Origin of the sequence: Xanthobacter variabilis, from assembly GCF_043831965.2 — a bacterium.
GTDB lineage: Bacteria > Pseudomonadota > Alphaproteobacteria > Rhizobiales > Xanthobacteraceae > Xanthobacter.
In genome coordinates, this window is sequence record NZ_CM195533.1 from 114,119 (window position 1) to 228,427 (window position 114,309).

Below are 114,309 nucleotides of genomic sequence, written 5' to 3' on the forward strand. Positions count from 1 at the left end.
CCGGCCCCTCCAGCAGCGGGTCGAGCCATAGCGGAAGCAGCAGCGGCTCCAGCAGCGGCGGCTTTGCCCCGCCGCCCTCCTCGGGTGGCTTCGAGCCCCCGCCGAACTGATGACGCGGGGCGAAAGCCCTCCGCATCGCTGCGACCAAGGTCGGCGTCCGCCCCCGGTTGACGCCGCCACGGTTTTTCTTATTGTGCGATTGACGTTGTCTATGAAGCGGAATCGGAGCCTTGGTTTCCGCCGCTTCTGGCATCGTCTCGGATGATCCCTGCGGGAGAGACCGGCTGCGCGCCACCAGCGGGCAGAACCGGCGCCGAAGGCGCAACCGCCCCGGAACCGCTCAGGCCAAAGGACCGCAGGGGGACGACGCTCTGGAAAGCAGCCGCGGCACGCGCCGGCGGCTCACCGAAGGAGTAAGCCGCGCCAGTCCAAACGGCGCGGTGAAATCTCTCAGGTTCCGCAGACAGAGGGGGCGCCCGAAGGACTCAAGGTTTCCGAACCCGGTCCCCCAACCTGGCGCTATCCCCCGGAGCTGCGATGACGCACGCCGTCGACCCTCTCCTCAAGACCCTGTTGCACACCACCCCTTTGTTCGCCGCCCATGTGGCGCTCGGGGCGCGCATCGTGCCGTTCGCCGGCTATGAGATGCCGGTCCAATATCCAGATGGCATCCTGGCCGAGCACGCCTGGACCCGCGCTCATGCGGGCCTGTTCGACGTCTCCCACATGGGACAGGCGATCCTGGAAGGGCCGGACCACGCAACCTGCGCCCGGGCCCTCGAAGCCTTGGTGCCGGCGGACATCTTGAACCTGGCGCCCGGCCGCCAGCGCTATTCCCAGCTCCTCGACGCGAGCGGCGGTATCCTCGATGACCTGATGGTCACCCGCCCGGCTGACCCGAAGGAGGATGGCCGCCTGCTGCTGGTGGTGAACGCCGCCTGCAAGGCCGCCGATTTCGAGCACATCTCCGCCCATCTGCCGGCCAATGTGCGCCTGGCCCCCCTGCTCGACCGCGCCTTGATTGCCCTTCAGGGCCCCGAGGCAGCGGCCGCCATGGCGCGCCATTGCCCGGAGGCCCTGGCGCTCGACTTCATGGCCGCCGGCCCCGCCAGCTTCGACGGCATTCCCGTCCACGTCTCCCGCTCTGGCTATACGGGCGAGGACGGCTTCGAGATCTCGCTTCGGGCCGCCGATGCCGAGAAGGTGTGGAGCGCGCTGACGGCCGAGCCGGAAGTGAAAACCATCGGCCTCGGCGCGCGCGACAGCCTGCGCCTGGAAGCCGGGCTCAGCCTTTACGGCCACGAGATCGACCCCACCACCTCGCCGGTGGAAGGGGGCCTTTCCTGGTCCATCCAGAAGCGGCGGCGCGCCGAGGGCGGCTTTCCCGGCGCCGCGCGCATCCAGCGCGAGCTTGCGGAAGGCCCCGCGCGCCTGCGCGTGGGGCTAAGGCTGGACGGGCGCGCCCCGGCCCGCGAGGGGGCCGAAATCCTCCATGAGGGCGTCCAGGTGGGCGTGGTGACCTCCGGCGGCTTCGCGCCGACGCTGGGGGCGCCCATCGCCATGGGTTATGTGCCACCGGCGCTCGCCGCGCCGGGCACGAAGCTCGAGCTTCTGGTGCGCGGCAAGCCGCTGGCCGCCACCGTCACCCCCCTTCCCTTCGTGCCGACGCGCTATGCGCGCAAATCGTCGAAAGAGGCCTGAAGCATGACCATCGTGCGCTACAGCAAGGACCACGAATATGTGCACGTCGACGGCGACGTGGCCGTGGTCGGCATCACCTCTTATGCCCAGGGCCAGCTCGGCGACATCGTGTTCGTGGAGCTGCCCGAGCTCGGCAAGGTGGTGGAGCAAGGCAAGGAAGTGGCCGTGGTGGAGAGCGTGAAGGCCGCCAGCGAGGTCTATGCCCCCGTCTCCGGCGAGGTGATCGAGGTGAATGCGGAGCTGGAAGGCAATCCCGGCCTCGTGAACCAGCAGCCCGAAGTGGACGGCTGGTTCCTGAAGCTGAAGATCTCCAACCCCGCCGAGCTGGACGGCCTGATGGACGAAGGCGCCTACCAGGCCCTTGTCGAGAGCCTCGGCTGAGGCCATGGCCGGCGACTTCCGCGCCACCATCCGCTGGAGCCGGGAGGCCGAGGTGTTCACCGACGGCCTCTATTCCCGGGCCCATCTGTGGGTCTTCGACGGCGTGGAGGTCCCCGGCTCGTCGGCCCCCTCCTCCGTGCGCCTGCCTTATTCCCGCGCGGATGCGGTGGACCCGGAGGAAGCCCTGGTGGCGGCCACCTCCAGCTGCCACATGCTGTTCGCCCTGGATTTCGCCCGCCGGGCCGGCTTCCGGGTGGACAGCTATGAGGACGCCGCCCAGGGCGTGATGAGCCCCAATGATGTGGGCAAATTCTACCTCTCCCGCATCACCCTGTCGCCCATGATGGTGTTCTCCGGCGACAGGCGGCCCACCGATGCGGACGTGGCCGCCATTCATCATCAGGCGCACGCGGAATGCTACGTGGCCAATTCCCTGCGCGCCGAGATCATCATCGATTTTCGCTATCTGACGGTGTGAGACCTTCTCATGCGTTACCTTCCCTTGACCGCCGAGGACCGCGCCGAAATGCTGGCGCGCGTCGGCGTGCCCTCCATCGACGCTCTGTTCGCGGACATTCCGGCGGACAAGCGCACCGCCGCGCTGCCGGACCTTCCTCCCGCCCAGGGCGAGATGGAGGTGGAGCGCGCTTTGTCCCGCCTCTCCGCCCGCAATGTGGCGGCGGGCGCGGTGCCCTTCTTCCTGGGCGCGGGGGCCTATCGGCATCATGTGCCGGCGACCGTGGATCACTTGATCCAGCGCTCGGAATTCCTCACCTCCTACACGCCCTACCAGCCCGAAATCGCCCAGGGCACGCTGCAATATCTGTTCGAGTTCCAGACCCAGGTGGCGGAGCTCACCGGCATGGAGGTGGCCAACGCCTCCATGTATGACGGCTCCACCGCCGCCGCCGAGGCGGTGCTGATGGCCCACCGCGTCACCAAGCGGCGCAAGGCGGTACTGGCGGGCAATCTCCACCCCCATTACCGCGCCACCATCGAGACCGTCTCCCATTATGCGGACGATACGGTGGAGGCCCTGCCGCCCAGGCCGGAAGGCGGGGAGGACCTGATTTCCGCCATCGATGGAACGACCTCCTGCGTGGTGGTGCAGAGCCCCGACGTGTTCGGCAATCTGGTGGACCTGAAGCCCATCGCGGAGGCCGCCCACGCGGTCGGCGCGCTGCTGGTGGCCGTGTTCACCGAGACGGTGTCGCTCGGCCTTGTGGAGCCGCCGGGCGCGCAGGGCGCCGACATCGTGGTGGGCGAGGGCCAGTCCTTGGGCAATGCGCTGAATTTCGGCGGGCCCTATGTGGGCCTGTTCGCCACCCGGCAGAAATATGTGCGCCAGATGCCCGGCCGCCTCGCCGGCGAGACCGTGGACGCGGAAGGCCGGCGCGGCTTTGTGCTGACCCTCTCCACCCGCGAGCAGCACATCCGCCGCGAGAAGGCGACCTCCAACATCTGCACCAATTCGGGCCTGTGCGCGCTCGCCTTCACCATCCACCTGACGCTACTGGGCCAGCAGGGCTTCACCCGCCTCGCCACCCTCAACCACGAGGCCGCCTGTGATCTGGCGGACCGGCTTCAGGCTGTGAAGGGGGTGAGTGTGCTCAACGCCACCTTCTTCAACGAATTCACCGTGCGCCTGCCAGTGCCCGCCGCCGAGGTGGTGGAGAAGCTGGCGGCCCGCGGCATCCTGGCCGGCGTGCCCTATTCGCGCCTCGCGCCCGGCGCGGGGCTCAATGACCTGCTGCTGGTGGCCGCCACCGAGGTGACCACGCCCGAGGACCGCGCCGCTTATGCCGCCGCCCTCGCAGAGGCGCTGGCGTGACCCGCGCCCGCCGCACATCCCCCTTTCGGAGCTGAGCCATGAATCGCGAAGGCCGCGGCGCCACCGCCCCCGTCACCCCCCTTACCCCCGCACCGGAAACCTTCACCGGCAACCGAGCGCTGGATCTGGAAGAGGGCCTCATCTTCGAGGTGGGCCGCCCGGAAGTGTCCGGCGTGGACCTGCCCGAGCCCAAGGGCACCGCCCATCGCCTGGGCGGCCTGAAGCGGGCGGCGGAGCCCGAGCTGCCCGGCCTCTCGGAGCCGGAGGCCATGCGCCATTATGTGCGCCTGTCCCGCATGAATTACGGCATCGACAGCGGGCTGTTTCCGCTGGGCTCGTGCACCATGAAGCACAATCCGCGTCTCAACGAGAAGATGGCGCGCCTTGAGGGCTTCGCGGACGTGCATCCGCTGCAGCCGGTCTCCACCGTCCAGGGGGCGCTGGAGCTGATGGGCGAGCTGTCGCGCTACCTGCTGGCGCTCACGGGCATGGCGGCGGTGGCGCTGCCGCCCAAGGCCGGCGCCCATGGCGAGCTCACCGGCATGATGGCCATCAAGGCCGCCCATCTCGCAAAGGGCTCGACCCGCAACATCGTGCTGGTGCCCGAGAGCGCCCACGGGACCAATCCGGCCACCGCCGCCCTTATCGGCTATCAGGTGAAGGCCATCCCCGCCCGCCCCGACGGCACCGTGGATGCGCAGGCCGTGCGCGACGCGCTGACCCCCGAGGTGGCGGCGCTGATGCTCACCAATCCCAACACCTGTGGCCTGTTCGAACGCGACATCGTGGAGATCGCCGCCGCGGTGCACGCGGCGGGCGCCTATTTCTACTGCGACGGCGCCAATTTCAACGCCATCCTGGGCAAGGTGAAGGTGGCCGATCTCGGCGTCGACGCCATGCACATCAACCTGCACAAGACCTTCTCCACGCCCCATGGCGGCGGCGGTCCGGGTGCCGGTCCCGTGGTGCTCTCCCCGGCGCTCGCCCCTTTCGCCCCGGTTCCGGCGCTGGTGGCACAGGACGGCACCCTCACGCTGGTTGAGGAGAAGGGTGCGGCGGGGGCCGAACGGGCACTGGGGCGCATGAGTGCCTTCCATGGCCAGATGGGCATGTTCGTGCGGGCGCTCGCCTGGATGCTGTCCCACGGTGCCGATGGCATGCGCCAGGCCTCCGAGGACGCGGTGCTCTCCGCCAATTATGTGCGCGCGAGCCTCATGGACCTCATGACCGCCCCGTTCGCCGAGCGCACGGCCATGCATGAGGCCCTGTTCGACGATACGTGGCTCGCCGGCACGGGCATCAGCACCCTGGACGTGGCCAAGGCCCTGATTGACGAGGGCTACCACCCCATGACGGTCTATTTTCCGCTGGTGGTGCACGGGGCCATGCTCATCGAGCCCACGGAGAGCGAATCGAAAGCCTCCCTCGATTTGTTCATCGGCGCCTTGCGGGACCTCGCCATGGCGGCGAAGGCGGGGGACAAGGAGCGCTTCCTGGGTGCGCCCCATTACGCGCCGCGCCGCCGCCTGGACGAAACCCGCGCGGCCCGCACCCCGGTGCTGCGCTGGGTGAAGCCCGCGCCACTGTCCGAAGCGGCGGAATGAGCGACAAGGGGGTGGCGCCGCGGCCATATGACCGCCTGCCATCCTCCGCGCCGACGCGGACGGAAGGTCGCGCCTTCCGCTCAGCGTGAGCGTCATCGAGCGACGTGGGAACCGGCTCGCTCGAAAATGACGTCAAGATTCGGCACGAGGGTCTTCTGCCTCGGTCCGCGCCCCGCCTGAGGGATGGGCCCCGCCCTCCCGAAAGCCGCAGCTTCCCCGCTTTACGGGGAAAGGGACCGGCCATGGCCGATCGGCCCCTCCGGCCACCACGTCCTCATACGATAAACCGGGCCGGAGCCGCGGCCCGCGCACCACGCCGCGTAAAAGCGACTTCCCGAACCTGCGGCCCGAGGCACCCCGCCGATCAACAACAGAAAAGGCCGGTGAGCGATGCTCATCGGCCTTCTGGCATTCTGGAATCATCGGACCGGCGCAACTCCCCGCCTCGCCGCGGCGCGGTGGTCTCGCGGCGGCGTTCAACGGCGGAAGCGCGCTTTCAGCGCTGCGGGCTGGTGGTCACCCCCGCTTAGCAGTCATGGCGATGATTCGCTTCGCCACGAACAGAGAAGCGGGAATCGCGAGCAGCGCACCGACCGCGGCGGCAATGGGAATCGCGCGCATGTCCGTCTGCGCCGGGCTCGGCACGGCAAGCACGAGAATGACCAAGCTGCCGGCGAAAGCGACGGACAGGATCACCCAGATGAGACTCGCAATCTTCAGCATGGCACCACCTCGTATTTAGAGGCCCTCAATATATTGCCAAAAGAGCATGGTTTCTTGACCTTGATCAATAAGGGGGCACCCCTGCGTCACCTCGCCCTATGGGCTTATGCCCGCTGGGGCACTCCCTTGCGTGAGGGGGCGCATGGACGATCGGAGTGGATATGACCGCCTTCTGGGACCAGCGATACGCGCGTGAGGACTATCTCTTCGGCGTTGCGCCCAATGCCTTTTTGGCGCGCCAGGCCCCGCGCCTGAAGGCGGGATGGCATGCCCTCGCCATCGCCGATGGAGAGGGCCGCAACGGCGTGTGGCTGGCTGAGCAGGGGCTCAGCGTGCATTCTGTGGATTCTTCCGCCGTGGCCCAGGACAAGGCCCGCCGCCTCGCCGCCGAGCGGGGCGTGGAGCTGCAGCTGGAGCTGGTGGACCTTTCCAGTTGGGCCTGGCCCCTCGCCGCTTATGACGTGGTGGTGGGCATCTTCATCCAGTTCCTGCCGCCCGAGCAGCGCGACCAGATGTTCGAGCATGTGCGCAAGGCGCTGAAGCCCGGTGGCATGGTGCTTTTGGAGGGCTACCGGCCCAAGCAGGTGGAATACCGCACGGGCGGCCCCTCCACCCCCGAGAATCTCTACACGGAAGAGCTGCTGCGCGCGGCTTTCGCCGGATTCGAGATCGTGGAGCTTTCAAGCTATGACGCGGAGATCGCGGAAGGCAGCGCCCATTGCGGCATGTCGGCGCTGATCGACCTGGTGGCGGTGAAGCCCGGCGCCTGATGCCGGCCTGTCGGCCCCGGAGCCAAAGGCCCTCTTCCGCGAAGAGGGCCTTTTTCGTCACACCGGCGGGGCGAACTTGAAGGCCATGCCGATGCGGTTCCACGCATTGATGCCGGCAATGGTCACCGTGAGATAGAGCGCCTCGCTCTCCGAAAACTCCTCCCGCAGGCGCGCCCAGGCCTCGTCCGAGGCCGGCTCGCCGTCCAGCAGAGTGAGGGCTTCGGCAAAGTCGAGCGCGGCCTTTTCCCGTGCCGAGAACAGCTCGGCATCGCGCCAGGCGGCCAGAAGGTCCAGCTTGGCTTCCGACACGCCGGCCTTGCGCGCCACGCCCAGATGGAACTTCAGGCAGAAGGCGCAGCCATTGAGCTGGGAGGCGCGCAGCTTCACCAGCTCGGTCAGCCCCTTGTCGAGCCCGGCGGCATCCACCGCCTTGGTGAGGGCGCCAAGGCCGGCATAGACGTCCGGCGCCTTGGCGGTGAAATCCTTGTAGGTGGGGCGGGAAAGGGGATTGGCCACGACTGGTCCTCACACTGCGGACGGGATAATATCAAAGCTCGAATATTATATCAGAGCTTTGACATGGGTGACAATCCATCTCCGCCGGCCGCCGGCGAGGGCAAGCGTGGCACCGAGGGCCACCTGGGCTACCTGTTGCGGCAGGCCGCCACGGCCTATCGACAGCGCATGGAAAAGGCGCTGGCAGACCTAGGCGTGACCGCCCCGCAATTCACCCTGCTGACCATGCTGAACGCGTATCCCGGCCTCTCGGGCGCGGACCTTGCCCGCATCGCGCTGGTGACACCCCAGACGGTGAGCGTGATCCTGGCGAATCTCGAACGCGCCAACCTCATCCGCCGCACTCCCCACGGCCGGCACGGACGCATCCTGCAAGCCGCGCTCACGCCAGCCGGCCAGCAATTGCTGATTGAGGCACGCGAGCGGGTCCACGCCCTCGATCCCGGTTTGAGGGCGGGTCTCACCCCGCGGGACGAAGCCGTGGTGCGCCAGTGGCTGGCGACGGTGGCGCAGATATCCCCGGATGAGGACTTTCAGCTCTTCAGCCGGTAGCCGGTGCGGAACATCCAGCTCACGATGAGCAGGCAGATGGCCAGGAACCCCAGCGTCATGCCGAAGCTCACCTCCACCGCCACGTCGGACAGGCCGAAGAAGCTCCAGCGGAAGCCGGAGATGAGATAGACGACCGGGTTGAACAAGGTCAGCGTGCGCCACACCGGCGGCAGCATGTCCAGCGAATAGAAGGTGCCGCCCAGGAAGGTGAGCGGCGTCACGATCAGCATGGGGATGAGCTGCAGGCGCTCGAACCCGTCGGCCCAGATGCCGATAATGAAGCCGAACAGCGAGAAGGTGACCGCCGTGAGCACCAGGAAGCCCAGCATCCAGAACGGGTGCCGCACCTCCATGGGCACGAACAGCGCCGCCGTGGCGAGGATGATGAGGCCGAGCAGCACCGATTTCGTGGCCGCCGCCCCCACATAGCCGCACACGATCTCGAACGGCGACACCGGCGCCGACAGCACCTCATAAATGGTGCCGGTGAAGCGCGGGAAATAGATGGCGAACGAGGCGTTGGCGATGGACTGCGTGAGCAGGGTCAGCATCATCAGGCCGGGCACGATGAAGGCACCATAGGCCACATGCTCCACCTGCGCCATGCGCGCGCCGATGGCGGAGCCAAACACCACGAAATAAAGGGAAGTGGAGATCACCGGCGACACCACGCTCTGCAGCAGGGTGCGCTTGGTACGCGCCATTTCGAAGCCGTAGATGGCGCGGATGGCTTGCAAATTCACGGGTGCGGCCTCACGAGGCTGACGAAAATATCTTCAAGCGAGCTTTGCGCGGTGCGCAGGTCGTCGAAGCCGATGCCGGCGGCGGCGAGATCGGAGAGCAGCCGGCCGATGGGCGGCTCGTCCTCCGCCCCCTCGGCGCCATAGCTGTAGGTGAGCTTGCGGCCGTCCGCCGAGCGGACAAGGCCATAGGATGCGAGCGCTTCAGGCACCTGCTCCAGCGGAGCGGACAGCTCAATGGTGAGCTGCTTCTGCCCCAGCTTGCGCATGAGCGTCGCCTTGTCCTCCACCAGGATGATCTCGCCCCGGTTGATGACACCCACCCGGTCGGCCATCTCCTCGGCCTCCTCGATATAGTGGGTGGTGAGGATGATGGTGGTGCCCTTGTCCTTCAGGGCGCGCACCAGGCGCCACATGTCGCGCCGCAGCTCCACGTCCACGCCGGCGGTGGGCTCGTCGAGGAACAGCACTTCCGGCTCGTGGGAGAGCGCCTTGGCGATGAGCAGGCGCCGCTTCATGCCGCCCGAGAGGGTCATGATCTTGGCGTCGCGCTTCTCCCACAAAGAGAGGCTCTTCAGCACCTGCTCGATGTAAGCGGGGTTCGCCGCCTTGCCGAACAGCCCGCGCGAAAAGCTCACCGAGGCCCATACCGTCTCGAACGAATCGGTGGCCAGCTCCTGCGGCACCAGGCCGATGCGGGAGCGGGCGGCGCGATAATCGTCCACGATGTGATGGCCCGCCACCCGCACCTCGCCGGACGTGGCGTTCACCAGCCCGCAGATGATGGAAATGAGCGTGGTCTTGCCCGCGCCATTGGGCCCGAGCAGAGCAAAGATCTCGCCGGGCGCGATCTCCAGGTTGATGTTCTTCAGCGCGCTGTGACCGGTGGCATAGGTCTTCGACACAGCACGCACACTGACGACGCCGCGCCCCGACGAGGCGGCCGGAGGAGCGGAGGGCGTTGCGGAAGGCAAGGACGCGGCTTGAAGCATGGCTGGGGCATGACCTGAAGCACGGCGCCGCGAGCAGCAGGGCTCACGGCACACGGAACGGGGCGAAATCCGAAGCGCTTTCGAGCGAGCGGGATCTCGGCTCGCGTGAAGAAAACGCATCAACTCAAGGATTTGAAGCATGCCCTTGTTTCCGTGAAACACGGGAATGCTCGGAACGGCACGAAACGCGGCGGGGATATGGCTCAGGCCGGTCGCGGCCCTCGCTCCGGCCCCGCCGGCCGGAAGGAAGCCCGCCATGGCCCCCTTGCATGCCTGGGGTTAGATCACGCCCCGCCCTTCGGGAAAAGCCCCCTCAGGGAAAAGCCCCACCGGCAGGAACGGCTCCCCGGCGCCGCCCCGCGGCCGGCCCGAAAGAAATGGCGCGAAGGCACGGCTCAGGAAACGCAAAAAGAAAAAGGCCAGGGCGACGCCCTGACCTTTTGCACCTGCGCCTTCCCTCCGACCAAGGCTGGCCGGAGAACGGCTTGCAGCGGGCCGGCGCCCGATCACACCGGCTGCATGGCCGAAAGCCGCCAGGGGCCGCCGGCCTCGCGCACGAAGGTCCACAGCTCGGTGCTCTGGCCCGGCCGGTCGCGGTCGCCGGAGAGGAAGCGGCCGGTGGCACGATCCACCACCACGTCCCGGCTCTCATAGCGCATGGCCACGGTGGCGTATTCCAGCATGCCCTCGCGCCAGGCTTCGGCAATGTCGCCCTGCAGCAGCTTCACATCCGAAACCTCGTTGCGCACGCCGCGCGCGGCATTGGCCTTCATCTCGTCCGCCATGAAGGCGAACACGTCCGGCGTGGTGCGGGCCTTCAGGGACTCCTCGTCCTCGCGGCCGAACGCGGTCTCGATCTCGCCCAGCAGGCGCTCGAAGGTGTCGAGATCGGCGCCGGTCACGCCAATCTCATCCACCGGCCCGCGCCGGGGCTGAGCCGGTGCAGCAGTGGGGGATGAGGTGTGAGAAGAGCCCATGGCGCCCGGCCAGCCACCGCTGCCGCCCGGCGCCGCGGTGCGGCCATAGGCCCCGGCGGGAACCGGCTGCTGCTGGCGGCGGAAGAAGCGGATGGCGAGCATCACCACCAGCGCCAGTAGCGCGCCCTGGAGCAGCAGGCCCAGGAAGCCGGCGAAGCCACCCAGCCCATGGCCCAGCAGCATGCCGATGATGCCGCCGATCAGCAGGCCGCGCATCAGCCCGCCCGCAAGCCCGGAGCCGAAGAAAGACGAACGCGGCTGCGGCCGGGCGGCGCTGGCCGCCGGATTGGTGCTCGGCGTGGTCGAGCGCTGCAGCGGCGCCGTATTGGGCGCCGTCGTGGTGGGCGGCGGGGCGGAATAGGTGCGCGTGCCACGGCTGCCGGCGGACATTCCGCGCTTGGCCTCCGCCGTATCCGTCACCATCACGCTCAAGGCGGCGATCATCGCCACCACAGCCAGAATCGGCCTCATACCCACGAACAGCCCTCCCTTCGGCCTTGCCAGGTTCCTCGGCATCACGCGGAACGCTCCTCCGGAAAGGACATTTCCGGCACGCGCCTCCACGCCCCGCGCATCATTCCGCAGGGGAATGGCGTTCATATGGGGTGTCCCGGGCAGGATTGCGAGGGGTATGGGTTCTGAACGGGTGGATTTGGTCTATGAAGGGTCACCCGTCGTCCAAAGCGGATCGCCCATGTCGTTCCGGAACCCCATTTTGTCACGGCGCGGCGCCCTGCGCGCTGCCCTCTCGGCCACCACCTGCGCCCTCGGCCCGGCGGCTGCCCTTCGTGCCCTGACCGGCCCCGCCCGCGCGGCGGAGGACAAGGCCGCGCCCCTGGGCGTCACCGTGCGCAACCAGAGCACGGCGCCAAGCTGCAACGGCCCCGAGAATGTGGCCCTGACCCTGGTTTCTCCGCAGGTGCGCCGGTTCCGGGTCGAGGCGCGGCACCCGGCCTATGTGCACACGCTGGTGACCGACCACAGCGTGCCGGCCTATCTCGCCTGCCCGCCCGCCCCCGCCGCGGCGACGGCTTCCAGCCCCAAACCGGCCACCGCGCGCCGGGTCACCCTGCACGAAACCCCCGAGCTGACGGTGGTGGGCTATGTCCTGCCCGATGCCGGGCGGCGTGCCGAGGTGCCCTTCCGGGTGGCGGAGGCCGCAACCCCCGGGCTCGACAAGGTGGAACTGTGGCTGAAGCCAGCCGAGCGCGGCGCCACGGTGATCGAGCTGTTCCTGGCCGACGGCTCCTGGCGCCTGCGGCCGCTGCCGCCGCCTCCCTTGGCCACCAGCGCCTTCAGCGCCTCAGTGCTGGTGGGCCCGGTGGCACAGGAGGAACGCCTGCTGGTGAAGCTGAAGGAAGTGGGCTTCGCGCCGCAGGCCCGGGCTTTCACCCTGCATTTCGCCGATGGCGGATCCGCCCGCGTGCATTTGGCGGGGCTCGATACCGAATCCCTCGCCCTTGAGGCGGAATTCAGCGACGGGCTGACGGCGCCGTTCGCGGCCGTGCGCGCCCATTATGCGGTGGAGAGCGAGGCGGACATCACCCGCGTGGCGTGGCGCACCGCCTCCAGCGCCCCATTTGGCGAAGCTCCGGTGATGAGCTTCGACGACGCCTCGGATGTGACCCTGCTGTGGGCCGGCCGGCTGGCCCCGGCCCGTCCGGCGCTCACCGCGCCGGACCTGGTCTTCACTGGCTTTACCGGCGCCTGAGGGCGCCGGTTGAGGCCGAGGCGGGGATCACTCCTCGTCTTCGTCCTGCTCCTCGGTCTTCTTGGAGCCGCCGAGCTTGGCGAACACGGTTTCCAGATCGAGGGATTCCCGGCCACGGCCGGTGGGCTCCTCCTGCTCCTCGGCGGTGGTGATGTCCACCGGCAGCAGGGTGGCGCCGCGCCCCTCGGCCGCGAGGGCAGCAGGCCGGTCCTTGGCGGCGCGCTGCACTTCCAGGTCAAGGTCGATCTGGCTGCACAGGCCCAGCGTCACCGGGTCCATGGGCGAGAGCTGGGCCGCGTTCCAGTGGGTGCGGTCCTTGATGGACTGGATGGTGGACTTGGTGGTGCCCACCAGGCGGATGACCTGCGCGTCCTTCAGCTCGGGGTGGTTGCGCAGCAGCCACAAGATGGCGTTCGGCCGGTCGTGGCGGCGGGAAACGGGCGTGTAGCGCGGGCCGCGGCGCTTCTTCTGCTCCGGCAGGCGCACCTTGGATTCCAGCAGCTTCAGGCGACGGTTGGGGTCCTTCTCCGCCAGGGTGATCTCATCACGGGAGAGCTGGCCGGAGGAGATGGGATCGAGCCCCTTGATGCCCTGCGCCACCTCGCCGTCCGCGATGCCCTTCACCTCCAGCGGGTGGAGCTTGCAGAAATCGCCGATCTGCTCGAACGACAGTGCCGTATTGTCCACCAGCCAGACAGCGGTGGCCTTGGGCATCAATGGGGTATTCGTCGACATGGCGGCCTCTGAGGCTTGGGTTCGTGCTCGTCAGGTTCGTCTCGCGCGCCATCGGGGCGCGCGGTGCGGCGCGTGGAGCGCTGCGGATGGGCATGTGCGGGCTCGCTTGCGCGCCCCCTTCCCCAGGGGCTGACCGCGAAACACATCGCAATGTCCAGGATCGCATCAACATACTCATCCCGGCCGCGACTTGCAAATGCCGCCGCGCGGCACCTGCCCGCAAAACAGGCGCCACCCCGCGCGCCCAAAGGACGGGCAAGCCCGCCCGCCACGCGGCGCTTGACAGTTGGCCCGGCGCGTTCCCTTCTGCCAGAATGCCGCAAACGGACCCCACGGCCATGGACGCCGCCTCGACGCCCCTCAGCAAGCCCCCCCTTCAGATCCTGCTGTGCGCCCCGCGCGGTTTCTGCGCCGGCGTGGTGCGGGCCATCGAGGCCGTGGAAGAGGCCCTGAGGCGCCATGGCGCGCCGGTCTATGTGCGTCACGAGATCGTGCACAACAAATATGTGGTGGAAGCCCTGCGCCGGAAGGGCGCGGTGTTCGTGGAGGAGCTTTCCGACGTGCCGGACACCACCGCGCCCGTCATTTTCTCCGCCCATGGCGTGCCCAAGAGCGTGCCGGTGGAGGCCGCCGGCCGCAAGCTGTTCGCCATCGACGCCACCTGCCCCCTCGTCACCAAGGTCCACCGCGAGGCGGAGGTGCACCACCGCAAGGGCCGCCACATCCTGCTGATCGGCCACCGGGGCCATCCCGAGGTGGTGGGCACCATGGGCCAGCTTCCCGAGGGCGCCATCACCCTGGTGGAAACGCCGGACGACGCCCGCACCGTGGCGCCGCCCGCCGGCGCGACCCTGGCCTATGTCACCCAGACCACCCTTTCGGTCGACGACACGGCCGGCATGGTGAAAATCCTGCGCTCGCGCTTCCCCGACCTTGTCGAGCCCCACAAGGAAGACATCTGCTACGCCACCACCAACCGCCAGGAGGCGGTGAAGCAGGTGGCGCCCAAGGTGGATGCGCTGATCGTGGTGGGGGCGCCCAATTCGTCCAACTCCCAGCGCCTGCGCGAGGCGGCCGAGCGCGCCGGATGCCCGCGCGCCTTGCTCGTGCAGCGCGCCGGGGACATCGACTGGGCCAGCCTCGGCCCCATTTCCCGGCTCGGGCTCACCGCCGGCGCCTCCGCTCCCGAGGTGCTGGTGGAGGAGATCATCGACGCCTTTTCCGAACGCTTCTCGGTGACGGTGGACACCGTGACCGCCACCGAGGAGGACGTGTTCTTTCCCCTGCCGCGCGCCCTGCGGCCGGATGCGGCGGAGTAAGTCGTGGCCGTCTATACTGACGTTTCTGCCGCCGAGATGGCGGATTTCATCGCCCGTTACGACATCGGCACCCTCACCTCCTTCCACGGCATCGCGGAGGGGGTGGAGAACTCCAATTTCCTGGTGCAGACCACGGGCGGCACCTTCATCCTCACCCTCTATGAGAAGCGGGTGGCGCGGGGCGACCTGCCCTTCTTCGTCGGCCTCATGCAGCATCTGGCGGCGCGCGGCCTCTCCTGCCCGCAGCCGGTGGCACGGCGCGACGGAACCGTTCTGGGCGAGCTCGCCGGGCGCCCGGCGGCCATGGTCACCTTCTTGCCCGGCGTCTCGGTGCGGCGCCCCACCGCCCATCATTGCGCCGAGCTGGGCGCGGGCCTCGCGCGGCTGCACCTCGCGGGCGCGGACTTCACCATGGAGCGGGCCAACGCCCTCTCGGTCGCCGGCTGGCGCCCGCTGTTCCAGGCCGCCCACGGCGCCGACAGCCTCGCGCCCGGCCTCACCGACACCATCGCGGAAGAACTCAAGACGCTGGAGGGGGATTGGCCGAAGGGCCTGCCCTCCGGCATCATCCATGCCGATTTGTTCCCCGACAACGCCTTCTTCCTGGACGAGCGGCTGTCCGGCATCATCGACTTCTATTTCGCCTGCACCGATGCGTTCGCCTATGACGTGGCCATCTGCCTCAATGCCTGGTGCTTCGAGACGGACGGTTCCTACAATGTCACCAAGGGCCGCGCCCTGCTGTCCGGCTATGCCGCCTTGCGCCCGCTGAGCGAGATCGAGGTGACCGCCATGCCGCGCCTGGCCCGCGGCGCGGCGCTGCGCTTTCTGCTCACCCGGCTGGTGGACTGGCTGAACGTGCCCGAAGGGGCGCTGGTGAAGCCCAAGGACCCGCTGGAATATCTCAAGAAGCTGCGCTTCCACCAGCAGGTGGCCGGCGCCGAGGATTACGGCCTCATTCCATGAAAAAGTCAGTCGAGATCTTCACCGACGGGGCCTGCTCCGGCAATCCGGGCCCCGGCGGATGGGGCGCCCTTTTGCGTTTCGGCGCCAATGAGAAGACGCTCAATGGCGGCGAGCAGCTCACCACCAACAACCGCATGGAGATGACAGCCGCCATCAGCGCCCTGGAGGCACTGAAGGAATCCTGCGCGGTGGAGCTGCACACCGACAGCCAGTACCTGAAGGACGGCATCACCAAATGGGTGCACGGCTGGAAGCGTAACGGCTGGCGCACCGCCGACAAGAAGCCGGTGAAGAACCAGGATCTGTGGGAGCGCCTGGACGAGGCGCTGAAGCGCCACGAGGTGCACTGGCACTGGGTAAAGGGCCATGCCGGCCACCCCGAGAACGAGCGCGCCGACGAACTGGCCCGCGAGGGCATGGCGCCGTTCAAGATGAGACGGGCAATCGGCGGATCGCAGGGCGCCTGAACGCCCGGACCTGCGGCACCGGCGCGTGTGCGCGTTTTTCGCGGATGCGGAAACGTTCCGAGGGCATGGCATTGCGTTCTTTCTCAACGCCGGCGCCACCCCCTGTCCTCCAAAAGCGCCAATGAGCTGAATGCAAAGAAAAACCCTTCCGGCCTGAGCCGGAAGGGTCGTTGAAACGTCTCGACGCGGATCGAAGCGCGGCGCCGCAGCGCAGCTCACTTGCCGCGCTTGAAGTCGTTCCAGGTCTTGGTGATCACGCGCTGCAGCTTCGGATCGTTGGTGGTCACGATGAAGAGCCGCGAGAACACCTCCTTGTCCGGATAGATATTCGGATTGTCGAGGATGTCCTTGCTGATCAGCTTCTGTGACGCCAGGTTGCCGTTGGCGTAGGAGATGTAATCGGTGTTCTTCGCCGCCACTTCCGGACGCATCATGTAGTTGATGAAGGTCAGCGCCTCATCCACATGCTTGGCATCCTTCGGAATGGCGAAGTTGTCGAACCACATGAGCGCGCCCTGCTTGGGGATCACATAGGCGACGTTCACCGGCGTGGTCTTGGTCTTCTCGGCGGCTTCCTGGGCGCGGGTCTTGGCCTGGAACACGTCGCCCGACCAGCCCACGGCCAGACAGATGTCGCCGCGCGCCAAGGCATTGATGTAGCCCGAGGAGTCGAACTTTTTGATAAACGGCCGGATCTTCGCGAGCATCTCGCCGGCCTTCTTGATGTCATCCGGGTTCTTGGAATCCGGATTGAGGCCGAGATAGTTCATGGCGGAGGGAATCACCTCCTCCGGGCCGTCCAGCATGTAGACGCCGCAATCCTTCAGCTTGGAGAGGTTCTCCGGCTTGAAGACGATGTCCCAGGTGTTCATGGGCACGTCGCCAAGACGCTCCTTCACCTTGTCGACATTGTAGCCGATGCCGGTGGTGCCCCACATATAGTTGACCGCGTGGGCATTGTCGGGATCGTAAGCGGCAAGGCGCTTCTCGATCTCGGGCCATGCATATTGCAGGTTCGGGATCTTGGACTTGTCGAGCGGCATGAAGATGCCAGCCTTGATCTGCCGCTGCAGGAACGTGTTGGAGGGCACCACCACGTCATAGCCGGTCTTGCCGGCGAGCAGCTTGGTCTCCAGCACCTCGTTGCTGTCGAACACGTCGTAGCGGACCTTGATGCCGGTCTCCTTGGTGAACTCCTCGATCACCGTCGGGTCGATATAGTCCGACCAGTTGAAGACGTTGACCACCTTCTCCTGGGCGAAGGCCGGACCGCCAAGGACCATACCGGCCCCGAGCGCGACGCCCAGCCCCACTCCGAAGACAGCCGCTTTGATAGCGCTGCTCATCCGCTCTTCTCCTCTGAGAGACGGCGGGATTGTCCCTCCCGCCCGCATGAAAGAGGCTATTGCGTCCCGCTGGGGCTCTCAACCGGAAAAGTCAAAAGCCCTCAGCAAAAAGCATTAGCTCGGCCGACGCCCGGGTGACCGGGGCCCGGAAAAGGAAAGAGAAGGCGAATGCGGGTGCATGTTCGACTTCTCCTGACATCATAGATAGGTTTCGTATTCCAGCGGCAGGATGACGCGCGTGAAGGCCGCCAATTCTTCCTCCTTCATCACCGCATACACCCTGCGGTATTCCTCGCCGAACGCCTTGGCGATGAAGGGGGAGGCGCGAAAGCGGGCGACCGCGTCGGCCATGGAAGGGCTCAGCTGCGGCGCCTCGTGGTCATAGGCGTTGCCGGCCAGAGGCGGCGGCGGCTCGATCTTCTGTTCAAGTCCCTCCAGCATGCCGGCCAGGATGGCGGCAAGCACGAGGTGCGGATGCGCCTCCGCGCCGGCGATGCGATGTTCCAGCCGCCGGGCCTGGGGCGGACCATTGGGCACGCGCACCGCCACCGAGCGATTGTCATAACCCCATGTCACCGAAACCGGCGCATAGCTGCCCGGCACCAGCCGGCGATAGCCGTTGAAGCTGGGCACGAACAGCAGGGTCGAATCGAGCATGGTGGCCAGAAGGCCACCGGCGGCGTGGCGCAGCGCGTCATCACCCCCGTCCGGCCGGGCGAAGAAATTGCCGCCGTCCTTGTCCACCAGGCTCACATGCACATGCATGCCATTGCCGGCGAAATCCACCAGCGGCTTGGCCATGAAGGTGGCGCGCAGGCCATTGCGCCGCGCCACGCCCTCGATGAGGCGGCGGAGCAGAATGGCATCATCGGCGGCCGCCATGGGGTCGGCGCGATGATAGAGATTGACCTCGAACTGGCCGGGCGCGGCTTCCGAAATCACGGTGTCGGCGGGCAGCCCCTGGGCCACGCAGGCCTCGCGCACTTCGTGCAGCACCGGCGCGAAGGCATCGAGGTCGGACATGGAATACATGTTCTGCCGCGGCTGCCCCGTGGCACGGAACACGGGCTCCGGCGCCTCCCCGGCCTCACCGGGCTTCATCAGGTAGAACTCAAGCTCGAACGCGACGCAGGGGGTGAGGCCCAGCGCGTCAAAACGGGAAACGATCTTCGCGAGCTGCTGGCGCGGATCGAGCCGCCAGGGGCGCCCGCTCGGCGAGCCATCGGGCTCGAACATGGTGATGAGCACCTGGGCGGTGGGGCGCGAGGCCCAGGGCACCGGCTTCAGCGTGCCGGCCACCGGCCAGCACAGGCCGTCCTTGTCGCCGGTTTCCAGATGGATCTCGGTCGCCTCCACCTCGCAGCCCCACACGTCGAGACCGAAGATGGACAGCGGAATGGCGACCCCATCCTTCCACACCTTGCCGATGGAGGTGCCGGGCAGCCATTTGCCCCTGAGGACACCGGACGTATCCGGTAGCAGGACCTCCACCACGTCGGGGGTGCCGAAGGTGTTCAAATAGGCCGCGGCCTCATCCTTCGGCGCGCCTTGCGCCGCAGGTTCGAGAGGCTGGCCGGACGCAGATGCCGGCATGATGCTCCAGGCGACTGGTTGCAGGACCTCCATCCAAGCGCGAAGCCGCGAAAGCTTCAAGCGTCACGATGGCCTTCCGTGCGATCCGCGTTCACCGGAGTGCGCCGGACGGGTGCGCGAACCGGGCCCTTGTTCAGGATCCCGTGAGCGCGGGCCCGTCGATGCCGGGGCCGGGGCGGGCTTCGCGCGCCGCCCCGCGGGCAAACGCCTCAGCCGCGCTCGATGTCGAAGCCGGCGGCCTTCCAGGCCATGATTCCACCCTGCATGTGCTCCTCGAACGGCAGGCCGGCGCGCTGCGCCGCCGCCAGCGCCTGCTGCGAGCGCTGGCCCGAGCGGCAGGAGAACACCAAGCGCTTGCCCGCCGGATCCGGCAGCGGCTCCACGCCGAGACGGCTGAGCGGCACGTTCGCGGCGCCGGGAATGCGCTCGGCGGCGACTTCGTTCAGCTCGCGCACGTCCACCAGCAGAATGGTGCCATTGGCCATTCCGGCCTTCACGTCGGCGGGGGTCAGATGGGTCACGACCCCACCGAAGGGATTTCTTTCGCTCATGAATGCGACGTCCTCGAAAAGAAGCGCGAACCCTGCACCCGTCTTATGCTGCAACGCAAGTCCAATGACGCCGCGCATGCCCCATGCACAACCTGTGATGGTAATACGCCTCCAATAAACCCCATGGGCCCGCATGTGGAAAAGTCGGGCCGCCGCGCCAAGGCCACAGCCAAGCCTGATCTTCGTCAGACTCTTTGCTCATGTGCCGTTCATGTTGGCCTTGGTAAACCGCCCTTCGTCATCAGATCTGTGCCCCTCGCACACGGGCCTGACGGGAAGGGGATGACAGGAAAAGATCATGCTGATCCGCGCCGGGCTGGTCGCCCTCATCCTTGCGGGCTCTTTCGCGGGCTTCGCCCCGACAGCGCAGGCGCAGAACAATTCCGCCTCCGGAGGGCTCATGGGCGGCGCGACGGGCTCCAGGATCGACCTGCCGTCGAACCGCCAACCCCCGCCGGCGGATTATGTGCCCGGCGCGGACAATGTGCCGCCGGCCGATTACGTGCCCGGCGCCGATGGCGCGCCTCCCGCGGACGCCGCCCCCGGCCCCGGTTCCACGCCGCTGCCGGCCTATGCGCCGCAGGTCTACTATATGTGGGGGCCCGATGGGCAGTGCTACATGCAGGGGGCGAATTGGGAGACGGTTCCTGTTTACCGTCGCTACTGCGAGTGATCCAACAGGACTGTTGATCGGTTCCGTTCCCCCGCACGGTTCCGATCAATGGGAAGGCGCCGGCTCTTCGCCGGCGCCTTTTCCATTTCAAGGGCCCGCCATCCTCGCCCCAGCCACCCACGCCCCAGCCACCCTTGCCGCTGCCCCCTGGTCCCGCGGCGGCAAAGCTGCTCAGATGGTGGATAAACCATTCGTCCGATTCTTCTGGGTGCTGCGCTTCGTGTTGAACCTGCCCGATCTCGATGCTCTGCGGAGCGGCGGCAAGCGGACCGTCGCCTTGGCCCTCGCCGCGGTGGAGACCCGGCGCGGCCAGCCGGACCTCGTGACCCTGCTCGATGCCGCGGCCAAGGCCGGCAAGGCCCACGTTTTGGGCCTCACGGGTCCGCCCGGCGTGGGCAAGTCCACCCTCACCAACGCCCTCGTGCATCGCGCCCGCGCGGCGGGGCAGACGGTGGCGGTGCTCGCCGTCGACCCCTCCTCCCGCCGTACCAAGGGCGCCCTCCTCGGCGATCGCGCCCGCATCCAGACGGACCCGGAGGACCGGGGCGTGTTCGTGCGCTCCATGGCGGCGCGCGACCGGCTCGGTGGCCTCTCTGACGATGCCATTGCGGCGGTGGCGCTGCTGCGGGCCGTCTATGACCTCGTGATCGTGGAAACCGTGGGCGTCGGCCAGTCGGAGGCGGACATCTCGCTGGTGGCGGACACTGTGGTGCTGTGCATCCAGCCCGCCTCGGGCGACAGCCTGCAATTCATGAAAGCGGGGGTGATGGAGCTGCCGGACATCATCGTGGTCACCAAGGCGGACATGGTGGAGGTCTCCCGCCGCGCCGCCTCGGAGGTCGCCGGCGCGCTCTCCCTTTCGGGGGGCAGCGAGGCCTGGAAGGTGCCGGTGATCCGCCTTTCCGCCGCCAACGGCGAGGGCCTCGATGCCTTCGACGCGGCGGTGGACAGCCATCGTGCCTTCATGGCCGCCGAAGGCCGGCGCGAGGCGCTGCGGGCGGCGCAGGAAAGCAAGTGGGTGGAGGAGGCCATCAAGGTGCGCTTCGGCACCCATGGCCTCGGCCGCGCCCGCAGCCTTGCCACCACTGCGTGCACTCCCTTCGCCAAAGAAGCGGAATTGGCGGCCCGGTTAACCTCCGATCAACGGTGATCGGTCAATGTTCTTGTCTGTCGCCGGCACGCAACAGCCGGCGCGCTAAGGGCGCTTTCCCGCGGGCCGCGACACGCACCGCGCAGGGCGCATGAATGCGATCATCCCCGGCATGTGCCGCGAACCAACGCGGCCGGCCCGGCAATGAGCGGACGAGGGCAGAACCCATGGCTTCTTCGGATGTGTGGCGGCGCGCGCTGCCGCTCGTCGTCGCCGTCGGCGTGCTCACCCCGCAGCCGCGGGCACCGAAGGCGGGCGAGCTGGGGCTGATGGACCGCCCGGGCGCGACGGCTCTCCTCTCCGCCCCCCTTGCCGCGCCCATGCGCACCCTGAAGGTCGCGACCCTCGATTTGCCCCAGCCCATCGGCACCATGCCGTCCGTCCCCGAGCTGCCGGCGGAGGCGAAGGCCCCGGCGCCGCAACCCGCGCGCGCCCTCACCGCCGACCGGGACTATCAGTATCCCCCGCCTTTGGTGATGGGTGACCCCGAACCCGCAGCGCCCGAGGCGGCGCCGATCCGGGTCGCCAGCCTCACGCCCGATCCGGCCCCCATCGCCGCCAGCCCGGCGGCCACGGAAGAGCCCGCAGCGTCGACGGCGGACGACGCCTCCGCCATTCCTACCGTCGCGGATACGGCGCCGGCCGCCAGCGCTCATCTTGAGCTCGCTCTCGACCTGCTGCTGGAACTGCCAGTGATTCAGGACGATGGCGCAGGCCTTGCGGCCTCGACCGCCTTCGGCCCGGATTTCGACGGCATGGAAGCCGCGGATGTGGCCCTTCCGGCTGAGCCCGAAATGGTTCCCGACGAGAGCGCGCCCAGCAACGCCTTGACCGAGGTGTCCCCCGGCGAGGCGTCCGCTCCCGCCGTGCTGCACGACACCCGCACGGTGTTTGCCAGCGATCCGCGCCAGTTCCCGCCGCTGGCCTTTGAATACCACGCCTTGGCCGACCAGGGCTTCGTGCCCCAGCCGCTGGCCCCACCGACGCCCGCCCCCGCCTTGGCCCCCGCCGTGGTGGAGCAGAGCGCCGAGCGCGACGGTATCTGGCCCTCTCCGGCGCAGCGCCTGGGCCTTGCCGGCGCTGGCCTCGCCCGCGCCCAGAAGTGCCTGGCGGAAGCCATCTATTTTGAGAGCCGGGGCGAGCCGAAGCGCGGCCAGATCGCGGTCGCCCAGGTGGTCGTGAACCGCGTATTCTCCGGCTATTACCCTGCGGATGTGTGCGGCACGGTCTATCAGAACGCGCACCGCCACCTCGCCTGCCAGTTCACCTTCGCCTGCGACAATGTGAAGGACGTGATCCGCGAGCCCGACATGTGGGTGCAGGCCAAGCAGATTGCCGCCGACATGCTGGACGGCAAGCTGTGGCTCGACAGCGTCGGCCGTGCCACCCACTATCACGCTTATTGGGTGCATCCGAGCTGGGTGCGGGAGATGAACAAGCTCGACCGCATCGGCGTGCACACCTTCTACCGCCCGCGACGCTGGCAGGGCTGAAGGCGCGGCGGGGGGGCCATGATCGAGAACAGCTTTCTGGCCCGCCCCCATCCGGCCTTCCGCGAAAGCTACATCGCAGCCCTGCGGGAAGGCTTCGTGTGGGCCGCCCGCGCGCCGCTGGCTGACGACGCCATCGCCTTTGCCGCCAGCCACTTCCCCGATTATCTGCGCCGGCTGGATGAGGACGGGCAGATGCCCAAGCCCGGCGGACCGGCGCTGAGCGGCGTGCCCGCAAACACCTTCTGGCTGGTGAGTGGCACAACCTTCATCGGCGCGGTGAACATCCGCTCTCGCGTCGATACCCCGGCCCTCACCCATTTCGGCGGTCATGTGGGCTATGCGGTGCGCCCCTCGCTGCAAGGGCGCGGCTATGGCCGCCACCAGCTGGCGCTGGCGCTCGATATCTGCCGGGGCATGGGCCTCAGCGTGCCGCGCCTGAGCTGCGCCGAGGACAACCACGCCTCACGCCGGGTCATCGAGGCCAATGGCGGCCTGCTGCTGCGCCGCTGCCCGCCCGCATGGTACGCACCCTACCCATTCCGCCTGTACGAGATCCCTCTGCTGTAGCCGGCCGCGGGGTGGCCGCGTCCCTGCTTCTCAATCGGGCCTGCCCGACAAGTGGCGTAGCGAAAGCAGTCGATGAAAGCAGCTCATCGCCACTCAGCAGCGGGGCGCAAGCGCCTCCTCCCCAACCCAAGTCCCGCAGATTGGCACCCCGGAATTAGAGCCCCGGTCTCGGCGCCGCGAACCTGGTCGTGAGAACCTGGTCGTACGAACCTGGTCGTACGAACTTGGCGCCCCGAACTTGGCGCCCCGAACTTGGCGCCCCGAACTTGGCGCGACCAGAACGCCGCTTCCGCGCGGGACCGAAACTCCGCCCCAGGGCATGGCGCCGTCCCGGAGCGCGTTCGAGCGAAGCGGATGCCGGCTCGCCTCAGGAAGACGCGTGAACGCGATGCGCCGGAGCTCCTTCCATTTCCGCGACGGGAGCGGCGGCACGGCGCCGCGCGCTGCCCCTAAGCGAGAAAAGAAAACGGGCCCCGCTGCACGCAGGGCCCGCGTCTTCGAAACAGGTCGGCTCGCCGCCGCCGGCAGACGGGAGGCCTTGCGGCCCCCTCTGCCCGCAGCTGCGTTCAGTCCGCCGTCTGGGCTTCCACCACCGCGACGGCCGTCATGTTGACGATGCCACGGGCGGTGATGGAGGGGCTCAGAATGTGGGCAGGCTTCGCCGTACCCATCAGGATGGGGCCGACCGGCAGGGAATCGCCCAGCACCTTCAGCATGTTGTAGGCGATGTCGGCGGCGTCGAGGTCGGGCATCACCAGCACGTTGGCCACGCCCGAGAGCCGCGAATGCGGCAGCGCGCGCTTGCGGATGTCCTCCACCAGGGCCGCGTCGGCCTGCATCTCGCCGTCCACCTGCAGGTCCGGCGCCCGGTCACGCAGGATCTCCAAAGCCGCCCGCACGCGCTTGGCGGAGAGCGTCTCATGGCTGCCGAAATTGGAGTGGGAGAGCAGGGCCACCCGCGGTTCCAGGCCGAAGCGCCGCACATGGGCCGCAGCCAGCACCGTCATTTCGGCGAGGTCGGGAGCCGTGGGCTCGGTCTGGATCTGGGTGTCGCAGATGAAGAAGTTGCCCTTCGGGGTGATGAGCAGCGACAGCGCCGCCAGCTCCTTCACCCCCGGCGCGCGACCGATGATGTCGCGCACCTGGCGGAAGTGGCGGGTGAAACGCCCCTCGATACCGCACAGCATGGCGTCCGCCTCACCGCGCCGCACCGCCAGCGCGGCGATGACGGTGGGATGGGTGCGCACCAGGGTACGGGCGGCATCCGGCGTCACGCCGCGGCGGCCGGCGACCTCGATATAATCGCGCACATAATCGCGGTAGCGCGGATCATCTTCCGGATTAATGAGGTCGAAATTCTCGCCCGCCTTGATGGACAGACCGAAGCGCTTGATGCGGGTTTCCACCACATTGGGGCGCGCCACCAGGATGGGACGGGCGATGCCCTCTTCCACCACGGCCTGCACGGCGCGCAGCACGCGCTCGTCCTCGCCCTCGGCATAGATCACGCGCTTGGTCTCCTGCTTCGCGCGGGCGAACAGGGGGCGCATGATGAAGCCGGAGCGGAACACGAAGTCGTCCAGCACCGCGTCATAGTGGTCGAAATCGGTGATGGGGCGGGTGGCGACGCCCGTCTCCATGGCCGCCTTGGCCACCGCCGGCGCGATGCGCAGGATGAGGCGCGGATCAAACGGCGAGGGAATGAGCGAATCGGCGCCGAACATGCGGGTTTCCCCGCCATAGGCCCGGGCCACCACGTCGGACGGCGTTTCGCGGGCGAGCTCGGCGATGGCCTCCACGGCGGCCATCTTCATGGCGTCGTTGATGTCGGTGGCGCCGACGTCCAGCGCCCCGCGGAAGATGTAGGGGAAGCACAGGACGTTGTTGACCTGGTTCGGGAAATCCGAGCGGCCGGTGCAGATCATGGCGTCGGGCCGCGCCTCGCGGGCGACTTCCGGCATGATTTCGGGCGTGGGATTGGCGAGCGCCATGATGAGCGGGTTGGCCGCCATCTTCTTCACCATCTCCGGCTTCAGCACGCCGCCGGCGGACAGGCCCAAGAAGATGTGCGCGCCCTCGATGACTTCATCGAGGGTCCTTTTGTCCGTCTGCTGGGCGAACTTTTCCTTGTAGGGATCCATCAGGGTGTTGCGGCCCTCATAGACCACGCCCTCGATGTCGCAGACCCAGATATTCTCTTTCTTCGCGCCCAGCTTCACCAGCAGGTTGAGCGAGGCGAGCGCCGCCGCGCCGGCGCCCGAGGCGACGATCTTGAGATCCTCGATCTTGCGCTTGCCCACTTCCATGGCGTTGCGCACGGCGGCGCCGACGATGATGGCGGTGCCGTGCTGGTCGTCATGGAAGACCGGGATCTTCATGCGCTCGCGCAGCTGGCGTTCCACCTCGAAGCACTCGGGGGCCTTGATGTCCTCAAGATTGATGCCGCCGAATGTGGGCTCCAGCGCGCTGATGACGTCCACCATGCGGTCGACCGTCAAAGCGTCGATCTCGATGTCGAACACATCGATGCCGGAGAACTTCTTGAACAGGACGGCCTTGCCCTCCATCACCGGCTTGCCGGCGAGGGGACCGATGGCGCCGAGGCCCAGCACCGCCGTGCCGTTGGAAACGACGCCCACGAGATTGGCGCGGATGGTCAGCTCGGCCGCCTGGAGCGGATCGGCGGCGATGGCCTCGCACGCGGCGGCCACGCCCGGCGAATAGGCCAGCGCCAGATCGCGCTGATTACCCAAGGGCTTGGTGGCCTGAATCTCCAGCTTCCCGGGCCGAGGCAGGCGATGGTAGACGAGAGCGCCGGAACGCAAATCATCGGAAATATTCGACGCCATCCTTGTCCCTGCTCCTTCACCCGTCATAACGTTACTTGGATACCGCGCCAGCGTTCGCATGTGTATGCCGGCACGATCTCGTTATGATCTGTCTTGCGTTAGTCCTGAAACGGGGGCGAAAGGTAGCTGTGCGGTTCGGCGATGTCACGGTCTACCGCACAAATTGAGCAATGCTGCGGACGCAAAGGAAGGCTGTGCGTAGCGCAGAGGTCCGGGACGAGGACTTTTCCCATGAAGAAACCGCTTGTCATCGGCATCGTGGCCGTCCTCGCCCTGGGCATTGGCGGATATGCCGGTGTTCAATACTGGGCGCAGAAGAAGGCCTATGCCGTCATCGATAACGCCCTCGCCCAGGTGCGGGCCACCGGGGCCAAGGCCAGCGTGGGGTCCAGCGCGGTCTCGCTGAAGGATCGCAGCCTGACGCTGGGTGACCTCTCCGTCACCTCGGCGGACGGGGCTGTGTCCCTCACCGTGGCCCAGTTTTCCGCCCACGGGGTGGGCGCGCCCACCAAGGACGGCCGAATCACGGCCGACAGCATCGTCCTGGAAAATCTCACCCTCACCCGCACCGATGGCGCGGACGGGCCGCGTGTGGTGGAAACCCTGCCCCATGTGGCCATCGAGCGCTTCGCCGGCCCGCTGGTGGTGACGCCCACCGCCGGCAACGCCGCCGACATGGTGAATGCGAACCCGGTGGTGCTGGCCCTGCGCCAGCTCGCGAGCGTCGACGCCGCGCGCATCGACGTGCCCCATGCCGTCACCCGCGTGACCCCCGGCAAGGCCAACCCGCTGCAGCTCAATGCACGCGAGCTGACCCTGGACGGCATCGCGGCCACCGATGTGCGTTCCGGTAAGGTAGCCCGCCTGTCCGTGGCGCGCCTGCTTTCCGAAGGCCAGCCAGCGGATGGAGCCGCCCAGGCGGCGGCTAACGCCGCAGCAAAGGCCACCGGCGCGGGGGCCGACGGGGCGAAGGGGAACGACGAGCCGGCCAATCCCGCTCTGGCCGAGGGCAGCGGCCTGCCCCGCGTTCAGGCGGTGGCGATCGTGGCCCGCGACATTGACATCACCCCCCTCCTCGCCCCCTCGGCGGACAGTGACGGAGCCCTGCGCGCGGTGCTGGGGGCGCTGGAAACCGGCGCCTTCAACATCGAGCAACAGGACGACGTGCGCACCGAAGGCGCGGGCATGACCCTCACCGCCGTCTCGCTGCGGCCGGCGGCCATCACCGCGGCCCGCCTCGCGGCGCTGGAGGCCCTGGCGGCGGACGAGCCGCCGACCGATCCGGCGCCGCTACTGAAGGACGCCACCGATCTGCTGAAGGGGCTGGCCTTCACCGCATTCGAGGTGCGCGACATGCGCACCGTGGAGCCGGTGGGCGGCGGCCGCGCGGCCTTGTTCGCGCTCAAGGCGTTCGATGCCGGCACCCTGGCCGAGCTGCGGTTCGAGGGCGTCGATGGCGACAGTGACGGGCAGGCCGTCAAGTTCGGCACCATTTCCGTGACCGGGCTCGACCTGCCGCGGCTGCTCACCATCGCCCACGCCGACGATCCGACCCAGCCGGACGTGGCCCTTTCCGGCTTCCGCGCCCTCACAGGCGTGACCGCGACCGACATCGAGGTTCCGGTGGAAGGCAGCGACGACACCCCGGCGGAGCCCGTGACCATCGCCCGCGCCAGCCTCACCTGGGGCGCGTTTCCGGACCCCGCAGCCGGCGAGCTGCCCGGCCGCATCCTGTTCGAGCTCAAGGACGTGAACGGCCCCATCGACGCGGAGGACGGCGAGCCCTTCAACACCCTGGCGGCCGCCGGGCTGAAGCGGGCCACCTTCTCCATGGCGCTGGGCGCCGCCTATGACGCCGGCACCCAAAGCATCTCGGTCGGTCCCGCCGACGTCGAGGTGAAGGACGCCTTCCGCACCGGCTTCAGCGCCCGGCTGGACAACCTGCCGGCGGCGGCGTTCGCCTCCGAACAGGCGTTTACGGGGGCGCTGCCCGGGGTGAATATCGGCCCGATCAGCGTCACCATCAGCGATCATGGCCTGGCGAACCTGGTGCTCCAGCGCCTCGCCGATGCCGACGGCCAGGGCCTGGAGGAGTATCGCGCCCATCTACTGGACCTGTTGAACGAAGGCATTGCCGCCGTGGCCCCCGGCGCGCCGGAAACGGCCGCGGTGGCCGAGGCCATCGCCCAGTTCATCCGCGATCCGAAGACGCTGGAGATCACCGCCACGCCCAAGGGGCGCGTGCCGTTCCTCGCCTTCCTCAATTCGGATGATCCCACGGAGCCGCTGCAGCTGTTCAGCTTCTCCGCCGTCAACAAGCCCTGAACGCGAAAGGAGGCGGGCGCCACGTCGGCGCCCGCCTCCCTTTTTTTGCGCCCGAGGCCGGGTCTCAGCCGCCGGCCTTTTCCAGCGCCGCGAGATCGATGGCGGAGAGGAACGCTTTCTTCTCCGCCTCTCCCGCATTGCCGTCGATGGTGATGAAGGTGGCGCCGCTCAAAAGCTGCACCGCGCCGTCCTTGGTGACCACGGCCGTGCGGCCGCGATCGCGGAACACCTTGCCCATGGCGCCCAGCATGCCGGCATTGGAGAACATGGCCGCCATCTGCGCCACCATGGGGGACTGGGCGATAATCTGCACATTCACATGGGTGTCGCCCTTGCTGTATTCGCGCTTGGCGATCAACCCGCCGCCGAACATGGCGGCCGCGGCCGCGTCGGTCTCGGTGTCGCCCGCGGTCCAGCCGGCGGGCGCCGGGGGCAGGAACTTGGCAAGGCCCTCGGCATTGCGCTGGGCGAGGAGCTGGGACGCCACGTCCAGCGCCTGCTTGGTGGTTGCGGTGTCGCCGGCCGCATAGGCCTTCTGGGCCTCGGAGATGGCGTCGGCGATCTCATCGGCTCGCGCCGCCGGCGCGGCAATCAGCGTCAGGGCAAGAACGGCTTTCGGCAGGATGCGGATCAAGGGGGCTCTCCCGGATCGAACAGGCGGGCGCAGACTGCCGGAACGTCATCCGGGCCGCAAGCCACGGCCCCGCTCAGGGCACCAGAAAGCGACGGCTCTTCTCGTCCCAGACCTTGATGCCGATGCGCAGGGCTTCATCATTGGAGACGAAATTCATCTCGTCCGCCGAGGCGCGAAACATGATGCGCAGGAAGTCCAGGTCGGTGCCGATGGCGCGCAGATAGTCAGCCACGTCGAGCACCGTGCGCTGGGTCTGCTGTTCGAGCGCGGCCATGTCGCTGCCGCCATAGCTTCGATCCGCCGGAAAGGTGCTCCGGAAGGCATGGAAGCCGAGCCCGCTCGATGAGGACTTGGTGCGCCAGGCCGTGCCATCCCCATCCCGGCCGCCCAGGAAGGCGAGCGCGCAGGCGCTGAGGCAGGCCGCGCCCTGACCCTCGATGACGGTGCGCACACCCAGATCGTGAAAGGCACGACCCAGCGCCATGCCTTCACGGAGGTTCCCGCCGGGAGAGTTCAGATAGACCGCGGTGCGCTTGCGCGCCGGCCGTTGCGCCAGATAGGCGCGGAAACGATCGGCGTCGCCGGCCTCCACGCGGCCCGTGGCGAGCACGGCCAGGAGGCTGCCGCTGTCATTCTCATGCCGCGAGAACTCCAGGGCGTGGGCGCCCTGGAGCGAAGGGACAAGCGCCGCCAGCATGGACAGCGCGCGCGCCACGCGCCGACCCCGAAAGGCGAGGCGGGCCCAGCGGCGCGGCCCGGCCACCAGTCGCGCCCCTACCGGCGACCTCACTTCTGCGGCGGCACCGGGCGGATGTGGAGCTCGCGCAGCTGCTTGGGGGTGGCCTCGTTGGGCGCGCCCATGAGCAGGTCCAGGGCCTGCTGGTTCATGGGGAAGATGGAGATCTCGCGCAGGTTCTCGGTGCCGCACAGGAGCATCACGATGCGGTCCACGCCCGCCGCCATGCCGCCATGGGGCGGGGCGCCGTACTGGAACGCGCGATACATGCCGCCGAAGCGCTCGATCACGGTAGCCTCGTCATAGCCCGCGAGCTCGAACGCCTTCACCATCGCCTCGGGACGATGATTGCGGATGCCGCCGGAGGCGATCTCGTAGCCGTTGCAGGCGATGTCGTACTGGAACGCCTTGATGGTGAGCGGGTCCTGCGTCTCAAGCGCTTCCAGGCCGCCCTGGGGCATGGAGAAGGGGTTGTGGGAGAAGTCCACCTTCTTCTCGTCCTCGTCCCATTCATAGAAGGGGAAGTCGACGATCCAGGCCAGCTCGAACCGCTCGGTGTCGATCAGGTTCAGGTCCTCGCCCACCTTGGTACGGGCGGCGCCGGCGAACTTCACGAACTTCGAGGGATCGCCCGCCACGAAGAAGGCGGCATCCTCCGCCTGCAGGCCCAGCTGCTGGCGGATGGCCTCGGTGCGCTCGGGGCCGATGTTCTTGGCGACCGGGCCGGCGCCCTCATTGCCCTCGCGCCACATAATGTAGCCGAGGCCGGGCTGACCCTCGCCCTGTGCCCAGGCATTCATGCGGTCGCAGAAGGCGCGTGAGCCACCCTTCGGCGCAGGAATGGCCCACACCTCGTTCTTCTCCACCTCCAGCAGGCGGGCAAAGACCTTGAAGCCGGATTCGCGGAAATGCGTGGAGACATCCTGCATTTCCAGCGGGTTGCGCAGGTCCGGCTTGTCGGTGCCGTATTTGCGCATGGACACGGCATAGGGAATGCGCGGCCAGTTCTGGGTGACGGGCTTGCCGTTCGCGAACTGCTCAAACACGCCGCGAATGACGGGCTCCACCGCCGCGAAGATGTCTTCCTGCTCCACAAAGCTCATTTCCAGATCGAGCTGGTAGAACTCGCCGGGCAGGCGGTCGGCGCGCGGGTCCTCGTCGCGGAAGCAGGGGGCGATCTGGAAGTAGCGGTCGAAGCCGCTCATCATGATCAGCTGCTTATACTGCTGGGGCGCCTGGGGCAGCGCATAGAACTTGCCGGGATGCAGGCGGGACGGCACCAGGAAGTCGCGCGCGCCCTCGGGGGACGAAGCGGTGAGGATGGGGGTCTGGAACTCGAAAAAGCCCTGGCCCTTCATGCGGGCGCGCATGGCGTCGATGATGGCGCCGCGGGTCATGATGTTCTTGTGCAGCTTCTCGCGGCGCAGGTCGAGGAAGCGATACTTGAGCCGCGTCTCTTCCGGATATTCCACGTCGCCGAACACGGGCATGGGCAGCTCGGCGGCGGCGCCCAGCACTTCCAGATCGGTGGCGTAGACCTCGATGGCGCCGGTGGCCAGATCGGGGTTTTCCGTGCCCTCGGGACGCGGGCGCACCTTGCCGTCGATGCGGATCACCCATTCGGAACGGGCCTTCTCGGCGTCCTTGAAGGCGGCACTGTCGGGGTCCACCACCACCTGGGTGAGGCCGTAATGGTCGCGCAGATCGATAAACAGCACGCCGCCATGGTCGCGGATGCGGTGGCACCAGCCCGAAAGCCGAACGTGCTCGCCGACCTCGGCGGTGGTGAGCGCGCCGCAGGTGTGGGAGCGATAGCGGTGCATCAGATTGCCCTTTCAAGGCTGAAAATATGAGACGCGGGGAGCCTTCCCCGCCGGCGAGACCCCGCGCGCAGCCGGCCCGGCGCGCGCGGAACCGCGCTGGCACACTCCGCCCCGGCCGCAGCGCTGACGCGCGCCGGCGCGGACTGTCCGCATCTGAAGCGGGGCGAAGGTGCATGCGCCCCGTCCCTTGTCAAGCACACAGTCCTATTTCACCATCCGCAAAGCGTGTTATGAGCATGACTTGCGTCAACCGCGCGCCTGTCCGAAGGCGGTGGTCCGACGCCCAATGCGAGAGACCGAGTGAGTTCAGGCGTTTCCCCCTCCGGCCCCGCATCGCCCCCTTCCCGTCTGGAAGCCATCGGTGGTGGCGAGCCGGCGGATGTCGCGCAAGCGCCCTCGGCGCGCCGCCTGCGCCCCCGCGCCCTGTTGATCGGCCTCGGCGTCATGATCTGCGCGATCATCTGCCTCGGCACCGCGATCCTGGTGACGGCCCTCTACCGCCAGAGCTACGCCGAACATCGCCGCGAGGTGCGCAACCTTGCCCTCAGCCTGGCGGGACAGACCGACCGCGCCTTGCAGAGCCTGGAGCTGGTGCAGCGCAGCCTCGCCGATCGGGTCGCGGACGCGAATGTCGCGACCCCGCAGGAATTCGCCACCTTCATGGGCCAGCGCTTCATGCACCGGCTGATGCGCGAGAAAATGTCCGGCCTGCCCCATGTGGACGCCATCTCGGTGGTTGGCAGCACCGGCAAGCTGCTGAACTTCAGCCGCGCCTGGCCTATTCCCGACCTTGACCTGTCGGACCGCGACTACTTCATCGTGCTGAGCAGCATGAAGGGCCCGCCCACCTTCATCGCCGAGCCGGTGACCAACCTCATCACCGGCGCCGTCACCCTGTTCCTGGCCCGGCGCGTAACCGCCGCGGACGGCACCTTCCTCGGCCTCATCCTCGGGGCGATGGAGCAGGCCTCCTTCGAACGCAACTTCTCCACCATTGACCTTGCCCCTTCCGGCCTCATCGCCCTGGTGCGCGATGATGGTGCCCTCCTGGCCCGTGTTCCGGGCAGTGCCGCCCGCTTCCCCCGAGACGCGGCGGTGCGGGCCGAGATGGCCCGCGCCCTGTTCGCTCCCGATGCGAGTGACGTGATCCCCGCCGGCATTCTCGACGAGCACGAGCGGGTGGTGGCGGTGCAGAAGCTGGCCCATTTCCCGCTCGCCGTGGTCATCAGCGATGGCACCGACTGGCTGGAGGCGCAGGCCTGGAAGGAGGTTCTGCCCATCATCCTGGCCGCCGCGCTGGTGTGCTGCCTGATTGGCAGCGTCATCTTCTTCGTGATTCGCCAGCTGGATGGCGAACGAGCCTTCTCGGAAAAAGAACACCGGCGGGCCCGCTACGACGCCCTGACGGGCCTGCCCAACCGCCTGTTCTTCTCCGAGCGCCTCGCGGCGCGCCTTGCCCACGCCGAGAGCCCCCCACTCGCCCTGCTGTTCATCGACCTCGACTACTTCAAGAGCGTCAATGACACGCTGGGCCACGATATTGGCGATTCGCTGCTGCAGGCCGTGGCCGAGCGCCTCCTGGACACGGTCGCGCCGCACGATTTCGTCGCCCGGCTCGGCGGCGACGAGTTCGCCGTCATCTGCCGGCAGGCCGCGGGCGACCGCAGCGCGGTGGCGGCCGCCGAAGCCATCATCGAATCCCTGAAGGCGCCGTTCCTGCTCGATCACCATCAGGTCCTCACCGGGTGCAGCGTCGGCATCGCCACGTCCCCCGCGGATGGGAACGATGTCGCGACCCTGCTCAAATGCGCCGATCTCGCGCTCTACGAGGCCAAGAATGACGGCCGCGGCAATGCCCGCCTGTTCGAGGCCAATATGGGCGCCGTGGCCCGCGCCCGGCGCGACCTGGAGCTCGACCTTCACGACGCCTGGGAGCACCACCAGTTCCGCCTCGCCTACCAGCCCATCTTCGAGGCCGCCAGCGGCCAGCTGGCGGGCTTCGAGGCGCTGTTGCGCTGGCACCATCCGGTCCGCGGCGAGGTGCCGCCCGAGCGCTTCATTCCGGTGGTGGAAGAATCCGGCCTCATCGTGAAGGTGGGCGGCTGGATCCTCCGGGAAACCTGCCGGACGGCGGCGAGCTGGCCCGGCCACCTGTTCGTCTCGGTCAACGTTTCCCCCGCCCAGTTTCGCGGCGGCGGCACCCGCCAGCAGGTGCGCGACGCCCTGGCCACCAGCGGCCTCGACCCCACCCGGCTGGAGCTGGAAATCACCGAATCGCTGCTGCTGAAGGCCGACACTTCGGTGCGCACGCTGCTGGACGAGTTCCGCGCGCAGGGGATCATTCTCGCCCTGGACGATTTCGGCACCGGCTATTCCTCGCTGCGCTACCTGCAGGTGCTCAACATCAGCCGGCTGAAAATCGACCAGAGCTTCATCCGCCACGTGGTGGACGATCCCCACACCCATGCCATCGTGAAGGCCATCCTCAGCCTGGCCGAGGCGCTGGAGCTGAAGACCACGGCCGAAGGCATCGAGAACGAGTCGCAGCTCGCCATCCTGCGCGAGGAGGGCTGCACCCACCTACAGGGCTACCTGCTGGGGCCTCCCATGTCGGAGGAGGACGCCGCGCGCCTCGCCCGTGGCGCCGCCGCCTGAGGCCCGCCATCGCCGGCCCGGGCCATGCTCCGACATCCGGACAAATTCACGCCACAATCCCTTCCGCCCGCGACCCGACGCGGCTATGTTCGAGCCCATGGATCCCATCACCACGACCGACGCTCTCACAGCGGCTTGCGAGCGTCTTGCCCGCCATCCCTTCGTCACCGTGGACACGGAATTCCTCCGCGAAACCACGTTCTGGCCCAAGCTCTGCGTCGTGCAGGTGGCCTCCCCGGAAGAGGCCATCGTGGTGGACGCACTGGCCCATGGGCTGGACCTGACCCCCTTCTACCGGCTCATGGCCGACAAGGAGGTGATGAAGGTGTTCCATGCCGGCCGGCAGGACATCGAGATCATCTGGCATCTCGCCCGCCTCATTCCCCACCCGGTGTTCGACACCCAGGTGGCGGCGATGGTTCTGGGCTACGGCGACAGCATCTCCTATGACCAGCTCGTGCAGCGCGTGTGCGGGCACGCCATCGACAAGTCCTCCCGCTTCACGGACTGGTCCCGCCGCCCGCTCAGCCCGGCCCAGCTCGTCTATGCGATGACGGACGTCACCCATCTTCGGGACATCTATGTGAAGCTCACCACCGATCTCGACACCCGCGGACGTGGCGAGTGGGTCGGGGAGGAGATGCATGTCCTCACCTCGCCGGGTACCTATGACCAGAACCCGGATAGCGCCTGGGAACGGCTGAAGTCGCGCGTGCGCAAGCCGCGCGAGCTGGCGGTGCTGGTGGAGGTGGCCGCCTGGCGTGAGCGCGAGGCCCAGACCCGCGACCTGCCGCGCGGCCGCGTCATCAAGGACGAGGTGATCGGCGAGATCGCCGTGCAGCAGCCGCAGACGCCGGAAAAGCTGTCGGAGCTGCGCTCCCTGCCCAAGGGCTTTGAGCGCTCGCGCTATGGAGAGGCCGTGATCGAGGCCGTGAAGCGCGGCATCGCCCGCGATCCACGCTCCCTGCCCCGCATCGAGCGGGACAAGCCCCTGCCCAACGGGGCCAGCGCCACCGTGGAGCTGCTGAAGGTTCTGTTGCGGATGACCGCCGAGCAGAATGCTGTGGCCGCCAAGGTGCTCGCCACCACCGACGATCTGGAGCGCATCGCCGTCGACGACGAGGCGGACGTGCCGGCCCTGAAGGGCTGGCGGCGCGAGCTGTTCGGCGAACGCGCCCTCGCGCTCAAGGCCGGGCGCATCGCCCTCGCCGTGGAGAAGGGCCGCGTGATCGCTGTGGAGCGCTGAGGCCCGGCGCGAGGGTCAATCCAACGAGCTCTCCCGAAAGGAGAGCGACCTTGGAGAGCCCTTGACCCTGGCCCGCCGGGCGCCCCGCCAAGACCAAGCCGGGCTTACGACGCCGGGCTTACCATGTGCCGGCATGTGCCCGCGTGCGCGTCCCGTCGCCCGGGGCGGCGTGCGGATCGAACAGGCTTGGAAGCGATGACTATTCGCCCCTGAGCCGCCCCTGCTGATCACGCCACGGGTGTAGCCATCCCCCCGGCCCCCGGCAGTCGAGGCCGTCCCAGCGCCAACACTCCTGTCGGGATAGTGCTCCCAGGCATGTGAGCCTTCCCGAATCGGCATCAAAAGCACGAGCGCATAGCCGGAGCGATGAGGCTTTCCCAACGCCTCGTCGACGACGACCGTCATTTTCCATAAGCGATTGCAGTACCCGAATATTTTCCATTCGGCATGACCTCTTGAACGCCTTTCATGACTGGAACACCGGCGTCGACCAGCTGTTTGCTGAGGAGGTTCTTCTTTCTTTTCTCGATGCACGCCCTGACCTGTTTCTTGGTCACGACGATTTTCCGAGAGGCACCATCGGCGCGCGGATCCACAGGTGACGTCTTTTTCAGGCGGGAGGAGGCCTTGCATGCGAGAGTCCATGCGCTCCCCCGCTGCATAGGCCTTGCGGCAGCACCGCAAGGCCACAGAATATTCTACCTATGATTGCTTTTCCGGAACCTGCATCTTTTCGGCCTTCTGCGCGCACCAACGGGCCCGCTCGGTGGCCGACGCATGATGGGCATGATCGCGGCGGAGGGAGCGGAAACGCTGAGCGTCCCCTCTCCTCCCCCAGCCAGCGGCATCGGCCCACTCTCCGCGGCGCGCCGATGCCCGGGGCTCAATCCACCACTTCGGTGTGCGGCTCGCGGCCGATGAGCTTGGCGAGCTGGCGCAGGCGGCCCTGCACGCGCTCGTTCACCAGGGATGCCAGATCCCGCGGCACGCTCAGCACCAGCTGGTCGCCGCGCACTGCCAGCGGCGTGCGCGACAGAATCCCCGGCATGGCGGCGGAGAGCAGGTAGCCCACCCGCATGGCGCCGCCCAGGATGCGCGCGCGGTCCAGCTGCCCGGTGCTCACCAGCTCCAGGATGCGCGTCTCCGCGTCGTCGGCGCTGATGCCCACATGGCGGAAATAGACGGACAGCGCCAGATAGGCCCGCCCCGGATGATCGAGCCCGGCAAGGGCCGCGTGGGCGATCATGTTGAGGCTCTGCTCACCGCGATAGTCCGGATGGGCGCGCCAGCTCACATCCGAAAGCAGGCAGGCAGCCCGGCGCAGGCGGGTTTCATCGGCGCTCTCCTCCAGCACCGGGGAGGAGGCGAAGAAGGCATCCGTCCACCCCACCAGCTCCTCGCCATGGCGCGGAGAGCGCGAGCGCAGCGCATTGAGCTCGGCGGCCGCCAGCAGCAGCGGATCCTCGGCCCGGCTCTCCTCGTTCATCAGGGAGTAGAGCAGGCCCTCACGAACGCCGAGCGCCGAGATCACCACTTCCGCGGCGCGCCCCTGGCGAACAACGTTTTCCAGCACCAGCGCCCCATAGGCCAGCAGCGGGCGACGGGCATCGGAAATCACGTCGATATGGGCGAGGGTGTCGGCATCGGCGCGATGGACGATGCGCGTGAAGTCCAGCGCCTCGCGCGCCGGAATCACGTAGCCGTGCATCACATGGAGCGGATAGCCCTTCTGGAACATGTGGAGACGCGCCAGCGCCCGCCAGGTGCCGCCCACCGCATAGAAGGTGCGCCCAGCCAGATCGCCCAGCACGCCGGCGTCGGGCATGGTCTCCTTGATGATCTTCTCGGCCTTGCGCGGCGAGCGCGAGGAGCGGTCCTGCAAAGCGAGGCCACCGAGCGGCAGGGTGATGCCCGTGCCGATCCGCCCGCCCTTCACGTTCACCAGCTCCAGCGAGCCGCCACCAAGGTCGCCCACCACGCCGTCCGGGTTGTGGACACCGGCGAGAATGCCGCAGGCGGCCAGCTCCGCCTCGCGCTTGCCCGTGAGCAGCTCGATGGTGGTGCCGCAGATGGCCTCGCACTCGGCGATGAAGGCCGGGCCGTTCTCCGCGTCGCGGGCCGCGGCGGTGGCCAGAGCGTGGATAACCTCCACGCCCATGGCATTGCACAGGGCCTTGAAGCGGCGCAGCGCCGAAAAGGCGCGCTGCACCGCATCCTCCGCGAGCCGGCCGGTGGAGAGCACCTCCCGCCCCAGGCCGCACAGCGCCTTTTCGTTGAAGATGGGAGTGAGCGCACGGTTCATCCCCTCGTACACCACCAGGCGCACGGAGTTGGAACCGATGTCGATCACCGCCACCGGCGCCCCGACCGGCAAGCGGCCGGGTGCTCGATGGAGGCCGTCCGTCACCTCAGCGGCGGACGAGGAGACTGCGCGGCGAAGAATCCTTGAGAGACTTTCCACGTCCAGACAAGCTCGGGTTGGTCATGAAATATTGATGGGCGTTGAACGGTTCCTCGCCCGCGGCGGGGACTATGCGTTCCGAGGAGCCATCCGGCAACACCCGCCAGCTCTGCTGGTTGTCGATAAGGTTCGCGACCATGATCTGGTCGAGCACCTGCTCGTGCACCGTCGGGTTGGTGATGGGGCACAGGGTCTCGACCCGGCGGTCGAGATTGCGCGGCATCAGGTCGGCGGAGGAAATGTAAACCACCGCCTGCGGGCTCGGCAGGCCGTGGCCGGCGCCGAAGCAATAGATGCGCGAGTGCTCCAGGAAGCGCCCGACGATGGACTTCACCCGGATATTTTCCGAAAGCCCGGGAATGCCCGGCCGCAGGCAGCAGATGCCGCGGATCACGCAATCCACCTGCACCCCGGCCCCGCTGGCCTCGTAGAGGGCATCGATGATGACCGGGTCCACCAGCGAGTTGCACTTCAGCCAGATGGCCGCCGGGCGGCCGGCCCGCGCGTGCTCGATCTCCTCGCGGATGTGCTGGAGCAGGCGCGGCTTGAGCGACACCGGCGAGACCGCCATGGCATCCAGCTCGCCCGGCTCCGCATAGCCGGTGATGAAGTTGAAGATGCGCGCCACGTCCTGCGCGATCACCGGGTCCGCCGTGAAGAACGACAGGTCGGTATAGATGCGGGCGGTAATGGGGTGGTAGTTGCCGGTCCCCACATGCACATAGGTGGCGAGCGTGCCGCCCTCCCGGCGCACTGCCATGGAGAGCTTGCCGTGGGTCTTCAGCTCGATGAAGCCGAACACCACCTGCACGCCGGCGCGCTCCAGGTCGCGCGCCCAGCGGATATTGGCTTCCTCGTCGAAGCGGGCCTTCAGCTCCACCAGCGCGGTGACCGACTTGCCGGCCTCCGCCGCCTCGGCCAGCGCCTTCACGATCGGGCTGTCGGAGGAGGTTCGGTAGAGGGTTTGCTTGATGGCGACGACGTTGGGGTCTCGGGCCGCCTGGCGAAGGAACTGAACCACCACGTCAAAGGATTCATAAGGGTGGTGAACAAGAATGTCCTTTTCGCGTATGGCCAGAAAACAGTCTCCGCCGTTCTCGCGAATGCGTTCGGGAAATCGGGCATTGTAGGACCGAAATTTCAGGTCCGGCCGATCCACCGACACGAGCTGGGAAAACTCATTCAGCGCCAATACGCCGTTCACCACGAAGATCTCGTCGTCATGCACGCCGAGTTCGCGGGCCATGAAGTTGCGCAGCTCTTCCGGCATGGCGGCATCGGCCTCCATGCGGATCACCTCGCCATAGCGGCGCTGCTTCAGAGCGGTCTCGAACAGGCGGACGAGGTCTTCCGCCTCCTCCTCGATTTCCAGGTCACTGTCGCGAACAACACGGAACACGCCCTGGCCCTTCACATGGTAGCCGGGGAACAGGTTCGCGATGAACAGGCCGATCATCTGCTCCAGCGTCATGAAGCGCGCGCCGGGGGCGGCGGCGAGATCCGGCAGGCGGATGAAGCGCTCCACCTTGGCCGGAACGCGGATGAGCGCGTTCATGCCCCGCCCGTCGCCCTCGCGCACCAGCTGCAGCGCCAGGGAGAAGCCGAGGTTCGGGATGAAGGGGAAGGGATGCGCCGGGTCGATGGCCAGCGGCGTCAGCACCGGGAACACATGGTTCAGGAAGTGCTTCTCCAGCGCCGCGCGATCCTCGGCGGTGGCGTCGGCCCCGTCCACGAGGGTGACGCCCGCGCCGGCGAGATCGGTGCGCAGCTCGCGCCAGCGCACCTGCTGGTCAGCGATGAGCTGGGCGGCGCTCGCCATGATCTTGGTGAGCTGCTCGGAAGGGGTCAGGCCATCGGGGCTGCGGGTCTGCACGCCTTCGCGGATCTGCTCCTTCAGGCCCGCCACGCGGACCATGAAGAACTCGTCGAGATTGTTGGCCGAGATGGAGAGGAAGCGCAGCTGCTCCAGCAGCGGGTGGCTGCGGTTGGAGGCCTCTTCCAGAACCCGGCGATTGAAGTGCAGCCAGGAAATCTCGCGATTGATGAAGCGGTGCGGCGACTGCGCCAGCGCAAGAGCCTCTTCGACGGGCACGGCCTGGGCATTCTCGGGAAGGGTCTCGTCGTCTCTCAAGATTGCGGCTTCCTGTGCGCTCATCGTCGGCTCCCTGATGTGCAGGCGGACCATGGCTGCCTTAGGTGACTACTCTATGACGGAGCGTGACCGGTCGCCGCCCCTCCCCCGCCACCATTTCAGGGGTCGTCGTCGGGATCCTCGCCCGGCTCGTCCTCGGGCATGGCAAGATCGGGATGGGCCTTGAGCACCTGCGCCGCCAGGGCGCGGGTGACCGGCCGGTGGGCCGCGAGGGCGGCGCGGTCCAGCGCCTCCACCACCTTCTGCGCTCCCGCCACCGAGCGCGGAATGCGCAGCAGCAGATAGCTCACCGTCGCCTCGTCCACAGCCAGCTGACGGTCGGCGAACAGCTTCAGCAGCAGGGCCGCGAGCAGGTCGTCATCCGCCGGGGCGATCTCGAACACCGGCACCGCGCGCAGGCGCGATGCGAGATCGGCGGTGGCCAGGCGCAGCTTGGACGGGGGCGTGCGGGTGGTCATCAGCAGGAACGCCCCCTGCTCGCGCGCAAGATTGAGGAGATGGAACAGCGCCGCCTCCTCGAACGGGGCGGCGTCGAGATCCTCCAGCACCAGGGCGCCGGACGCGAGCGCCGCGGGCACGCCGGCGCGCTCCAGCTCGCGGGCGGACAGGGTGCGCGCGCCGGAGCGGGCGGCGAAGATGGCCGCGAGGTGGCTCTTGCCCGCCCCCTCCGGCCCCACCAGGCACACCACCTTGGACGGCCAGGCGGGAAATGCGTCAATGAGCGCCAGCGCCGCCGCGTTGCCGGGCGCGGCCAGGAAATCCTCGCGGCGCGACGCCGGTTGCGCGGGCCATTCGAGGGGAAGCTGGCGCGAGGTTCCGTCGCCAACAGCCATGGGATCAGCGCCCCTCCGGGGGCAGCGCGCCCTCGCCCGGGCCGCGATAGAGCGAGGACGACAGGTATTTGGCAATGGCGAAGCGCGCCAGCACCCCCACCACCGCCGTCAGCGGAACCGCCAGCAGCAGGCCCACGAAGCCGAACAGATAGCCGAACGCCAGCAGCGCGAACATCAGCCACACCGGATGCACGCCGATGCTGTCGCCCACCAGCTTGGGGTAGAGCACATAGCCCTCGATGGTCTGGCCGACGATGAAGATGCTGAACACGATGGCGATCATGCTCCAGTCCGGGAAGAACTGGACGATGGCCACGCCCGTGGACAGCACCAGCCCCGTCAGCGAGCCGACATAGGGAATGAAGGACACGGCACCCGAGACGAGGCCGATGATCAGCCCGAAATTGAGCCCCGTCATCGACAGCGCGATCGCGTAATAGGCGCCGAGGGCGAGGCACACCAGCGCCTGCCCGCGCACGAAGCCGGCCACTGCCCCGTCCATGTCGCGGGCAAGGGTGCGCACCACGTCGTGGTAGTGGACGGGCACCAGGGCGTCCACGAACTCCACCATGTCGTCCCAGTCGCACAGGATGTAGAACATCACCACCGGCGTCACGACCATGAGCGCGAACATGGAAATGACCGCCTGCCCGCCGGCCCACACCGACGACAGCAGGCCGAGCAGATAGGAGACGCCCTGCGTCATCAGCTCCGAGATGGAGCGCTGCATGTCCGGCAGCCGGTCGCCCACGATGTGGCTCAGCCACTCGCGATTCTCCTCCGTCACCAGGCCTTGCAGCCGGGCGACATAGGAGGGCAGGCGCTGGATGAACTCGAACAGCTGGGACGCCAGGATGGGCAGCGCCACCAGGAAGAACAGCACCACCAGCAGCAGCATCACCACCACCACCGCCAGCGAGGCGATGGTGCGCCCGACCCCCAGGCGATGCAGGCGAATCACCACCGGATTGAGGAAATAAGCGAGCACGATGCCGGCCACAAACGGCAGCAGGATGCCGCTAAGCAGCCACAGCGAGAGCACCAGGACCGCAAGCGCCCCGACCCAGAACCAAAGCCTGATGCGCAAGGGCATTCCTTCTCCCCCGCCGCCGGAGCTCATGCCGGGGCCTGTGCCCGCCCCCTTGCCGGAGCGAAGCGCCCCGCCCGCGCGGTTGGGTTCGCCATTCAACTGGCCATGTGGCGCGTCCATTCCGCGAGATAGGCAGCGGCGGAAAGCCCCGTCAAGAGCCCCACCGAAACGAGGCCCAGGGTGAAGGCCTGCGGCACATGGAAGCCGAAGCCGGCGCTGGCCAGCACGAAGGCGGCGAAGGCGATCTGCGCCGCGGTGTTCAATTTCGACACCAAGAGCGGGCGGATGGCCACCGGCCGGGCCACCACCAGCGAGAGCACCACCGCCCCCACGATCATCACATCACGCGAGACCACGGCGATGGCCACCCAGCGCGGGATGAGCTCCATCACCGCCAGCGCCACATAGATAGAGACCAGGAGCGCCTTGTCGGCGACCGGGTCGAGATAGGCGCCGAGCTCGGTCTGCATGCCGAAGCGCTTGGCGATGAAGCCGTCAAGCGCATCGGACACCCCGGCCGTCAGGAACAGCCAGAAGGCGAGCTGGGTCTCGCCCACGCCGATGGCCCACACCACGGTGGGCACCAGCAGGATGCGAAACAGGGTGATGATATTGGGCACGCTCACGCCTCACCTCCCCTCGCGCCATCATGCCGAGACCGCTCATCCTCCGCCACCCGCGATGCTCACGCCGGATTGCGCTTCACCACCAGCGGGCCGAACGTCTGCTGCGAGGCCATGGCCTGGATGCGGGTGATGTTGACATGGCGCGGCAGGGTGCAGGCGAAGAACACCTGCTCGGCGATGTCCGCGCCCGTCATGGGGGTGGCGCCGGCATAGACGTTGCCGGCACGGTCCTTGTCACCGCTGAAGCGCACCACGGAGAATTCGGTTTCCGTCATGCCCGGCTCGATATTGGTCACGCGCACGCCGGTGCCGGCCACGTCGGACCACAGATTGAGCGAGAACTGCTTCACGAAGGCCTTGGTGGCGCCATACACATTGGCGCCCGGATAGGGATAGTCGCCAGCGGTGGAGCCGGTGAGCACCACATGGCCTTCGCCCCGCGCCACCATGGCCGGCAGGGTCGCCCGCACGGTGTAGAGCAGACCGTTGATGTTGGTGTCCACCATGGTGTCCCAATCCTCGATGTTCGCCTTCTGGGCCGGCTCCAGGCCCAAGGCGAGGCCGGCATTGGCGAACACCACATTATAGTTACGGAAGGCCTCCGGCAGGCTGGCCAGCAGCTCCTCGATGGCCTTCAGGTCGCGGGTATCGACCACCGCCGTATGAATCAGCTCGCCATACTGCGCCTTCAGCTCCTTGAGCCGCTCCACGCGCCGGCCGACAGCGATGACGCGGGCACCCGCCTGCGCGAAGCGGCGCGCCGTGGCGGCGCCGATGCCGGAGGTGGCGCCGGTGACAAGAAGCGTCAGGCTCCGGGGATCGAGGTGCTGGGTCATGGGCTGCTCTCCTGCTGCGGGGCGAATCAAGGGAATGCGGCGTGACAAGGAAGGCCGAGGCCGGTCATCGTGGCTGGATAACGCCACCGAAACCATGCGTCCATCCATCGGTGGAGCGCGGTATTTAGGTGCCTAACCAGCCTTGCTGCTGCCATCTTCTGCGGAAAGTGTGGTCCATTCGCACCCACCCTGAGGGAACAAGGCTTTGCGACCTGTTCCCAAGGCCGGGTGAGATCCGAACGTCGAATGGGCCGGCCGTCGCGGGGGCGCCATAAGGTGTCGCGAAGGCAGGACCCAGGGATGCGGGGCGCGTCCGGAGAGTGTTGATGCAGAGTGTGTGGCGCAAGGTGCTGACCGGAGCGGGAACCGCTTTGGCGATGGGAACTCTGGCAGCGGCCCTCGCCGGCTGCAGCACCGAGCTGGACGGCTTCGGCAACAAGCCCTCGGCCATGGCGGCCAATCGGGTTGATGCCCCTCCGCCGCTGGTGGCCCCCACCGGCGCCGTGGAAACCTCGCCCGCGCCCGCGCCGGCCACCGCGGCCCCCGCGCCGACGCAGACCGCCTCCGCCGCAGAGGCCATCACGCCCCGCAGCACCGCCAATAATGTGCCGCTGGCGCCGCCCCCGGCCAATCCGGGCGGGGCAGCCTATGCGCCCACCGCAGCGAAGGAGCAGATGTCCGGCGCCTGGACCTTCTCCTGGGACAATGGGCAGAACACCTGCCCCGTCACCCTGTCCACCGCTCGCGGCCTCAGCGGCATGTCCGCCCAGGCCGACGTGTCCTGCCCCAGCGACATCTTCATGACCAAGGGTTGGGACATGATGGGGCCGGACCTCGTCCTGCAGAATCACCAGGGCAAGGTCACCGCCCGCCTGCGACCCTCGGGCCCGAACCGCTATGTGGGCGTGCTGGCGGAGACCAACCAGCAGGTGGTCCTCACCCGCTGAGGTCACGCGGCCACAGCTCGCGGCCAACGCGCGCAGGCATTCTCGCGGCTTCATCTTCGTCCTGAAAATAGGAAAGGCCAGCTCCCTGGCCGGGCCGCGCGCCGTCGCGGTGCCATCCCGGCGCGCCCGCACGGACGCCCCTCAAATCACCTGCGCCTGAAAGCGTCCGGTGCGGCCCAGCCCCGGTGAGCATGGGCCCGCTTCCAGGGACCGGGAACGCGGCTCTGCATGGAGCCCCTTCACGCGACGCCGCGCGCGCTGCACCCGGCACATGTCGCCGGCAAGATCCTCACTCGCGCCCCATGCCGTCGGCTCAGCCGAACAGCACGGCCATCACGATCACCCCATAGGACAGGGCAAAGAAGACGCTGTCGCGGAGAAGCTGGCGCTGAGCCGTCGTCATGTTCATAGATCCCTATTTTCTATGAACATGATCGACATTAACGATGGCGTCAATACACAACGTCCATCGGCGATATGGAATGTGCCTCTCAGTGCCCCTCGAAGCGTGGCGGGCGCTTGCCGACGAAGGCGGCGGCCCCCTCCGCGAAATCGAACGTGCCAGTGCTGGCAATAAACGCCTCGCGCTCCGCATGGAGCTGTTCCGACAGGGTGTGGGAGAAGGAGGAGCGCAGCAGGTGCTTCACCCGGCCATAGGCGGCCGTGGGCCCGGCGGCGAGCCGGCGCGCCAGAAGCTCGGTCTCGCGGGCAAGATCGGCGGCGGGCACCACCTTGTTCACCAGCCCGAGGCGCAGCGCCTCGGCGGCGTCCACCAGGTCCGACAGCAAGGTAAGCTCCATCGCCTTGCGCAGCCCGACGATGCGCGGCAGGGAGAAGGTGCCCGAGCCGTCGGGCGTGGTGCCGATGCGGGTATAGGCCATGGTGAACTTGGCATCATCGGCCGCCACCACCAGGTCCGCGGCAATGGCCACCGACAGGCCGGCACCTGCCACCGCCCCCTGCACGCTCGCGATCACCGGCGCCGACAGGCCGGCCAGGGTCAGCATCGCCTGATGGAAGGGATCGATGATGGCCGCGGCCACCTGCGGTGCGTCAGCGCCCGCTGCATGAAAGCGGCCCACATCGCCCCCGGCGAGAAAGGCCCGCCCCTCCCCCGACAGCACCACCACCCGCACCGTATCGTCCTGCGCCACCCGGTCGACCGCGGCCTTCCAGGCAAGAATGCTGGCCTCATCAAGGGCGTTGAGCACGTCCGGCCGGTTGAAGCGGATGCGGGCGATGCCCTCGGCCACGTCGAGCAGAACAGGCGGGGAAGGCGGAACGGCGGTCATCATGGGATCTCCTCGGCTTTCCTCTCGGCGGAACACGCGGCGCCGCCGGCGGAGCGTGCACGGGCCATCGCGTCGGAGCAAGGGGAGCCGCGCACGGTTTCAGCCCCGCATTTTACATCGTATTTTAGTGTGATTTTTCATATTGCACATCATATGACGATATTTTAGCTTCTAATCACGGACAATGATCGTGTTAATCACACTGATTTTGTCAACTTTCAATCTCGAGGGCCGCACACATGACCTCTCCGCTGCAACGCAAGCTGAAGATTGCGGGCCCCACCGCCATCACCGCCAATCGCCTCGCCGACGGCGTGGTGGTGTGGCTCACGGCGGGCGGTGGATGGAGCCTCTCCATCGGCGAGGCCACGGTGGCCACCACCGCCGAGGAGGTGCAGCGCCTGCTCGCCATTGCCCAGGGCGATGAGAACACGGCGGTGGGCGCCTATGCGGCCCGCGTCGCCCTCACCCCGGAGGGTCACGCCATTCCGGTCAACCTGCGCGAGCGCATCCGCGTGGGCGGCCCCACCATCACGCCCGCCGCGTCCCCCGCCCGCGCGGCCTGAAGAGAGCCTGATCCCCATGTATGTTCATGACGCGTTCGACCGCACCTTCCTCCAGGAGCGCGTCGCCGAGTTTCGCGACCAGGTGGCCCGGCGCCTCTCCGGCGCGCTGACGGAGGAGGAGTTCAAGCCGCTCCGCCTCATGAACGGCGTGTATCTGCAATTGCACGCTTACATGCTGCGCGTGTGCATTCCCTATGGCACGCTGAATTCAACCCAGCTCAAGGCCCTCGCCCGCGTGGCGCGGCGCTATGACCGGGGCTATGGCCACTTCACCACCCGCCAGAACATCCAGTTCAACTGGATCAAGCTCGCCGAGCTGCCGGACGCCATGGCGGAGCTGGCGGAAGTGGGCATTCACGGCATCCAGACCTCGGGCAACTGCATCCGCAACACCACCACCGACGCCTTCGCCGGCGCCGCCCGCGACGAGATCGAGGATCCGCGCCTGTATGCGGAGGTGATCCGCCAGTGGTCCACCCTGCACCCGGAATTCACCTACCTGCCGCGCAAGTTCAAGATCGCCATCACGGCGGCGAAGCATGATCGCGCCGCCACCCGCGTGCATGACGTGGGCCTGCGCCTGCGCCAGCGGGACGGGCACACCGGATTCGAGGTGATGGTGGGCGGCGGGCTGGGGCGCACGCCCTTCATCGGCCAGACCATCCGCGACTTCCTGCCGAAGGAGGACCTGCTCTCCTATCTGGAAGCGATCCTGCGCACCTACAATCTCGGCGGCCGGCGCGACAATATCTACAAGGCCCGGGTGAAGATCCAGGTGCACGAAATGGGCCCGGAGGCCTTCGCCGAAAAGGTGGAAGCCGAGTGGCAGGCCATCCGCGACGGCGCCTTGCGGCTCGACGAGACCGCCATCTCCGCCATCGCCGACCGCTTCGTGAACCCCGATCTCGAAGCCCTGCCCGACCACCCGCCAGCCCTGGCCGCCGCCCTCGCGGAGCCGGCCTTCGCCCGCTGGCACGCCAACTCGGTGGCACCCCACAAGGCCGCGGGGCATGCCATCGTCACCCTTTCCCTGAAGCCGGTGGGCGGCCCGCCCGGCGACTGCACCGCCGACCAGATGGACGCCATCGCGGACCTCGCCGACCGCTACGCCTATGGCGAGATCCGCGTCGCCCACGAGCAGAACCTCGTCTTCCCCCATGTGCGGCAGAAGGACCTGCCCGCTTTGTGGAAGGCGCTCGACGCCATCGGCGTCGCCACCCCCAATGTGGGACTGGTGACCGACATCATCTCCTGCCCGGGCCTCGATTATTGCTCGCTGGCCAACACCCGCTCCATTCCCATTGCCCAGAAGCTCACGGAGCGCTTTGCCGATGATGCGCGCATCGCCGACATCGGCCGGCTGCACGTGAACATCTCCGGCTGCATCAATGCCTGCGGCCACCACCATATCGGCCATATCGGCATTCTGGGGGTGGAGAAGAAGGACGAGGAGTTCTTCCAGATCACCCTGGGCGGCAAGGGCAATTCCAAGGCGCGCCTGGGCGAGCTGATCGGCCCGGCCATCCCGGAGAGCGAAATCGTGGATGCGGTAGAGCGGCTCGTCGAGACCTATCTGGAGCTGCGCACATCGCCCCAGGAAACCTTCATCGCCGCGGTCGAGCGCCTGGGCATCGAACCGTTCAAGGAGCGCGCCTATGCCCCTCGTTAAGTCCGGGACGATCATCGCCGATCCCTTCACCGCCGTCGCCGACGACGCCCCCTTGCCGGACGGCCCGACGATCGTCTCCGCCGCGCGCCTGCTGGCGAACAAGGAGGCCCTTTTCGCCCGCAATGTCGCGCTTGGCGTGGCCTGGCCCAACAATCGCGACGTGGCCGAGCTGGAGCCGCTGCTGCCCCGCCTTGCGCTGGTGGCACTGGCCTTTCCGAAGTTCCGCGACGGCCGCGCCTTCAGCCAGGCGCGCCTGCTGCGCGAGCGCTACGGCTTCACCGGCGAGCTGCGCGCCACCGGCAACGTTCTGCGCGACCAGCTCCTGATGATGGCGCGGGCCGGCTTCGACGCCTTCGAGCTGGAGAAGGCGGCCGATGCCGGCACCGTCCACCGCGCGCTCACCAGCTATTCCATCTTCTACCAGCCCACGGGCGACGGCCGCCGCACGGCCGCCGAGACCCGCCGCGCGGCGAAGGGACGACTGGCATGAACGCGACGACGAGCACGGCCATCGGCGCGGCCGCGAGCACCACCGGCGCGCCGCCCATCGCGGGGGCACAGCCGCTGCCCCTCGACGTGTTCGCCCTTGACGCCGCCCTGCGCCGGACCGAGCCCCAGAAGATCATTGAGATCGCGCTGGCCCTGTTTCCCGGACGCATCGCGGCGGTCTCGTCCTTCGGCACGGAATCGGTGGTGCTGCTGCATCTCATCGCCCAGGTGAATCCGGCGACGGCCGTGGTGTTCCTGGACACCGGCCACCTGTTTCCCGAAACCCTGGCCTATCGGGACCAGCTCACCGAGCTGCTGGGGTTGACCCAGGTCCTCACCGTCACCCCCGACCCGGCGGCCCTGGCCGCGCGCGATGCCGGCAACGGCCTGTGGGCGGACGACCCGGACACCTGCTGCGCCCTGCGCAAGGTGGAGCCGCTGGCCCGTGCCCTCGCGCCCTATTCGGCCTGGATCAACGGCCGCAAGCGCTACCAGGCGCAGACCCGCTCCACCATTCCGGTGGTGGAGGGCGACGGCGCGCGGGTGAAGTTCAACCCGCTGGCCACCATGGCCCGCGAGGATCTCCTGGCCTATATGGAGCAGCACAAGCTGCCCCATCATCCGCTGGAAAAGCACGGATTTCTGTCCATCGGCTGCATGCCCTGCACCTCACGGGTGAAGCCGGGAGAAGACCCGCGCGCCGGCCGCTGGCGTGGCCGCGCCAAGACGGAATGCGGCATCCACCTGGGTGAGGGCATCTGACCCCGGGGCGCGCGCCGCCTGTCGCGACGCCGCATCCCGCTCGCCCTGGAATCGGCCTATGATGGCCTGGACGATGGCCTTTTCGCGCGATGGAACCGCGCCCAGACCACCACGAAGGACGCACTTCATGAGCACTCCCGCGCAGGACGCGCCCCCGGTTCACGGCGCCAGCGAGGGATTGCCCACCGGCGTGGTGGAGAGCCATGGGCGCGCCCACCACGGCTACCGCCCGGTGAACACGGAGCCGCGCGCGGTGCGGGTGGCGCTGACGGCCCTGGCCCTGGCCTTCCTGGGCCTGTTCATCGGCCTGCCGCTGGTGGCGGTGTTCGTGGAAGCGTTCAAGCGGGGCGTTCCCGCCTATCTCGAAGCCCTGGCCGATCCCGATGCCCTGGCGGCCATCCGCCTCACCCTGGAGGTCGCGGCCATCTCGGTTGCGGCCAATCTGGTGTTCGGCCTCGCGGCCTCCTGGGCCATTGCCAAGTTCGAGTTTCCCGGCAAGAGCGTCATCATCTCGCTGATCGACCTGCCCTTCTCAGTCTCGCCGGTGGTGGTGGGCCTCATGTTCGTGCTGCTGTTCGGCGCGGAAGGCCTGTTCGCGCCGCTGCTTGAGGCCGCGGACGTGAAGATCATCTTCGCCCTGCCCGGCATCGTGCTGGCCACCGTGTTCGTCACCTTCCCATTCGTGGCGCGCGAGCTCATTCCGCTGATGCAGGAGCAAGGCACCTCCGAGGAGGAGGCCGCCGTTTCCCTTGGCGCATCGGGGCTGTCCACCTTCTTCCGTGTCACCCTGCCCAATGTGAAATGGGCGCTGCTCTACGGCGTTCTGCTCTGCAATGCGCGGGCGATGGGCGAATTCGGCGCGGTTTCGGTGGTGTCCGGCCACATTCGCGGCCTGACCAACACCATGCCGCTGCACATCGAGATCCTCTATAACGAGTATCAGTTCGTGGCCTCGTTCGCCGTGGCCTCGCTGCTGGCCCTGCTCGCTTTGGTGACACTGGTGGCCAAGACCATTCTGGAGCACCGGCTGGCCCAGGAAGAGGGCTGATCCCCCCTGCCGGTCCGCCGCGGCATCGTGATTTCGCCATCCGCGCGCTTCACGGTGGGCCTTGAGACGATGCGGCGCTGGATGCGGTGCTATAAAGGTGCGCCGGCTCCGGAACGCATCCGCGATTGGAGCGCCACCGGCAGGGTGCCGGGGCTTGCGGCCGCAGTGCTGAGGAGAATGCCCGTGCCCCCGTGGATCATCGTCGCTCTGGGAACCCTCGGCGCCGCCGCGCTGGCCAAGGTGATCGCCGCCGAGACGCGCAAGGTCAACGACCGCATGGACCGGCAGCGGGCCGCCGAGGACGGCGAGCTGAAGACCATTCCCCTGGTGCGCGACCCCGTGACCGGAGACTATCGCCCGCGCCAACCCTGAGTCCCCACGACCGGAGCGCATATGCCGAGAGGCTCCGCGCTCCCGGCCCCGGCTCGGCTCCCGGCCCGCCTTGGCTCAATCGCCGCGCAGGGGAGGCTGAGCCCTTGGCCTGACGCGTGACCTGCCGAACCCTGGGCGTGATTTGAGCCTTGGTCGCGATCGGAGCCTTGGTCGCGATCGGAGCCTTGGCCTTGATTGACGCTTGACCTTGATTTGACTCGTCGCCGTGACCCGAGCTTGGCCGTGACCTGAGCTCGTCCGCGATCGGAGGCTGGGCCGCGATCGGAGCCTTAGCCGTGACCTGAGCTTGGCCATGACCGGAGCCTTAGCCGTGACCGGAGCCTGGGCAGCCCGGCGCGGCGGCACATCTGGCTCGTGGCGCTCACACCCATGACGCACGCGCAGGAGCGTCAGCCTTGTGCGCATCAGGCCGGTGGCCCTCCGGCCTCAGTCCTTGGAAGGAGCGCAGGCGACTGCCGCGCCCAGGGTGGCGTTGCCGCAACCGGAAGCGGCGCGGCGCGCCATCACGCTGCGCCGATGCTCGGCCGTGATGGCGTAAAGCCCCGCCCCCACCACCAGCACCATGCCGATGCTGGTCCACGCATCCGGCAAATCGCCGAACACCAGGAAGCCGGAGACGAGCGCGCCGAACACCATCAGGTAGCGCAGCGGCGAGACCGAGGCGACCGGCGCATGGCGGAAGGCGAACACCAGCAGCAGCGTGCCGGCGGCGAAGGCCGCGCCCGCCAGCAGCACCAGCCCCACCGCCTGCAGGGACAGGCCGTGCCACGACTCCCACAGCGCGAACGACCCGGCGCTGGCGATCAGCACGAAGGTGGACGACACGCCCACCACCGAGCCCGGTATCTCCATGCCAATGCCCCGCGTCATCACATCGCGCGCCGCGCCGCAGAAGGCCGCGAGGGCCGGCAGCAGGGCCACGGCGGAGAAGGTGGCGGGATCCGGCCGGGTGACGATGAGCGCGCCGCAAAAGCCGATAATGATGGCGCACCAGCTCCGCCAGCTCACCTTTTCACCCAGCATGGGCACGGCCAGCGCCGTCGTCATCAGCGGGGCGACCATATAGATGGTGGTGGATGAGGCGATGGGCATCACCGCCAGCGCCGCCACATAGATGAAGGTGGTGAGCGCATCGAGCCCCGCGCGCGCCAGCACCCGCGGGCGCAGCACCATGGGCAGCGCCGCCAGGTCGCCGGCACGGGCCACCAGCGCCAGGATGATGGCGGCCGAAAGCAGGGTTCGCAGGAAGATGGCCTCGCCCAGGGGGATTTCCCGCACGGCCATCTTCAGGCAGGTGTCGTTGGTGATGAACATGGCCATGGCCAGCGCCATGGCGATCACGCCCTTCACCGCCATGCTGGCCGCTCCGGATTTGCCCGGCGCGCCCGATGGGCCTGTGCTGACACCCGTCCCGTTCGTCATGTCTCGCCTCTCACGCGGCCTTCTGCCGCGCGCAAATCATGGGTCTCCGCGCCCGGGCCCCGTCCCCCGCCGAGATGCTGAGGGTACGGCCCCGCACCCACGGCGACAGCTGCGGGCGCGCCCGGCACGTTCAGGCCAGAGCCTCCGGCGCCACAGGCAGCCTCCGGGCCCCCGCAGGGCCAGCGGGAGCCGGCGCGAGGGGTGGATGGGCTGGGGTGCTCGGATACGTTCTATGCGTCGTATTAGCCCATCGGCGCTGCACCGCAGCGCGCGGAATTCTGGCCCCTTATCGGCCAGCCTTGCGCCGGACGCATGGCGGCGCCACCGTTGCGCCGCAATGGCAAATGGAGGGTTAACCGCCCGTGGTGCTCATGTGGCGCTGCACCGCCGGGCCATGGGCGCGATCGATGACGAAGTCGTGGCCCTTGGGTTTGCGGAAGATGGCGGCGTCGATGGCCGAATTGAGGGCCTCGTCCGAGGCCGAGGCGCGCAGCGGCGCCCGCAGGTCCGCCGCATCCTCCTGGCCGAGGCACATATAGAGCGTGCCCGTGCAGGTGACGCGCACCCGGTTGCAGCCCTCGCAGAAATTGTGGGTGAGCGGGGTGATGAAGCCGAGCCGCCCCCCGGTCTCCTTGACCTCCACATAGCGGGCGGGCCCGCCGGTGCGATAGGCGATGTCGGTAAGGGTGAAGCGCTCCTCAAGGCGGGCGCGCACAGTGTCGAGGGGCAGATACTGGTCCACCCGGTCCTCGCCCGTATCGCCCAGCGGCATCACCTCGATGAGGGAGAGGTCGTGCCCCTCGCCGTGGGCCCATTCCATGATGCGGGCGATCTCATGCTCGTTCACGCCCTTGAGCGCCACGGCATTGATCTTCACCTTGATGCCCGCCGCCTTGGCGGCCGCGATGCCGTCCAGCACGCGGGAAAGGTCGCCCCAGCGGGTGATGGCGCGGAAGGTGTCCGCATCGAGCGTGTCGAGGGAAACGTTCACCCGCCGCACGCCGCAACCGGCCAGGTCGCCCGCATAGCGCGCGAGCAGCGACCCATTGGTGGTGAGCGTCAGCTCGTCGAGCCGGCCGGTTTCCAGATGGCGCGAGAGGCTGTGGAACAGGGTCATCACGTCCCGCCGCACCAGGGGCTCGCCACCGGTGAGGCGCAGGCGCCGCACGCCGCGCTGCACAAAGGCGCTGCACAGCCGGTCCAGCTCCTCCAGGGTGAGAAGGTCCGGCTTGGGCAGGAAGGTCATATGCTCGGACATGCAATAGACGCAGCGGAAATCGCATCGGTCCGTCACCGAGACCCGAAGATAGGTCACCGCGCGGCCGAACGTATCCACCAGCGGCCCCGCCTCGCGGCCCGCCGCCACGCCGGGCCGGTCCATCAGGTCTCTCGACACAGCACTCACCGTCGCGCTCACGTCGCCTCTCTCCTGGCCATCCACCCCACGCACCCCGACCGCCGGCTTTTCGCCGATCTCACGGGAGCCCGTCGCCGCCTGCGGCAGCGCGCGGACTTCGGCGCCCGTTCCTTATATCGTATGCAACAGAGCCATGAACAGGGATGCGGGCGCACAAAGCCGTGCCCGTTGGACATCCCACCCAGACAGGGAACATGCATCGTGACCGAACAGATCACCCAGCAGGAAACGCCCCTCGCCGCAGCCCCGCAGCCCGTGCCGGCCGCCTGGCCCAGCGAGATCCGCCTTGCCGCCGACAAAAGCGCGCTCGACATCGCCTTTGACGATGGCGCCCGCTTCTCCATTCCCGCCGAGCTGCTGCGCGTGGAAAGCCCCTCGGCCGAGGTGCAGGGCCATGCGCCCCATGAGAAGATCACGGTGGCGGCCAAGCGCGCCGTGCGCATCACCGGCATCGAGATGACCGGCAATTACGCCATCCGCATCACCTTCGATGACGGCCATTCCACCGGCATCTATCCGTGGGCCCTGCTTTACCGCTACGGCCGCGACCAGACGGCGCTGATGGCCGCCTATGTCGACGCCCTCAAGGCCCGCGGCCTCTCGCGCGACTGACCGTCCGGGCCGCGCCGGACGACCTCAGGACAGGCCGGCGATGAAGCCGTCGGGGGCCACGTAGATGTGCTCCGACGCCGGGTGGGACGGCAGGCCCGGCATGGTCATGATGTCGCCCGCATAGGCCACCACGAAGCCGGCGCCCGCCGACAGGCGCACGTCGCGGATGGGCAGAGCGTGCCCGCTCGGCGCGTTGCGCAAGGTGGGGTCGGCGGAGAAGGAGTATTGGGTCTTCGCCATGCACACCGGCAGCCGGCCGAAACCCGCCGCCTCGAACTCCCTGAGGCGGTTGGTGGCGGCGGTGGAGAAGTCCACCCGGCCGGCGGCATAGATCTCCCGCGCCACGGTCTCGATCTTCTCCTTCAGCGGCATCTCGTCCGGGTAAAGGAGGCGGAAGCTGCTCGGCCGCTCGGCCAGGGCCTTCACCGCGCGGGCGAGCTCCTCGGCGCCGGCGCCGCCATCGGCCCAGTGGGAGCACACATGCACCTCGACGCCCATGGCCGCGAGGGCGCCGCGCACGGCCTCCACCTCGGCCGGGGTGTCGGTGGTGAAGCGGTTGAGCGCCACCGCGACGGGCAGCCCGAACTTGCCGAGATTCTCCACATGGCGCTTGAGATTGGCGGTTCCGGCCAGCACCGCCTCGACATTCTCCGGGCCCAGCTCCTTCACCGGCACGCCGCCATGCATCTTCAGCGCCCGGATGGTGGCCACCACCACCGCCGCCGAGGGGGCAAGGCCCGCCTGCCGGCACTTGATGTCCAGGAATTTCTCGGCCCCGAGATCGGCGCCGAAGCCCGCCTCGGTCACCACATAATCGGCCAGGGCCAGGGCGCTCCGGGTGGCCATCACCGAATTGCAGCCATGGGCGATGTTGGCGAAGGGGCCGCCATGCACCAGAGCGGGCGTGCCCTCCATGGTCTGCACCAGGTTCGGCTGGAAGGCGTCGCGCAGCAGCGCCACCATGGAGCCGATGCCACCCAGCTCTTCTGCGCTCACCATGCGCCGGCCGCGCGTCTGGCCCACCACCATGCGCGCGAGGCGGGCGTCGAGGTCCTCCAGGCTGTCGGCCAGGCAGAAGATGGCCATCACCTCGCTCGCCACCGTGATGTCGAACCCATCCTCGCGAGGGAAGCCGTTGCCGGGGCCGCCGAGGCCGATGGTGATGGAGCGGAGCGCGCGGTCGTTCAGGTCCATCACCCGCCGCCAGACGATGCGCCGGGCGTCGAGATCCAGGCTGTTGCCCCAATAGATGTGATTGTCGATCAGCGCCGAGAGCAGATTGTGGGCGGCGGAGATGGCGTGGATGTCGCCATTGAAGTGCAGGTTGATGTCCTGCATGGGGATGATCTGCGCCCGCCCGCCACCGGTGGCACCGCCCTTGGCGCCGAACACCGGGCCGAGGGAGGGCTCGCGCAGGCACACGGCGGTGCTGGCGCCGAGCCGCGAGAGGGCGTCACCGAGGCCGATGGTGGTGGTGGTCTTGCCCTCCCCCGCCGGCGTGGGGCTGATGGCCGTGACCAGGATGAGCTTGCCCTTGTGCCCGCCCACCGGCGTTGCGGCCGGCTCCCCGTCGGCTCCCGCCCCCGCGCCGGCGTCGAGATCGGCGATGAAATCGAGAGAAAGCTTCGCCTTGTGCGGGCCGTAGCGGAAGATGGCGTCGGCCGGAATGGAGAGCTTCGCCGCCACCTGCTCGATGGGCAGCGGCGTCACGCTCGCGGCGATGGCGGCATCCGAGGCCGGGTCGATGGGGCGGGCGGTTCTTTGGTGCATCGGTCGTTTCCGGGGCGGCAGGGCGAGCCGACCCTAATGCACCCTTCGCTTCTCCCGCAACGCGGGATGGCGCCTCCAGGCACCGAAATCGCGCTCCGAAGGCGCGAAATGCACATTCGGATGGGCTCGAGGACCCCATCCTGCGCCCATTTCGGCCGCCCCGTGGCGAAAATCCGCCTTCAGCGTCTCCCGAGCCGCCTCCGGGAGCGAGGCCCCGGCGGCTAATCCACCGGCACCTTTTGGTCGAGCAGGCAGCGGTCGCGGCCGGCGCGCTTGGCGGCATACACCATGAGATCGGCGCGGTGGATGAGCTCGGCCAGGGTTTCCGTGGGCCCGGCCTGGGCGACACCGAAGCTGGCGGTAACCGCGCGGCCATCGCTCAGCTCGTCGAAACGGGTGGCGCGCAGGACCCCGCGGACCCGCTCGACAATGGCGAGGGCCGCCTCGCCCGAGGCGCGCGGCAGCAGCAGGACGAATTCCTCGCCGCCGAACCGCGCGGCCACGTCCCAGTGTCGCAGCTCGCTGGAGACGATGTCCGAGAACTGCCGCAGCACCCGGTCACCCACCGCGTGGCCGAAGGTGTCGTTGATGGATTTGAAGTGGTCGAGATCGCAATAGGCCACGCTCAGCGGCCGCATGCCGGCATTGTTCCAGAGCGGCGTCGCAACGAGATGGAATCCGCGCCGGTTAAGCAGCCCGGTGAGCGTATCGGAGCCGCTCTCACGCCGGAAATCCTCGATCACGTCCAGCGCCACCGCCACGAACAGCATGAGCGCGATGAGAAGGCCGCTGATGAACACGCTGAAGTTCATCACCTGCCAGAACGGCGAGGACGAGAAACCCTTGCGCATCTCCACCGGATCCGCCCCCGCGGCGATCAGGGCATCATAGCGGGCGAGATCCCCTGCGATGGGCGCGGTGAGAAGGGTGCGCACGAAGAAATGCAGACCGAAGACCAGCAGCACCCAGAAGAAGGATTGATCCAGAAGCCCCCTGCGGGTGCGAAGGCGCAAGGCCGCCAAGGTCACCATGAACCCATAGCCGAAGTTCTGCACGTAGATGCGCAGCAGAAGGCTGCGGTCCACATAATAGAAATAGGTTGTCAGTGCGACGACGGCGAGGGCCAGCGCCACCGTCAGCTTCTCCTGTCCAGGCTCCTGGAAGCGCAAGCTCACCCCCTTCACCAGAAGGAAGATGCAAAGCGTGTAGATGACCGTCGAGATGACCGAATTCAGCCCCGGATCCCGCGGGATGAACAGCATCTGCGTCAGCGCCGCGAGCGCGTAGCAAAGGAAGGCGAACGACAGCACCAGGATGTAGAGCCGCTCGCGCCTATGCGTCCAGACACCGAAATAGAGCGCGGAAAAGAAGAAGGCGACAATCGGCCCCGTGTAAAGATAAAGGCCGCCGCTGGCCATGTTCTCCTCCACACCCCAATGTGCCGCCGCTTGAGCTGCGGTCCTTTCCGCCCGAAACGACTGTGCCTGCACTGCCCGCCGCCCCGACCGGCGCGGAGGTTAGCGCGATCCGGCTACGGCGTGCAGTGGCTTTGCATCCGGAAACGGAGGAAGCCGAGGCCCACCGGTGAAGAAAAGGCTCCCGGACCACCCCGCCGCGCGGGTCGCTGGAAGGCGCGGCCTCAGCGCCGGTAGAGCCAGATCCGCAATTCGTCCTTCAGCCGGCGGAAATCGTAGAAGGTGAAGGCCAACAGCGCCGTCGCGCACAAAGCCAGCACCAGCGACACCGCGCCCGGCCAATCGAGGGCGGAGGAGCAGAAATCATAGACCAGGTAGGTCAGGAGCAGGGTGACCGCGAGGGCCACGCCGAAATAGATGCGCGCATCGAGCCGTGCCAGCGCGATGCCCACGCCCACCCAGATGACGACGGCGATCAGAATCGCCCAGCCCCAGCCCAGCCCGAACTGGCGCGCCACGAAATTGCCGCCGGCGGCGCACAGCAGCACGAAGCCGACCAGCAGCAGCAGGCCCGCCCGAAGGCGAAGGATGGAGGCTTTTCGTGCTCCGGTCATTGGGCTGGACATGGTGCATCCCTTGCGATGAAAGCGAGCCACTCCACATGGGGGACACCAAGGCGGGAATCCAGCGCGAATTCCCGCTGCAAAGTCCTTTTCGGCGCGAAGCGGCCCGGGGAGCCTACGATGCGGCGAATGCTGGTGGTACTCAATGCCAAAGCCGGCCGGGTGCTCGATCTCGGCGCCGAGCCCGTGCGCCGGCAGGTGGAAGCGGCCTTGACCCGCGCCGATCTCGACGTTCAGGTCGTGCTGGCCACCGGGGAGGAGATGTGCCGCCAGATCCGCGAGGCGCCCGCGGCGGGCCATGACATCGTGGTGGTGGGCGCCGGCGACGGCACCCTCTCCTATGCCGCCTCCGTTCTGGCTGGAACCGACACCGTGCTGGGCATCCTGCCGCTCGGCACCATGAACCTGCTTGCCCACGATATCGGTCTGCCCCGCGACCTCGACGGGGCGCTCGCCGCCCTCACCGACGCCCACCCCATGCGGATCGACCTCGGCACCATCAATGGGCGGCCTTTCCATGGCGTCTCCGGCGTCGGCTTCTTCAGCCAGATGGCGCTGGCGCGCGAGCAGGCGCGCGAGCATCATGGGCGCGTGGCGGGCTGGCTCATTGCCCTGGCGAAGGCAGCCTTCCGGGCCGGGCGTTTTTCCCTGGAGCTGGAAATCTCTGGGGTTTCCCATCCGGTGGAGGCCTATGCCGCCCTTGTCACCGTCAATGCCTTCGACGCGCCTGGCCTGCACCGTTCAAGGCTCGATGGCGGGGAGCTTGAAGTGCTGGTGGCGGAAGATCGCGGCACCCTGGCGCGCCTGAAGGCGGGCGCGGACGTGTTGGTGGGCGCCTGGCGTGACAATCCCGCCATCCATCGCTTCACCAGCCCACGCCTCACCATCCACGCCCGGCGCAGCCGCGCCTGGGTCGCCACCGATGGCGAGGCCACCCGCGAAAGCCTGCCCCTGCGTTATGCCATCGCCCCTGGTGCCCTGCGGCTGCTGGTTCCGCGCGGCGCCGCGCAATGGCGCCATCACGACGAGGAGATCACCTAGAGCGCCAGCGGGTGAAGCGGCACCGGCGCGCATGAGGGAGCCGCGTTAAAACAAAGGGATCAGCAGCTTCTCTGCTTCCATGAGAGGCGAAGCGCGTCGGCGCTGGGCCCCTCCGGCAGGAACAAGATCCCGAAATCATCGCTCCACGCGGCGACTGCGGATATGCTCGCGTCCCCATCCTCAGCTCACCGTGCCCATGCCTTCCGCCCTCGCCCTCTCCCGCGCCACTCCCGTTCGGGCGGCAGCGTGATGAATTTTCCGACCCCGCTCATCCCCGCCCGCCTGATCCGTCGCTACAAGCGCTTTCTGGCCGATGTCACGCTGGAAGACGGCACCGAGACCACGGTCCACGTGGCCAATTCCGGCGCCATGACCGGCCTTGATGCGCCCGGCAGCCGGGTCTGGCTCTCCCGCTCCGCCAATCCGGCCCGCAAGCTGCCTTTGAGCTGGGAGCTGGTGGAGGCGGATTTCGGTGCCGGGCCGGAGCTCGTGGGCGTCAACACCATGCACCCCAATGCCCTGGTCGCCGAGGCCATCGCCGCCGGGCAGGTGGATGGCCTGCGTGGCTATGGCGGGCTGCGGCGGGAGGTGAAATACGGCCACAACAGCCGCATCGACATCCTGCTTGAGCAGAACGCCCGCCCGGCCTGCCTGGTGGAAGTGAAGAACGTGCACCTGATGCGCGCCGCCGGCGCCGCCGAGTTTCCCGATTGCGTCACCGCGCGCGGCTCCAAGCATCTCAACGAGCTGGCCGCCCAGGTGCGGGAGGGGCGGCGGGCGGTGATGGTCTATATCAGCCAGATCGGGTCGGCCCGCTCCATCGCGCTCGCCCGCGACCTCGACCCGGCCTATGGCGCCGCCTTCGATGCCGCCCGCGCGGAGGGCGTGGAGGTCATCGCCCTGTTGTGCCGCATCACCCTTCAGGGCATCACCGTCGCGGGCGAAATTCCCATGCTCGGATGACCTTCATGGAGGCACAGCGCTTGCTTTGGCGGCAAGTTGGCATAAATCTTGGGGGATATATCCGATACGACAGACGCGGCTGCGCCCTGGCGCCGGCCAGCGATAAGGCAGGACCATGACCTATGTGGAGGCGGCGGACGCGCCGCTCAGAAAGACCGGACACATCAAGCTCTACGGCCCGGAAGGGTTCGAGGGCATGCGCAAGGCCGGTCGCCTCGCCGCCGAGATTCTCGATGCCATCGCCGAGATGATCGGCCCCGGCGTGACCACCGCCGCCGTGGACGACCTGGTCTATGAGTACGCGGTCTCCCACGGCGCCTATTCCGCCACTTTGATGTATCGCGGCTACCGCTATTCGGTGTGCACCTCCATCAACCATGTGGTCTGCCACGGCATGCCCAATGCCAAGCCTCTGCGCGAAGGCGACATCGTGAACGTCGATGTCACCATCGTTCTCGACGGCTGGTACGGCGATTCGAGCCGCATGTTCGCCATTGGCGAGATCCCCCGCCGGGCCGAGCGGCTGCTGGATGTGACCTACGAATCCATGATGCGCGGCATCGCCGCCATCAAGCCTGGCGGCCATGTGGGCGACATCGGCGCCGCCATCCAGGAATTCGTGGAGCCGCAGCACATGAGCGTGGTGCGCGACTTCTGCGGCCATGGCGTGGGCCGCGTGTTCCATGACGAGCCCAACATCGTGCATGTGGGCCAGCGTGGCACCGGGCCGGAACTGGTGCCCGGCATGATCTTCACGGTCGAGCCCATGATCAATCTCGGCCGCCCGCATGTGAAGGTGCTCTCCGACGGCTGGACCGCCGTCACGCGCGACCGCTCGCTCTCCGCCCAGTTCGAGCATGCGGTGGGCGTGACCGAGACGGGCGTCGAGATCTTCACCCTCAGCCCCAAGGGCTACCACAAGCCCCCCTACGCCACCGTGTAACGGCGGCGCGCCCCAAAGCGGGGACGCGGCCCGCGGCGACGTAGCCCGGCTGCGGCGAAACACGCACCATCGGGATGGATCGTTTCGATCCATCCGCATGCCTGGAGTGGCGGGGAAGGAACCCATGGCGGAAGAGCCCGACGGTGGCCTGAGCGAGGCCCCGCACTTCCACGGCCATCGCGATCGCCTGCGTGCCCGCTTCCGGGAGGCAGGAGCGCAGGCGCTCGCGGATTACGAGCTCCTGGAGCTGATCCTGTTCCGCGCCATCCCCCGGCGCGACGTCAAACCCCTTGCCAAGGCCCTGGTGGAACGGTTCGGCTCGTTCGCCGAGGTCATCACCGCTCCCGCCTCGCTGCTGGCCCAGGTGCCCGGGGTGAAGGACGCCATCATCACCGAGCTGAAGCTGGCGGAAGCCGCCGCCCAAAGGCTGGCCAAGGGGCAGGTGAAGCGCCGCCCCGCCCTCTCCTCCTGGAGCGCGGTGATCGATTATTGCCGCACCGCCATGGCCTATGCCGAGCGCGAGCAGGTGCGGGTGCTGTTCCTGGACAAGCGCAACCAGCTCATCACCGATGAGGTGCTCCAGACCGGCACGGTGGACCACGCCCCGGTCTATCCGCGCGAGGTGGTGAAGCGCGCCCTGGAGGTCTCCGCCTCGGCGCTGATCCTGTGCCACAACCACCCCTCGGGCGACCCCACGCCCTCGCGCGCAGACATCGACATGACCCGCAAGATCATCGATGTGGCAAAGCCGCTCGGCATCGAGGTCCACGACCACATCATCGTCGGCAAGGATGGCCACGCCAGCCTCAAGGGCCTGCGCCTGATCTGACGCCTTCGCCAAACCTGCGGCAGCTGCGCCCCCAAACGCCTTTTGCCTTCGGGCGCCCTAACGGGCCCGCCGCGCCTTCGCTTGGCCCGAGGGGCGTGGGCGCACGTATGTGCCAAGTCAGCCCCGGCGTGCCAAGTCGACCCCCGGCTCGTGTGGAATAACCCCATCAGCTCAAGACGCCAGGGCCCCAAAGAAAAAGGGCGCCGCGCGAGTGCGCGACGCCCCTCATCCGTCAGATGACGGAAGATATCACTTCAGCTTGCTGAAGGCGGTGTCGAAGGAGAGCGAAGCCACGTAGCGATCGCCGCAGGCGTTGGTCGCGCCGCTGACGAGGCCGCACTGATAGCCGCTCAGGTCGCTGTCATAGTAACGCAGGTCGAGGGTGGCGGCCTTGTAGGTGAAGCCGAGACCGACGTTCCAGGTGGTGTAGTCGGGCATGGTGTAGTTGTTCCACGCCACATAAGCGGTGGTGGTGCCGAGCCACTGATAGCCGAGCTCACCCGACACGTAGAAGCCGACGTCCTGCACCGGGCTGTACTTGCTGAAGTCGAGCTTCAAAGTACCGGACAGGTAGGTCTCGCTGGCGCCCGAACCGGCGTAGCTGTCGCCGTAGTACACGTTCGCGCCGACAGTGATCATGTCGTTGAACGCGTAGGTCGGCTTGAAGTAGATTTCCCAGTAGTTGTAGTCCGTGTCCTTCCAGGTGTCCGGCCAGGGCAGACCGTTCGTGCCACCCGGATACGCGTAGTACACGAAGCCGGCGTCGAGGGTCAGGCCACCCCAGGAGTGACGCAGGCCGGCATAAAGGTCGATCTCAGCCGAGCCGGTGGACAGGAAGGAGACGTTCGAAGCCCAGATGCCGGCATAGAACCAGTCGAGAGCCTGGAACTCGGCATAGCCCTGAACGGCCGCGTTGCCGTTGGTCTGGGTGATGCCGCGGAACACGTAGTCGGTGGTCAGCTTGGTGCCGAAAGCGATGTCCCAGGCCGGGGCCGCAGGCTCGGGTGCCGCAGCCTTCACCGGATAGGACAGATCGGCCGCCGAGGCGGCTCCGGCGAACAGCATGGACGCGGCGACCAGTGCAATCTTTTTCATATGTATGTACCCCAGCAGAGATTTAAGGAGATAAAAATCAACTCTGCTGCGAAGTCCAATACGAAAAAAAAGGCATGTCGTGCTTCCGTTTTAGGCAAACCCGCATGAATGCTGGATTTCTGTGTTGCCATTCGGCAACGCTTAGGGCCGAACTGGAATTCAAGCATCTTCCTGACAGGAAAACCCGCAACCCAGCATGCCCCAAAACCGTCACGGACGCGTCATGAGAAGGGGCCGATTTCGCTCCGGGACCCGCGCCCAGGTACCGTCATCCTGCCGGGCGAAGCGAATCGTTGTCCCGGCGGCAACACCTCGGACCAGGATGTTGCCTCCGGACAATTCCCAGCTCGAAGCGCCGAAACGGGTCAGGATCTCGTCGCAGTCCGGCGCCACCCGCAGCCGGTAGCGCCCCTCGGCGGCGGGCGTCTCCTCGAAGGTCCAGCGGCACACCGGCGCGGCCCCGCGCTCGCGCGACAGGAGCCACTCCCCCATGACCTCCTCTGCCGTCGCCGGCAGCGCATCGGAAGCCGCAGGCGGACCGAGGAAATAGACGCCATCGCCCTCCCTCAGCGCCTCGAAGCTGCCGCCGGTCGCCTCGGTGAACTCGGCCACGAGCCCGCCCCGGGCATTCAAAAGGCGGATCGACCCGGAAGCGTCGGGGATCCATGCGGTCACCTGCGGAATGAAGGCGATGGCCGTGCAGGCCGCCGGGTCGAGCTGCACCGCCAGCCCCGCGCCGGCGGGCTCCTGCGCCAGGGTCAGGTCGCAGCGGCGCTCGCCATCGGCGCTGGTGAGGCGAAACGGTCCGGCAAGGCGAGCCGCCATCTGGCGCGCGGCGGCGTCGATCTTCGCATCCGCGACCACCGCTCCGCCTCCACCCGGGGCCTGCGCGAAGGCCGCCCCCGGAGCCCACAGCGACACCATGGCGAGCAGCGCACCCGCGCCCATGGACCGAACCGGCATCGCAGATCTCCCCTCACGCCCGATTGAGCGCATTGTCCGCCCGGCTCGGGCCGCGTCAATGGCGCGGCCCACCCTCTGTCAGCGACGCGGCCAGGGCGTCTCGGGCACCGGGGTGAGCGGCCCCCTGCCCTCGAACCACGACACCAGATTGTCCACCACCAGCTGCCCCATGGCCGTGCGCGTGTGGACGGTGGCCGAGCCCACATGCGGCAGCAGCACCACATTATCGAGCGAGAAGAACGCCTCGGGCACATGCGGCTCATGGGCGAACACGTCGAGCCCCGCCGCCAGGATGGTTCGCGCCTGGAGCGCCGCCAGCAGCGCCGCCTCATCCACCACGGAGCCGCGCGCCACGTTCACCAGCACCCCCTGCGGGCCCAGCGCGGCGAGCACCTCGGCATTCACCATGTGGCGGGTGGCCGGGCCGCCCGGCACGATCACCACCAGCGTGTCGACCGCGCCAGCCATGGCCATGAGGTCGGGGAAATGGGTGTAGGCGAGGTCGGGCACCGGCCGGCGGCTGTGATAGACGACGCCGACGCCGAACGCCTCCAGGCGCCGGGCGATAGCGCGGCCGATGCGTCCCATGCCGAGCATGCCCACCGTGCGCCCCCGCAGGGTTGCGGTGAGGGGAAACGCCCCCTTTACCCATTCGCCCGCGCGCACGAAGCGATCCGCCTGGGGCAGGCACCGCACCGTGGCCAGCAGCAGACCAAGGGTGAGGTCCGCCACCTCCTCGTCCAGCACGTCCGGCGTATGGGTCACGACGATGTCGCGGGCGGCGGCGGCCGCCGCATCCACCGTGTCATAGCCGACGCCGAAATTGGCGATGATCTCCAGCGCCGGCAGGCGATCCATCAGCGCCCCGTCCACCCGCACGGCGCCGCGGGTGGCGATGGCCCGCACCGACGCGGCATCGAGCGAATCGAGATCTGCGAGCGGACGCAGCGTGAAGCGCCCCGCCAGCTGCGGCTCCACCACCTGTTCCATGACCGGCCCGGTGAGCAGGAGGGTCGGGCGAGCAGGCGTGGTCATGGCGGCGGTCTCCCTGGATCAGGCCCCGTTCCACGGAATCGGGGTCATGCCGAACCTTATTGAGCTGACGCGGCGTCCGCGCGCGGAGCTGTGTCCGCGTCGCGCAACAGCGCGCCGGCGACGGCGCGAACCTGTTTAAGACCGCCATCGGCCGCCCTCAAGCGCCGCGCGGCTTCCCCTGCGAAGCTTTGCCCGCTTGCCGCAGCGCCCGGGCCATGGCACCGGTTAGGCGTTGCACAGACGCTTTTGTAAGCGACAATTCTTATTGAGGCAGGAGGTGGGGATGATCGAGCGGCTGATCGAATCGATTCTGTTCCGCAGCCGCTGGATCATGGCGCCATTCTATCTGGGGCTGGTGGTCGCGCTGTTCGTGCTGCTGTTCAAGTTCGGGTCGGAGGTGGTGCATTTCGTCACCCACGCCCTGGGCGCCAGCGAGAGTGACACCATTCTCGGCATCCTGGCGCTGGTGGACCTGACGCTGACCGGCAATCTGGTGCTCATCGTCATCTTCTCGGGATACGAGAATTTCGTGTCGAAGATCGACCCGGCCGGCCATCCCGACTGGCCGGAATGGATGACGCGCGTGGACTTCACCGGCCTCAAGCAGAAGCTGCTGGCCTCCATCGTCGCCATCTCGGCCATCCAGCTCCTGAAAGCCTTCATGGACCTTCCCAAGGGCTACAGCCAGGACACGCTGACCTGGCTCGTCATCATCCATGTGGTGTTCGTGGGGTCGAGCCTGCTGCTCGCCTGGTCGGACAAGCTCTCCGGCAACAAGCACTGAGAACCATCATGCGGCAGGGGAGAGCGGCGTCCGCGGAGGCCGCCTCCACACTGGGCTGAAGAAATAGGCACGCCTTCATCTTCAGCAGAACAGGGCCTTTTGCAATGCAACGGGCTTCCCGTCGGCGCCAAGGCCGGGCCAAGCCCGCCGTGGAGCGAAAATCTAGCGAGCCGGCATCGCATCTCACCTTGAGAAATCCTGCGTGAGGGTGCAGAACGTTGCGCGCCCGGGGGTGGAGCGTTCACAATGCATTTCAACATGGTCATCATTCAGCCGGCGGTGGCGTTGATCGCAGGCGTGCTGATCCTTGTTTTTCCCCGCCTTCTCAATGTGCTGGTGGCGCTCTACCTGATCCTCGTCGGGCTCACGGGTTTGCTGGGCCAATAAGGATTTCGCCCAAATAACGACGAAAGGAGCGCCCTAGAACCTGCCGGTGCGGTTGATGCCTGTTGCACTGCGAGCTAAAGCATCCGCCCATCCAGCAAGTCCCGCGCCCCTCCACAAGGGATCTCTTAGATGACGAAATGGGTCTACACCTTCGGCGACGGCAAGGCCGAGGGCAAAGCCGACATGAAGAACCTGCTCGGTGGCAAGGGCGCCAACCTCGCCGAGATGTCCAACCTCGGCCTGCCCGTCCCGCCCGGCTTCACCATCACCACGGAAGTGTGCACCTATTACTACGCCCACGGCGAGACCTACCCGGCCGAGCTGAAGGGCGATGTGGAAAAGGCGCTGGCCCAGGTGGGTGAGCTCACCGGCAAGTCGTTCGGCGACGCGGCCAATCCGCTTTTGGTCTCGGTGCGCTCGGGCGCCCGCGCCTCCATGCCCGGCATGATGGACACGGTGCTCAATCTCGGCCTCAACGACGAGACCGTGGAAGCCGTGGCCAAGCTCGCCGGCGACCGGCGCTTCGCCTATGACAGCTACCGCCGCTTCATCACCATGTATTCCGACGTGGTGATGGGCGTCGCGCACCACCACTACGAAGAGATTCTCGAGCACTACAAGGCCGAGAAGGGCTTCACCCTCGACACCGAGCTTTCGGCGGACGACTGGGCCTTCCTCATCACCAAGTACAAGGCCAAGTACCAGGCCGAGCTGGGCAAGCCCTTCCCGCAGGACCCCAACGAGCAGCTCTGGGGCGCCATCGGTGCCGTGTTCGGCTCGTGGATGAACAATCGCGCCATCACCTATCGCCGCCTGCACTCCATTCCGGAGAGCTGGGGCACGGCTGTGAACGTGCAGTCCATGGTGTTCGGCAACATGGGCGAGACCTCGGCCACCGGCGTCGCCTTCACCCGCAACCCGTCCACCGGCGAGAACGCGCTTTATGGCGAGTTCCTGGTGAACGCCCAGGGCGAGGACGTGGTGGCGGGCATCCGCACCCCGCAGGACCTCACCGAGCGGGCCCGCATCGCCGCCGGCTCCGACAAGCCCTCCATGGAAAGCGCCCTGCCGGACGCCTTCAAGGAATTCGAGCGCATCTCGCACATCCTCGAAAACCACTACCGTGACATGCAGGACATGGAATTCACGGTGGAGAAGGGCAAGCTGTGGATGCTGCAGACCCGCTCCGGCAAGCGCACCGGCAAGGCCGCCCTGCGTATCGCCGTGGAGCTGGCCAATGAGGGCCTCATCTCCCAGGAAGAAGCGGTGGGCCGCGTCGAGCCCGGCTCGCTGGACCAGCTGCTTCATCCCGCCATCGACCCCAAGGCCCCCCGCACGGTGCTGACCACCGGCCTGCCGGCCTCCCCCGGCGCCGCCGCCGGCGCCATCGTGTTCTCGGCCGACGAGGCCGAGCAGTGGAAGGAAAAGGGCCGCAAGATCATCCTCGTGCGCGCCGAAACCTCCCCTGAGGACATCAACGGCATGCATGCCGCCGAGGGCATCCTCACTTCCCGCGGCGGCATGACCTCCCACGCGGCGGTGGTGGCCCGCGGCATGGGCAAGCCCTGCGTCTCCGGCGCCGGCGCCCTGCGCATCGACTATGGCGCGCAGACCATGACGGTGGGGGGCGAGACCTTCAAGAAGGGCGACTTCATCACCATCGACGGCGGCACCGGCCAGGTGCTGAAGGGCGAAGTGCCCATGCAGCAGCCGGAGCTTTCGGGCGAGTTTGTCACCCTCATGGGCTGGGCCGACAAGGTCCGCCGCCTGAAGGTGCGCGCCAATGCCGAGACCCCCGCCGACGCCCGCATGGCCCGTTCGTTCGGCGCCGAGGGCATTGGCCTGTGCCGCACCGAGCACATGTTCTTCGATGCCGGCCGCATCCTCGCCGTGCGCGAGATGATCCTGGCCGACGACGAGGCCGGTCGCCGCGCCGCGCTCGCCAAGCTGCTGCCCATGCAGCGTGACGACTTCGTCGAGCTGTTCGAGATCATGAAGGGCCTGCCGGTCACCATCCGCCTGCTCGACCCGCCGCTGCACGAGTTCCTGCCCCACACCGAGGCGGAAACCCTGGAAGTGGCCAAGAGCCTGGGCGTCGCGGTGGAGCGCATCGAGCGGCGCAATAAGGAGCTGCACGAAATGAACCCGATGCTCGGGTTCCGCGGCTGCCGCATCGCCATCGCCTTCCCCGAGATCGCGGAAATGCAGGCCCGTGCCATCTTCGAGGCGGCCGTCATCGCCGCCAAGAAGACGGGCGAGGCCATCGTGCCCGAGATCATGGTGCCGCTCATCGCCACCAAGGCGGAGCTGGACATCGTCGGCGCCGTCATCCGCAAGGCCGCGGCCGATGTGGAGGCTGAGACCGGCGCCAAGCTCACCTTCCAGGTGGGCACCATGATCGAGCTGCCGCGTGCCGCGCTGCAGGCCGACAAGATCGCCGAGAGCGCCGAGTTCTTCTCGTTCGGCACCAACGACCTCACCCAGACCACGTTCGGCGTGTCCCGCGACGACGCCGGCACCTTCCTCGGCACCTACGTGCAGAAGGGCATTGTGGAGACCGACCCGTTCGTCTCCATCGACGTGGAGGGCGTGGGCCAGCTGGTGAAGCTGGGAGCCGAGCGCGGCCGGGCCACCCGGCCCAACCTCAAGCTCGGCATCTGCGGCGAGCATGGCGGCGACCCGGCCTCGGTGAAGTTCTGCGACAGCATCGGGCTCGACTATGTGTCGTGCTCGCCCTTCCGCGTTCCGATCGCCCGGCTCGCCGCGGCCCAGGCCGCCCTCGCCCACAAGAAGGGCTGAACCATCCCTCGCACGTCCGCGTGCGATCCTGCGCCTCATTCGCCCGCCGATGTTTCATCCCTAACATCGGCGGTGCGGAGGAACCACCATGGCGACGCGTACGTTTCGTCAGATGGCAGTGCTGGCTCTCGCCGGCGCTGCCTTTTTCATATCGGCGGCGCCCGGCCGGGCGGTCGAGCTGGACAATTTCCTGACTGGCCTCGATGAATGCGCGTTCCCCAAGAAAGGGAGCCCGTTCGCGGTGTTCGCCATCTCCATGCTGGAGCGCTATGGCAACCGGCCCGGCAATCCGCGCGGATACTCCGCCGACCGCACCGATGTCATGCTCACGGTGCCGCCGGACCTGGAGAGCGCCTTCGGCCCGCCGAGCACGCACAATTACGGGGAATATACCCAGGTCGTGGTGCCGGTGGACGGCACCTTCGGCGGGCTGCCGGTGAGCAACATGCAGTTCACCTTCGGCAACCGCAACGGCATCAAGGCCCTGCTCATCACCTTCGCCGCCAGCCATTCAGACGTGGCCGTGGTGTTCGGCGATTCCATCGAGCGCGGAGACGAGGCGGGCCAGGATGCAGGCTTCCGCGGCGACGGCTATTCGGCCGAGATCCCCCCCGGCGAACCGGGCCGCATCAGCTGCGACTGGTCGAGCTGAACCGCGCCCGGCGCTACCCTTTCATTAACCATTTCCGCTTAATCTGAGACTGTTCCACGATGCGGAGCGGGGCCAGAGGCGGGCTACCGCGCCGCACGCCTCAGTCGACGAGCGCGCCGCATCGGGACAAAAAAATTCGCCCGCCGAGAAGCCCGGCGGGCGAATGAACCGCTTCACATTGCGGAAGAACGCGTTCCGAAGGAACCGACGCCTTCACTCGGCCTCGCTCGCACCCGCCATCGCCGCCGGCGCGCCAACGTCGCTCGTCTGGCTTGCATTCAGCGCCATGCCAGTGAGCGCATAGCCGAGCACCAGAGCGGCAAACACGGCAATTCGCTTGAACATTTCTTCACCCCGACCCAGAACGTCGCGCCCGAGCTCTCGGCTCCTGTCGACGAATCCCGGCGCGGAATGTGTTCTAGCGCCACAAAGACAAACGGACGATAAACGCCGCACAGAAATCACGGCCGCAGTGCACAAGCGTGCCGTCCTGTTGCAGGAATGGCACGCTCGCGCTCCGGTCGCAGCAGCGGCGGCCCCGTGGGAGCCGCCGGCCGCGAGCCCCGGGGCTCACTCCTCGACGACGCCTTCCTCGGCCGCCACTTCCGCAGCCACCTCGGCGCGAGCCACGGCCAGCTCGGCCTCGATCTCGGCGTCCTCGTCACGGGCCGTGCGCACGTCCTCGCCACGGGCCTGACGCTCGGCCTCGTCGGCGTTGCGGGCGACGTTCACGGTCACGGTGACCTCGACTTCCGGGTGCAGGGTCACCGGCACCGGATGCAGGCCGAGGGTCTTGATGGGGTGGTTCAGCACGATCTGGTGGCGGTCCAGCGTGAAGCCGGCGGCCACCAGGCCTTCGGCGATGTCACGGGTGGAGACCGAACCGTAGAGCTGACCGCTCTCACCAGCCTGGCGGATGGTGACGATGATCTGGCCGTTGAGCTTCTCGGCCACCACCTCGGCGTCCTTGCGACGCTCCAGGTTCCGGGCCTCGAGCTCCACCTTCATGTGCTCGAAGCGCTCGCGGTTGGCCTTGGTGGCACGCAGGGCCTTGCCGTTGGGCAGCAGGTAGTTGCGCCCGAAACCGTCGCGCACCTTCACCACTTCGCCCATCTGGCCGAGCTTCGCGACGCGCTCAAGAAGAATGACGTCCATTTGTATCTCCTGGAATGTTCATGTGTCCGAGATTGGGGAAGCCGCTCAGCGCCCCCCGGTCGCCGCCGGCGGCAGACCGTCGGCGAGGCGCGAGCGGAAATCGAAGATGGCGTCGGTGAAGCCCAGCACCGCCATCGCCAGCACGGGCCAGCCCAACACCAAAGTGGTGAGCCAGACCCCCGCCAGAACCAGAAAACGCGAACCGGATCCCACGGTAATGGCATGCACCACCGCAAAGCCCTGCAACGCGAAGCCCAGCACCAGGGTCGCGGCCGCGACCGATCCGGCGAGCCCCAGCATCCCCGGCAGCAGCGTCACCACCATCGCGACAGCAAGTGCGAAGCCGGCGATCGGGGGCAGGTGCAGGCCGGAAATCTGCGGCCAAGGCCGCGCCAGACGATCCGAGATCCGCGCCGCACGGCCCGCCAGATAGAGGCAGAACAGCTGGGAGACCATGGTGATGAGACCAGCCATGGGCGGCAGCACATGGGCCATGAAGGCGCCCAGGCTCTCCGCATCGTCACCCGGACTGCCCGCGGGCACACCCACCATGGCGTCAAACGCCACCGTCACCGCATCCTTGTAGGACTCATAGTCCGTGGCCATGGACAACACCGCCACCCAGACCCCCACGGTGGCGAACGCCGCCGCGAGCAGAACCAGGCGCCCCACCGGAAACCAGGCAAGCTGCTCCGGATCGGCTTCCTCGGAGCGCGCCAGCATGGCGGCATAGGCCAATGCGAAAGCGGGTGCCCCAATGCCCACCGCATAGGCCAGCAGGAAGGCGCCTCCGAACATCAGGCCGAGGCCGACGCTGGCGAGCACCACGGAAAGTCCGGCTGCAATGGGGGAGAAGGCGATGCCGGCGATCATGACCGGCAGCGGCGCCAGATAGAAGAGCGGGACAGCCAGCACCGATCCCGCCGCGACACCGGCGGCAAGCAGAGCGGAGGCCGCAGCAGCGGCAATGGCGATGAGAAGGATCGGTCCCATTCGACGAGCTGTCCCGCATGCGAGCGGTTAGAGGCGGATCAATCCGCCCCAGCCAGCGCCCCGGGGGTCATTCCCCGCGACGTGTCGTGCGTGGAGGGGCCGCCGGAACGGCCCCTCGCAAAGAGCGTGTGATCAGCGGATCACGAACGGCAGCAGGCCCAGGAAGCGGGCGCGCTTGATGGCGGCCGCCAGCTCGCGCTGCTTCTTGGCGGAAACCGCCGTGATGCGCGAGGGGACGATCTTGCCGCGCTCAGAAATGTAGCGCTGCAGGAGCCGCACGTCCTTGTAGTCGATCTTCGGCGCGTTCGGGCCGGAGAAGGGGCAGGTCTTGCGACGACGGAAGAAGGGACGGCGCTGGCCGCCGCCGGCGCCACCGGTCGGAGCGAAAGCCATCAGTTCTCCTCCTCGCTCTGCTGGGTCTCTTCAGCCGGACGCGGACGGCGCGGACGGTCCTCACGGCCGCCGAAACCACGGTCGCCGCGCTCACCGCGCTCGCCGCGATCCTCGCGGTCACGCTTCTGGAGCATGGCCGACGGGCCTTCCTCGTGCTCCTCAACGCGCAGCGTGAGGGAGCGCAGGACGTCCTCGTCGATGCGCTGCTGACGCTCCAGCTCCTGGATCGCCGCCGCCGGGGCGGTGATGTTCAGCAGCGTGAAGTGCGCCTTGCGGTTCTTGTTCATGCGATAGGTGAGGGACTTCACGCCCCAGTACTCGGTCTTGCCGACCGAGCCACCATTCGCCTCGATGACACCCTTGAAACGGGTGGTAAGTTCCTCGACTTGCTGCGCCGTAACATCCTGGCGCGCGAGGAACACGTGCTCGTAAAGCGGCATGTGCTCATTCGCCTTTCGTTGTCTCCGTCCACCGGCGCCGAGCCCTTCTCGCCTTTTCCGAAAGGCGCGAAGCACGGAAGGCGGGGACACGGGACGACGGGCTTTTCGCCCTGCCCTTCCGCTCATCCCGACGGGATGGGCGCAATGGCCGTCCGTTCAGCCCCCGGCCGGGTGCGACGGAAGCGGCGCGTATAGCAGGTTTCAGCGGAAAGGCAAGCTGCCGCCTCGCCGGGCTTTCAGCCGCCGCGCCGGCGCCCGCCGAGCTGGGCCACCTGGAGCACCGCGCGCTCGCAGATGGCGGGGGCCAGCGCCGCATTGCGCCGCGCCGCCAGAACCGCCTCATCCACCGCCAAGAGCGCCTTCAGGCAGCGCGCCGGATCGAATGCGCGCAGCGCCTTTTCCAGCTTGGGCTTGCGGGAGAAATGCACCATCGGCCGGGCGCCGTCGATCACCCGCTCGGGGCTCTGGCCGGCGGCCACCTGGAGCGTCATCTGGTGCAGGCTGGACAAGGCGCGCAGAAGCGCCCCCAGCGCCGCATCAGGCCGGGTGGCGGCGCCGAAAGCCTTGGCGAGGGCGGCCACCGCATCCCCGGTCTGGCCGGCAAGGGCAGCATCCACCACATCGTCCATGGCAAGGGCGGAAGCATCGCCCACGATGATGCGGACATCGTCCAGCGTCACCCGCCCCTGCCCCTGGGCATAAAGGGCGAGCTTGGCGATCTCCCCGCGCGAGGCTAGCCGATCACCGCCGATAAGCGACACCAGCAGTTCGCGGGCATCGCGATCGATGGAAAGGCCGGCTTCGCCCATCATGGTGTCCACCAGCCGGGCCAGGTCGCGCTCGGTGTCGGCGTAGCAGGCGATGGCCAGGGCGTTGGGCGATGATTCGCAAAGGGAGCGCAGGGGTGCGCCGCGCTTCAGGTCGCCCGCCTCCACCACCACCAGGGTGCCGGTGGGGGTTTCCAGGACCGGCTGAAGCGCCGGCACGAAATTGCGATTCCCGGCCCGAACCCACACCACCCGCTCACCGCCGAACAGGCCGATGGTGGAGGTCTCGTCGATCAGGCGCTGGGGATCGGAGGCCAGCTCGTCCCCTTCCAGGCGAACCAGGGCGAAGGGGTCATGGGCATCGGGGATCGAGCGGCGCACCAAGCCTTCGGCGCGCTCGCGCACAAGCCCCATGTCGGGGCCGAAGATGAGCACCACATGGCGCTTGGGATCCCGCCGGGCGAGGGCCGCCTCGGCGTCGCCGGGGCGAACCGCAACCATGGATCAGCTACCGGACGCCTTGGCCGGCTGCGGCTTCGGCAGCTCGTTGGCGGCACGGAGGAAATAGGCCACCAGCTCCGCCTTGATCTGCTCGGCCACGGCGCGCGAGGCGCGAGCCTGGGCATCGTTCTGGGCGCTGTAATTGGCAAAGCGCTGGTCGCTCAGGTCGACGGAAGCTGTGCCCACCGCCTCGCCGCCGGCAACGGGCTTCTTCTTGTCGTCGTCCGCGCGCACCAGCCGCCAATTGGCGGCCACGCGCATGATCGCATTCTCGGCGAGGCCGGAGGACGAGTTCACCAGCGCGGTGGATGAAGTGGTGCTGGTGGAGGTGTAGATCTGGAAGGTGGCGCCCTTCGGATTTCCCGCCCCACCGCCGAGCAGATAGATCAGCTCGTTGCGCAGCTCGTCGCCGAGCCGGCCCTTGATCTCCATCACCTCGACATCCTGGAGCTTTTCCTGGAGGCCGGGCCCGCCGACGGTGGCGTTGTCCGCATAGAGCGGCTGGAAGCAGCCGGCGAGCGCGCCGGACAGAAGCCCCACCACGGCGAGGCGCGCCAGAAGGCGCGCCGGGCGGCGGACAAGTGCGCCGGGTGCCATCGCGGCCCCGGCCGTAGGAGTGTCAGGCAACGACATTCACGATCCTCTGCGGCACCACGATGATACGCTTCGGCGCGCGGCCGTCGAGAGCCCGCTGCACGCTTTCCAGCGCCAGCACCGCCGCTTCCACCTCCGCCGGGGTGGCCGCGCGGGGCACCACGATGTCGTCGCGCTTCTTGCCATTGATCTGAATCGGCAGCGTGACGGTGTCCTGCTGCAAGAGCTCGGGCTCCGTCTGCGGCCAGGGGGCCTCGGCCACCAGGGTGTCGTGGCCCAGGCTCGCCCAGCACTCCTCGGCCAGATGAGGCGTCATGGGCGCCACCACCCGCACCAGCATTTCCGCCGCCTCCCGCAGGGCGAAGGCAAGATCCGCCGGCACACCGTCCTTTGCGCCACGGGCGGCCGCGACCGCGCCGCCGAACACGTTGGCGAATTCGTGCACATGGGCCACGCCCACATTGAAGCGCAGGCGCTCGATATCCTCCGCCACCGCGGCCACCAGTCCGTGGGAGGCACGACGCAGGCCGAGCGCGTTTTCACCGAAGCTGTCGGGCTTCGCGGTGCCCGCCGGCGCGCCGAGCTCGATGGCTTCGTGCACCATGCGCCACACGCGCTGCACGAAGCGCCAGGCGCCTTCAATGCCGCTCTGCGTCCACTCGCTGTCGCGCTCGGGCGGGGTGTCGGAGAGCATGAACCAGCGGGCGCAATCCACGCCATAGGTGTCGGCGATGACCTCGGGGGCCACCACGTTGCGCTTCGACTTGGACATCTTCTCCGGCGGGGAGACGATGACGGGCGTGCCGTCGGAGATCTTCTCCGCCTTGCCCGGCCCCGTGAGCTTCACCTCCTCGGGGTAAAGCCACTTGCCGGCCTGGTCCTTGTAGGTCTCGTGGACGATCATGCCCTGGGTGAACAGGCCCGCGAAGGGCTCGCTCACGTCCACCCGGCCACATTTCTTCAGCGCCCGAGTGAAGAAACGCGAATAGAGCAGGTGCAGAATGGCGTGCTCGATGCCGCCAATATACTGGTCCACCGGCAGCCAATGGGCCACCGCCGCCTTGTCCAGCGGCTTGTCCACGTTGTCCGAGGCATAGCGCAGGTAATACCAGGACGAATCCACGAAGGTGTCCATGGTGTCCGTCTCGCGCCGGGCCGGCTTGCCGCATTTGGGGCACGGCACGTCCCGCCACGCCGTGGCGCGGTCCAGCGGATTGCCGGGCTTGTCGAAGGTGACGTCGTCGGGCAACTGCACCGGCAGCTGGTCGCGCGGAACCCCCACCGGGCCGCAGCTCTCGCAATGGATGATGGGGATGGGGCAGCCCCAATAGCGCTGGCGCGAGACGCCCCAGTCACGCAGGCGGAAATTCACCTTGCGCACGCCCTGGGGGGCATCGCCCACCCGGAAACGTTCCAGCTGGCGGGCCACCGCCTCCTTGGCCTGCTCGATGCTCATGCCATCGAGGAAGCCGGAATTGAACAGGGTGCCCTCGCCGTCATAGGCGATCTCCTCGACGCGGAAAGCGCCGGGATCGGTCTCGGGCGGCAGCACCACGGGCACCACGGGCAGCTTGTACTTGCGGGCGAAGTCGAGGTCGCGCTGGTCGTGGGCCGGGCAGCCGAAGATGGCGCCGGTGCCGTAATCCATCAGCACGAAGTTCGCCACATAGACCGGCACGGTGCGGGCGGGATCGAGCGGATGCACCACCTTGAGACCGGTGTCGAAGCCTTTCTTCTCCTGGGTTTCGATGATCTCGGCGGAGGTGCCGCCCTTCTTGCAGTCGGCGACGAAGGCGGTGAGCTCGGCATTGCCGGCCGCCAGCGCCTGGGTCAGCGGATGGTCCGGCGAAAGCGCCACGAAGGCGGCGCCGAACAGGGTGTCCGGGCGGGTGGTGTAGACCTTCACCGCCTTCTGGCCGTCAGGCGCGAAACCCTTGGCGAACTCGAACAGCACCTCCAGGCCCTCGGAGCGGCCGATCCAGTTGCGCTGCATCAGGCGCACCTTTTCAGGCCAGCGGTCGAGGGTGTCGATGGCGTCCAGCAGCTCCTGGGCAAAATCGGTGATGCGCAGGAACCATTGGGAGAGCTTGCGCCGCTCCACGATGGCGCCCGAGCGCCAGCCGCGCCCATCGATCACCTGCTCATTGGCGAGCACGGTGTGGTCCACCGGATCCCAGTTGACCTCGCTCTCCTTGCGATAGGCGAGGCCATGTTCCAGGAAATCCAGGAAGATGCGCTGCTGCTCCACATAATAGCTGGGGTCGCAGGTGGCGATCTCGCGATTCCAGTCCAGGGAGAGGCCGAGCAGTTGAAGCTGCTCGCGCATGGCGGCGATGTTGTCGTAGGTCCAGCTTTTCGGGTGGATGCCGCGCTCGATGGCCGCGTTTTCCGCCGGCAGGCCGAACGCATCCCAGCCCATGGGGTGCAGCACGTTGAAGCCGCGCATGCGCTTATAGCGCGCCAGCACGTCGCCCATGACATAGTTGCGGCCATGGCCGATATGGATGCGCCCCGACGGATAGGGGAACATTTCCATCACGAAGAATTTCGGCCGCGGGTCGTCATTGCGGGTGCGGAAGATGCCGCGCTCGGCCCAGGTCTTCTGCCAGCGGGGTTCCGCCTCGCGGGCGTTGTAGCGGTCGGAGCCGCGCTCCGAGTTGCGATCTTGCGTCATCGTGCCGTTCATATACCTGTGCCGGAAACCTCCCGGCAGAAAGCTCCAGCGCCGCGCGGGCCTGCCCGATGATACCGCCGGCAGGGTCCACGGGGCGCGCTCAGCCCCTTGCCCGTCGGGGATCCCGAAAGCGGCGGGACTAGGACAGAAACCGGCGCGCCGGTCAACCACCGCATCGCAACGCGAACGCCCCCGCCTGGCCGGAGGAACGCCCCGGCGGCGGGCGGCCTCCCGCCATCCTGTCTGGCCCCAGGCCGGTTTGAGTTACCCCAGGCCGGTTTGAGTTATCATAGGGCAGTTTGACTTGCCTCAAGCGCGACCATCGTCCATCAAGCCCACTGCAACGAGGAAAGGGATGGCGATGGGATTTGTGCGCCACGGAACGCTGCTGCAGCTCGCAACTGCGACAATCGCGACCCTGGTCACATCGAGCGCGGCCCTGGCAGCGGACGGCGTGGCAACCCTGAACGGGGCGGAGCTCTCGCCCATATGGGCCATCCCCTTCGTCGGCATGCTCCTGTCCATCGCGCTGTTTCCGCTGCTGGCGGGGCACTTCTGGCATCATCATTACGGCAAGGTGGCGCTGTTCTGGGCGGCCGCCTTCGCCATTCCGTTCGCCATCGTCTATGGCCCGGCCATGACCGGCCATGAGGTGGTGCACACCGCCCTGCTGGAATACATCCCCTTCATCATCCTGCTTTATGCGCTGTTCACGGTGTCGGGGGGCATCCTCATCACCGGCAACCTGCATGGCAGCCCGGCGGTGAACACGGCCATCCTGGCTTTCGGCACGCTCATCGCCAGCCTCATCGGCACCACCGGCGCCTCCATGGTGCTGATCCGCCCGCTGCTGCGCGCCAATGACAACCGTCGCTACAATGTGCACACGGTGGTGTTCTTCATCTTCCTGGTGTCGAACATCGGCGGCTCGCTCACCCCGCTGGGCGACCCGCCGCTGTTCCTGGGCTTCTTGAAGGGCGTCAACTTCTTCTGGACCACCACGCACCTGCTGCACGACACGGTGGTGATCGCGGTGCTGCTGCTCGCCGCCTTCTACCTGCTCGACCGCTATTTCTACGCCAAGGAAGGCGGCCGCCGGCCGAAAATGGACCCCACGCCCGACACCGAGGGCCTGGGCCTGCGCGGCGCGCAGAACATTCCGCTGCTGGGCGGCATCATCGGCGCCATCCTGCTGTCCGCCCTGTGGAAGCCCGGCATCGTCTTCAACGTCTACGGCACCCATGTGGAGCTGCAATGGATGGTGCGCGACGTGCTCCTGGTGCTGATCGCACTCGTGTCGCTTGCCATCACTCCCAAGATCATCCGCGAGCGCAACGGCTTTGACTGGGAGCCCATCCTGGAGGTGGCCAAGCTCTTCGCCGCCATCTTCCTCACCATCATTCCCGTCATCGCCATCCTGAAGGCGGGGCTGGACGGGGCCTTCTCGCCGCTCGTTCAGATGGTGACGGGGCCGGGCGGGGAGCCGGTGAACGTGTGGTACTTCTGGCTCACGGGCGCGCTCTCCGCCTTCCTGGACAATGCGCCGACCTATCTGGTGTTCTTCAACCTCGCCGGCGGCGATCCCCATCACCTCATGGGGCCGCTGGCGGTGACGCTGGAGGCCATTTCGGCCGGCGCGGTCTTCATGGGCGCCATCACCTATATCGGCAACGCACCCAATTTCATGGTGCTGTCCATCGCCCGCCACCGCGGCGTGAAGATGCCGACCTTCTTCGGCTACATGGCCTGGTCGCTCACCTTCCTGCTGCCCTGCTTCGCGCTGCTGACCTTCCTCTACTTCCTGTGAGGCAGGGGAGGCCCGGCATGCCGGGCCTCCAGAAAGAACGACGCCCGCCCCGCGGAACGGGACGGGCGCGGGGATTATCGCGGGAGCGCTGATTCGCCGGCGGCGAAAGCGCTTTCGCCTCACTCCCCCGCCAGGCGCAGGGGCGAGCGCTGGCGGGTCTCCACGGCGCGCAGGCGGGCCTCCTCGGCCTCGATATAGCCGCGCGTGAGCGGCACCGCCTCCTGCCGGGCCGCGAGCTGAATGTGGAACACGTTCAGCCCCTGATGGCGAAAGCCCATCTCGCTGCCGGCGAGGTAGAATTCCCACATGCGGCAGAAGCGCTCATCGGTGAGGCGCACCGCCTCGTCCCACCGGGCCAGGAAGCGTTCGCGCCAGGCCTTCAGCGTCTCCGCATAATGCAGGCGCAGCAGCTCCACATCCGTCACCACCAGCCCGGCGCGCTCGATGTGGGGCAGCACCTCCGACAAAGCGGGGATGTAGCCGCCGGGGAAAATGTATTTGGCGATGAAGGGATTGGTGACGCCGGGCGGGTCCGAGCGGCCGATGGAATGCAGCAGCATCACCCCATCGTCCTTCAAGAGGGCGCGGACCTTGCGGAAGAATTCGCCGTAATGGGCAACGCCCACATGCTCGAACATGCCGACGGAGACGATGCGGTCGAATTTCTCCGGGATATCCCGATAGTCCTGCAGGCGGAATTCCACCCGCCCCGCGAGGCCCGCGTCGTCGGCCCGCTCGCGGGCGAGGGCGAGCTGCTCCTTCGACAAGGTGACGCCCGTGACCTTCGCCCGCGCCATCTGCGCCAGATAAAGGCCGAGCCCACCCCAGCCGGAGCCGATGTCGAGCACCCGCAAGTCCTCCCGCTCCAGCATCAGCTTGGCGGCGATGTGGCGCTTCTTGGCGAGCTGCGCGTCGTCCAGGCTTTGGCCGGGATACTCGAAATAGGCGCAGGAATATTGCCGGTCCGCATCCAGGAACAGGGAATACAGGCGCCCATCCAGGTCGTAATGGTGCGCCACGTTACGCTGGGAGCGCGCGCGCGGATTGAACTGCGCCAACCGCCGCACCAGCATGCGCGCCCAGAAGAAAATCTTCGAGGTGACCGTCGTCGTCGATGTGGACGTGGCCGGCTGGGCCATGAGCAGATCGAGCAGATCGGCGATGGAGCCTTCCTCCATCACCAAGCAGCCGTCCATATAGGCTTCACCGAGCTTGAGCTCGGGATCGAGGAGAATGGCCCGCTGGATGGCAGGTGTGGTGAAGCGCACTGCCACAGGCGGCCGATCCGGCGCCGGATGACCGATCGTCACCGTGCGGCCAGAGGCCATGGTCACCTTCAAGCCGCCATTCACCACCACGCGACGCAAGACACTTTCTAACAACCGCGACATCGGCCGTCTCCGCGCTCATGGTCGAGATCTGCCCAGGCCTTTCTCCCGTTGCCGGCTACGTCCGCCGCCAGGGAACCCGACTGAAGCGCCGGCCTCCGGTCGCGTCGCGCACCCGTTTTCCGGGTGATGCCGCCATTCCTCATTCATGCCTGCATACCGGGCGTTTGCAATCTACCGGATGGGATATCCCAGAGGCACAATCGTCGTATCACGACCGAAAGGGCGTAGCCGGTGGAATGAAACCACCAAGAATTTCACAAGACAAGTTTCGCGCCGCCCCTGGCGCATAATTTTTCGCCGCTCAGACACATCGCCCAAGATAGAGGCAGCCTCGACACCCGTGCTACGGGCCTGCCCCGCCGCCCAGGAGCACCGCCGCCCGGGAGCACCACTGCGCGCAGCGCCGCAGGCCGCGCGCCTTTACTCCGCCGCGAGGGGCCCTTAAGCGAAAGCCACCTTTCGCAAAAAAGTTCCCCCTCATGCTCCGCAAACTCTATGACTGGGTCATCGCCTATTCGGCGAAGCCTTCCGCCCCCTGGGCCCTCGCCTTCGTGTCGTTCGCGGAGAGTTCGGTCTTTCCCATTCCGCCGGACGTGCTCCTCGTGCCCATGACCCTGGCCCGGCCCGAAAAGGCGTGGCACTACGCGCTCATCTGCACCATCGCCTCAGTGGTGGGCGGGCTCGTGGGCTATGCCATCGGAGCGCTGCTTTATGAGAGCGTCGGCAAGTTCCTGATCGACCTCTACGGCTACGGCAACAAGGTTGACGCCTTCCGCGAGGCCTATGCCCATTACGGCCACTGGGTGATTTTGCTGAAAGGACTGACGCCCATCCCCTTCAAGCTGGTGACGATCACGTCCGGCTTCGCCGAATACAATCTCGGCTGGTTCATTGCGCTGTCCATCATCACGCGCGGCGCGCGCTTCTATTTGCTGGCGGCGCTGCTGCATTATTTCGGGCCATCCGCCCGTGAATTCATCGAGAAGCGGCTCGGCCTCGTCACACTCGGCCTGCTGGCGGCGGTGGTGCTGGGGCTGTTGGCGGCTGCCTATCTGGTCTAGCTCGCCTGCACGCGCAGCCAAGCCCGGGCGCGTGAAGAAGGCCCGTTCAGTCAAAAATAAGGGCATGTCCGCGATTCGCTGAAACGCAGGCATGCCCTCGCACCGCCCCTCCCTCAGAGGATCGCGGCACCACTCCAGCCGAGTGAGTTGCCGCGCTTCCCCGCATCAAAGAAAAGGTGGCACGGCCGTCACTCGGTTCCGGCAGGGCGCGAGAGGACGGAGGCGGAGCCCGCATCGGTGCTGCCGGGCGTCCCGCTACCGGCGCCGGTCGGCTCGGAAGATATCTCGGGAGCCGCCGGCTGCACCGCAGCGGCAGGCGCCGCCACCGCCCCATTGGACACGCCCCCGCCCGCCGGGGCACTGGCCGGAGTGGCGACTGCGGGCGCCGGCTCCACAGCCGCAGCCCCCGCCGGAGCGGACGTGGCGGGCGGCTGAGGAGTCGGGACCGCAGCTGGCGCGGAAAGTGCCACGTCCGCCTCTGCGGGCCGCGGCTGCGGCAAAGGTGCGCTCGGCAGGGGAGTGCTCGGCAAAGGCCTTGGCGGGGCATTGGTGATCCGCGCCGGCGGCACCATCACCGGCGCGCGGCGCGCGGGGCCGGGAGGCGGACCTGGAGGCGGGCCTGGAGGCGGACCTGGAGGCAGGCCGGCAAGCGGCCGGACATTCAGCACCTCACCGGAATAGGCATCGACCCGCAGGCCGACGAACCCATCCTCGTCCACGGCGGTAACCTGATAGACGCGCCCCGTCAGGGTGGGCCGGGAAATACGCCAATACCCCATGGCCTGCAGCCGACGGCGCACCTCCGCAGGGGGCAGCATCACATAATGCAGGGGCCCGCGCGGCGGCGGCCCGTAAACGGGCGGGCGCTCCACCACATAGGGCTCCTCCTCATAGATCAGAAACTGGGCCGAAGCCGGCGGCGCCGCGATCGCCGCGGGAATCACCACCGCCCCGCCGGCCAGCAGGGCCGCGAGGCGCACGCGCCGGCGGGCCGACATCGCGGGGGAAAACCACAAGGAAGGGGAAAAGGGCATGATCGAGCGTCACCTGCCAAGCCGAACCGGCCTGCCCCATGGGGATGGCCGCCGAGGGCACTAGAGCCGCCCAATGCGGCGGCGTTTGGACCGCTCCAAGGCCGCCGCGGCCCGCTTTCCGCCGCTTCCGCGCCAGCACGGCATCGAAACACCGTTGCGTGGCCGCGCCAACCTTCGCACCCTTCTTTCGCGGCAGACGAGCCATGCGCAATTTTTAGTCATAAAGCCGTCAGAGAGGCCATCCTGGAGCTTGTGAAATGTTCATTTTTCTGCCATCGTCCGATGGATAGGGCAACTGTGCTGCCCTATCCCCCACATTGCCGTCCTTTCTTGCGCAGCGCCCGCGCCTGCGCGGCGGCGCGTGCGATGTGGTGGCGTGGAAGTTGCAGCACACGACGAGAGAGATAGACCATTGCGCGGTGCGCGGTGGCACGGCAGTTTGGGGCGAACGGCGGGGGCCGGATCGCGCCGGCCTGTCGGCGCGCGACGCCGCAGCGCAATGGGGCCAGCCGGGTCGGAAGCCAGTGACTTCCGACCCGACAGATGAAAAGGGACGACAAAATGGCAGGGACTGATCGCAAGGATGGCTTGAGCGGAAGCGTGGCTCCGGGTGCCGCCGCCGTGAAAGACACGGCGATCGTTGGTCGTCCGGCACCGTTCGGCCTGTTCGACCCGGCGCATGAACGGGATGCCTGCGGCGTGGGCTTCGTTGCGGACATCAAGGGCCGCAAGTCGCACAAGATCGTCGAGGACGGCATCAAGATCGTGCTGAATCTCGAGCACCGCGGCGCCGTGGGCGCGGACCCGCGCGCCGGCGACGGCGCCGGCATGCTGGTGCAGATCCCGCACAAGTTCTTCGCCAAGGAGGCCGCGCGCCTCGGCTTCACCCTGCCCGAGCCCGGCAAGTATGCCGTCGGCCACCTCTTCATGCCCCGCGACGCGGAAGGCCAGGAGATCGTGCGCGCGGTATTCGAGCGCGCGGTGGCGAGCGAGGGGCTGAGCCTCATCGGCTGGCGCGACGTGCCCACCGACAATTCCTCGCTCGGCGTGAGCGTTCTGCCCACCGAGCCCAAGCATGTTCAGGTGTTCATCGGTCACGGCGAGGATATCGCCGACGAGGACACGTTCGAGCGCCGGCTCTACATCCTGCGCAAGGTCATCTCCAACGCCGTCTATGACGCGCGCGACCCGCGCACGCAGGGCTATTACTCCGTGTCCCTGTCGTGCCGGACCCTGGTCTATAAGGGCATGTTCCTGGCCGACCAGCTGGGCGCCTATTATCCGGACCTGCATGATCCGGACTTCGAGAGCGCGCTGGCCCTCGTCCACCAGCGCTTCTCCACCAACACCTTCCCGGCCTGGCCGCTGGCCCACCCCTATCGCATGGTGGCCCATAACGGCGAGATCAACACCCTGCGCGGCAACGTCAACTGGATGGCCGCGCGGCAGGCCTCGGTGGATTCGGAACTGTTCGGCTCGGACATCTCCAAGCTCTGGCCCATCAGCTATGAGGGCCAGTCGGACACCGCCTGCTTCGACAACGCGCTCGAATTCCTGGTGCAGGGCGGCTACTCGCTGCCCCACGCGGCCATGATGCTGGTACCGGAAGCCTGGGCGGGCAACCCGCTCATGGATAACGAGCGCCGCGCCTTCTACGAGTATCACGCCTCCCTCATGGAGCCGTGGGACGGCCCGGCCGCCATCGTCGCCACCGACGGCCGGCAGATCGTCGCGACCCTGGACCGCAACGGTCTGCGTCCGGCCCGGTACATGGTGACCACCGACGACACCATCGTATTGGCCTCGGAAATGGGCGTGCTCACGCTGCCCGAGGAGAAGATCGTCACCAAGTGGCGCCTCCAGCCCGGCAAGATGCTGCTGGTGGACCTGGAGGAAGGCCGCCTCGTCCCTGACGAGGAGATCAAGTCCGAGCTCGCCAAGGCCCACCCCTACAAGGAATGGCTGACGCACACCCAGCTCGTGCTCGAAGACCTGCGCCCCGTGGAGGCGCGCGAGGTGCGCACTGACGTGTCGCTGCTCGATCGCCAGCAGGCCTTCGGCTACACCCAGGAAGAGCTGAAGCTGCTCATGGCGCCCATGGCCATCACCGGCCAGGAGGCCGTGGGCTCCATGGGCTCCGACACGCCCATCTCCGTGCTCTCCAACAAGTCGAAGCCGCTGTTCTCCTACTTCCAGCAGAACTTCGCCCAGGTGACGAACCCGCCCATCGACCCGATCCGCGAGGAACTGGTGATGAGCCTGGTCTCCTTCATCGGGCCGCGGCCGAACATCTTCGACCTGGAGGGCAATGCCCGCCGCAAGCGCCTGGAAGTGCGCCAGCCCATCCTCACCAATGAGGACCTGGAGAAGATCCGCTCCATCGGCTTCATGGAGGAGCGGTTCGACACCCGCACGCTGGATATCACCTACGCCGCCGACAAGGGCGCGGCGGGCCTGGAAGGCGCGCTGGAGCACCTGTGCGACCGCGCCGAGGCCGCCGTGCACGGTGGCTACAACATCATCATCCTGTCCGACCGCATGGTGGGCCCGGACCGCATCCCGATCCCGGCCCTGCTCGCCACGGCGGCGGTCCACCATCACCTCATCCGCAAGGGGCTGCGCACCTCCGTGGGCCTGGTGGTGGAGACCGGCGAAGCGCGCGAAGTGCACCATTTCGCGTGCCTGGCGGGCTATGGCGCCGAGGCCATCAATCCCTATCTCGCCTTCGAGACGCTGCTCGCCATGAAGGACGAGATTCCGGAGGAGGTGGACGACAAGGAGATCGTCAAGCGCTTCATCAAGTCCGTGGACAAGGGACTTTTGAAGGTGATGTCCAAGATGGGCATCTCCACCTACCAGTCCTATTGCGGCGCGCAGATCTTCGATGCGGTGGGCCTCTCCTCGGAGCTGGTCAACAAGTACTTCTTCGGCACCGCCACCACCATTGAGGGTGTCGGCCTTGCCGAGATCGCCGAGGAGACGGTGCGCCGCCACCAGCTCGCCTTCTCCGACGCGCCGATCTATCGCCTCGCGCTCCCGGTGGGCGGCGAATATGGCTTCCGCATGCGCGGCGAGGACCACGCCTGGACGCCGGACACGGTCGCAACCCTGCAGCACGCCGTGCGCGGCAACGCCCAGGACAAGTATCGCGAGTTCGCCAGCATGGTGAACGCGCACAGTGAGAAGCTGCTCACCATCCGCTCCCTGTTCCGCATCCGCGAGGCGGAGGAGCTGGGCCAGCAGCCCATCGACATCACCGACGTCGAGCCGGCTTCCGAGATCGTGAAGCGGTTCGTCACCGGCGCCATGTCGTTCGGCTCCATCTCGCGCGAGGCGCACACCACCCTCGCCATCGCCATGAACCGGATCGGCGGCAAGTCGAACACCGGCGAGGGCGGCGAGGAGCCGGAGCGCTTCAAGCCCCTGCCCAATGGCGACAGCATGCGCTCCGCCATCAAGCAGGTGGCGTCGGGCCGGTTCGGCGTCACCGCCGAATACCTGGTCAATGCCGACGTGATGCAGATCAAGGTGGCCCAGGGCGCCAAGCCCGGCGAAGGCGGCCAGCTGCCCGGCCACAAGGTGGATGCGGTGATCGCCAAGGTGCGCCACTCCACCCCGGGCGTGGGCCTCATCTCCCCGCCCCCGCACCACGACATCTATTCCATCGAGGATCTGGCGCAGCTCATCTACGACCTCAAGAACGTGAATCCCGACGCCGACGTCTCGGTGAAGCTCGTCTCCGAGGTGGGCGTGGGCACGGTCGCGGCGGGCGTCGCCAAGGCGCGCGCGGACCACATCACCATCTCCGGCTTCGAGGGCGGCACGGGCGCAAGCCCGCTCACCTCCATCAAGCATGCGGGCTCGCCCTGGGAGATGGGTCTTGCTGAAACCCAGCAGACCCTGGTGGCCAACGGCCTGCGGTCCCGCGTGGCGCTGCAGGTCGACGGCGGCTTCCGCACCGGCCGTGACGTGATCATCGGCGCCCTGCTGGGGGCGGACGAGTTCGCCTTCTCCACCGCACCGCTAATCGCGGCCGGCTGCCTGATGATGCGCAAGTGCCACCTCAACACCTGCCCGGTGGGCGTCGCCACCCAGGACCCGGTGCTGCGCAAGCGCTTCAAGGGCACGCCCGAGCACGTCATCAACTACTTCTTCTTCGTGGCCGAGGAAGTGCGCGAGTACATGGCGCAGCTCGGCTTCCGCAAGCTGGAAGAGATGGTGGGCCGCGCCGACGTTCTCGACCAGCAGAAGGCCATCGACCACTGGAAGGCCAAGGGCCTCGACTTCTCCAAGCTGTTCGCCCAGCCGGCGAAGCCCACGGACGAGCGCCTTGCCGGCATCCGCCACACCGAGCGCCAGCATCACCCCATCGAGAAGGTGCTCGACCGCACCCTCATCGAGAAGGCGGCGCCGGCCCTGGAGCGCGGCGAGCGCGTGGAGATCGAGACCCCCATCCGCTCGGTGGACCGTTCCGCCGGCGCTATGCTCTCGGGCGCGGTGGCCAAGCGCTACGGCAATGCGGGCCTGCCCGATGACACCATCCATGTGCAGCTCACCGGCACTGCGGGCCAGGCCTTTGGCGCCTTCCTGGCGGCGGGCGTGACCTTCGACCTGGTGGGCGAGGCCAACGACTATGTGGGCAAGGGCCTGTCGGGCGGGCGCATCATCGTGCGGCCCCCGGCGCACTCGGCCATCGTTCCGGAACAGTCCATCATCGTCGGCAACACGGTGATGTACGGCGCCACCGAGGGTGAGTGCTACTTCCGCGGTGTGGCGGGCGAGCGCTTCGCGGTGCGCAATTCCGGCGCCATCGCGGTGGTGGAAGGCACCGGCGACCACGGCTGCGAGTACATGACCGGCGGCGTGGTCGTGGTCATCGGCCCCACCGGCCGCAACTTCGCGGCCGGCATGTCCGGCGGCGTGGCCTATGTGCTCGACGAGGACAAGACCTTCGCCAAGCGCTGCAACCTGTCCATGGTCGATCTCGAGCCCGTGGAGGAGGAGGAGGATCTCCTGGAGCGCCTCCACCACCATGGCGGCGACCTGGAGTTCAAGGGCCGCATCGACGTGCACTCCGACATGTCGCGCCACGACGAGGAGCGACTGCACCAGCTCATCGCCAAGCACCTGCACCACACGGGCTCGGCGCGGGCGCAGACCATCCTCGACAATTGGGCCGACTATCGCTCCAAGTTCGTGAAGGTGATGCCGGTGGAATACCGGCGCGCTCTGCGTGACATGGAGAAGCTGCGCGGCCTGGCCGCGGCTGAGTGAGCCGACACCCGCCCCCTCTCCCGCTCGCGGGGGAGGGCCCGGCGGGGAGAGCGCTGCCCTGATGGTCGCGCCTCTCCTTCCGCCGACATCGCGACACGGCGGAGGCCGCCTTTCCGGCCTCCCTCATCCCAAGCGCGGAGGAGTTGGCTGAACGGCAACCGCCGGCGCGCGCGAACAGGTTCTGCGCGCGGTTTCCGCCTCCTCAAGCTGTTCTAATTCTTGTAATGGAGCACGGTGCGCAGACGCGGCGCGCGCGGCGGCTCCCGCAACGAGGTTCCAATGGGCAAGGTCACCGGTTTCCTGGAGATTGATCGGCGCGAGCAGAAGTATCAGCCCGCCTCCGACCGCATTCGCCATTTCCGCGAGTTCACCCTGCCGCTGCCTGAATCCGAGGTGGTGAACCAGGCCTCGCGCTGCATGGATTGCGGCGTGCCCTTCTGCCACGGCCCCACCGGCTGCCCCATCCACAACCAGATCCCGGACTGGAACGACCTCGTCTATCGCGGCGAGTGGGAAGAAGCCGTCCGCAACCTGCACTCCACCAACAATTTCCCCGAATTCACCGGCCGCGTCTGCCCCGCCCCGTGCGAGGAAGCCTGCACCCTGAACCTCGAGGACATGCCCGTCACCATCAAGACGGTGGAGCAGTCCATCGCCGACATGGGCTGGAAGAAGGGCTGGATCAAGCCCGAGCCGGCGGCCGTGAAGACTGGCAAGACCGTCGCCGTCATCGGCTCCGGGCCGGCCGGCCTTGCCGCCGCCCAGCAGCTCGCCCGCGCCGGCCATGACGTGCATGTCTATGAGCGCGAGCCCAAGGCCGGCGGCCTGCTGCGCTATGGCATCCCCGACTTCAAGATGGAAAAGAAGCACATCGACCGCCGCGTGGCGCAGATGGAGGCCGAGGGCGTCACCTTCCATTACGGTGTCAATGTGGGCGTAACCACCTCCCTCCAAGAGCTGCTGGACCGCCATGACGCGGTGCTGCTGGCCGGCGGCTCCGAGGCCCCGCGTGATCCGCAGCTCACGGGCCAGGAGTTTGAGGGCGTGCATTTCGCCATGCCCTATCTGGTGCAGTCCAACCGCCGCGAGGGCGACGAGCAGATCACCGAGCTGCCCATTCTCGCCGCCGGCAAGCATGTGGTGGTGGTGGGCGGTGGCGACACCGCGTCCGACTGCGTGGGCACGGCCTTCCGCCAGGGCGCCCTGTCCGTCACCCAGCTCGACATCCGCCCGGTGCCGCCCATGAAGGAGGACAAGCTGGCGGTGTGGCCTTATTGGCCCACCAAGTTCCGCACCTCCTCTTCCCAGGCCGAGGGCGCCGAGCGCGAGTTCGCCTGCGCCACTTTGGGCATCGAGGGCCGCAACGGTCGCGTCACGGGCGTGAAGTGCGCCCGCGTGGATGCCAAGCGCCAGCCCATTTCGGGCACCGAGTTCGTGCTGCGCGCGGACCTCGTGTTCCTGGCCATCGGCTTCGCCCATCCCCTGCACGAGGGCATGCTGGCTGAAAGCGGCGTCTCCCTCGACAAGCGCGGCAACGTCAGCGCCAATGACGAGGACTATGCCACCTCGGTGCCGAAGCTCTATGCGGCGGGTGACATGCGGCGCGGCCAGTCCCTGGTGGTGTGGGCCATCCGCGAAGGCCGCCAGGCCGCCCACGCCATCGACAAGGCGCTTATGGGCGCCAGCACCCTCCCGCGCTGACGCGCGTCGGCGCCCGGCCACCTGCCGGGCGCCGTCTCATTCCTCTCGCGTCGCCTCCGACCGCCAGGCCCCCGGGCTCTTGCCGGTCCATTTGCGGAAGGCGCGGTGGAAGGCGCTGGGCTCGGAGAAGCCCAGATCGGCGGCGATCTCGCCCACATCCTTGCCCCCCTTGGCCAGCGCGGCGGTGGCAAGCGCGCGGCGCACGTCGTCCTTGATCTCGCGATAGGTCTGGCCCTCCAGCCGCAGACGGCGCCGCAGCGTGGGTTCCGGCATCCGCAGTTGCGCGGCCAGTTCCTCGAAGCCCGGCCAGCTGGGCGGCGCGCAAGCGCGCAGGCGGGCGCGCACCTTGGCCACCAACCCAGCATCATGGCGGTAGCGCACCAGGATATTGGCCGGCGCCCGGCGCAGGAATTCGCGCAGCGCCCGCTCGTTGCGGATGGCGGGCAGCTTCAGAAAGTCTGCGTCGAAGGCCAGGACGCTTTCCGGCTGGCCGAACCGCACCGGCGCCCCGAAAAACAGGCGATAATCGGCCCCATGGGCTGGCGGACCGCACCGGAAGTCCACCCGCCGCAGCGGAATGCGCCGGCCCACCAGCCAGCACGTAATGCCGTGCACCACGATCCAATAGGTGCGGTAGGCGAAGGCGGACCGGGGCGCGCCCGCGTCCTTCAGAACGATCTGGGCCAGCCCCTCGGCCACCACCAATTCCCCGTAGGGATCATCCATGACGAGCCGCAGAAAGCGCAGCGCGCGCTTCAGCGCCTGTTCCAGGGTCGCAGCGGACAGGATGGCGTGGCAGAGCAGCGTGAAGCTGCCCGAGCGCATGGGCCGCGCGCCCTCGCCGAAGAACTCGTCGTCGATCGCCTCCGCGATGGCGAGCCACAGCGCCCCATAACGCTCGGCCGACACCGGCTCGCTCACCTTCGCGGGTAGCCCGGCCCGGGCCAGCAGCACGGCCTCGTCGATGCCGCGACGGCGCAGGCATTGCAGCGCATCGTCCACAAAGCCGGGCGAGATCATGCGCCGCTCCATCACCCCTCCCCCGCTTCTGCCCGCCTTTGCCGGCGAATATTGCAAAATCGATCACAAATTTAGTCCCATTTGGTCATCGTATGCCACCTCCATCCATCGCTAGATCGAGGCAATCGAGAATGCGTCCCCGCCCACCGCGAAGCCGGGGACCGATGGAGGAGCACCATGGCCGACGCCCCCACACCCGCGCCCACCCATGCCGAAGCGGTTCGCGGCTTTCAGCTCGCGGACGTCGCGGCGCTGCTCGACGGCGATCTGGAGCAGGGCCTCAACGCCTGCATCGAATGCTGCGACCGCCATGTGGCATCGGGCGGCACCGCCCTCGACTGGGAGAGCGCCGACGGCCGCCGCGCCAGCTACACCTTTGCCCAGATGAAGGCGCTGTCGGCCCGCTTCGCCAATCTGCTCACCGCCCAGGGCATCAAGCCCGGAGACGTGGTGGCGGGCCTGTTGCCGCGCACGCCGGAATTGCTCATCACCATTCTCGGCACCTGGCGGGCCGGGGCGGTCTACCAGCCCTTGTTCACCGCCTTCGGCCCCAAGGCCATTGAGCATCGGCTGAAGACCTCGGACGCGAAGCTGGTGGTGACGGACAGCCACAACCGCCCCAAGCTGGACGAAATCGAGAAGGCGCCGAAAGCCGCCCTCGTCACCCGGCCCGGCGAACCGGCGCCTCGGGTGGACGATCTCGACTTCCACGCCGAGCTGGCCCGCCAGAGCCCCGATTTCGCGCCGGTGCTGCGCAAGGGCTCGGACCTGTTCCTGATGATGTCCACCTCCGGCACCACCGGCCTGCCCAAGGGCGTTCCGGTGCCGCTGAAGGCGCTGATGGCCTTCACCATCTACATGCGCGATGCGGTGGACCTGCGCCCCGAGGACAAGTTCTGGAACATCGCCGACCCCGGCTGGGCCTATGGCCTCTATTATGCCGTGACGGGCCCGCTGCTGCTGGGCCACGCCACCACCTTCTATGACGGCCCCTTCACCGCCGCCGGCACCTACGATGTCATCCGGCGCCACGGCATCACCAACCTGGCCGGCGCGCCCACCGCCTACCGGCTGCTGATCGCCGCCGGACCGCAGATGGCGGAGAAGGTGAAAGGCCAGCTGCGCGTGGTTTCCAGCGCCGGCGAGCCGCTGAACCCGGAAGTTATCCGCTGGTTCGCGGAGCATCTCGATGCCCCCATCCACGACCATTACGGCCAGACCGAGCTGGGCATGGTGGTGAATAACCACCACCGCCTGAAGCACGAGGTGCATCCCGGCTCCGCCGGCTTCGCCATGCCCGGCTACCGCATGGCGGTGCTGAATGAAAAGGGCGAGGAGCTGCCGCCCAACGTGCCCGGCGTGCTGGCGGTGGACATGGCCCGCTCCCCGCTGCTGTGGTTCACCGGCTACTGGCGGCAGGAAACCCCCGCCATGGCCGGCGGCTATTACCGCACCGGCGACACGGTGGAGCTGGAGCCCGATGGCCGCATCAGCTTCGTCGGCCGGGCGGATGACGTCATCACCTCGTCCGGCTACCGCATCGGGCCGTTTGACGTGGAAAGCGCGCTCATCGAACATCCCGCGGTGATCGAGGCGGCGGTCATCGGCAAGCCCGATCCGGAGCGCACCGAGCTGGTGAAGGCCTTCGTGATCCTGCGCGAGGGGGTGGAACCCACCGAGGCCCTGGCCGAGGAATTGCGGCAATATGTGAAGCACCGGCTGTCCGCTCACGCCTATCCGCGCGAGATCGAGTTCCGGACCGAACTGCCCAAGACGCCCAGCGGCAAGCTTCAGCGCTTCATGCTGCGCAACCAGGAAGCCAACAAGATCAAGGACAGCGCCGCCTGAGCAGGCAGCGCCAACGACAAATCGGGGGAAAGTCCATGCAGATCAAGGACCGCGTGTTTCTCGTCACTGGCGCCGGCTCCGGCCTTGGCGCCGCCGTCTCCCGCCTGCTGGTGGGCGAGGGCGCCAAGGTGGTGGGGCTCGACATCAATGCCGCGGCGGGCGACAGCATCGCCACTGAGCTGGGCGATGGCTTCCGCTTCCTCAAGGCGGACGTGACCAGCGAGGCGGACGGTCTCGCCGCGGTGGCCCTGGCCAGGTCGGCGTTCGGCGCCGTCCACGGCCTCGTCAACTGCGCCGGCGTGGCGCCGGGCGAGAAGGTGGCGGGGCGCGAGGGCCCGCACCGGCTGGAGAGCTTCGCCCGCGCGGTCTCCATCAATCTCGTCGGCACCTTCAACATGCTGCGCCTCGCGGCTGATGCCATCACGAAGGAAGAGCCGGGAGTGGATGGCGAGCGCGGCGTCATCATCAACACCGCCTCCATCGCCGCCTATGACGGTCAGATCGGCCAGTGCGCCTATGCCGCCTCCAAGGGCGGGGTGGCCGCGCTCACCCTGCCGGCGGCGCGGGAGCTGGCGCGGTTCGGCGTGCGGGTGGTCACCATCGCCCCCGGCATTTTCGAGACGCCCATGATGGCCGGCATGCCGCAAGAGGTGCAGGACGCCCTGGGCAAGAGCGTGCCCTTCCCCTCCCGGCTCGGCCGCCCGCCGGAATATGCCGCGCTGGTGAAGCATATCGTCGAGAACATCATGCTGAACGGCGAGGTCATCCGCCTCGACGGCGCGCTGCGCATGCCGCCGCGCTGAACATAAAAGGGAGGAAACACATGACCGCTTCGGATCCCATCGTCATCGTCGGCGCCGCCCGCACCCCCATGGGCGGCTTCCAGGGTGACTTCAAGGATGTCACCGCCTCCGCCCTCGGCGCCGCCGCCATCCGTGCGGCGCTGGCGCGCGCGGGGTTGTCCGCCGATCAGGTGGAGGAAATCGTTTTCGGCTGCGTGCTGCCCGCCGGCCAGGGCCAGGCGCCCGCGCGCCAGGCGGGGCTCGGCGCCGGGCTGCCGCTCTCGGCCGGCGCCACCACCGTCAACAAGATGTGCGGCTCGGGCATGAAGGCCGCCATGTTCGCCCACGATCTCCTCACCGCCGGTTCCGCCGACGTGGTGGTGGCCGGCGGCATGGAGAGCATGACCAACGCCCCCTATCTGCTCGACCGCGCCCGCGCCGGCTATCGCATGGGCCACGGCCGGGTGCTGGACCACATGTTCCTGGACGGCCTGGAGGACGCCTATGACAAGGGCCGCCTGATGGGCACTTTCGCGGAGGATTGCGCGGAAGCCTACCAGTTCACCCGCGAGGCGCAGGACGCCTTTGCCATCGCCTCCCTCACCAAGGCGCAGAAGGCCATGGCCGACGGCTCCTTCGCCGCCGAGATCACGCCGGTGACGGTGAAGGCCGGCAAGGCCGAGCGCGTGGTGGAAACCGACGAGCAGCCGCCCAAGGCCAAGCTGGACAAGATCCCCACCCTGAAGGCCGCATTCCGCGAGGGGGGCACCGTGACCGCGGCCAATTCCTCCTCCATCTCGGACGGGGCGGCGGCGCTGGTGCTCATGCGACGGTCGGAAGCGGAACGGCGCGGGCTCACCCCGCTCGCGGCCATTGTCGGCCACGCCACCAATGCCCAGGCGCCAAACCTGTTCACCACCGCCCCGGTGGGCGCCATGGAGAAGCTGGCGCAGAAGACCGGCTGGGCGCTCAAGGATGTGGACCTGTTCGAGATCAACGAGGCGTTCGCGGTGGTGCCCATGGTGGCCATCAAGGACCTCGCTTTGCCCGAGGAGAAGGTGAACGTGCATGGCGGAGCCTGCGCACTCGGCCACCCCATCGGCGCCTCGGGCGCGCGGGTGATGGTCACTCTGCTGGCGGCGCTGCAGAAATACGGGCTGAAGCGCGGTGTCGCGTCGCTCTGCATCGGCGGCGGCGAGGCCACCGCCGTGGCCATCGAGCGGCTGAACTGAGGGGCACGAGCGCGGCGGGAACACCCCGCCGGCGCGCTTCGTGCGCGTCGTCCCCCGCCAGGCCTGCAACACGGGCTCAGGCAAGGGACGCACGCACATGCGGCAGGCGCGGTCACGGCCCCACCGGCCAAGCCCCCGCTGGCCAACTCCCCGCTGGCCAAGCCGCGCTAGCCAAGCCGCGCCAGCCCTCTCCCGCTGGCCCTCTCCCGCTTGCGGGGGAGGGTTGGGAGGGGGAATGGCGCGCAACCGCCGGGGACAACCCCTGAGAGCTGCTCCCGGACCCCGCCTTCCGCCCCCTCCCCGGCCCTCCCCCGCAAGCGGGAGAGGGAGAGGGACCGCCCCACGCTTGCGGCCAAACCGCAGATCGCCCGAACCGACCGACCGCCCCAGAGCGCCGACCGCCGAAACCGACGACCGCCCGAACCACCGCCCGCCCAGACCGCCGGCGCCCGGAACAACCGCAACCCACAGGCCCGAGGACCCCACTCATGATCCTCACCGAGACCCAGACTGATATTCGCGATGCCGTCCGCGCCTTCGCGCAGGAGCGGCTCGCCCCCACCGCCGCCGCGCGTGATCGCGAGCATGCCTTTCCCCGCGCCGAGCTCACCGAGATGGGGGCGCTCGGCTTCCTCGGCATGCTGGTGCCGGAGGAGCACGGGGGCTCGGCCACCGATCTCGTCTCCTATGCGCTGGCACTGGAGGAGATCGCGGCGGCGGACGGCGCCTGCTCCACCATCGTCTCCGTGCATTCCTCCGTGGGCTGCGGGCCCATCGTGAAATTCGGATCGCAGGAGCAGAAGCAGCGCTTTCTGCCTAAGCTCGCGAGCGGCGAATGGATCGGCGGCTTCGCCCTCACCGAGCCGCATACGGGCTCGGACGCCGCCGCCATCCGCACCCGCGCCCGGCGCGAAGGCGACTCTTATGTGCTCAACGGCGCCAAGCAGTTCATCACCTCCGGCAAGAACGGGGATGTGGTGATCGTGTTCGCCGTCACCGATCCGGATGCAGGCAAGAAGGGCATTTCCGCCTTCATCGTGCCCACCGACACCCCCGGCTACGAGGTGGTGCGGGTGGAGGACAAGCTGGGCCAGCATGCCTCCGACACCTGCGCCCTCGCCTTCAACGACATGCGCATTCCCGCCGAGCTGCGTCTGGGCGCGGAGGGCGAGGGGCTGAAAATCGCGCTCGCGAACCTGGAGGGCGGGCGCATCGGCATCGCCGCCCAATCGGTGGGCATGGCCCGCGCCGCGTTCGAGGCCGCCCGCGCCTATGCCAAGGAGCGCGTCACCTTCGGCAAGCCCATCTTCGAACATCAAGCCATCGCCTTCCGCCTCGCCGACATGGCGACGCGCATCGAAGTGGCGCACCAGATGGTGCTCCACGCGGCGGCCCTGCGCGAGGCGGGCCGGCCCTGTCTCACGGAAGCATCCATGGCCAAGCTTTTCGCCTCGGAAACGGCGGAGCAGGTGTGCTCGGCCGCCATCCAGATTCATGGCGGCTATGGCTATCTGGCAGACTTCCCGGTGGAGCGGATCTATCGGGATGTGCGCGTGTGCCAGATCTATGAGGGCACCAGCGACGTGCAGCGCATCGTCATCGCCCGCAGCCTCTGAGGCGCGCTTGCCACCATGAAGCCGCTCTCCCGCCTGCGGGGGAGGATGGGAGGGGGAGAGGCTCAATTCTTCCCCCTTCCCGCGCCGGCCACCTCTCCGCCACGCGCCCCCTCCCTCGCAAGCGGGAGAGGCAGAGTGCGCCGCCCCAAGCATGCGGTCTCAAGCGCTCTCGGCCTCAAGCGCACGGCAGAAAATGCGGGGCCTGAGCCGCCCTTCGACCTCCAAATCAACATAGCGGCCGCCAAGGCCCGCCCGAGGAAACGCCAGATGACCGAAACCGCCAGCCCAGCATCACACGCCAGCCCGAAAGGCCCCCTCGCCGGCCTGCGCGTCGTCGATCTCTCGCGCCTCGCGCCGGGGCCCTATTGCACCATGCTGCTGGCCGATCTCGGCGCCGAAGTCATCGTGGTGGGCGGCGGGCGCGCGGGCGTCGCCATTCCCGAACTGTCACGCGGGAAGCGCTTCATTTCTCTGGATCTGAAAGCCCCGGCGGGCCGCGACGCGCTGCATGCACTGGTGAAGACCGCCGACGTGCTGGTGGAAGGCTTCCGCCCCGGCGTCGCCGCCCGCCTGGGCGCGGGCTATGAGGAGCTGTCCGCGCTCAATCCGAAGCTGGTCTATTGCTCCCTCACCGGCTTCGGCCAGGACGGCCCGCGCGCCCAGGAGGCAGGGCACGATCTCACTTATCTTGCGCTATCCGGCGTGCTGGGCGGCCTTGGGCCCAAGGGCGCGCCGCCGGTGCCGCCGCTCAATCTGGTGGCCGATTTCGCGGGCGGAAGCCTCGTGGCGGCGCTCGGCATCCTGGCGGCGGTGATCGAGGCGCGCGGCTCAGGCCGGGGCCAGCAGATCGACGCGGCCATGGTGGACGGCTCGCTTTCGCTCATGGCCATGCACCTGCCCTTGTGGCACACGCCCCATTGGCCGGCGCGGGGCGAAGGGCTGCTGGCGGGCGATAAGCCGTTCTACCGCACCTATGCCTGCGCCGACGGGCGCTATCTGGCGGTAGGCGCGCTGGAACGCGGCTTCTTTGAAAATCTCTGGCGCGTCCTCGATCTCGGCGCGGTGCCGGACCACATGGCGGCGGCCAACTGGCCGGCCATCGAGCGCACGTTGACCGAGACCTTCCTCACCCGCCCGCGCGATGAATGGGCGGCCCTGTTCGCGGGCACCGATGCCTGTGTGGCGCCGGTTCTGGAACCCCACGAAGTGTGGGACGAGCCCCACATCGCCGCACGCCATCCGACCTCCGGCCCCCATGAGGTGCCGGCGGTGCCGCGCCTCTCCCGGACCCCCGCCGTCGCCCGCCCCCTCGACCAGTCCGACCAGAGCCGCGCGGTGCTGGGCGCGCTCGGCCTTTCCGAAGCGCAGATGGATGCCGCCATCGACCCACCGCAGAAAGCCCAGCGCACCGGCCTCGATTGGCCACCGGCCCTGCGCTGAGAGCGCACTGAGCGGAACGAAAGCGCGGCCGGCCCGTCGGCACGGACCGGCACCGCGCCCACCACACACTTAAAACGTGTATCGACTATTTCCCGAGCGCTGAAAGGTCCCATATCACCGCGCACATCCTTGTGGCCCCGCCCCTGCTCGGCTTAAACAAGCTGAAGCGTTGCAGGAAAGCCGAGACCGTGCAGACGTTCGGTTATCCCGGCGGGGTCATTTCACTTAAGGATGTTGCTCCATGTCGAACATCATTGAAGACATCTATACCGAGCCCGAGGATTTTTCGCCGGATACACTTGCCAATCTCGGCCCCCTGCGCCGTCTTGCCGGCGTGTGGCAGTCGGACACGGGGATGGACGTGAACCCCAAGGCCGATGGCCCGGAGCGGCGCGCCTTCAGCGAAGTCGTAAAGATGGAGCCCATCGACCCGCAGACCAACGGCCCCCAGTTGCTCTATGGCCTGCGCTATCACGTCCACATCACCGCGCCGGGAGAATCCGGCACCTTCCACGACCAGATCGGCTATTGGCTGTGGGAGCCGGCCACCGGCCTCATCATGCAGACCATCGCCATCCCGCGCGGCCAGGTGGTGCTTGCCGGCGGCACGGCCGGGGCGGACGACAAGACCATTTCGGTGGAAGCGCGGCGGGGTGACACCCGCTTTGGCATCAGCTCCACCACCTTTCTCGAAGACGCCTTCCGCACCGACTTCTATCGCATCGACATTACCTTCAACGACGATGGCAGCTGGACTTATGTGACCCGCGTCGATCTGGCGATCCGGGGCCAGGAGCCGGCCTTCAACCATACCGACACCAACACCCTGCGCCGCATCCTGCGGCCGCGGCCCAACCCCATGGCGGCCACCCCCATGGAAGGCGCCGAGGGCTGATCCCCACGGACCGTGAGGGTGCTCATGGGCCTCGGGTCACACCCGTGCGGCGGCGGTCAAAGACCGGGGCCGATGGTGTGAAGGATCGGGCTCCCACAGCGGGAGCCCGTCCACCTGAAGCGACTTCAGCGGGGCGCGGTACCGGCCAGCATCTTTTCCACCTCGTCGCCCAGCGCCAAAGCGCTGGTGAGGCCGGGGGATTCGATGCCGAACAGGTTCACCAGCCCCGGCACGCCGTGGACCTGCTCGCCCTGCAACACGAAATCCGGCGTCGCGCCGTCCGGCCAGTCCAGCTTGGGGCGGATGCCGGAATAGCCGGGAATGAGGTCGTCCTCCGTCACGTCCGGCCAATAGCGGCGGATGGAGGCGAGGAAGGGTGCGCGGCGCGCCGAGTCCACCGCGTAATCGCGCGTCTCCACCCATTCCACATCGGGCCCGAACCGCCCCTGCCCGCCCAGATCGAGGGTGAGATGGGTGCCGAGGCCGCCCGGCTCCGGCACCGGATAGATGAGGTGGCGAAACGGCACCTTGCGGGCGCAGGTGAAGTAATTGCCCTTGGCATATTTCGGCCGGGGCACGAAGCGTGCCTCCAGTCCCTCGATGCGCCCCGCCACGGCGGTGGCGTCGAGCCCCGCGCAATTCACCAGCACCCGACAGCCAAGGGTTAGCGGGGCTTCGCCGCCCGCCTCCACCACGAAACCGTCCTTGCCCACCTCAGCCCGCACGAAGGGCGCGGCGAGCGCCACCATGCCGCCCGCCGCCTCCAGATCCCCTTGCAGCGCCAGCATCAGGCCATGGGAATCCACGATGCCAGTGACGGGTGAGAACAGGGCCGCGTGCACCGACAAGGCCGGCTCCAGGGCCTTCACCTCGGCGGCATCGAGCAGGCGCAGCTCTTCCACCCCATTGGCCTCGCCGGTGGCCTTCAACTTCTCCAGATAGCCCACCTCGTCCGCACTGCCGGCGACGATGAGCTTGCCGATGCGCGACACCCCCACCCCGTGGTCTGCGCAATAGCCGTAGAGCGCGCGGCGCCCGGCCACGCACAAGCGCGCCTTGAGACTGCCTGGGGCGTAATAGATGCCGGCATGGATGACCTCGGAATTGCGGGCGCTGGTGACGGTGCCGATGGCGCCTTCCGCTTCCAGCACGATCACGTCGTGCCCTGCCTGCGCCAGCGCCCGCGCCACCGCGAGCCCCACCACGCCCGCGCCCACGACGATGCAATCCACCCGATCCATGCCCGCTCCCATTCTCTGCCCCCGCGGCGAAGCGCACCATAATGCGCGGGGGTGCGCTTTCAAGCCGAGCGGGTGGCCGGCGCCCATGAAAGCAGGCCGCCGCAAAGGGCCTGGAACCCATCGCCGTCGAGAACAGCAGTCCGCGAAGGGAGCCGCCCCTCCTCCGCTCGCGGGTGAGGCGGCAGCGCATTGCCGGCCCAGCAGACGACAGGCCGTGAACGCGCCATCGCCCTTCGCAGCCCCCCGTTCGCCTTGCTACTCCGTGTTCGTGCCCAGTCCGCTGGTCCCCCTCGCCCGCAGGAGGGAGAGGGGGAAGCGGCCGGGCGCTGAGCGGTCGGGTCGGCCGCCAGTCGGTGGCCCGCCCGTCAGCGATAGAACAGGCCCACTTTGTCGCCCGCCACGTCCATCACCGTGATGTCCATGTCGTAGATGGCGCGCAGCACATCGGGTCGCATCAGCTCGGCGGGCGGGCCCTGGAAGGCGAGGCGGCCGTCGCGCATGGCCACCACGCGGTCGGCATGGCAGGAAGCGAAATTGATGTCGTGGAGCACCACCACCACCGTCTTGCCCAACTCGTCCGCCGCCCGGCGCAGCAGGCGCATGGTGGCAGCGGCGTGCTTCATGTCGAGATTGTTCAGGGGCTCGTCGAGCAGCAGATAGTCCGGGTCCTGCGCCAACACCATGGCGATGAAGGCGCGCTGGCGCTGGCCGCCGGACAGCTCATCCAGGAAACGGTCCTTCAGCGCATCGAGATCCACATAGCCGATGGCGCGCGCGACCATCTCCCGGTCCTCGCCCGTCAGGCGCCCGCGCGAATAGGGAAAGCGGCCGAACGCCACCAGTTCCGCCACCGTCAGGCGCGGCGTCACCGCATTGGCCTGCCGCAGGATGGCGAGCCGCCGCGCCAGCACGGGACCCGGCACGGCGGTGACATCCTGGCCGTCAAGGGTGACATGGCCGCCGCTCGCCGGCATCAGCCGCGCGACGATGGACAGCAGCGTGGACTTGCCCGCCCCGTTCGGCCCGATGAGCGCGGTGAGCCCGCCGGGCGGCAGGTCGAAGGACACGCCATCCAGCACCCGGGCGGCCCCATAGGCCTTGGCGAGATTGCGGATTTCAATCACGACCGGTCCCTCCGCAACAGCAGCAGGATGAAGACGAGCCCGCCCACGAACTCGATGACCACGCTCAGGGTCGTGCCCAGGTTCAACAGCCGCTCCAGCACCATCTGTCCGCCCACCAGGCAGATGACGGCCACCAGCACCGCTGCCGGCAGGGTGTAGCGGTGGCGATCCGTGCCCGTGAGGTGATAAGCAAGGTTCGCCACCAGCAGGCCGAAGAACAGCACCGGCCCCACCAGCGCCGTGGACACGGAAACCAGCACCGCCACCAGAGCCATCAACAGCGCCACCACCCGGCGATAATCCACCCCCAGATTGATGGCCACCTCGCGGCCCAGGGACAGCACGTCCAGCACCGGCGCCAGCCAAAGGGCGAGCGCGCTGCCCAGCACGATCACCACCCCGGCGAGGGGCAGGAGCGTGGTGTCCACCGCATTGAACTGGGCGAACAGCAGCCCCTGGAGCACGGCGAAGGCATTGGGATCCAGCACCCGCTGGAGCAGAGCCGCGAGGCTGCGGCACAGCACGCCGAACACCACGCCCGTGAGCAGCAGCAGATGCAGGCTGTTGCGCCCGTCGGCGAACAGCAGGCGGAACAGCAGGAGCGCCGCCGCCACCATTACCAAGGCCTCGCCCAGAAAGCGCAGGCGCGGATCCAGCATCAGCACCGCCTGGGCGCCGAAGGCGAACACGGCCAGGGTCTTGAACACCACGAACAGCGCATCGAAGCCCATCACCGCCGGGGTGAGGATGCGGTTCTGCGTGAGCGTCTGAAACACCACGGTGGAGACCGCCACGGCCGTCGCCACCGCCACCAGCCCGGCGAGCTTGGTGCCGCGAAAGGTGAGCACGAAGCTCCAATTGCCCCGCGCCCCCACGGTGAGGAAGGCCGCCATGGCGAGCAAGGCGAGCGCGGCGAGCAGCAGCAGCGTCCGCGCCGGTCTTTGGGAGAAGAGGCTAGCCAAGGCGATAGCGCCGCCCGAGCAGCAGATAGAGAAACACCGCGCTGCCCACCACACCGGCCACGGTTCCCACCGGGATCTCATAGGGAAAGCGGATGATCCGCCCGATGATGTCGCAGGCCAGGAGGAAGGCGGCGCCGCACAGCGCCACCCAGGGCAAGGTGCGGCGCAGATTGTCGCCCATCACCAGCGCCACCACGTTCGCGACGATGAGACCCAGAAAGGGCACCGTGCCCGCCGTGACCACGCAGGCAGCCGTCACCAGCGAGACGATGACGAGGCCGAGCGCCACCACCTTGCGATAATCCAACCCCAGGTTGGTGGCGAAGGCATCGCCCAGCCCCGCCACCGTGAACCGGTCCGCCGCCACATAAGCGAGCACGGCAAGGGGCACGCTGATCCACAAGAGCTCATAGCGCCCCCGCAGCACGCCGGAAAAATCCCCCGTGGTCCAGGCGGCCAGCGCCTGCAGCAGATCGAACCGATAGGCCAGGAAGGTGGAGACGGATTCGATCACCCCGCCCAGGATCAGCCCCACGAGCGGCACGATGAGCGTGGTCTTGAGGCTCAGCCGGTCGACGATGCGCAGGAACAGGAAGGTGCCGGCGAGGGCGAACAGGCCCGCCACCAGCATCTTGGCCAGCATCGGAAGATCAGGCGCCGCCACCATCACCACCACCAGGCCCAGGCGCGCCGCCTCGGCGGTGCCGGCGGTGGTGGGTTCCACGAAGCGGTTGCGGAACAGCATCTGCATAATCACCGCCGCCACCCCCATGGAGAGGCCGGCGAAGATCAGGGCCAGAGTGCGCGGCACCCGGCTCGCCAACAGCACCAGCAGCGCCTGGCTCTCCCCGCCCGACCACAGGGCGGAAAGGCTCATGTCGCCAACGCCGATGAAAAGGCTCGCCGCCGCCAGCACCATGAGCAGCACCAGCGCCAGCGCAAACGCCCCTGGAGCCACCGGCCACCGGCCGGCCGCCCCCGCCCGAACGGCGCTCATCGGGCCGCGCCAGCTTCCGGCGGCGCCCCATCCGCGCGGGTGCCATCGAGCGCCGAAGCGAGGGATTCCAGCGTCTCCGCCACGGCCCGGCCGCCGCCCGCCGTCAGATACCAGCGAGGCGCGTCGAGATAGACGATACGGTCCGCCTTGGCGGCGGCGGTTGCGGCGATAATGTCGTTGTCAAGCACCACCTGGGCCGCCCCGGAGGCACGGCCCACGGCCGCGTCGCGGTCCAGCACCAGCAGCCAGTCCGGATTGGTCTTCAGGATGTATTCGAAGGAAATGACGTCGCCGTGGGTGTCCCCCGCCTGGCCGGTGGCCACCGGCGTCAGCCCCAGGTCCCCATAGAGCCAGCCGAAGCGGGAGCCGGCGCCATAGGCCGAGAGCTTGCCGCCATTGACCATGATCATGAGCACGCGGCCCGCCTGCGGCGCCACCGTCTTCACCCGCGCGAGGGCCGCCTCGATCCTGCCATTGAGCGCGGCGGCCTCGCCCTGCTTGCCGAAGATGCGGCCCAGCGTCTCCACATTGGCCCGCGCCCCGGCGATGAAATTCCGCGGATCGACAGTGAGGTCGATGGTGGGGGCAAGGGCCGCCAGCTCCGCATATTTCGGCGCCGAGCGGCCGCCGACGATGATGAGATCCGGCGCCAGCGCCGCCACCGCCTCATAATCGGGCTCGAACAGGGTGCCCACTTTCACATGGCGGCCATCGCCATAGGCCTTCAGCGGCCCGGGCAGAACCGCATCCGGCACGCCCACCACCGCCACGCCCATGGCGTCCAGCGTATCGAGGGAGGGCGCGTCGAACACCACCACGCGGGTGGGGCGCTGGGCCAGCACCGTCTCTCCGCGGGCATGCTTTACCACCACCGGGTTCGCCGCCGCCGGCAACGCCGCGAGCGCTGCCAGAAGGACGATGGCCAAAAGGAGGGGAGCCAAAAGGACCGGGGCCAGGAAACAGGCGGCCGGGCGGAAGAGCCTCGGCCGCATGAGAAGGCCCAAGGACCGGCGCGCAAGCGCGAGCGCCGGGCTCCACCGTCCAGCCGCCGTCACGGCACCCGGCCAGCGGGCCACGGGGCACACATGCCGCAACGGAAAATGAGAGTGGAAGCTCTGGAAGTGGCGATTGATTGAAATTAGAATAAATAAAAACAAGATCCGAACCTCGATTTTATCGAGAAAATTGCAGCCTCTCGGCGTGCCACCAAAATGTTATTTCTCCGCCGATGCCTCCATCACTCATCTTATACATGCCCATTGGCGTCAAGCCCCTCGCTCATGCCCGCGACGGGTCGAATACAAGCCTGGAAGCACCTGGGAAGCACCTGGGAAGCACCTGGGAAGCACCTGGAGACGAAGGATCCGGCTACGGGCGCGCGGATGAGGCACGGCATTCAATCCGCACAAGGCGGAGGCCGGCGAACAGGGAACCGCGCCGCCCTCGGCCGGTCTCGGGTTCCCTCGCACGTCGCGAGACCCCTGCGGGGGATGAGCGAGGGGCGATCAGGCGCCCCCGTCGCTTCCCCGTGCCGCACACACGCGCTCTCGCTCCTCGCACGCATTCATGCGAGGAGCGGACGCATTTCCACTGCCCATTTTCCCTGCCCCAAGAAGCTGGGAAATGCGCCCGGGCCACGCCAGCGGGTAGCTGCCCCCTGCCCTGTCACTCCTCCCATCCGGTGACGGAGTGGCGCGGAGGCGTCAGGGGCGCAGGCCGTTTTTCAGCACCTGCAGTTCAGCGAGGGCCCAGTGCTCACGATCCCGTCCGGCGGGACATCCTTCCTCGCGCCAGATGGCGCGCGCGCGCCGACGGATCTGGTCCCGCTCGAATTCCGAAAGCGCGGCCCGCCCGCTCTCCGATGCGGCCGGGGAAGTGGTTCCGGTGGTATTCGCGGCATTGCTCATATCGTCCTCCCTATGGCTGCTCGGGCGCATCCGGGCTCCCTTGACCTCAGCCTCTGTTGCCTCAGGCCCCCCTTGGCCTCGTCCCCGGGGGTCCGGACCGGAGCACCCTCGCCTCTTTGGAAACGACGCGGCGGCCGGCTGGTTCCCTCCCCATGCGCGAGCGCCATTCCCTCGGCGCCGCTCCGGCGCTATGGGAGGGATCCGCGAGCGGACGGGCGGACCACGCGCCGCCCCACCAAGGACACGAGGAGACGGGCGGTGACGGCGGCGAACCTTCCTCCCATGAACACGTTTCCCGATGCGGCGCGGGAGATCCTCACGCGCCTCGGCGTTCCAGCCACCCGCCTTGCCGGCCCGCGCGCCGCGCGCACCCCGCTGACCGGCGAGATCCTCTCCCATGTTCCCGAGGCCGGGCCGGACCAGGTGGAAGCCGCCCTGGCGCAGGCGGGCGTGGCCTTTCGCGCCTGGCGCGCTCTTCCGCCGCCGCGCCGGGGCGAGCTGGTGCGCCTGTTCGGCGAGGAGCTGCGCGCCGCCAAGGGCGACCTGGCCCGCCTCGTCACCCTGGAAGCGGGCAAGATCCCCTCGGAGGGGGCCGGCGAAGTCCAGGAGATGATCGACATCTGCGATTTCGCCACCGGCCTGTCGCGCCAGCTCCACGGCCTCACCATCGCCAGCGAGCGCGCCGACCACCGCATGATGGAGACCTGGCATCCGCTGGGGCCGGTGGGAGTCATCTCCGCCTTCAATTTCCCGGTGGCCGTGTGGGCGTGGAATGCGGCCCTGGCGCTGGTGTGCGGCGACCCGGTGGTGTGGAAGCCCTCGGAGAAGACCCCCCTGACCGCCCTGGCGGTGGAAGCCGTGTTCGCCCGCGCCACCGCCCGCTTCGGCGGCGCGCCGGAAGGGCTGCTGAGCGTGCTCATCGGCGGGCCCGAAGTGGGCGAGGCGCTGGTGGACGATCCGCGCGTGCCGCTGGTCTCCGCCACCGGCTCCACGGCCATGGGCCGGGCGGTGGCGCCGCGGCTCGCCCAGCGTTTCGCGCGGGCCATCCTGGAGCTTGGCGGCAACAATGCCGCCATCGTCTGCCCCTCCGCGGATATCGAGCTGACGGTGCGGGCCGTGGCCTTCGCCGCCATGGGCACGGCCGGCCAGCGCTGCACGACCCTGCGCCGCCTCATCGTGCACGAGGACATTCACGACACCCTGCTGGAGCGCCTCGGCCGCGCCTATGCATCGGTGAACGTGGGCGATCCCCTGGCGGCGGGCACCCTCGTCGGCCCGCTCATCGACGAGGCCGCGTTCGAGGCCATGCAGGTGGCCCTGGAGGCCGCGCAGGCATCCGGCGGCCGCATCGTCGCGGGTGGCGAGCGGGTGGGTGGCGAGGCCCTGCCCGGTGCCTTCTACGCGCGTCCCGCTTTGGTGGAGATGCCGGAGCAGACCGACACGGTGGCCGCCGAAACCTTCGCGCCCATCCTCTATGTGCTGCGCTATCGCGACCTTGACGCCGCCATCGCCCTGAACAATGCGGTGGGGGCCGGCCTTGCCTCGTCCATCTTCACCACGGACCTTCGGGAGGCGGAGCGCTTCCTTTCAGCGTCGGGCTCCGATTGCGGCATTGCCAATGTGAATATCGGCCCCTCGGGCGCCGAAATCGGCGGGGCCTTCGGCGGCGAGAAGGACACTGGCGGCGGGCGCGAGGCGGGCTCCGACGCCTGGAAGGCCTATATGCGCCGCGCCACCAACACCATCAATTACGGCCACACGCTGCCGCTGGCCCAAGGGGTCGCCTTCGACATCGGCTGATCGGTGCCCGAATGCGGCCTGGCGCCGCACGCCCGGCGCCGCAAGGCCAACGGCCCGCGGCGTGGCCATCGCCAACCTCCACCGCAGGTCGCAGCCCCGCCCGCTTTCGCTATGGGGCTGATTTGCTCTAGCGTTACGGCAAGTCGATGCAAGGGCGAATCGGCGCCCACGCGCGAGGCGCACCGGCCCCCGAGGCCGCCGTGCCTCTTTGCCCGATGTTCGAGGGGGCGAGCCATGCTGATCGAACGAACCGCGCATCGCCCGCCGCCACCGCGGCCTTGTCACAACACGCCGGACCACGGGGGCATTGGCGCCCTTCCGGCATCCCACCCCAGCAGGAAAGGCATGTTCATGCTGCATCCCAAAGGCCTGATCAGATCCATGGCGGCGCTTGCCGTCGCGGGGCTGGTCACGGGCACCGGCGTCCCGCTCGCCATTGCGGCGCCACCCGAGCAGATGGAAGATCGCGCCGCGACCACCATCGACCCCGCCGCCACCGCCGCCCTCTCCGCCATGGGCAAGTATCTCGCCGGCCTGAACAGCTTCGAGCTGACCGCTCGGACCACGATCGAAGTGGTGCTGAAGGACGGACACCAGGTGGAGATCGGCGGCCTGGTCCATTACTGGGTGAAGCGGCCCGACCGGGTGCGCATCGACAGCGAGACGGACACGGTCTCCCGCCAATATTTCTTCGACGGCAAGACCTTCACCGTCGTCGCCCCGCTCCACGGCTACTTCGCCCAGACCGCAGGCAAGGGCAGCATCGGCGAGACGCTCGCCGCCGCCGCCGACACCTTGAACATCGAGGTGCCGCTCGCCGACCTGTTCGCCTGGGGCACGCCGCAGACCCCGCTCAAAGAGTTTGATCGCGGCTTCTATGTGGGCACCGCCAAGATCGACGGCACCGCCACCGAGCATTACGCCCTCATCGGCAAGGACATGGACCTGGAGATCTGGGTTCAGCAGGGTGACATGCCGCTGCCGCTGAAGATTGCCCTGGTGGATCGTCGCGTCGCCGGCAGCCCGCGTTTCTCCGCCACCCTCGCCTGGGTGCCGGCCGCCACCATCCCGGACAGCATCTTCACCTTCACCCCGTCCGACGGCATGGCCCGCATTCCGTTCGGTAAGGCGAATGGCGACACGCCAGCCGGCGCCGCCCCCTCCGACGCGCCCAAGGGAGGCAAGTGATGAAACCTGCGATGTCGAAGCCACGCGCGCTTCGCACCCGCGCGCTGCGGCGCGCCGGGGCCGCCCTCGCTTTGGCCGCCCTCGTTTCGCAGCCGGCGTCCACCGCTCTGGCCGCCGGCTTCCATGGCGGCGGCGGAGGCTTCGGCCACGGCGGCCTCTCCATGGGCGCGCCCCACTTCAATGCCGCGCCCAGCTTCAACGCGAATCCCGCCTTCAACCGGCCGATCCCGCCCGGCCACGCCTTCGTTCCGCCGCCCGGGCCCCATCCCATGCCCGGTCCGGGCCCGCTGCCTCCGGGTCCGGGGCCGCACCCGCTGCCACCCGGGCCGGGACCTGGACCTGGACCTGGACCGCACCCCTTGCCGCCGCCTCCCGGGCCGGGGCCCCATCCCATGCCTCCTCCGCCGCCTCCGGGGCCGGGGCCTTATCCGCCCTATCATCCCGGCTATTGGCCCGGCCCCTATTATCCGAACAATTGGGGCGCGGCGGCCGCTGGCGCTGCGGTGGGCGCGGCCATCACGGCCGCGGCCATCGGCTCCTACGTCTATTCGCTGCCGTCCACCTGCTCGCAGGTGATCGTCAACGGCATCGCCTATCAGAGCTGCGGGCCGAACTGGTACCTGCCGCAGTTCCAGGGCGGCAGCGTCGTGTATGAGGTGGTTCCGAACCCCAACTGACAGCAAAGCCGGCGGCGCTTCCAGGCGCCGCCGGCCCCTTCCCAGCTGCCGCGGGCCTTCTCAACTGCCGCCGGCCTTGCCGGCCAGCGCATCAGCGGGCGCCCGGCACGACGGCGCGCCTCAGCCCGGCAGCAGGCCACGCACCAGAAGATCGTGATATTCCAGCGCCACTTCCTCGGCCGACTTGCCCCGGCCCGGGCGGAACCAGCGCACCATCCAGCTCAGCAGCGACAGCACGGCACGGCCGGTCATCGCCTCGCCCACGGCGCGGAACGAACCGTCCGCCACGCCATCGGCGATGATCTCGCGCAGCAGCCCCTCATGGGCGTCGCGCAGGGCCAGCGCATCATCCTTCAGCTCACTGTTCGCCATGCCGGAGAAGCCCACCAGCATGGTGACGAAGCAATCATAATTGTCCGCCAGGAAGCGGGCATGCGCCACCATGTATTGGCGCAATTGGTCCACCGGCGGATCCTGCCGGTTCACCGCGATGGCCGAGGCCTCATACAGGCCGGTCAGGGTGAAGATGATGATGGCGTCATAAATCTCCTGCTTGGAGGAGAAGTAATTGTAGATGGCGCCCTTGGAATAATTCATGGCGCGGGCAAGTTCCGCCAGGGAGCCGGAGGAAAAGCCTTTCTCGGCAAACAGCCGCGCCGCCTGCTGCAGGATTTCCGCGCGCGGATCATCGAGCAGGGGCGGACGCCCCAGCGGCCGCGGCGCCGTGGCCTTCGAAGCAGCGCCCGCCCTGGGCGCACTGGCAACCTTCGGCGTGCTGGCGACCTTGGGGGCGCCCGCGACATCGGGAGGACCGGACGGCGCCGCCGCCCGTTCGCAGCCCGCTTTCGGCGCCCGCGCCTTACGGCTCGGGGCAGGAGGCCTGGTTCCGACATCGGCGGCCGTCTCCACCGGGGGCGCGAGGCTCGACGCCTTGCCGCGCCGGACCCGCGCCGGCTTTAGCTCCTTCTCGCTCAACCCATCCTCCCCCGGCACGCCTCGATGCGCGTCTTGTTCCCGCCTCGCGTTATTCCTGCCGCGCGGCCATCGGCAGCCTCGGGCCACCCCGCTCTTAACGTTCGCAGGGCGCAGGCGAAACCCACCCGGTGCGGCGCGGCGCACAAGACCCTTGACCGCGCCCTTCGAATTATATACCGACTGGTCGGAAAGTAAATCACGGCGACCAACCATACCGAGGAGACACGTCCATGGCCGCATCGTCCGCCAAGCCGAAGTTCGACTGGGCCGATCCGTTCGATTTCGAGAGCCAGCTCAACGAGGAAGAGCGGCTGGTGCGCGACACCGCGCGTGACTATGCGCAGGAAAAGCTGCTGCCGCGCGTGACCTCCGCCTATCTCGACGAGCGCTTCGACCGCGAGATCATGAATGAGATGGGCGAGCTCGGCCTGCTCGGCTGCACCATCTCCCCGGAATACGGCGGAGCCGGCCTCAACTACGTGTCCTACGGCCTCGCCGCCCGTGAGGTGGAGCGGGTGGATTCCGGCTATCGCTCGGCCATGAGCGTGCAGTCGTCCCTCGTGATGCACCCCATCAACGCCTACGGCACCGAGGAGCAGAAGAAGAAGTATCTGCCCAAGCTCGCCACCGGCGAGTGGGTGGGCTGCTTCGGCCTCACCGAGCCCGACGCCGGCTCCGACCCGGCCGGCATGCGCACCCGCGCCGAGAAAATCGACGGCGGCTATCGCCTCAAGGGCGCCAAGATGTGGATCACCAACTCCCCCATCGCCGACCTCGCGGTGGTGTGGGCGAAGTCGGCGGCCCATGACGGCGCCATCAAGGGCTTCGTCGTGGAGCGCGGCACCAAGGGCTTCACCACCCCGAAGATCGAGGGCAAGCTGTCGCTGCGCGCCTCCATCACCGGCGAGATTGTGCTCGACGATGTGGAGATCCCGGAAGAGAACCTGCTGCCCAACGTGTCCGGCCTCGCTGGCCCCTTCGGCTGCCTGAACCGCGCCCGCTACGGCATCGGCTGGGGCGCCATCGGCGCGGCGGAAGCCTGCTTCGCCCAGGCCCGCCAGTACACTCTGGACCGCAAGCAATTCGGCCGCCCGCTGGCCAACACCCAGCTGGTGCAGAAGAAGCTGGCCGACATGGCGACCGAAATCGCCCTGGGCCTGCAGCTCGCTCTGCGCGCCGGCCACATGATGGACGCGGGCACGCTGCCGGTGGAGACCATCTCCTTCCTGAAGCGCAACAATTGCGGCAAGGCCCTCGACATCGCCCGCACCGCCCGCGACATGCACGGCGGCAACGGCATCTCGGCCGAGTTCCACGTGATCCGTCACGCGGCCAACCTCGAGACCGTGAACACCTATGAGGGCACCCACGACATCCACGCCCTCATCATCGGACGCGCCATCACCGGCCTTCAGGCGTTCTTCTGATCGGCGCTCTCCCGAGCGCCCTTGTGCCCTCTCCCCTCGCGGGAGAGGTTAGGGCGAGATTCCGCCCCGCCTTTCCCCTCTCCCCCGCGGGAGAGGGGCCCTTATTTCCGAGTTGGAAGAGTTGACATGTCCGCCGAAAAGCCCGCCCCCCTTGCTGGTCTTCGCGTCCTCGAACTCGCGCGCATCCTTGCCGGCCCCTGGTGCGGCCAGATGCTGGCCGATCTCGGCGCGGAAGTGATCAAGGTGGAGCGCCCGGGCGCCGGCGACGACACCCGCACCTGGGGCCCGCCCTTCCTTAAGGGCGCCGACGGGGCCGAGCTGGGCGCAGCCTATTTCCACGCCACCAATCGCGGCAAGCGTTCCGTGGCCATTGATTTCGAGACCGCCGAGGGCCAGGCGGCCATCCGCGCGCTGGCGTCCCAGTGCGATGTGGTCATCGAGAATTTCAAGCTCGGCGGCCTCAAGAAATACGGGCTCGATTATGAGAGCCTGAAAAAGGTCAATCCGCGCCTCGTCTATTGCTCGGTCACCGGCTTCGGCCAGGACGGCCCCTATGCGCCGCGCGCGGGCTATGACTTCCTGGTGCAGGGCATGGGCGGCATCATGGACCTGACCGGCGACCCCGACGGCGAGCCACAGAAGGTGGGCGTCGCCTTTGCCGACATCTTTACCGGCCTTTACGGCACCATCGGCATTCTCGCCGCCTTGCGGCGCCGCGAGACCACGGGCGAAGGCGGCTATGTGGACATGGCCCTGCTCGACACCCAGGTGGGCGTGCTCGCCAACCAGGCCATGAACTACCTCGCCTCCGGCAAGGCGCCCAAGCGCATGGGCAATGCGCACCCCAATATCGTGCCCTATCAGGTCTTCCCCTGCGCGGACGGCTATTTCATCGCCGCCGTGGGCAATGATGGGCAGTTCACCCGCTTCTGCGCGGTGCTCGGTGCGCCCGAGCTTGCCGGAAACGACGACTTCAAGACCAATCCGGCCCGCGTTGCCCATCGGGCGGACCTGGTGCCGCAGCTCTCGGCCCTCACCCAGACCTTCAAGCGCGATGACCTGCTTGCCGCCCTGGAGAAGCAGGGCGTGCCGGCCGGCCCCATCAACACCGTGCCCCAGGTGTTCGCCGATCCGCAGGTGATCCATCGCGGGCTGCGCGTGGACCTGCCCGAGGCCGGCGGCGGCACGGTGCCCGCCGTGGGCAGCCCCATCGTCCTCGATGGCGAGCGGCAGGTGGCCAAGACCGCCAGCCCCCGTCTCGGCGCCGACACCGAGGCGGTGATGGCGCTCATCAAGGACATCATCGGAAAGGTGTGACGGCGAAAGCCGTCTCACCCGTCGGACGGCGGCGAACGGGCGGGGGTCCGCCCGCCGTCCGACCACCCCTTCCGAGGCCGCCGCCTTGCTCGCGCCACCGGGAAGTGACATGGGTAAAGAGCCCATGATCCGCCTCCCATGAACCGCTTCGCCGCCCTCATCGACCGGCTCGGCTTCGAGCCGGGGCGCAATGCCAAGATCCGCCTGATGGCGGACTATTTCCGCTCGACGCCCGATCCCGAGCGCGGCTTTGCCCTGGCCGCCCTCACCGGCGCCTTCTCCTTCGCCAATGCCAAGCCGGCTTTGGTGCGCACGCTCATCATGGAGCGGGCGGACCCGGTACTGTTCGAGATCTCCTACGATTATGTGGGCGATCTGGCGGAAACCGTCGCCCTCATGTGGCCCAAGGCAGAGGGCGCGGAGGCGCACGCGCCCCTGCTCTCGCGGATCGTGCAGGATCTTGCCACCCTGCCCAAAACGCGCCTGCCGGGCGCGCTCGCCACCTGGCTCGACGGGCTCGACGAAACCGGCCGCTGGGCGCTCTTGAAGCTCATCACCGGCGCGCTGCGCGTGGGCGCCTCCGCCCGGCTGGCCAAGACCGCCGTGGCGAGCCTCGGCCCCCTCACCGCCGACGACGTGGAGCTGGTGTGGCCGGGCCTGAGCCCGCCTTACACCGCGCTGTTCGCCTGGGCGGAGGGCCGGGGCCCGCGCCCGGAAACCACCAATCCCGCGCCCTTCCGCCCCGTGATGCTGGCTCATGCCATCGAGGAGGCGGACTTCTCCACCCTCGCGCCGGGCGACTTTTCGGCGGAATGGAAATGGGACGGCATCCGCGTGCAGGCGGTGGCGGGCGTGGATGGCGCCGGGCAGAAGGTGACGCGCCTTTATTCCCGCACCGGCGAGGACATTTCCGCAGCCTTTCCCGATGTGCTGGAGGCGCTGGACTTCGAGGGCGCGCTGGATGGCGAGCTGCTGATCGTGCGCGCGGGGCGGGTGGAGCCGTTCGGCGTTCTCCAGCAGCGGCTCAACCGCAAGAGCGTCACCCGCAAGCTGCTCACCGATTTTCCCGCCCACATCCGCGCCTATGACCTGCTGGCGGAGGGCACGCAGGACCTGCGCGACCAGCCCTTCACCGCGCGACGCGCCCGCCTGGAAGCACTGGTGGCGAAAATGGGCTCTCCGCGGCTCGACCTCTCAGCCTTGGTGCCGTTCTCGAGCTGGGACGACCTCGCCGCCGCCCGCGCCAACCCCGCCGCGGCGGGCGGGGATGCGGAAGCCGTGGAAGGCGTGATGATGAAGCGCGCCGACAGCCTTTATCTCCCCGGTCGCCCCAAGGGGCCATGGTGGAAATGGAAGCGCGATCCGCACACGGTGGATGCCGTTCTGATGTATGCCCAGCACGGTCACGGCAAGCGCTCATCCTATTATTCAGACTACACTTTCGGCGTCTGGACGGCGGGGGAGGATGGCGATGTCCTGGTGTCTGTGGGCAAGGCCTATTCCGGTTTCACGGACGAGGAGCTGAAGACCATCGACGCCTTCGTGCGCAAGAACACCGTCAACCGCTTCGGGCCGGTGCGGGAGGTGGTTCACGAGAAGGAGGCGGGGCTGGTGCTGGAGGTGGCGTTCGAGGGCCTTTCCCGCTCGCCGCGTCACAGCTCCGGCCTCGCCATGCGCTTTCCCCGCATCGCGCGTCTGAGATGGGACAAGCCACCGGGAGAGGCGGACCGGCTGGAGGCGCTGGAAGCGCTCCTGAAATAGACCGCGCCGACGCCTGATCCGCCTCAAGCTCCTGCCGCAAGCCGTCGTCCGCTTCGCTTGAAAGCGCCCCTATTGGCTTGCCCACACGATGCGGGCCATCCACTCCACCTGGTCGAGAGGCAGCAGGCGGTCCTCGTGGGCGGGGTTGAGGGAGCGCAGCTCGATCTGGCGGGCGGTCTTGCGCACCAGCTCCTTGGCCATCACCTCGCCCTCGCGGGTCTTCACCACCACCCGGTCGCCCCGGCGGATGTCCGCCTGGGGCGAGACCACCACGATGTCGCCATTGCGATACACCGGCTCCATGGAATCCCCGGCGATCTCCAGCGCGTAAGCGTGGGGGTCCTTCACCTCGGGAAACATGATCTCGTCCCAGCCCGCCCCCACCGGAAACCCTGCATCGCCGAAAAAGCCGCCGCGGCCGGCCTGCGCGAAACCGATCTGGGGAATGGAATGGATCGTTCCCTTCATGGGCGTCGCTTCCTCCTCGAAGCCGTCGCCGCCCAGATGGCCGGACAGCTCCGGCTCCAGCAAAGCGAAGAAATGCTCCACGCTGGTGCCGGTGGCATCCAGCGCCTTGGCGATGCTCTCGGTGGAGGGCCAGCGCGGCCGCCCATCCGTGGTGACCCGCTTCGAACGATTGAAGGTTGTGGGATCGAGCCCCGCCCGCTTGGCGAGACCGGACGTGGACAGCCCATGCTGCTCGGCCAGCTGATCCACCGCCCTCCAGATCTGCCCGTGGGTGAGCATGGTCATGTCGTGTCCTCGCGAGCCTTGC

Annotated in this window: 99 protein-coding genes and 2 riboswitches (1 of these 101 running past the window's edge); of the genes, 51 read left to right on the top strand and 48 right to left on the bottom strand. The window is 68.0% G+C overall.

Annotated features, from left to right (window positions below):
- The 6 genes from V5F26_RS00505 to gcvPB form a co-directional block, all read left to right on the top strand.
- Positions 1-110, top strand: the 3' end of a protein-coding gene (locus V5F26_RS00505) for a hypothetical protein (protein ID WP_394946651.1). Its footprint begins 772 nt before the window's first position; only the last 110 of its 882 coding nucleotides appear in the window; its start codon lies beyond the left edge, outside the window; its stop codon occupies positions 108-110.
- A 151-nt stretch (positions 111-261) separates the two neighbouring features.
- Positions 262-366: riboswitch (glycine riboswitch) on the top strand.
- 3 nt (positions 367-369) lie between these two features.
- A riboswitch (glycine riboswitch) is annotated at positions 370-469 on the top strand.
- A 68-nt stretch (positions 470-537) separates the two neighbouring features.
- Positions 538-1,701 (top strand): glycine cleavage system aminomethyltransferase GcvT, encoded by a 1,164-nt coding sequence (gcvT, locus tag V5F26_RS00510; protein ID WP_394946652.1) that lies wholly within the window; start codon positions 538-540, stop codon positions 1,699-1,701.
- Positions 1,702-1,704: 3 nt separating this feature from the next.
- Positions 1,705-2,082, top strand: a complete 378-nt coding sequence (gene gcvH, locus V5F26_RS00515; protein WP_234050921.1) for a glycine cleavage system protein GcvH — start codon at positions 1,705-1,707, stop codon at positions 2,080-2,082.
- Complete coding sequence (locus V5F26_RS00520) at positions 2,063-2,560, top strand: OsmC family protein (protein ID WP_394946653.1); 498 nt, start codon at positions 2,063-2,065, stop codon at positions 2,558-2,560. Before gcvH ends, V5F26_RS00520 begins: the two co-directional genes overlap by 20 nt.
- A 9-nt stretch (positions 2,561-2,569) precedes the next feature.
- On the top strand, positions 2,570-3,913 hold the full coding sequence (gene gcvPA / locus V5F26_RS00525; protein ID WP_394946654.1) for an aminomethyl-transferring glycine dehydrogenase subunit GcvPA: 1,344 nt from the start codon (positions 2,570-2,572) through the stop codon (positions 3,911-3,913).
- 38 nt (positions 3,914-3,951) lie between these two features.
- The gene (gene gcvPB, locus V5F26_RS00530) at positions 3,952-5,517 is read left to right on the top strand and encodes an aminomethyl-transferring glycine dehydrogenase subunit GcvPB (RefSeq protein WP_394946655.1); all 1,566 of its coding nucleotides are present in this window, start codon (positions 3,952-3,954) and stop codon (positions 5,515-5,517) included.
- Positions 5,518-6,033: 516 nt separating this feature from the next.
- Here gcvPB and V5F26_RS00535 read toward each other — a convergent pair.
- Positions 6,034-6,240, bottom strand: coding sequence for a hypothetical protein (locus V5F26_RS00535; protein ID WP_394056228.1), 207 nt, complete (start codon positions 6,238-6,240; stop codon positions 6,034-6,036).
- A 161-nt stretch (positions 6,241-6,401) separates the two neighbouring features.
- Between V5F26_RS00535 and V5F26_RS00540 the strand changes: the two genes are divergently transcribed.
- Positions 6,402-7,010 carry an SAM-dependent methyltransferase gene (locus V5F26_RS00540; protein ID WP_394946656.1) on the top strand — a complete coding sequence of 203 codons (609 nt, stop codon included), beginning with the start codon at positions 6,402-6,404 and terminating at the stop codon, positions 7,008-7,010.
- A gap of 57 nt (positions 7,011-7,067) precedes the next feature.
- On the opposite strand, the gene V5F26_RS00545 is transcribed toward V5F26_RS00540, so the two are convergent.
- Positions 7,068-7,526 (bottom strand): carboxymuconolactone decarboxylase family protein, encoded by a 459-nt coding sequence (locus tag V5F26_RS00545; protein ID WP_234050927.1) that lies wholly within the window; start codon positions 7,524-7,526, stop codon positions 7,068-7,070.
- 63 nt (positions 7,527-7,589) lie between these two features.
- On the opposite strand from V5F26_RS00545, the gene V5F26_RS00550 reads away from it, so the two are divergent.
- Entirely contained in the window at positions 7,590-8,078 is a 489-nt protein-coding gene (locus V5F26_RS00550; RefSeq protein WP_234050928.1) for a MarR family winged helix-turn-helix transcriptional regulator, read from the top strand.
- Here V5F26_RS00550 and V5F26_RS00555 read toward each other — a convergent pair.
- The 3 genes from V5F26_RS00555 to V5F26_RS00565 all read right to left on the bottom strand — a co-directional run bounded on the left by V5F26_RS00555 (position 8,060) and on the right by V5F26_RS00565 (position 11,258).
- A complete protein-coding gene (locus V5F26_RS00555; protein WP_234050929.1) occupies positions 8,060-8,821 on the bottom strand; it encodes an ABC transporter permease in 762 nt (253 codons plus the stop codon). The genes V5F26_RS00550 and V5F26_RS00555 overlap by 19 nt on opposite strands.
- Positions 8,818-9,723, bottom strand: coding sequence for an ABC transporter ATP-binding protein (locus V5F26_RS00560; protein ID WP_394946657.1), 906 nt, complete (start codon positions 9,721-9,723; stop codon positions 8,818-8,820). The genes V5F26_RS00555 and V5F26_RS00560 overlap by 4 nt, the downstream gene beginning before the upstream one ends.
- 593 nt (positions 9,724-10,316) lie before the next feature.
- Complete coding sequence (locus V5F26_RS00565; protein WP_394946818.1) at positions 10,317-11,258, bottom strand: TIM44-like domain-containing protein; 942 nt, start codon at positions 11,256-11,258, stop codon at positions 10,317-10,319.
- A 223-nt stretch (positions 11,259-11,481) separates the two neighbouring features.
- On the opposite strand from V5F26_RS00565, the gene V5F26_RS00570 reads away from it, so the two are divergent.
- Positions 11,482-12,498, top strand: a complete 1,017-nt coding sequence (locus V5F26_RS00570; protein WP_234050931.1) for a hypothetical protein — start codon at positions 11,482-11,484, stop codon at positions 12,496-12,498.
- Between the two features lie 27 nt (positions 12,499-12,525).
- Here the strand turns inward: V5F26_RS00570 and V5F26_RS00575 are convergent, their stop codons facing one another.
- Positions 12,526-13,233, bottom strand: a complete 708-nt coding sequence (locus V5F26_RS00575) for a DUF1013 domain-containing protein (protein WP_394056218.1) — start codon at positions 13,231-13,233, stop codon at positions 12,526-12,528.
- Positions 13,234-13,571: 338 nt separating this feature from the next.
- Between V5F26_RS00575 and ispH the strand changes: the two genes are divergently transcribed.
- The 3 genes from ispH to rnhA are packed head-to-tail and all read left to right on the top strand — an operon-like array spanning position 13,572 to position 15,985.
- Entirely contained in the window at positions 13,572-14,552 is a 981-nt protein-coding gene (gene ispH / locus V5F26_RS00580) for a 4-hydroxy-3-methylbut-2-enyl diphosphate reductase (protein ID WP_394946658.1), read from the top strand.
- A gap of 3 nt (positions 14,553-14,555) precedes the next feature.
- Positions 14,556-15,518: a homoserine kinase gene (locus tag V5F26_RS00585; RefSeq protein ID WP_394946659.1), complete on the top strand. Its 963-nt coding sequence runs from the start codon at positions 14,556-14,558 to the stop codon at positions 15,516-15,518.
- Entirely contained in the window at positions 15,515-15,985 is a 471-nt protein-coding gene (gene rnhA / locus V5F26_RS00590; RefSeq protein WP_234050935.1) for a ribonuclease HI, read from the top strand. Before V5F26_RS00585 ends, rnhA begins: the two co-directional genes overlap by 4 nt.
- A gap of 215 nt (positions 15,986-16,200) precedes the next feature.
- Here rnhA and V5F26_RS00595 read toward each other — a convergent pair whose 3' ends face one another.
- The 3 genes from V5F26_RS00595 to V5F26_RS00605 form a co-directional block, all read right to left on the bottom strand.
- Positions 16,201-17,331 (bottom strand): polyamine ABC transporter substrate-binding protein, encoded by a 1,131-nt coding sequence (locus tag V5F26_RS00595; RefSeq protein WP_370640661.1) that lies wholly within the window; start codon positions 17,329-17,331, stop codon positions 16,201-16,203.
- Between the two features lie 198 nt (positions 17,332-17,529).
- On the bottom strand, positions 17,530-18,924 hold the full coding sequence (locus V5F26_RS00600) for a glutamine synthetase family protein (protein ID WP_394056213.1): 1,395 nt from the start codon (positions 18,922-18,924) through the stop codon (positions 17,530-17,532).
- A 209-nt stretch (positions 18,925-19,133) separates the two neighbouring features.
- Positions 19,134-19,475: a rhodanese-like domain-containing protein gene (locus V5F26_RS00605; protein ID WP_394946660.1), complete on the bottom strand. Its 342-nt coding sequence runs from the start codon at positions 19,473-19,475 to the stop codon at positions 19,134-19,136.
- 298 nt (positions 19,476-19,773) lie between these two features.
- Between V5F26_RS00605 and V5F26_RS00610 the strand changes: the two genes are divergently transcribed.
- From V5F26_RS00610 to V5F26_RS00625, 4 genes are all read left to right on the top strand, one after another.
- Positions 19,774-20,148 (top strand): hypothetical protein, encoded by a 375-nt coding sequence (locus tag V5F26_RS00610; protein WP_394946661.1) that lies wholly within the window; start codon positions 19,774-19,776, stop codon positions 20,146-20,148.
- Positions 20,149-20,323: 175 nt separating this feature from the next.
- Complete coding sequence (locus V5F26_RS00615) at positions 20,324-21,298, top strand: ArgK/MeaB family GTPase (RefSeq protein WP_394946662.1); 975 nt, start codon at positions 20,324-20,326, stop codon at positions 21,296-21,298.
- A gap of 167 nt (positions 21,299-21,465) precedes the next feature.
- On the top strand, positions 21,466-22,791 hold the full coding sequence (locus tag V5F26_RS00620) for a cell wall hydrolase (protein WP_394946663.1): 1,326 nt from the start codon (positions 21,466-21,468) through the stop codon (positions 22,789-22,791).
- Between the two features lie 18 nt (positions 22,792-22,809).
- Positions 22,810-23,358, top strand: coding sequence for a GNAT family N-acetyltransferase (locus tag V5F26_RS00625; RefSeq protein ID WP_394056206.1), 549 nt, complete (start codon positions 22,810-22,812; stop codon positions 23,356-23,358).
- Between the two features lie 566 nt (positions 23,359-23,924).
- Here the strand turns inward: V5F26_RS00625 and V5F26_RS00630 are convergent.
- A complete protein-coding gene (locus tag V5F26_RS00630) occupies positions 23,925-26,207 on the bottom strand; it encodes an NADP-dependent malic enzyme (protein WP_394056204.1) in 2,283 nt (760 codons plus the stop codon).
- Positions 26,208-26,438: 231 nt separating this feature from the next.
- On the opposite strand from V5F26_RS00630, the gene V5F26_RS00635 reads away from it, so the two are divergent.
- A complete protein-coding gene (locus V5F26_RS00635) occupies positions 26,439-28,532 on the top strand; it encodes an aq_1923 C-terminal domain (protein WP_394946664.1) in 2,094 nt (697 codons plus the stop codon).
- A gap of 64 nt (positions 28,533-28,596) precedes the next feature.
- Here the strand turns inward: V5F26_RS00635 and V5F26_RS00640 are convergent, their stop codons facing one another.
- The 3 genes from V5F26_RS00640 to aspS all read right to left on the bottom strand — a co-directional run bounded on the left by V5F26_RS00640 (position 28,597) and on the right by aspS (position 31,725).
- Positions 28,597-29,166 carry a hypothetical protein gene (locus V5F26_RS00640; RefSeq protein WP_394056200.1) on the bottom strand — a complete coding sequence of 190 codons (570 nt, stop codon included), beginning with the start codon at positions 29,164-29,166 and terminating at the stop codon, positions 28,597-28,599.
- A gap of 73 nt (positions 29,167-29,239) precedes the next feature.
- Positions 29,240-29,881 carry a hypothetical protein gene (locus tag V5F26_RS00645; protein ID WP_394946665.1) on the bottom strand — a complete coding sequence of 214 codons (642 nt, stop codon included), beginning with the start codon at positions 29,879-29,881 and terminating at the stop codon, positions 29,240-29,242.
- Between the two features lie 71 nt (positions 29,882-29,952).
- Entirely contained in the window at positions 29,953-31,725 is a 1,773-nt protein-coding gene (aspS, locus tag V5F26_RS00650; protein WP_394056196.1) for an aspartate--tRNA ligase, read from the bottom strand.
- 300 nt (positions 31,726-32,025) lie between these two features.
- On the opposite strand from aspS, the gene V5F26_RS00655 reads away from it, so the two are divergent.
- Together V5F26_RS00655 and rnd are read left to right on the top strand one after the other, a co-directional pair.
- On the top strand, positions 32,026-34,380 hold the full coding sequence (locus V5F26_RS00655) for a bifunctional diguanylate cyclase/phosphodiesterase (protein WP_394946666.1): 2,355 nt from the start codon (positions 32,026-32,028) through the stop codon (positions 34,378-34,380).
- A 97-nt stretch (positions 34,381-34,477) separates the two neighbouring features.
- A complete protein-coding gene (rnd, locus tag V5F26_RS00660) occupies positions 34,478-35,626 on the top strand; it encodes a ribonuclease D (protein ID WP_394056406.1) in 1,149 nt (382 codons plus the stop codon).
- A gap of 401 nt (positions 35,627-36,027) precedes the next feature.
- Here rnd and V5F26_RS00665 read toward each other — a convergent pair whose 3' ends face one another.
- The 7 genes from V5F26_RS00665 to V5F26_RS00695 form a co-directional block, all read right to left on the bottom strand.
- Positions 36,028-36,183, bottom strand: coding sequence for a hypothetical protein (locus V5F26_RS00665; RefSeq protein WP_394946667.1), 156 nt, complete (start codon positions 36,181-36,183; stop codon positions 36,028-36,030).
- Between the two features lie 326 nt (positions 36,184-36,509).
- Positions 36,510-38,033, bottom strand: coding sequence for an exopolyphosphatase (gene ppx / locus V5F26_RS00670; RefSeq protein ID WP_509210530.1), 1,524 nt, complete (start codon positions 38,031-38,033; stop codon positions 36,510-36,512).
- A gap of 1 nt (position 38,034) precedes the next feature.
- Entirely contained in the window at positions 38,035-40,242 is a 2,208-nt protein-coding gene (locus V5F26_RS00675; protein WP_394946669.1) for an RNA degradosome polyphosphate kinase, read from the bottom strand.
- A gap of 95 nt (positions 40,243-40,337) precedes the next feature.
- Complete coding sequence (locus tag V5F26_RS00680) at positions 40,338-41,072, bottom strand: HdaA/DnaA family protein (RefSeq protein WP_394056190.1); 735 nt, start codon at positions 41,070-41,072, stop codon at positions 40,338-40,340.
- 4 nt (positions 41,073-41,076) lie between these two features.
- Complete coding sequence (locus V5F26_RS00685) at positions 41,077-42,165, bottom strand: AI-2E family transporter (protein ID WP_234050952.1); 1,089 nt, start codon at positions 42,163-42,165, stop codon at positions 41,077-41,079.
- Positions 42,166-42,257: 92 nt separating this feature from the next.
- Positions 42,258-42,788: a CDP-alcohol phosphatidyltransferase family protein gene (locus V5F26_RS00690; protein WP_234050953.1), complete on the bottom strand. Its 531-nt coding sequence runs from the start codon at positions 42,786-42,788 to the stop codon at positions 42,258-42,260.
- A gap of 59 nt (positions 42,789-42,847) precedes the next feature.
- Positions 42,848-43,624: an SDR family NAD(P)-dependent oxidoreductase gene (locus V5F26_RS00695; protein WP_394946670.1), complete on the bottom strand. Its 777-nt coding sequence runs from the start codon at positions 43,622-43,624 to the stop codon at positions 42,848-42,850.
- Between the two features lie 326 nt (positions 43,625-43,950).
- On the opposite strand from V5F26_RS00695, the gene V5F26_RS00700 reads away from it, so the two are divergent.
- Positions 43,951-44,571, top strand: a complete 621-nt coding sequence (locus V5F26_RS00700) for a protease inhibitor Inh/omp19 family protein (protein WP_394056187.1) — start codon at positions 43,951-43,953, stop codon at positions 44,569-44,571.
- Between the two features lie 491 nt (positions 44,572-45,062).
- Here the strand turns inward: V5F26_RS00700 and V5F26_RS00705 are convergent, their stop codons facing one another.
- Positions 45,063-45,866 (bottom strand): enoyl-CoA hydratase/isomerase family protein, encoded by an 804-nt coding sequence (locus tag V5F26_RS00705; RefSeq protein WP_394056185.1) that lies wholly within the window; start codon positions 45,864-45,866, stop codon positions 45,063-45,065.
- A gap of 236 nt (positions 45,867-46,102) precedes the next feature.
- Here V5F26_RS00705 and V5F26_RS00710 point away from each other — a divergent pair, with 236 nt between their 5' ends.
- The 6 genes from V5F26_RS00710 to V5F26_RS00735 all read left to right on the top strand — a co-directional run bounded on the left by V5F26_RS00710 (position 46,103) and on the right by V5F26_RS00735 (position 50,769).
- Positions 46,103-46,429: a DUF2849 domain-containing protein gene (locus V5F26_RS00710; RefSeq protein ID WP_394946671.1), complete on the top strand. Its 327-nt coding sequence runs from the start codon at positions 46,103-46,105 to the stop codon at positions 46,427-46,429.
- A gap of 16 nt (positions 46,430-46,445) precedes the next feature.
- A complete protein-coding gene (locus V5F26_RS00715; RefSeq protein ID WP_394946672.1) occupies positions 46,446-48,098 on the top strand; it encodes a nitrite/sulfite reductase in 1,653 nt (550 codons plus the stop codon).
- A complete protein-coding gene (locus V5F26_RS00720; RefSeq protein ID WP_234050959.1) occupies positions 48,085-48,588 on the top strand; it encodes a DUF934 domain-containing protein in 504 nt (167 codons plus the stop codon). Before V5F26_RS00715 ends, V5F26_RS00720 begins: the two co-directional genes overlap by 14 nt.
- Entirely contained in the window at positions 48,585-49,349 is a 765-nt protein-coding gene (locus tag V5F26_RS00725; protein WP_394946673.1) for a phosphoadenylyl-sulfate reductase, read from the top strand. The genes V5F26_RS00720 and V5F26_RS00725 overlap by 4 nt, the downstream gene beginning before the upstream one ends.
- 127 nt (positions 49,350-49,476) lie before the next feature.
- On the top strand, positions 49,477-50,397 hold the full coding sequence (cysW, locus tag V5F26_RS00730) for a sulfate ABC transporter permease subunit CysW (RefSeq protein WP_394946674.1): 921 nt from the start codon (positions 49,477-49,479) through the stop codon (positions 50,395-50,397).
- A gap of 183 nt (positions 50,398-50,580) precedes the next feature.
- Positions 50,581-50,769, top strand: a complete 189-nt coding sequence (locus tag V5F26_RS00735) for a hypothetical protein (RefSeq protein ID WP_234050962.1) — start codon at positions 50,581-50,583, stop codon at positions 50,767-50,769.
- A 447-nt stretch (positions 50,770-51,216) separates the two neighbouring features.
- On the opposite strand, the gene V5F26_RS00740 is transcribed toward V5F26_RS00735, so the two are convergent.
- Complete coding sequence (locus V5F26_RS00740) at positions 51,217-52,212, bottom strand: DMT family transporter (RefSeq protein ID WP_394946675.1); 996 nt, start codon at positions 52,210-52,212, stop codon at positions 51,217-51,219.
- Between the two features lie 352 nt (positions 52,213-52,564).
- Entirely contained in the window at positions 52,565-53,593 is a 1,029-nt protein-coding gene (moaA, locus tag V5F26_RS00745; RefSeq protein ID WP_394056404.1) for a GTP 3',8-cyclase MoaA, read from the bottom strand.
- Positions 53,594-53,830: 237 nt separating this feature from the next.
- Here moaA and V5F26_RS00750 point away from each other — a divergent pair, with 237 nt between their 5' ends.
- A complete protein-coding gene (locus V5F26_RS00750) occupies positions 53,831-54,241 on the top strand; it encodes a gamma-butyrobetaine hydroxylase family protein (RefSeq protein ID WP_394946676.1) in 411 nt (136 codons plus the stop codon).
- 24 nt (positions 54,242-54,265) lie between these two features.
- On the opposite strand, the gene V5F26_RS00755 is transcribed toward V5F26_RS00750, so the two are convergent.
- The 3 genes from V5F26_RS00755 to V5F26_RS00765 all read right to left on the bottom strand — a co-directional run bounded on the left by V5F26_RS00755 (position 54,266) and on the right by V5F26_RS00765 (position 58,052).
- The gene (locus V5F26_RS00755) at positions 54,266-56,011 is read right to left on the bottom strand and encodes a formate--tetrahydrofolate ligase (protein ID WP_394946677.1); all 1,746 of its coding nucleotides are present in this window, start codon (positions 56,009-56,011) and stop codon (positions 54,266-54,268) included.
- Positions 56,012-56,232: 221 nt separating this feature from the next.
- Entirely contained in the window at positions 56,233-57,429 is a 1,197-nt protein-coding gene (locus V5F26_RS00760; RefSeq protein WP_394056171.1) for a GGDEF domain-containing protein, read from the bottom strand.
- 221 nt (positions 57,430-57,650) lie between these two features.
- Entirely contained in the window at positions 57,651-58,052 is a 402-nt protein-coding gene (locus V5F26_RS00765; RefSeq protein WP_234050967.1) for a hypothetical protein, read from the bottom strand.
- Positions 58,053-58,169: 117 nt separating this feature from the next.
- On the opposite strand from V5F26_RS00765, the gene V5F26_RS00770 reads away from it, so the two are divergent.
- The 4 genes from V5F26_RS00770 to radC all read left to right on the top strand — a co-directional run bounded on the left by V5F26_RS00770 (position 58,170) and on the right by radC (position 61,825).
- Positions 58,170-59,090 (top strand): diacylglycerol/lipid kinase family protein, encoded by a 921-nt coding sequence (locus V5F26_RS00770; protein ID WP_234050968.1) that lies wholly within the window; start codon positions 58,170-58,172, stop codon positions 59,088-59,090.
- A gap of 249 nt (positions 59,091-59,339) precedes the next feature.
- Positions 59,340-60,053 carry a DNA/RNA nuclease SfsA gene (sfsA, locus tag V5F26_RS00775; RefSeq protein WP_394946678.1) on the top strand — a complete coding sequence of 238 codons (714 nt, stop codon included), beginning with the start codon at positions 59,340-59,342 and terminating at the stop codon, positions 60,051-60,053.
- A gap of 115 nt (positions 60,054-60,168) precedes the next feature.
- The gene (map, locus tag V5F26_RS00780) at positions 60,169-60,996 is read left to right on the top strand and encodes a type I methionyl aminopeptidase (protein ID WP_234050970.1); all 828 of its coding nucleotides are present in this window, start codon (positions 60,169-60,171) and stop codon (positions 60,994-60,996) included.
- 97 nt (positions 60,997-61,093) lie between these two features.
- The gene (radC, locus tag V5F26_RS00785; RefSeq protein WP_394946679.1) at positions 61,094-61,825 is read left to right on the top strand and encodes a RadC family protein; all 732 of its coding nucleotides are present in this window, start codon (positions 61,094-61,096) and stop codon (positions 61,823-61,825) included.
- A gap of 249 nt (positions 61,826-62,074) precedes the next feature.
- Here the strand turns inward: radC and V5F26_RS00790 are convergent, their stop codons facing one another.
- The 3 genes from V5F26_RS00790 to V5F26_RS00800 all read right to left on the bottom strand — a co-directional run bounded on the left by V5F26_RS00790 (position 62,075) and on the right by V5F26_RS00800 (position 64,918).
- On the bottom strand, positions 62,075-62,920 hold the full coding sequence (locus tag V5F26_RS00790; RefSeq protein ID WP_394946680.1) for a TorF family putative porin: 846 nt from the start codon (positions 62,918-62,920) through the stop codon (positions 62,075-62,077).
- 210 nt (positions 62,921-63,130) lie between these two features.
- Positions 63,131-63,883, bottom strand: a complete 753-nt coding sequence (locus V5F26_RS00795; RefSeq protein WP_394946681.1) for an AprI/Inh family metalloprotease inhibitor — start codon at positions 63,881-63,883, stop codon at positions 63,131-63,133.
- A gap of 78 nt (positions 63,884-63,961) precedes the next feature.
- Positions 63,962-64,918 (bottom strand): 2-hydroxyacid dehydrogenase, encoded by a 957-nt coding sequence (locus V5F26_RS00800; protein ID WP_394946682.1) that lies wholly within the window; start codon positions 64,916-64,918, stop codon positions 63,962-63,964.
- Positions 64,919-65,201: 283 nt separating this feature from the next.
- Between V5F26_RS00800 and V5F26_RS00805 the strand changes: the two genes are divergently transcribed.
- The 4 genes from V5F26_RS00805 to V5F26_RS00820 all read left to right on the top strand — a co-directional run bounded on the left by V5F26_RS00805 (position 65,202) and on the right by V5F26_RS00820 (position 69,540).
- A complete protein-coding gene (locus V5F26_RS00805) occupies positions 65,202-65,702 on the top strand; it encodes a TIGR00645 family protein (RefSeq protein ID WP_234050975.1) in 501 nt (166 codons plus the stop codon).
- A gap of 246 nt (positions 65,703-65,948) precedes the next feature.
- Positions 65,949-66,089: a DUF3096 domain-containing protein gene (locus V5F26_RS00810; protein ID WP_234050976.1), complete on the top strand. Its 141-nt coding sequence runs from the start codon at positions 65,949-65,951 to the stop codon at positions 66,087-66,089.
- 129 nt (positions 66,090-66,218) lie between these two features.
- Positions 66,219-68,888, top strand: coding sequence for a pyruvate, phosphate dikinase (ppdK, locus tag V5F26_RS00815; protein WP_394946683.1), 2,670 nt, complete (start codon positions 66,219-66,221; stop codon positions 68,886-68,888).
- An 88-nt stretch (positions 68,889-68,976) separates the two neighbouring features.
- Complete coding sequence (locus V5F26_RS00820) at positions 68,977-69,540, top strand: hypothetical protein (protein ID WP_394056155.1); 564 nt, start codon at positions 68,977-68,979, stop codon at positions 69,538-69,540.
- Positions 69,541-69,753: 213 nt separating this feature from the next.
- Here the strand turns inward: V5F26_RS00820 and V5F26_RS00825 are convergent, their stop codons facing one another.
- The 8 genes from V5F26_RS00825 to leuS form a co-directional block, all read right to left on the bottom strand.
- Positions 69,754-69,885 carry a hypothetical protein gene (locus V5F26_RS00825; RefSeq protein ID WP_255683971.1) on the bottom strand — a complete coding sequence of 44 codons (132 nt, stop codon included), beginning with the start codon at positions 69,883-69,885 and terminating at the stop codon, positions 69,754-69,756.
- Positions 69,886-70,110: 225 nt separating this feature from the next.
- Positions 70,111-70,695, bottom strand: a complete 585-nt coding sequence (gene rplI, locus V5F26_RS00830; protein WP_234050979.1) for a 50S ribosomal protein L9 — start codon at positions 70,693-70,695, stop codon at positions 70,111-70,113.
- Between the two features lie 45 nt (positions 70,696-70,740).
- Positions 70,741-71,688 carry a DUF2232 domain-containing protein gene (locus V5F26_RS00835; protein ID WP_394946684.1) on the bottom strand — a complete coding sequence of 316 codons (948 nt, stop codon included), beginning with the start codon at positions 71,686-71,688 and terminating at the stop codon, positions 70,741-70,743.
- A gap of 132 nt (positions 71,689-71,820) precedes the next feature.
- Complete coding sequence (gene rpsR, locus V5F26_RS00840) at positions 71,821-72,081, bottom strand: 30S ribosomal protein S18 (RefSeq protein WP_234050981.1); 261 nt, start codon at positions 72,079-72,081, stop codon at positions 71,821-71,823.
- Positions 72,081-72,521, bottom strand: a complete 441-nt coding sequence (gene rpsF / locus V5F26_RS00845) for a 30S ribosomal protein S6 (RefSeq protein WP_234050982.1) — start codon at positions 72,519-72,521, stop codon at positions 72,081-72,083. Before rpsF ends, rpsR begins: the two co-directional genes overlap by 1 nt.
- A gap of 236 nt (positions 72,522-72,757) precedes the next feature.
- Positions 72,758-73,789 carry a DNA polymerase III subunit delta gene (gene holA, locus V5F26_RS00850; RefSeq protein ID WP_394946685.1) on the bottom strand — a complete coding sequence of 344 codons (1,032 nt, stop codon included), beginning with the start codon at positions 73,787-73,789 and terminating at the stop codon, positions 72,758-72,760.
- A gap of 3 nt (positions 73,790-73,792) precedes the next feature.
- The gene (lptE, locus tag V5F26_RS00855; RefSeq protein WP_394056147.1) at positions 73,793-74,422 is read right to left on the bottom strand and encodes an LPS assembly lipoprotein LptE; all 630 of its coding nucleotides are present in this window, start codon (positions 74,420-74,422) and stop codon (positions 73,793-73,795) included.
- A complete protein-coding gene (leuS, locus tag V5F26_RS00860) occupies positions 74,409-77,057 on the bottom strand; it encodes a leucine--tRNA ligase (RefSeq protein WP_394946686.1) in 2,649 nt (882 codons plus the stop codon). The genes lptE and leuS overlap by 14 nt, the downstream gene beginning before the upstream one ends.
- Before the next feature lie 355 nt (positions 77,058-77,412).
- Between leuS and V5F26_RS00865 the strand changes: the two genes are divergently transcribed.
- Complete coding sequence (locus V5F26_RS00865) at positions 77,413-78,864, top strand: sodium:proton antiporter (RefSeq protein ID WP_394946687.1); 1,452 nt, start codon at positions 77,413-77,415, stop codon at positions 78,862-78,864.
- A 119-nt stretch (positions 78,865-78,983) separates the two neighbouring features.
- On the opposite strand, the gene V5F26_RS00870 is transcribed toward V5F26_RS00865, so the two are convergent.
- Complete coding sequence (locus V5F26_RS00870) at positions 78,984-80,255, bottom strand: cyclopropane fatty acid synthase (RefSeq protein WP_394946688.1); 1,272 nt, start codon at positions 80,253-80,255, stop codon at positions 78,984-78,986.
- Between the two features lie 479 nt (positions 80,256-80,734).
- Between V5F26_RS00870 and V5F26_RS00875 the strand changes: the two genes are divergently transcribed.
- A complete protein-coding gene (locus V5F26_RS00875; protein WP_234050987.1) occupies positions 80,735-81,316 on the top strand; it encodes a YqaA family protein in 582 nt (193 codons plus the stop codon).
- A gap of 188 nt (positions 81,317-81,504) precedes the next feature.
- On the opposite strand, the gene V5F26_RS00880 is transcribed toward V5F26_RS00875, so the two are convergent.
- Positions 81,505-82,350 (bottom strand): PepSY domain-containing protein, encoded by an 846-nt coding sequence (locus V5F26_RS00880; RefSeq protein ID WP_394946690.1) that lies wholly within the window; start codon positions 82,348-82,350, stop codon positions 81,505-81,507.
- A gap of 561 nt (positions 82,351-82,911) precedes the next feature.
- Here V5F26_RS00880 and gltB point away from each other — a divergent pair.
- Both gltB and V5F26_RS00890 read left to right on the top strand, forming a co-directional pair.
- Positions 82,912-87,624, top strand: coding sequence for a glutamate synthase large subunit (gene gltB / locus V5F26_RS00885; RefSeq protein ID WP_394946691.1), 4,713 nt, complete (start codon positions 82,912-82,914; stop codon positions 87,622-87,624).
- Between the two features lie 279 nt (positions 87,625-87,903).
- Entirely contained in the window at positions 87,904-89,325 is a 1,422-nt protein-coding gene (locus V5F26_RS00890) for a glutamate synthase subunit beta (protein ID WP_234050990.1), read from the top strand.
- Positions 89,326-89,361: 36 nt separating this feature from the next.
- Here V5F26_RS00890 and V5F26_RS00895 read toward each other — a convergent pair whose 3' ends face one another.
- Positions 89,362-90,357: an AraC family transcriptional regulator gene (locus V5F26_RS00895; RefSeq protein WP_394946692.1), complete on the bottom strand. Its 996-nt coding sequence runs from the start codon at positions 90,355-90,357 to the stop codon at positions 89,362-89,364.
- A 165-nt stretch (positions 90,358-90,522) separates the two neighbouring features.
- Here V5F26_RS00895 and V5F26_RS00900 point away from each other — a divergent pair, with 165 nt between their 5' ends.
- The 6 genes from V5F26_RS00900 (at position 90,523) to V5F26_RS00925 (ending at position 98,158) form a co-directional block, all read left to right on the top strand.
- Positions 90,523-92,193 (top strand): acyl-CoA synthetase, encoded by a 1,671-nt coding sequence (locus tag V5F26_RS00900; RefSeq protein ID WP_394946693.1) that lies wholly within the window; start codon positions 90,523-90,525, stop codon positions 92,191-92,193.
- Positions 92,194-92,228: 35 nt separating this feature from the next.
- A complete protein-coding gene (locus V5F26_RS00905; protein ID WP_394946694.1) occupies positions 92,229-92,996 on the top strand; it encodes a 3-hydroxyacyl-CoA dehydrogenase in 768 nt (255 codons plus the stop codon).
- A 20-nt stretch (positions 92,997-93,016) separates the two neighbouring features.
- Positions 93,017-94,207 carry an acetyl-CoA C-acyltransferase gene (locus tag V5F26_RS00910; RefSeq protein ID WP_394946695.1) on the top strand — a complete coding sequence of 397 codons (1,191 nt, stop codon included), beginning with the start codon at positions 93,017-93,019 and terminating at the stop codon, positions 94,205-94,207.
- Positions 94,208-94,695: 488 nt separating this feature from the next.
- On the top strand, positions 94,696-95,823 hold the full coding sequence (locus V5F26_RS00915) for an acyl-CoA dehydrogenase family protein (RefSeq protein WP_394946696.1): 1,128 nt from the start codon (positions 94,696-94,698) through the stop codon (positions 95,821-95,823).
- 267 nt (positions 95,824-96,090) lie between these two features.
- The gene (locus tag V5F26_RS00920; protein ID WP_394056125.1) at positions 96,091-97,263 is read left to right on the top strand and encodes a CaiB/BaiF CoA transferase family protein; all 1,173 of its coding nucleotides are present in this window, start codon (positions 96,091-96,093) and stop codon (positions 97,261-97,263) included.
- A gap of 241 nt (positions 97,264-97,504) precedes the next feature.
- Positions 97,505-98,158 (top strand): FABP family protein, encoded by a 654-nt coding sequence (locus tag V5F26_RS00925; protein ID WP_394056123.1) that lies wholly within the window; start codon positions 97,505-97,507, stop codon positions 98,156-98,158.
- Positions 98,159-98,283: 125 nt separating this feature from the next.
- Here the strand turns inward: V5F26_RS00925 and V5F26_RS00930 are convergent, their stop codons facing one another.
- From V5F26_RS00930 to V5F26_RS00955, 6 genes are all read right to left on the bottom strand, one after another.
- Positions 98,284-99,399 (bottom strand): NAD(P)/FAD-dependent oxidoreductase, encoded by a 1,116-nt coding sequence (locus tag V5F26_RS00930; protein ID WP_394946697.1) that lies wholly within the window; start codon positions 99,397-99,399, stop codon positions 98,284-98,286.
- Positions 99,400-99,764: 365 nt separating this feature from the next.
- Positions 99,765-100,523, bottom strand: coding sequence for an iron ABC transporter ATP-binding protein (locus tag V5F26_RS00935; protein WP_394946698.1), 759 nt, complete (start codon positions 100,521-100,523; stop codon positions 99,765-99,767).
- On the bottom strand, positions 100,520-101,416 hold the full coding sequence (locus V5F26_RS00940) for an iron chelate uptake ABC transporter family permease subunit (RefSeq protein ID WP_394946819.1): 897 nt from the start codon (positions 101,414-101,416) through the stop codon (positions 100,520-100,522). The genes V5F26_RS00935 and V5F26_RS00940 overlap by 4 nt, the downstream gene beginning before the upstream one ends.
- Positions 101,417-101,477: 61 nt before the next feature.
- Complete coding sequence (locus V5F26_RS00945) at positions 101,478-102,482, bottom strand: ABC transporter permease (RefSeq protein WP_394946699.1); 1,005 nt, start codon at positions 102,480-102,482, stop codon at positions 101,478-101,480.
- Positions 102,479-103,408 carry a siderophore ABC transporter substrate-binding protein gene (locus V5F26_RS00950; RefSeq protein ID WP_394946700.1) on the bottom strand — a complete coding sequence of 310 codons (930 nt, stop codon included), beginning with the start codon at positions 103,406-103,408 and terminating at the stop codon, positions 102,479-102,481. The genes V5F26_RS00945 and V5F26_RS00950 overlap by 4 nt, the downstream gene beginning before the upstream one ends.
- 777 nt (positions 103,409-104,185) lie before the next feature.
- Positions 104,186-104,389 carry a DUF2934 domain-containing protein gene (locus V5F26_RS00955; protein WP_394946701.1) on the bottom strand — a complete coding sequence of 68 codons (204 nt, stop codon included), beginning with the start codon at positions 104,387-104,389 and terminating at the stop codon, positions 104,186-104,188.
- Between the two features lie 282 nt (positions 104,390-104,671).
- Between V5F26_RS00955 and amaB the strand changes: the two genes are divergently transcribed.
- From amaB to V5F26_RS00970, 3 genes are all read left to right on the top strand, one after another.
- Positions 104,672-106,189 carry an L-piperidine-6-carboxylate dehydrogenase gene (gene amaB, locus V5F26_RS00960; RefSeq protein WP_394946702.1) on the top strand — a complete coding sequence of 506 codons (1,518 nt, stop codon included), beginning with the start codon at positions 104,672-104,674 and terminating at the stop codon, positions 106,187-106,189.
- 351 nt (positions 106,190-106,540) lie between these two features.
- Entirely contained in the window at positions 106,541-107,377 is an 837-nt protein-coding gene (locus V5F26_RS00965) for a DUF2092 domain-containing protein (RefSeq protein WP_394946703.1), read from the top strand.
- A gap of 392 nt (positions 107,378-107,769) precedes the next feature.
- On the top strand, positions 107,770-108,054 hold the full coding sequence (locus V5F26_RS00970) for a hypothetical protein (RefSeq protein WP_394946704.1): 285 nt from the start codon (positions 107,770-107,772) through the stop codon (positions 108,052-108,054).
- A gap of 120 nt (positions 108,055-108,174) precedes the next feature.
- Here the strand turns inward: V5F26_RS00970 and V5F26_RS00975 are convergent, their stop codons facing one another.
- Positions 108,175-109,029 (bottom strand): TetR/AcrR family transcriptional regulator, encoded by an 855-nt coding sequence (locus V5F26_RS00975; RefSeq protein WP_394946705.1) that lies wholly within the window; start codon positions 109,027-109,029, stop codon positions 108,175-108,177.
- A gap of 230 nt (positions 109,030-109,259) precedes the next feature.
- Between V5F26_RS00975 and V5F26_RS00980 the strand changes: the two genes are divergently transcribed.
- The 3 genes from V5F26_RS00980 to V5F26_RS00990 all read left to right on the top strand — a co-directional run bounded on the left by V5F26_RS00980 (position 109,260) and on the right by V5F26_RS00990 (position 113,534).
- Entirely contained in the window at positions 109,260-110,456 is a 1,197-nt protein-coding gene (locus V5F26_RS00980) for an acyl-CoA dehydrogenase (RefSeq protein WP_394946706.1), read from the top strand.
- Positions 110,457-110,582: 126 nt separating this feature from the next.
- Positions 110,583-111,773 (top strand): CaiB/BaiF CoA transferase family protein, encoded by a 1,191-nt coding sequence (locus tag V5F26_RS00985; RefSeq protein WP_234051008.1) that lies wholly within the window; start codon positions 110,583-110,585, stop codon positions 111,771-111,773.
- 138 nt (positions 111,774-111,911) lie between these two features.
- Positions 111,912-113,534, top strand: coding sequence for a cisplatin damage response ATP-dependent DNA ligase (locus V5F26_RS00990; protein ID WP_394946707.1), 1,623 nt, complete (start codon positions 111,912-111,914; stop codon positions 113,532-113,534).
- A gap of 69 nt (positions 113,535-113,603) precedes the next feature.
- Here the strand turns inward: V5F26_RS00990 and V5F26_RS00995 are convergent, their stop codons facing one another.
- Positions 113,604-114,281 (bottom strand): S24 family peptidase, encoded by a 678-nt coding sequence (locus tag V5F26_RS00995; protein ID WP_234051299.1) that lies wholly within the window; start codon positions 114,279-114,281, stop codon positions 113,604-113,606.
- Positions 114,282-114,309: the final 28 nt, after the last annotated feature.

Bases quoted from the DNA above. Each gene is read 5' to 3' on its own strand.
- V5F26_RS00570 (WP_234050931.1), top strand. From the start codon at position 11,482: ATGTCGTTCCGGAACCCCATTTTGTCACGGCGCGGCGCCCTGCGCGCT.
- aspS (WP_394056196.1), bottom strand. From the start codon at position 31,725: ATGCACCGCTATCGCTCCCACACCTGCGGCGCGCTCACCACCGCCGAG.
- V5F26_RS00615 (WP_394946662.1), top strand. From the start codon at position 20,324: ATGGTGGATAAACCATTCGTCCGATTCTTCTGGGTGCTGCGCTTCGTG.
- V5F26_RS00980 (WP_394946706.1), top strand. From the start codon at position 109,260: ATGGCCGCATCGTCCGCCAAGCCGAAGTTCGACTGGGCCGATCCGTTC.
- V5F26_RS00625 (WP_394056206.1), top strand. From the start codon at position 22,810: ATGATCGAGAACAGCTTTCTGGCCCGCCCCCATCCGGCCTTCCGCGAA.
- V5F26_RS00610 (WP_394946661.1), top strand. From the start codon at position 19,774: ATGCTGATCCGCGCCGGGCTGGTCGCCCTCATCCTTGCGGGCTCTTTC.
- V5F26_RS00970 (WP_394946704.1), top strand. From the start codon at position 107,770: ATGCCTCCTCCGCCGCCTCCGGGGCCGGGGCCTTATCCGCCCTATCAT.
- V5F26_RS00595 (WP_370640661.1), bottom strand. From the start codon at position 17,331: ATGAGCAGCGCTATCAAAGCGGCTGTCTTCGGAGTGGGGCTGGGCGTC.
- V5F26_RS00740 (WP_394946675.1), bottom strand. From the start codon at position 52,212: ATGACGAACGGGACGGGTGTCAGCACAGGCCCATCGGGCGCGCCGGGC.
- ispH (WP_394946658.1), top strand. From the start codon at position 13,572: ATGGACGCCGCCTCGACGCCCCTCAGCAAGCCCCCCCTTCAGATCCTG.
- V5F26_RS00905 (WP_394946694.1), top strand. From the start codon at position 92,229: ATGCAGATCAAGGACCGCGTGTTTCTCGTCACTGGCGCCGGCTCCGGC.
- V5F26_RS00870 (WP_394946688.1), bottom strand. From the start codon at position 80,255: ATGTCGCGGTTGTTAGAAAGTGTCTTGCGTCGCGTGGTGGTGAATGGC.
- holA (WP_394946685.1), bottom strand. From the start codon at position 73,789: ATGGTTGCGGTTCGCCCCGGCGACGCCGAGGCGGCCCTCGCCCGGCGG.
- V5F26_RS00895 (WP_394946692.1), bottom strand. From the start codon at position 90,357: ATGGAGCGGCGCATGATCTCGCCCGGCTTTGTGGACGATGCGCTGCAA.
- radC (WP_394946679.1), top strand. From the start codon at position 61,094: ATGCCTGGAGTGGCGGGGAAGGAACCCATGGCGGAAGAGCCCGACGGT.
- rpsF (WP_234050982.1), bottom strand. From the start codon at position 72,521: ATGCCGCTTTACGAGCACGTGTTCCTCGCGCGCCAGGATGTTACGGCG.
- V5F26_RS00605 (WP_394946660.1), bottom strand. From the start codon at position 19,475: ATGAGCGAAAGAAATCCCTTCGGTGGGGTCGTGACCCATCTGACCCCC.
- V5F26_RS00705 (WP_394056185.1), bottom strand. From the start codon at position 45,866: ATGATGACCGCCGTTCCGCCTTCCCCGCCTGTTCTGCTCGACGTGGCC.
- V5F26_RS00715 (WP_394946672.1), top strand. From the start codon at position 46,446: ATGTATGTTCATGACGCGTTCGACCGCACCTTCCTCCAGGAGCGCGTC.
- V5F26_RS00795 (WP_394946681.1), bottom strand. From the start codon at position 63,883: ATGCCGGTTCGGTCCATGGGCGCGGGTGCGCTGCTCGCCATGGTGTCG.
- V5F26_RS00770 (WP_234050968.1), top strand. From the start codon at position 58,170: ATGCGGCGAATGCTGGTGGTACTCAATGCCAAAGCCGGCCGGGTGCTC.
- V5F26_RS00600 (WP_394056213.1), bottom strand. From the start codon at position 18,924: ATGCCGGCATCTGCGTCCGGCCAGCCTCTCGAACCTGCGGCGCAAGGC.
- V5F26_RS00910 (WP_394946695.1), top strand. From the start codon at position 93,017: ATGACCGCTTCGGATCCCATCGTCATCGTCGGCGCCGCCCGCACCCCC.
- V5F26_RS00965 (WP_394946703.1), top strand. From the start codon at position 106,541: ATGCTGCATCCCAAAGGCCTGATCAGATCCATGGCGGCGCTTGCCGTC.
- V5F26_RS00985 (WP_234051008.1), top strand. From the start codon at position 110,583: ATGTCCGCCGAAAAGCCCGCCCCCCTTGCTGGTCTTCGCGTCCTCGAA.
- V5F26_RS00725 (WP_394946673.1), top strand. From the start codon at position 48,585: ATGAACGCGACGACGAGCACGGCCATCGGCGCGGCCGCGAGCACCACC.
- V5F26_RS00880 (WP_394946690.1), bottom strand. From the start codon at position 82,350: ATGCCCTTTTCCCCTTCCTTGTGGTTTTCCCCCGCGATGTCGGCCCGC.
- V5F26_RS00955 (WP_394946701.1), bottom strand. From the start codon at position 104,389: ATGAGCAATGCCGCGAATACCACCGGAACCACTTCCCCGGCCGCATCG.
- gcvH (WP_234050921.1), top strand. From the start codon at position 1,705: ATGACCATCGTGCGCTACAGCAAGGACCACGAATATGTGCACGTCGAC.
- V5F26_RS00915 (WP_394946696.1), top strand. From the start codon at position 94,696: ATGATCCTCACCGAGACCCAGACTGATATTCGCGATGCCGTCCGCGCC.
- V5F26_RS00920 (WP_394056125.1), top strand. From the start codon at position 96,091: ATGACCGAAACCGCCAGCCCAGCATCACACGCCAGCCCGAAAGGCCCC.
- V5F26_RS00620 (WP_394946663.1), top strand. From the start codon at position 21,466: ATGGCTTCTTCGGATGTGTGGCGGCGCGCGCTGCCGCTCGTCGTCGCC.
- map (WP_234050970.1), top strand. From the start codon at position 60,169: ATGACCTATGTGGAGGCGGCGGACGCGCCGCTCAGAAAGACCGGACAC.
- V5F26_RS00760 (WP_394056171.1), bottom strand. From the start codon at position 57,429: ATGGCCAGCGGCGGCCTTTATCTTTACACGGGGCCGATTGTCGCCTTC.
- V5F26_RS00800 (WP_394946682.1), bottom strand. From the start codon at position 64,918: ATGACCACGCCTGCTCGCCCGACCCTCCTGCTCACCGGGCCGGTCATG.
- rnhA (WP_234050935.1), top strand. From the start codon at position 15,515: ATGAAAAAGTCAGTCGAGATCTTCACCGACGGGGCCTGCTCCGGCAAT.
- V5F26_RS00630 (WP_394056204.1), bottom strand. From the start codon at position 26,207: ATGGCGTCGAATATTTCCGATGATTTGCGTTCCGGCGCTCTCGTCTAC.
- moaA (WP_394056404.1), bottom strand. From the start codon at position 53,593: ATGGACCGGCCCGGCGTGGCGGCGGGCCGCGAGGCGGGGCCGCTGGTG.
- V5F26_RS00550 (WP_234050928.1), top strand. From the start codon at position 7,590: ATGGGTGACAATCCATCTCCGCCGGCCGCCGGCGAGGGCAAGCGTGGC.
- V5F26_RS00635 (WP_394946664.1), top strand. From the start codon at position 26,439: ATGAAGAAACCGCTTGTCATCGGCATCGTGGCCGTCCTCGCCCTGGGC.
- V5F26_RS00930 (WP_394946697.1), bottom strand. From the start codon at position 99,399: ATGGATCGGGTGGATTGCATCGTCGTGGGCGCGGGCGTGGTGGGGCTC.
- V5F26_RS00990 (WP_394946707.1), top strand. From the start codon at position 111,912: ATGAACCGCTTCGCCGCCCTCATCGACCGGCTCGGCTTCGAGCCGGGG.
- rpsR (WP_234050981.1), bottom strand. From the start codon at position 72,081: ATGGCTTTCGCTCCGACCGGTGGCGCCGGCGGCGGCCAGCGCCGTCCC.
- leuS (WP_394946686.1), bottom strand. From the start codon at position 77,057: ATGACGCAAGATCGCAACTCGGAGCGCGGCTCCGACCGCTACAACGCC.
- gcvT (WP_394946652.1), top strand. From the start codon at position 538: ATGACGCACGCCGTCGACCCTCTCCTCAAGACCCTGTTGCACACCACC.
- V5F26_RS00805 (WP_234050975.1), top strand. From the start codon at position 65,202: ATGATCGAGCGGCTGATCGAATCGATTCTGTTCCGCAGCCGCTGGATC.
- V5F26_RS00945 (WP_394946699.1), bottom strand. From the start codon at position 102,482: ATGAGCGCCGTTCGGGCGGGGGCGGCCGGCCGGTGGCCGGTGGCTCCA.
- ppdK (WP_394946683.1), top strand. From the start codon at position 66,219: ATGACGAAATGGGTCTACACCTTCGGCGACGGCAAGGCCGAGGGCAAA.
- V5F26_RS00820 (WP_394056155.1), top strand. From the start codon at position 68,977: ATGGCGACGCGTACGTTTCGTCAGATGGCAGTGCTGGCTCTCGCCGGC.
- V5F26_RS00995 (WP_234051299.1), bottom strand. From the start codon at position 114,281: ATGCTCACCCACGGGCAGATCTGGAGGGCGGTGGATCAGCTGGCCGAG.
- V5F26_RS00700 (WP_394056187.1), top strand. From the start codon at position 43,951: ATGCAGAGTGTGTGGCGCAAGGTGCTGACCGGAGCGGGAACCGCTTTG.
- V5F26_RS00790 (WP_394946680.1), bottom strand. From the start codon at position 62,920: ATGAAAAAGATTGCACTGGTCGCCGCGTCCATGCTGTTCGCCGGAGCC.
- gcvPB (WP_394946655.1), top strand. From the start codon at position 3,952: ATGAATCGCGAAGGCCGCGGCGCCACCGCCCCCGTCACCCCCCTTACC.
- V5F26_RS00890 (WP_234050990.1), top strand. From the start codon at position 87,904: ATGGGCAAGGTCACCGGTTTCCTGGAGATTGATCGGCGCGAGCAGAAG.
- gcvPA (WP_394946654.1), top strand. From the start codon at position 2,570: ATGCGTTACCTTCCCTTGACCGCCGAGGACCGCGCCGAAATGCTGGCG.
- V5F26_RS00755 (WP_394946677.1), bottom strand. From the start codon at position 56,011: ATGCACCAAAGAACCGCCCGCCCCATCGACCCGGCCTCGGATGCCGCC.
- V5F26_RS00680 (WP_394056190.1), bottom strand. From the start codon at position 41,072: ATGGCTGTTGGCGACGGAACCTCGCGCCAGCTTCCCCTCGAATGGCCC.
- rnd (WP_394056406.1), top strand. From the start codon at position 34,478: ATGGATCCCATCACCACGACCGACGCTCTCACAGCGGCTTGCGAGCGT.
- V5F26_RS00875 (WP_234050987.1), top strand. From the start codon at position 80,735: ATGCTCCGCAAACTCTATGACTGGGTCATCGCCTATTCGGCGAAGCCT.
- V5F26_RS00720 (WP_234050959.1), top strand. From the start codon at position 48,085: ATGCCCCTCGTTAAGTCCGGGACGATCATCGCCGATCCCTTCACCGCC.
- V5F26_RS00695 (WP_394946670.1), bottom strand. From the start codon at position 43,624: ATGACCCAGCACCTCGATCCCCGGAGCCTGACGCTTCTTGTCACCGGC.
- gltB (WP_394946691.1), top strand. From the start codon at position 82,912: ATGGCAGGGACTGATCGCAAGGATGGCTTGAGCGGAAGCGTGGCTCCG.
- V5F26_RS00765 (WP_234050967.1), bottom strand. From the start codon at position 58,052: ATGTCCAGCCCAATGACCGGAGCACGAAAAGCCTCCATCCTTCGCCTT.
- V5F26_RS00575 (WP_394056218.1), bottom strand. From the start codon at position 13,233: ATGTCGACGAATACCCCATTGATGCCCAAGGCCACCGCTGTCTGGCTG.
- V5F26_RS00835 (WP_394946684.1), bottom strand. From the start codon at position 71,688: ATGGGACCGATCCTTCTCATCGCCATTGCCGCTGCTGCGGCCTCCGCT.
- V5F26_RS00710 (WP_394946671.1), top strand. From the start codon at position 46,103: ATGACCTCTCCGCTGCAACGCAAGCTGAAGATTGCGGGCCCCACCGCC.
- V5F26_RS00940 (WP_394946819.1), bottom strand. From the start codon at position 101,416: ATGGCGGCCTTCCTCACCGTGGGGGCGCGGGGCAATTGGAGCTTCGTG.
- V5F26_RS00900 (WP_394946693.1), top strand. From the start codon at position 90,523: ATGGCCGACGCCCCCACACCCGCGCCCACCCATGCCGAAGCGGTTCGC.
- amaB (WP_394946702.1), top strand. From the start codon at position 104,672: ATGAACACGTTTCCCGATGCGGCGCGGGAGATCCTCACGCGCCTCGGC.
- V5F26_RS00540 (WP_394946656.1), top strand. From the start codon at position 6,402: ATGACCGCCTTCTGGGACCAGCGATACGCGCGTGAGGACTATCTCTTC.
- V5F26_RS00810 (WP_234050976.1), top strand. From the start codon at position 65,949: ATGCATTTCAACATGGTCATCATTCAGCCGGCGGTGGCGTTGATCGCA.
- V5F26_RS00825 (WP_255683971.1), bottom strand. From the start codon at position 69,885: ATGTTCAAGCGAATTGCCGTGTTTGCCGCTCTGGTGCTCGGCTATGCG.
- V5F26_RS00925 (WP_394056123.1), top strand. From the start codon at position 97,505: ATGTCGAACATCATTGAAGACATCTATACCGAGCCCGAGGATTTTTCG.
- V5F26_RS00865 (WP_394946687.1), top strand. From the start codon at position 77,413: ATGGCGATGGGATTTGTGCGCCACGGAACGCTGCTGCAGCTCGCAACT.
- rplI (WP_234050979.1), bottom strand. From the start codon at position 70,695: ATGGACGTCATTCTTCTTGAGCGCGTCGCGAAGCTCGGCCAGATGGGC.
- cysW (WP_394946674.1), top strand. From the start codon at position 49,477: ATGAGCACTCCCGCGCAGGACGCGCCCCCGGTTCACGGCGCCAGCGAG.
- sfsA (WP_394946678.1), top strand. From the start codon at position 59,340: ATGAATTTTCCGACCCCGCTCATCCCCGCCCGCCTGATCCGTCGCTAC.
- V5F26_RS00535 (WP_394056228.1), bottom strand. From the start codon at position 6,240: ATGCTGAAGATTGCGAGTCTCATCTGGGTGATCCTGTCCGTCGCTTTC.
- lptE (WP_394056147.1), bottom strand. From the start codon at position 74,422: ATGTCGTTGCCTGACACTCCTACGGCCGGGGCCGCGATGGCACCCGGC.
- V5F26_RS00685 (WP_234050952.1), bottom strand. From the start codon at position 42,165: ATGCCCTTGCGCATCAGGCTTTGGTTCTGGGTCGGGGCGCTTGCGGTC.
- V5F26_RS00565 (WP_394946818.1), bottom strand. From the start codon at position 11,258: ATGAGGCCGATTCTGGCTGTGGTGGCGATGATCGCCGCCTTGAGCGTG.
- V5F26_RS00675 (WP_394946669.1), bottom strand. From the start codon at position 40,242: ATGAGCGCACAGGAAGCCGCAATCTTGAGAGACGACGAGACCCTTCCC.